This window comes from Halobellus salinus (genome assembly GCF_014646875.1).
Taxonomy (GTDB): domain Archaea; phylum Halobacteriota; class Halobacteria; order Halobacteriales; family Haloferacaceae; genus Haloquadratum; species Haloquadratum salinum.
This window is the reverse complement of sequence record NZ_BMOC01000006.1, coordinates 1-115,343: the sequence shown is the minus strand read 5'-3', so window position 1 is coordinate 115,343 and position 115,343 is coordinate 1. Positions and strand designations below refer to the sequence as shown.

Sequence of the window (115,343 nt, the reverse complement as noted above, 5' to 3'; positions counted from 1 at the left end):
CGTATCGAGCGTCGACGAACGCGCGGATGCCCACCTCCTCCGGCCCCCGGATCACCCGGCCGACGGCCTGTCGGGCTTTCCGGACCGCGGGGACTGTGAGCGCGGTCTCGAACCCGCTGCGGCTGCCCTGTCCGTCGCCGCAGAACTGGCGGTCGTACGCCGTCTTCACCGCGCGGGTCCGCGGGCTGGAGGTGTCGATGATCGGCACGCCACAGACGACCGCGGCCGCAAGCCGGTCGCCGCGGTAGTCGACGCCCTCGGTGAGCGTCCCGCGGAGACTCGTCACCAGCACCTTGGGGTCGCCGCCGAAGAACTCGGCTTTCAGCGCTTCCGTGGCGTCGTCGTCGGAGGACTCATCGAGCAGGACCGGCCGGTCCAGCCGATCGGTCAGCGCGTCGGCCATCCACGCCGCCTCGGCGTAGTTTGGCATCCCAACGAGGACGTTTCCGGGTGACGCCGCGACGTCACACACCGCGTCGACGTGCGCCCGCCGGGTCGGGTTCGACGCTCCCTTGCGGCCACGGTTCTCGTGGGTGAACTTCGGAGCATCGACCGCGAACGACGCCCGGTTGGCTTCGGGAAACGAGAGGCCGTAGGTCCGTTCGGCGACCGGTCGGCCGTCGGCCGCGAGGTCATCGAGACCAGTGACCGCCCGGAAGACCTCAATCGGCTCGATTGTCGCCGACATCAACACCCCGCCGCCGAACGACCCGAGGGTTTCGGCGATCGCCTCGCCGGGCACGCAGTTGTGCAGCCCGAGTCGGGCGTTGTACGCCCGCCGCCACGACCCCGAGGGCTCGGTTTCGTCCCAGGTCCGCTCCAGTTCGATCTCCCGGAAGAAGGCAGTGTGGTCCGCGCGGACCCAGTTGGCGAGGACTCGGCCGACGGCCGGCGCCGCCCGCGTCACGTCCTCGCCCTCCGCTTCGTTCAGGATCCGCGCGACGACCGCGCCGACCGCCTCCGCGCGGAGCCACGCGCCCTCGCCGTAGCCGGCGTCGTCAGCCCACGCGGTCAGGTCGTCGCGGCCCGGCTCCTCGGGGTCCCGCAGCGGGAGCTCGTCATCGCCGAGTGCTCGCGGATCCGCCCGCCAGTCCGGCACCGTCCGATCCAGGTGCGCCTGCACTCTGCGATCGACTTCCTCCCGGAGGTCGGAGAGGAACTCTCTCGTCTCTTTCACCTCCCGCAGGGTCACGTCCGCGTTCTCGAGTTCACCCCGCACCAGATCGGCGTCGGCGGTTCCGGCGTCGCCGGCGGGCTCCCTGCCGGACTGCTCGAACTCAACGGGCTGGATCACGCGGGTCAGTTCGCCTTCGGCGTCCCGGAGGGTCGCGTCGCCGACGCCGTCGCTCACCAGGTCGCGCACGCGCGGTTCAAGCATGTGCGCTTCGTCGCAGACGACGAACGTTGAGTCGTCGACGACCGCACCCGTGAACGACCCGACCGTCTGGGGGTCGAACGCGTGGTAGTAGTTTCCCAGCACCACTTCGGCGTGCGGCAGCACCGCACCCATAACCGAATGCGGACACGTGCCGTGCCCCGCACTCAGTCCGACCAGTTCCTCGGTGTCGATGTGGCCTCGGTCCGTGATGTCGAACGGAACCGCCTCGATGGGGTCGCCGTCCTCGGGGGCGTCCTCCAGGAAGGTGGCATAAAACGGGCAGTACTCCACGCCCTCGTGCTCGGCGGTCCCCGGGAGGTACGGTGTGGGTTCGCCCGCAGTCTCGAGGTAGTCGGGCCCGTCCGCGGACCCCGAATCGACCAGTCCGGTCTGGGCCTCCCGCGCCGCCGACGCCAACGCCCCCGCGGTGGTGTCGCCGCCGTCGCCCACGAGGTTCCGGGTCCGCTCGCGGAGCCCCTCACACCGGTCGTACACGGTTCCGGTGTCGATCCCGGCGACCCCCTCGCGGCTGTACGGACACACGTCCGCCTTCCCGACCAGCGTCACCCCCGACACCGGCGACCACTCGTCTGGAAGGTTTGCGTTGATCGCGCGGAGGTCTTCCTCGAACTGCCGGAGCTGCTGTTTGACGCTCGTCAGCACCACCACCCGCTCGTAGTCGGAGTCGGGATCGCGGACGCGGTCGATCCCGGCGGTGAGTGCGAGCATCGTCTTCCCGGTGCCGCAGGCGCCCTCAACCACCAGGAACCCGCCGTCGTCGGCGATGTCGACCGCGGCGTCGATGCCGTCAGCCTGTTCGGGGTAGGGGTCGCTGTGGCCGAAAACCGACTCCCAAGTCACGTCACCGGGTCGACCCGCTGCGTTCATATCGGTGTCGGTGCTGGCCGCGGCCCCAATGAAAAATGTTCGTGTGGGCGGTTCGGTCGCTCAGAGGTCGACCCGATCGCCGATCTCGGCGATTGCCAGCGAGCGCGGGTGGTCGTAGCTCCGGGTGTGGTGGTGCAGGGCCGTCGGGTCCGCGGTCAGCCCCTTCCACATATCCCAGTGGGTGGGGAGGAGCCGGTCGAACCGGAGGTCCGACGCGGCCTCGATCACCTCGTTCTCGGTGGAGTACCACCGCGTCCGGACCGGTTCGCCCGTCTCCTTGTCGTCGATGTTCCCGATCGCGCCGAACGCCAACACGCCGAGATCGATGTCGTACCGCTCCCCGAGCGTGTCGAACTCCGGATGGGGTTTGGTGTCGCCGCCGTGGAAGAACGTCCCCGAGTCGTGCTCGAAGACGTACGAGACCGGGTGCGTGGAGTCGGGATCGTGAGCGAACTCGACGTGAACGGTGAACTCACCCACCGCGAACGCCTCGCCCTCGGCGACCTCGACGAGCTGGTCGTGGTCGACGTCGTAGTTCGCAGGCCACTCCTCGTCGTCGAGCGCGACCGACAGCGAGTCGTCGGGCGCGTAAAACGACGCCCCGGTCGACGCCAGTATCGGTGCCTGGCTCGGGCCGTGGGTGTGATCGGTGTGCTCGTGGGTGGCGAACACCGCGTCCATCTCGTTGACGTCGCCGGGGTCGAACGGGACGGGAATCATCCGGATCGTCCGCGGCGGATCACCCGTCCCCAGGTAGGGGTCGATCGCGACGGTCGTCCCACCGGATCCCTTCAGGATGCACCCGTTGCACCCGAGATACCAGACCGCAACGGTGTCGGGGTCGGCCGACTCCACGGCGCGCGGGAGCCACTCGCCCCAGTCGCTCCGGGTCATACCTCCGAGTGGACCGGGGCGGGGACTAAATCTTCCGGAGGCGACCGGGGCATTAACCGCAGGGCCGATCCCGGAACTGTAGTACAAACGTTCGGATTATTGGGCAGAAACCGACTGTATCGGCAGTATTCTGGCGGTATAACCGGTGGTACGCCGCAATATCCCGACATAAAGTATTTATGTATCATACTCGTTGCTAATCGTGAGATGAGTTCACGTATCAGAGCCACCGCCGATTTCTCGCAGATGGACGAGACGATGCGCCGGCTCGGGTCGTGGGAGCCACGCCCCACCGGGACCGACACGTGATCGCCGGACCGACTACGCCGCGTTGAGGTTGCCGAACGCCTCGTCGACCAACTCGCCCGTATCGGCGATGATGTCGTCCATCGCGTCGCCGTCCGCAGCCACCCCGAGCAGCCGCGCGATACGCATAATACTCACGTGGTAGACGGTCTGAACCCCGGGGTTCTCCTGCCAGACCACGACGTTACACGGGAACAGTCCCCCGATCCGCCGGTCGGTCGCGTCGAGCGCGCGGTCCGCCATCGTCGGGTTACACGCGCCGAGCACGTGGTAGGGGTCCCGCCCGGCGTCCACCTTCTCGTTGAGCATCTCCGAGGGGGAAAACTCCGTGGCGATGCCGAACCCCGCGTCGACGAACGTTTCGCGGACGTGTTCGACCGCCGCCTCGTGGTCCATCCGGAGCGTCGCGCGTTCCTCGCCGATGTCGCCGCTCGCAATCGCCGCCGGGTCGATGGGTAGTGTCATCCTCGAACGGTACGCGCCGGACCGACGAAAACGTACGGGTTGGGTCGTAGACCGGCAGCCCAAACGTGTTCTCACGGACTGGGAACCGTCGCCCCACTTAGGCGAATCCCGGGCCGACACCCAACCGGGGAGGCAACACAGATGCACATCCTACCAGTACTCCTGCAGCACTCGGGACAGCACGGCGCACACTACGGGCCGATGGGTGGGGCCGGTGGAGTCGTCGGTGGGACCCACTGGGGCCCGCTGTGGGTGGGACTCGCGCTCGTCGCCCTCGTCGGGGTGGTGTATCTGGTGTTTCGGTCGCTGCAAGACGGGGGGTCCACCACTCCAACCGACACACAGGACGAAGCGTTGGCCGTCCTCAGACGGCGCTACGCGACGGGCGACATCGACGACGCGGAGTTCGAAGAGCGGCGGACGCGGCTGTCGGGCACCCGCCACTCCTGATACGGATTTTTCACACTGTCTCCCGACGAGCCGGCGACCCGGGTCACAGCGGCACCGGAAGCCACCGCAGGGCCGCCACCACCTCCGACGGCGGGACGAGCGGGTCGTGGAGCGCGAGCCAGTCGAGCAGCGTCAGCCCCAGGCCGTGGGCGACGATCGACGGGAGGATCGACCGGCTGTGGTAGTCGACCGCGCCGAATAGCACGTCCGTAGGGCCCGAGAGCAGCAGTTCGATCGGGGGCTTCCCGACGTGGTGGAGCGCGTACACCACGGGGCTGATGAAGACGCTCTTGAACCCGAAGTCGTCGCTGACGCCGACACAGAGCAGCCCGCGGTAGTAGGTCTCGGCGGCGACGACCACCGCAAACTGTTGGAGAGTGTGCGGGAGAAACGACCCCAACGCGGTGGTGGTCTGCCACATCGGGTAGTACGCTCGAATGCTCGGTAGTGCCGACCCGACGAGGTAGAAGGGGAGCACAAACGCTGCGAGCAGGAGCGTGTCGCGGACCGCGATCCGATCGACCCGATAACCCAGCCGGCGCCCGTGGGTCACCGCGAGCGCGGCCGGTGCGAAAAAGAAGACAACGGCATCGCGAACCACGCGCGCGGTGAGGTCGGTCGGCGGGACCGACCACGAACTCCACAGGAGCGAAAGCGCCAGTCCGAAGAGGAGCGAGCGCTGCAGCCAGGTCGACTCGCCGGCGGCAGCGCGGATGCGGGCGTGGACTGACACCGTCGCGCGGCCCCGATCACTCGGTTTCGACGGGGCCGGTACCGACGACGTCGCGAACGGCCGTCACGAACGCCTGCCTCGAGTCGAGGTACGTCTCGTCGACGTCGTCCAGCACCTCCGAGACGGGCTGTGGCCCCGACGGCGTCCGGATGACGCTGTCGCCCTCCTGTTCGTCGATCCGGCTCACCTCGTGGGGCCAGGTGAGTCGGGCGGCGACCCGCGCAAGGGGTTGCCCTTCGACGGGCGCCGCCTCGCCCAGTTCGACGACGGGTTCGTCTTCGTCTGTCTCGGCGTCGTCTGCCATACGCCCGGATTGTTCGTCGCCCGAAATAACCCCTTCGGCACGCTCCGGGAACGGGCGGTGCCGACAGCGCCTCACCGGCGCGTTCGACCGGTCCACTGCCGGGCCCCGCCGTCGGACGTCCGTCTGACACACCGTTTTGTGGGGTGACCACGAAGGCCCGGTATGCCCAGCCTTTCGGAGGTATACGAGGGGAAAAAACGGGTGGTGAGCCTCCGGCGACTCACGTTCGGGTTGGGACTGTTCGCCGCCGGGTCGCTGCTCGCGGTGGCCGGCGTCGTCGTCGCAACCACGGGTGTCGTCTACGGCACCGACGTGGCCGCACTCACGGCCAAACGACAACTCGGCGGTGTGCTCGCCGGCGTCGGCGTCCCCGCGGTGTTTCTCGGCGTCTTCGCGATCCTGCCGTCGGGACGGCTCACGAAGGCCGCGGCGGTGATCGGTGCCGGGATCGGCGTCGTCGGCGTCGCGCTCTTCGTCCACGCGTACCCGTGTCGGTGGTCGGGGTCGGTCTGCGGGGCGGGCAAGCCCAACCTGACGCTCGCGACGGTAGGGCTCTACTCGCTTGGGGTGCTGTTGACATTCTGGTGTCTGTTCGCCGGTGTCGCGAATTTCAAAACGCGCAACGACCCCGGCGGCACCGCACGGGTGAACGTGACGCGAACGAGCGAGACCAGATACGTCCCCGTTGAGCGGTCGAACCGGCATACCGGCGGCGGTATCGGCTTTTTCGGAAACACGCCGGACGGGGGCGTGAAGACACAGACCGGCGGTTCGGGGACGGTCTCCAACGGTCCGGGGGCGGCGTCCGACGGCGGCACCGCTTCGGGGTCGATCACGTCGCCGCTCGACGAGTCGGGGGCGCAGCCAGCGGCGTCGACACCGAAACCCACGACCGACCGCCGTTCCGGCGCGGTGTCATCGACCTCGAACAGCGGGAACGGACGCGGCCGATCCACTGGCTCCGATCGCGCCGCCGGCGACGTCTACTGCGGGAACTGCGCGCATTTCGAGTACGTCCGGACCGACGAGGGGATCCAACCCTACTGCGGCGCCCACGAGGAGTTGATGGGCGATATGGACCCGTGTACACAGTGGGAGTCGCGGGCGAAAGCGAGACGGCACCGACGCTGAGAGCGCGGCCCTGTTCTACAGTGATGTGAGCGTCGCCCGCACGTCGTCCCAGTGTCCCCCCTTCCAAAACACCCGCTCACACTCCTGACACCGGAAACAGTCGGTGTCGGCGGGATCGGGCGCGTACGGCGGTCCCGACTCGCCCGGGTCGACGGCGTCGACCGGGCCGTTGCAGGCCCCGCACCGCGTCGGGGTCGCGTCGAGCGAGAGGTCGTACCCCGCCGCCCGCAACTCCGAAAGCTGGTCCACCACCTCCCGGGACCGGAGCAGGATCGCGTCGTCGGCGCACGCGGCGAGTTCCCGGTCGCGGGTGAGGACCGTCCGGTCCGACCGTCGGCCCCGAGCGATGACCTCGTCGTCGGTGGGTCCCGCCGTCGGATCGTCGATCCCGTCGAGCACGTACGCAGCGTCGTACCCGCACATCCGGAGGTAGGTCGCCAGTTTCCCGAGCATCGCGTCGAGTAGCAGTCGGTGGTCCATCTCAGTGGAGGAACGACCGGAGGCCCTCGACGCCCCTGGCGTTGAGCAGGTCGCCCGCCACGCACCACCCGCGGCGCGCCGTGTGGACGCCGTATCGCACGCACTCGAGCGCACCGGGCGTGTGGGCGTCGGTGTCGACGACGACCGTCGCACCCACGTCGACCGCGACCCGAACGAGTTCCCCGCGGAGGTCGAGCCGCGCGGGGTCGGCGTTGATCTCGAGTGCCGTTCCGGCGTCGGCCGCGGCCGTGGCGACCCGCTCGATGTCCGGGGTCAACCCCTCGCGTTCGGTGATCAGCCGACCGGTTGGATGCCCTAGGATGTCGACGCTCGGGTGTTCGACCGCCCGGACCAGTCGGTCTGTCGCGGTCTCCCGGTCCTGTCCGAGCGCGGCGTGGGGTGAGGCGACCACCACATCGAGGGTTTCGAGCAGGTCGTCGCCGGTCGAGAGATCCCCCTCGGCGTCGATGTTGGTCTCGACGCCATGGAGCAGCGTGATGTCGCCGAGGTCTCCGCGGGCGTGGTCAACGGCGGCCGCCTGCTCCCGGAGGTCGTCGTCGGTGAGGCCGACACTGCCGACCATCCCCGGGCCGGTCGCGTGGTCGGTCACCGCGTAGTAGTCGTCGCCGCGCGCCGCGGCCGCGGTCACCATCTCGGCGATCGAGTGCCCGCCGTCGGACCACTCGGTGTGGGTGTGGAGGTCGCCGCAGACCGCCTCGACCGCGACCAGGTCCGGCAGCTCCCCCGCGGCCGCGGCCTCGATCTCGCCGGTTCCCTCGCGGAGCTCCGGGGGAATGGCCGGGAGCCCCAGCGCGTCGTACATCGACGCCTCCGTCCCGCCCGCGACCCGCTCGCCCACCCGCTGGCCGGCGTCGGGATCATCGACGCCGGACACGTCGAAAACGCCGTACTCGTTCATCTTCAGGTCGCGCGCGATCGCGCGGTTCCGGAGCGCGACATTGTGGTCTTTGCTTCCGGTGAAATACTGCAGCGCCGCCCCGAACTCGTCGGAGACGACGACCCGGAGGTCGACCCGCATCCCGCCGGCGCGGACGCTCGCCTTCGAGTCGCCGGCCTCGATCGTGTCGGTCGCGGCCGGCCACTCGACGAACGCGTCGATGACTTCGGGACCCTCCGCCGACGCGACCAACACGTCCACGTCGCCGGTGGTGTCGCGCCACCGCCGGATCGACCCCGCAATCTCGACCGCGTCGACCGCGTTGAGACCGCGGAGATACCGCAGCGCGTCTTCCGCGAGCGGGCGCGCGTCGCCCAACCGCTCCCGGGCCTGCGCCTCCCGCGCGAACGCGACGTTCTCACGGACGTTCTGCTCGGTCTTGGGGCCGAACCCCTTCACCTCCCGAATCCGACCCGCTTCGGCGGCCGCCGCGAGGTCGTCGAGGGAGGTGACCCCGAGTTCCTCGAAAAGCGTGCCGACGGTCTTCGGGCCGACGCCCTCGACGCGCGTGAGCGCGGCGATGTCGACTGGGAGGTCCTCCCGGAGCGACTCCAATTCCTCGATCTCCCCGGTGTCGATGTACTCGACAATCTTCGCGGAGATCGCGTCGCCGACGCCGTCGATCGTCGCTACCGCCTCCTCGCCCTCGGCGGCGAGGTCCTCGATCGGTCGGGTGTGTTCTCTGACACTTTCGGCGGCGCGGCGGTAGACGTTGGGTTTGTACTCGACACCGTCGGCTTCGAGGAGGTCGGCGAACTCCTCGAGTCGGTTCGCCACCTCGTCGGTACGGCTCACAGCCCGCCACCTCGGCTCCGGCCCCGGCCGCCCTGAGACGACACCCCGTCGTCGCGGCCCAGCGCCTGTTTCAGGAAGTTCATCCACCGTTTCCGGTCGGCGGCTTCCTTGCGGTCGGCCTCACCGTCGAGGTCGACCGGCCGGAGCTGCTCGAGGGCGTTCAGCGCGCGGTCGATCCCGATGACGCTCTCGGCGATCCGTTCGCCGTTCTCGTACGTAACCGACCCGTCCTCGATGCGCTGGACGCGCTGGAGCCGCTCCCGGCGGAGGTTCTTTTTCGCGCGTTCGACCCGGTCGCGCTCCCCGGGCGGGACGGTGTCCCGCCGCTTGATCTCGAAGACGAACTCCCGGAGGTCTACCTCCTCGCCCTGGATGTCGATTGTCTCCGGGATCTCCGCGCCGACGGTTGCGGCCTCGCGGTTGACCCGCTCCAACAGCTGCTTTCGTTCGAACTCCTTCACGGCCTGGTTAGTAGTTACGCCGGGGTGTACTTCGCTTCTTCGCCGCAGCGATCGACCCCGGGGCAGCGGGCGCCGGCGCCCGCCGGATTCACCCGCCGCCCGGACGGAGACGAAAGTTCTTATGAGCGCCGGGGAGAACGATGTGTATGGGATTGTTCGACCGGCTGCGCGGGGAGAGCGACCCGCGCGTCGCATTCGTCGGCGTCGACGGCGTTCCGTTCAGCCTACTCGCCGACAACCCCGAGCGGTTTCCGAACTTCGCCGCGCTCGCCGACGAGGGCAGCGCCGGCGCTATCGACAGCATCGTTCCGCCGGAGTCCTCGGCGTGTTGGCCGTCGCTGACAACCGGCGTGAATCCCGGCGAGACCGGGGTGTACGGGTTCCAAGACCGCGAGGTCGGCTCGTACGACACCTACGTCCCGATGGGGCGGGACGTCCAGGCAACCCGCCTGTGGGACCGCGTCACCGACGCCGGTCGCCAGGCTAGCGTGCTCAACGTTCCGGTGACGTTCCCGCCGCAGCGGGACGTCCAGCGTATGGTCTCGGGGTTTCTGTCGCCGGGCGTTGAAAAGGCCGCCCACCCGGAGTCGTTCCGTGACGAACTCGACGAGGCAGGGTACCGAATCGACGTCAACGCGAAACTCGGCCACGCCGACGACAAGACCGAGTTCGTCGAGGACGCCCACGAAACCCTCGACAAGCGCTTCCAGACGTTCCGATCGGTGCTCGACCGCGACGACTGGGACCTCTTTTTCGGCGTGTTCATGACCACCGACCGGGTGAACCACTTCCTGTTCGAGGATTACGAGCGCCACGGCGGTAACAAGGAAGCGTTCCTCGGGTTCTACGAGGCAGTCGACGAGTACGTCGGGAAGATCCGCGAGTCACTGCCCGAGGACGTGACACTCGTGGTGGCGTCGGACCACGGGTTCACGTCGCTGGACTACGAGGTCCACTGTAACGCGTGGCTCGAAGAGCAGGGGTGGCTCTCCTACGAGGACGACGACCACGAGGAACTCGGCGACGTCTCCGGGGACACCCGAGCGTACTCGTTCATCCCGGGGCGGTTCTACGTCAACCTCGAGGGTCGCGAGCCCGACGGCGCCGTTCCCGAGTCAGAGTACGACTCGGTCCGCGCGGAGCTTAAAGCCGACCTCGAGGCCCTCGAAGGCCCCGACGGCAAGCCGGTCGCCGACCGCGTGGTCGAGAAGGAGGACGCCTTCCGCGGCGACCACGACGACATCGCACCCGACCTCGTGGTCGTGCCGACCCACGGCTTCGACCTCAAATCCGGCTTCACGGGTCACGACGAGGTGTTCGGGGTCGGACCGAGAAACGGGATGCACAGCTTCGACAACGCCTCGCTGTTCGTCGATGACCCCGACATCGCAATCGACGACGCCGACCTCTATGACATCGCGCCGACCATCCTTGACCTCCTGGAGGTCGATTACACGCGGACGGAGTTCGACGGCGCGAGCCTCTGTAAGTAGCTCTCGTCTGACCGGTCACCCCGGAGTCGGCGACTACACCAGGTCGTCGAGGTCGTCGCTCGCCCACTCTGCGGCGGGATCCGCTGCGGACTCGTCGCTCTTTTCGGACTGTTGTGCCTCCGAGGCGCGGTCGATAAACGACTGGAGTCGCTCGGAGCGCTCGACGCCGCCGAGCAGCACAACGGCCGCGAGTCGACCGCTCGACAGCGGGAAGTCGCCGCCGCGGACCTGAAGGCTCCCGGTCTCCTCCTCGACCCATTTTCGGGCGCGCTCGACACCCTTCCGCGGGACGGCGTCGGGGTCACCCGCGACGATCAGGAGCGCGGCGTCGGCGTCGGTGGCGTCCGGGAGACTCGACCCGGTGAGCACCGCCTGGCGTGTGGTGCTCACGACGGTGTTGATGTTCTCTCCCGCCTCGGGCGCGGCTTCCGCGGCGGCATACCCCAGCGCCGCGATCCCGCCGCTGCGGAGCGTGTTGATGATCTCCGAGGAGTCAACCACGCTCTCGCCGACCCCCTCGACGGTCTCGCCGGCGGCGAGTAACAACCCCGCCCGTTTTGCGACTTCGCGGTTGATCGCGTCGAACCCACCGGTGAGGCTCTCACCAACCGACCGGAACGCGTCGTTGTCGACGAGCACCAAAGCGTCGGCCTCGCGGGCGAACGTCTTCAGCGACCGGCCGGCGTTGACCTGGTACATCGACCCCTCGTCGCGGCCGGGGAGAATCCCGAGGCCGTAGACCGGCACGTCGTAGACCCGGGCGAGTTCGCGGGCAAGCACCGGCGCGCCGCCGCTGCCGGTGCCGCCACCCAGCCCCGCCACGACGAAGATCGACTCGATCCCAGCAGTGATGCGGCCCTCGAGCGTGGCAAGCACCTCGCGGGTGTGTGTCTCCATCACGTCGGCGCCGAGTTCGCTATCGCCGCCGACGCCCTGGCCGTTCACCCGGTCGCGCCCCACGAGGACGGTCTCGAACGGGAGGTCGCGGAGGTCAGCAGCGGCGGTGTTAACGCCGACCGCACCGCGGACGGCGCCGAACCCCATCCGGTTGTCGTAGTCGACCAGTTCGCGGGTGAGTTTCCCGCCGGCCTGGCCCACGCCGATCAGGAGGGTCTTCATACCTTGACGTCTCCCAGCCACAACTTCAACATTCTCCCGGATCCCTCGCGAGCATTGGGAGGCTTTTTATCCGTCGGAGCGAAACCTCAGCGTATGGGTACCGAAGACGCACACGACGACCACGAACACCATCTCCCCGCGGTGGAAGACTGGCCCCGCGGGTTCGGCGAGGCGAGTTGGTGGCCGTTCGTCACCGCCGCCGGCGCGGCCGGGGTCTACGTCGCAGCGGCGCTATACATCCTCGGCCGCGGCGATACCAGCCTCGTCAGCCCCCTCGCCGGCCCCGCGGCACTCGTCGCCTCGATCGGGCTCTTTCTCGTCGGACTGTACGGTTGGGTGTACCACGCCTTCGTGAGTACGTTCTGGTCGCGCGAGGCCAACCCGGACAGCGCCAACAAGCTCCGGTGGGGGATGCTCGCGTTCCTCGGGTCGGAGCTGGCGACGTTCGGCGCGTTGTTCGGCTACTACTTCTACATCCGCGCGGGCAACTGGGAGTCGATCTTCGTGGGGATCCCCGACCTCACGGGCTCGCTCGTCATCGCCAACACGACGCTTTTGATCCTGTCGTCGGTCACGCTCCACTTCGCCCACACCGCGATCCGGAAAGACGACCGGCGGAAGTTCCTGTCCTGGCTCGTCGTCACGGTGCTTCTGGGCGCGGTCTTCATCGCCGGACAGATCTACGAGTACTACGAATTTATTATCCACGAGGGGTTCACGCTGACCTCGGGCTTTTTTGCGTCGGCGTTCTTCGGGCTCACTGGGCTCCACGGCCTCCACGTGAGCCTCGGCGCCGTCCTCCTGGGGGTCGTCCTCGTGCGGGCGCTCGCGGGGCAGTACTCCGCCGAGCGTCACGTCTCGGTCAGCACCGCCTCGATGTACTGGCATTTCGTGGACGTGGTGTGGATCTTCCTCGTCGTCGTGTTGTACGTCGGCGCGGAAGTCGGCGTCTGAGCGGTCCGTTCTGCCGGCTGTTTCGGCGTACTGACGCCGGCTCCTCGGAACCGGATCGGTTTTTATTACCCCCGGACAACTAGTCGATATGAGCGACGACACCGACGAGCCGACGGTCCCGATCGTCTGTGAGGCCTGCGGGACGCGGTCACGAGTCCCACTCGACGACCTCCGGGAGTCGCTGGACACGCACAACCACCACCGGCACGACGGCGAGGAGGTTGCGCAGGTCGACCCCGTCCTTGCGGACGAACTCGCCGACCACGTCGCAGCGGATCTGGGACTCTACGAGTCCGAGACCTAAGCCGGGCGGTTTATTCCCGCCGGTCGCCCACCCGAGGTATGCTCACGTTCATCGGTCTCGGGTTATACGACGAGGAGTCGATCACCGTCGACGGACGGGCCGCACTCGAAGACGCCGACCGCGCGATCGCGGAGTTCTACACCAGCCACCTTGTCGGCGCGACCGTCGCGGAACTCTCGGCGTCTCACGGCATCGACATCGAGGTCCGGGACCGCGCCGGCGTTGAACAGGACCCGGAGGACGTCCTCGCGGCCGCAGAGAACGACCACGTCGCGTTCCTGACCGCGGGCGACACGATGATCTCGACAACGCACGTTGACCTCCGGCTCCGGGCGATCGACCGCGGAATCGACACTCGCGTGATCCACGGGGTGACCGCACAGACAGCCGCGAGCGGGCTCACCGGCCTCCAGAACTACCGGTTCGGAAAGTCGGTCACGCTCCCGTTCCCGGACGCCCGCGGCGGCGATGCGGTTCCCGGAAGCGTTGTGGAATCGATCGAGGCCAACCGGGAGCGCGGCCTCCACACCCTCGTCTACCTCGATATCAACGCCAGCCGCGACGAGTACATGACTGCGGATGTCGCCGCTGGACTACTCACTGAGGGGTGGACCGACACCCTGGGTGTCGCGGTCGCGCGGGCCGGCGGCCCGGAGCCCGTCGTCGCGGCGGATACGCTCTCGGCGCTCGCGGCGCGGGAGTTCGGCGATCCGCTCCACCTACTGGTGATTCCGGGTGATCTTCACCATATCGAGTCCGACGCGCTGTCGGCGCTCGGCGGCGCGCCCGCCGATGCGCTCGCGGCCCGGGAGCGGTAGGCCGCCGCGATCGTGTCACTCGCGGCCCGGGAGCGGTAGGCCGCCGCGATCGTGTCACTCGCGGCCCGGGAGCGGTAGGCCGCCGCGATCGTGTCACTCGCGGCCGGCGGACAGGATCTTAGGCGACCTGGTCGGTCCGGTCGGGTGCCTCGAGGTCGAGCTGCGACGCGAGGTCGTACTCGTCGCCGGTGACGAGATAGAGCACGTCCTCGACGACCGTCAGTAGCTCCGGGACCTCACGGACCACCAGGTAGGTGATTCCGACGAGCACCACGACCGCGAGCAACTGGCTGATGATCCGGTCGGAAATAAAAAACGACACCATGTACGGGTCGGTGGAGCCGAACAGGAACAGGATCTCGGTGACGAACCACTGCATGTACTGCTTGCCGAAGACGATCGTGATGAACGTGGTCCGGAGCAGGTTCAACGCGTAGATGATCGGGACCGCAACCGCAAGCGCACGGAGCTTCCGGCGGAACGGCGCCTTCACCGCGGCGATCAGTCCGGCGAAGATGGCGATGCTGCCGAGTCCGGTACACGCGAGGACGACCGACACCGTCAGGCGGTGGTCGCCGTCGAAAAAGACGAAGGTGTTCAGATACCCTTGCTCGCCCACGACGAGTTCGGGGGTGTAGCCGAACGCATTGACCAGAACACCGGTCTGTGCGGCGACCGTCTCCATCAGCACGCCGCGGGGCGCCGGGACCGCGATCCCCACGAGCGAGAACGCGGGGATCGTCTCGAACGGGAGGTAGAGCAGCCCCATCACGGCGACCGACCGCGAGAGCACGTACAACGAGTCGCGGCCGCCCCAGAGCAGGTAGCCGGTGTACAGAGACGCCGGGACCGCAACAACCGAGAGCAACCCCTCAACGTAGCTCTTGTGGACGAACGCGAAATGCGGGACGAGTTGGAGCCAGAAAGCGGCGAACCCAACCCACGCAGCGACCGTAAGATACCGCGCCAGCCGGTCGTTCCGGCCTACGGAGAGCGTCCCCGCCGCGAACGTGAGGATCACGACCCACGCGAACGCGTCGGAGAGGAGACCGGGCATACGTGCGGCAACGACATTGACGAATAAATCCTTTGTCGTTGCGTGCGTCGGCGCCGGGAGACCGCCGGTCGGCCGACTCAAGGAGCCGCCGTCTCTGCCGTCCGCGTCCCTCACTCGGGGTCACTCGAATCCGACAGCGTGGACAGGGCCTCCGGATCGTCGAGGTTGATCAGAATCGGGGCGGGGCTCCTCGGCGATCCACCCCTCGGAGCGGAATCGGCCGACAACCACCTCTGTCGGGTCAACCCCCACGTCGTTGACGCTGATTTGCCCGAATCCGATGGGCGGATTCCTCCGTCTTCAGGCTGAGGAGGAGGTCAAGGTACGGTCGCTTCTTTCGGTGGTACCGAACTCCGTCCCGGCTGTCGTTAACGCCGGCAGTGTCAGGCCTCGAGGACTTCGATCTCGTGGCCGTCCTGGTCCTTTGTGAACGCGTAGCGGTCGTCACACGCCGCGGGGTCGCGGTACTCCTCGGCGTCTCGCTCCATCAGCGTGGCCCAGTAGTCGTGGAGGTCGTCGGCGCGAACACACAGGTGGCCCCACGCGTCGCCCATCGTATACGACCGGCCGTCGTAGTTGTACGTGAGTTCGACGGCCATCGCGGCTTTGGAGGCGCCCTCGGGCTTCATGAAGTAGTTCGCGAACGTGTCGGACTCCCACCGCCCGGTGTGTTCGTACCCGAACTTCCGGGTCCAGAACCCCAGCGCCTCGTCGGCGTCTGCGACGCGGATCATCGTGTGGTCAATGCCCCACGTGGGCAGGTCGGGGTCCCGTTGGACGACCTCGATTTCGTGGCCGTCGGGATCTTTCACGAACGCGTACCGGCCGCCGCAGGAGGCGGGGTCGCGGTAGTCATCGACGCCCTCGTCCATCAACTGGTCGTAGTAGGACTCGAGTTCGCCCTCGGGGACCCGGACCGCGATGTGACCCCACGCGTCGCCCATCTCGTAGGTTCGGTCGTCGTGGTTGTACGTGAGTTCGAGCTTCGCGCCCTCGTCGTGCATCCCCTCGGGACCGAGGTAGACGTTGGTGAAGGTGTCGGCCTCCCACCGACCCGTCTCCTCGTAGTCCAGGTGGGTCTGGTACCACTCCAGGGACTCGTCGAGGTCCTCCACGCGCAACATCACGTGATCGAGTACGCCGGACATATCCGGAGCGACGGTCGCCGCAGTCAAAAAGGGTACCGAAGGGTACCCGCCCGGTGAGCGTCGGCACTGTTCGGTCAGCGGCCGTCGTCGCCCTTGCCGGGGGTTCGAGCGTGCACCCAGTAGTACACTGCTGCGACCGCGACCAGCGCGACCGACCCGACCGGCCACGCCACCCGGCTCGGTTGGAGCGAAAAGCCCCACGCGAGTTGTGCCTGCGCGACGGCAGCGACGACCAACACTCCGGCGGTCACGCGGCGGTCCTCCCCCCCGGTCCACCACCGGATTCCGACACTCGCGACCGCGGTCGCGTAGAGTCCGACGGAGAGCGGCCACGCCAGAATATACGCCGGTAGCCCCCGCGTGTACAGGAACAGAAACTCCGGGAGCGTCGTCACCATCGGGGGGCTCGTGTTGACCAACCCCCACGCGAAAAGCAGCGTGGCGTCGCGGCCGGAAAACACCTGCACCGACCACGGGATCGCAAGCAGCCCCAACAGCGCAACGACCGTCACTCGCGACCGCGCGGCGGGCATCGACACGCGAGTCACTTCCTGGCGACGACGCGGAGCACGTCCTCGTCTCGAAGTTCGTGGTCGCGGCCGACCTGCTGTTCGTCGTGTTTGGCGCTCGGCCCGGTCACCCGGGCGAACCGGAACCGGTCTTCCAAACTCCCACCGAGTTTCCGGAGCGCGTTGTCGACGGTATTTTGCCCCTCGATCAGGACCAGCGGTTCCTCGTAATCGACACCGCGGCCGGGCTTGTCCATGTACACCCGGATCAGGCCGAGTTCCGTCCACAACCGCTGTTTGAACGCGCCGAGGCCCTTCTCGGCTTCCGCGCTGATGAACACCGCCTCGTCGGGGTCAACCCCGACCTCGCGGAGGTTCTCCTCGACCGTGGGGAGGTAGTCGCGGTCGATGAGGTCAGCTTTGTTCACCGCCACCATCGACGGGAGATACACCCGGTTGTCCATGATCCCGTCGATGAGTTCGTCGATAGAGTGGTTACCGCGGACAGTCACATCGGCGTTGACGTAACCGTGCTCTCTGAGCACGCTCGCAATCGTATCCTCGCCGAGAGAGACCTCATCGGAGGTGGTGACTTGGATCCCGCCTTTGCCCCGTTTCGAGATCGTGACGTTCGGCGGCGACGAGTCGACCCTGATCTTGTTGGCGTACAACTCCTCCTGGAGCCGCTCGTACCGCTCGATCTCGAAGACCGAGAGCAGAAACACCACCAGATCGGCCGTCCGGACAACCGAGAGGACTGCCTGCCCGTCGCCGCGGCCGCCGGCAGCCCCTTCGATGAGGCCCGGTACGTCGAGGATCTGGATGTTCGCACCGTTGTGCTTCAGCATTCCGGGGTTGACGTCAAGCGTGGTGAACTCGTACTCCCCGACCTCGCTGTCGGCGTTGGTGAGCGCGTTGATCAGCGTCGACTTGCCGACGCTCGGGAACCCCACCAGCGCGACCGTCGCGTCGCCGGTCTTCTCGACCGCGTAACCGTGACCGCCGCCGCTTCCGGACTGGTTTTCGAGTTTCTCCTTTTTCTCCGCGAGCTTCGCCTTCAGCCGACCGATATGCTGTTCGGTCGACTTGTTGTAGGGCGTGTTCGAGATCTCCTCGCGGAGTTCCTCGATCTCCTCCTCCAGTCCCATCGGGTAGGAGTCTGCGACCTGCGTCGAAAAAGGTGTTCTTTCGGTGTCCCGTCCGCGCTGACCCCTACCGGCGTGGAACGAAGCGTTTTGTACGCTCGGACGCGTACGGCCGGTAATGGAAGCTGAACCGGGACTCTCGGACCAGTATCGGCGAGCGAGCCCTTGGCCGGTTTTTGTCGCCCTCGGGATTCCGATCGGAGAAGTCGGGATCGTCTTCGGTCTCTTCCCGATCGCTGTCGGGGGACTGTTACTGTTCGGCGGGAGCGCCGCCGGGCTGGCGACGGAGGCGGGCTACGCAAAGACACCGTGGCGGGCGCTCGTCGGCGCCGCGATCCCGCTCGCCGCGCTGGGTGCTGGGTTCGTATACACCGCGATCTCCCTTCCGACCCGTGGGTTCGCGATTCTCGCAGCCGCGGTGATCCTGGTCGCGGTCGCCGCCGCCGGGACGCTGTTCGCACAGGACCAGCAACCACCGTACTAGTCCGTCCCGACTCTTGCCCCTGCGACGAACCAACAACCTATTTGCTTCTCCACCGGAACGACGGGGTATGAGCAACGAGATCTTCGATCGAGAGACCCAACTCGACCTCCTCGTCAACATCATCCCGCTCTTCATTCTCGGCTTCTTCATCGTCGGCTTCGTGGTGTTCGCACCGTTCGGGGTCGATCCGCTCGCGTCGTCGATCCAGTTCGGGTTGGTTGCGATCCCGTTCGTCCTCCTAGCGGTCCTGACGTACTTCGCCGCGGTCGCCGTCGCGGGCAGCGAGAAGAACGGGCCGGTGTATCTCCCGGGACAGGCGGGCGTTTCGGGGGCCGAACCGCTCGAGGTGCCCGATGCGGATGACGAGGATATGGACTCCGGAGACTCCGCCGCAGAACTCGGCGACACGGACTCGGAAGCGCCCGCCGCGGAGCTCAACGGCGACGCGGCATCCGGGGAGCCGGATCACGACGCGTCCGGGGACGGCCCGGCAGGACCCGAGGACGACCTGGTTGACGCCGACGAAGCCGACGACGACTCCGAAGCGCACGCTTGATCCAGCGGCGGGTCCCACACGCCGCGGTCGGGTCCCACACGCCGCGGTCGGGTCCCGAACCTTTCATTACCTTCCGATACTCACCCACATCTATGCAGGTCAACGGACAGCTAGCACTGACGGTCCTCATGGGGCTCTTCCTCGTGGCCGTCGCCGCGTGGGTCGCGCGGGTCGAAAACTGGCGCTCGTACACACCGGTCGCCGGCGGCGGCGGGTACGGACAGGAGGACAGCTACGTCTCCAACGAGAAACCGTCGGGCGTTATCCGGTGGCTCACCACGGTGGATCACAAGGATATCGGGCTGCTCTACGGCGCGTACGCACTCACCGCGTTCGTCGTCGGCGGGCTGATGGTCGTCGTGATGCGGCTGGAACTCATCAATCCCGGGCAGACGCTCATCTCGAACACGTTCTACAACTCGCTTCTGACGAGCCACGGCATCACGATGCTGTTCCTGTTCGGGACGCCGATCATCGCGGCGTTCGCGAACTACCTAGTGCCGCTTCTGATCGACGCAGAAGACATGGCGTTCCCCCGGATCAACGCCATCGCGTTCTGGCTGCTACCGCCTGCGGCACTCCTCATCTGGGCGGGCTTTTTCCCGATCGGGGACATCATCCCGGCGCAGACCGCTTGGACGATGTACACCCCGCTCTCGGTGGGTGAAGGCCTCGGAAACCAGGGGAACGCCGGCGTCGATCTGTTCCTCCTTGGGCTGCACCTCTCGGGCGTCGCGACAACGATGGGTGCGATCAACTTCATCGCCACCATCTTCACCGAGCGCGGCGACAAGGTCTCGTGGGCCAACCTCGACATTTTCTCGTGGACGGTCCTGACCCAGTCTGGGCTGATTCTCTTCGCGTTCCCGCTTCTCGGGAGCGCCCTCGTGATGCTGCTTTTCGACCGTAACTTCGGCACCACGTTTTTCGCGGGTGAGGGCGGCGCGATGCTGTGGCAACACCTCTTCTGGTTCTTCGGCCACCCCGAGGTCTACGTCCTGGTGCTGCCTCCGATGGGGATCGTCAGCTACGTTCTACCCCGCTTTGCCGGCCGGCGGCTGTTCGGGTTCAAGTTCGTCGTCTACTCCACGCTCGCGATCGGCGTGCTCTCGTTCGGCGTGTGGGCCCACCACATGTTCGCGACCGGCATGGACCCCCGGCTTCGGGCGTCGTTCATGGCGGTCTCGTTGGCGATCGCGATCCCGAGCGCGGTCAAGACATTCAACTGGATCACCACGATGTGGAATGGTCGGGTGCGGCTCACCACTCCGATGCTGTTCTGTATCGGATTCGTCTCGAACTTCATCATCGGCGGTGTCACCGGCGTGTTCCTCGCGTCGATCCCGGTTGACCTCGTGCTCCACGACACCTACTACGTGGTCGGGCACTTCCACTACGTCGTTATGGGCGCGATCGCGTTCGCCGGGTTCGCGGGCCTATACTACTGGTACCCGCTGTACACCGGTCGGATGTACCAGAAGACCCTGGGGAAGATGCACTTTTGGCTCTCCATGATCGGGACCAACATCACATTCTTCGCCATGATCTTGCTGGGGTACGGCGGGATGCCGCGGCGGTACGCCAACTACCTGCCGCAGTTCGCGACGCTCCACCGGCTCGCGACCCTCGGCGCGCTCATCCTGCTTGTGGGCCAGATCATCTTCGTGTGGAACTTCGTGCAGTCGTGGCTCGAAGCCCCGAAGATCAAGGATGGTGACCCGTGGGATCTCAAAGATTCGGGCCTCTACACCGCCGAGTGGGACTGGTTCGACCGGAAGCTCCAGACTGCGATTGCCGATGGCGGCGAGGAAGCGGACGTGGTTCCCGACGGCGGCGAGGAAGCGGACGTGGTTCCCGACGGCGGACAGGAGCCAGAGAGCGACGCCGACGAGTAGTTCGGCGTTCTATTTTTTCCGGGTGTACTGTCGGTCCGATGCAACTCCCCGGCAGGCCGGACCAGATCCCGTTCTCAGATCGCGAGGATGATGCCGGTCGCGAACATCAGCACCACGATCGCGGCGAGAACGATCCCCAAGAGATCTCTGTCACTCATACGTGGCGTTGACAGGGCGCGATCAAATCAGCGTCGGTTTCGTGGGATCGACCCGACGGCGAGCGCGTGGCTTAACCGACCCCACACCCGACACAACGGTGTGACCGAACACGACGCCACCGGGGGAGAGGAGACGCCGACGTCGGCGGCCGAGTCGGCCGGGCGCGACGGGCAGCGGTTCGTGCTCGTACTCTACGCCGCCCTGACCGGCGTCGGGGCTGCGGCGGGGCTGCTGACCGGGACGTTCGTGAGCGGGCTCGAACAGCCCCAGTTCCTGTTCATTGTCCCGTTCCCCGCCACGCCACTCGGATTCGCCGCCTACGGCGGGCTGACACTGGCTCTGGTGCTCGGGGTCCCGCTTTCGCTCGTGGTCTACGTCTCACAGAGAATCGATGACGGCGGGTGAGCCACGGTTCGGCCGACGGTGTCCGACCCCGAGCCGCCGATCCTTTTTATCCCGGGCGGACGTACGACCGTGATGATGGACGTAGACGATCACGCCGAGGAACTCGCCTCCGCCCTCGGTGTTGACAAAGCGGAGGTCAAAGACGACTTGGAGAATCTGCTGTCGTACAGTGTGCCCGTCGACGAGGCCAAACAGAGCATCCGCCGGAAACACGGCGGTGGTGGCGGCAACGACGCGGCGCCCACCACGAAAGACATCGACGACGTCACCACCGGAGACGGTAACGTCACCGTGACCGTCCGCGTACTCTCGGTCGGCCGCCGGTCGATCCGGTATCAGGGCGACGAGCAGACAATCCGGGAGGGGGAGTTCGCCGACGAAACCGGCCGGATCTCTTACACCGCGTGGGAAGATTTCGGGTTCCAACCCGGCGACTCCATCACCGTCGGTAACGCCGGCGTCCGGGAGTGGGACGGCGAACCCGAGCTCAATATCGGCCAGTCTTCGACGGTCGCCATCGAGACGACGCCCGTGGAGGTTCCCTACGAGGTCGGCGGCGACACCGGCCTCGTGGATCTGCGGGCGGGCGACCGCGGCCGCAACGTTGAGGTCGAAGTCATCGAATCGGAAGAGCGCGTCATCGACGGTCGTAACGGGGATACCACCATTCGGTCGGGTGTCGTTGCCGACGAGAGCGGGCGGCTCCCCTTCACCGACTGGGCGGCCCGCCCCGAACTCCGGGAGGAGTCGGAACACCGCTTCGAGGAGGTGTACGTCCGGGAGTTCCGGGGCGTCCCGCAGGTGAACCTCTCGGAGTACACCACCGTCACCCCGCTGGGCCGCTCGGTCGACGTTGACGACGACGCGACGCGACTCCCGATCGGGGAGGCCGTCGGCGCTGGGGGCCTGTTCGACGTCGAGGTTGTCGGCAACGTCCTCGAGGTCCGGGACGGTTCGGGACTGATCGAGCGGTGTCCCGACTGCGGGCGGGTGCTCCAGAACGGCCAGTGCCGCGCACACGGCGACGTCGACGGCGAGGACGATATGCGCGTGAAAGCGATCGTCGACGACGGTACCGGGACGGTGACTGCGATGCTCGGCCGCGACCTCACCGAGTTGGTCTACGACGGAACGATGGCCGAGGCCATGACCGCCGCCCGCGACGCGATGGACAAGAAAGTTGTCGCCGACGAGATCCGCGAGCGGATCGTGGGCCGGGAGTATCGGGTGCGCGGGAACCTCTCGGTCGACGACTACGGCGCGAACCTCGAAGCGACCGAGTTCGAGCGAACCGGCGACGACCCCGCAGGACTCGCAGCCGACCGTCTGAGGGAGGTGCGACAATGAGCGACGAGATCCAAGAGCGGGAGGTAGCCCGGCGGGTCTTCGCCGCGGAGTTCAACGACGCCACGCTCTCGTACTCGGAGAGCGACGAGGAGCGCGCGCCCAACTACGTGGTGACGCCGACCGGCGCCCGGGTTAACCGGGTGTTCGCAGCCGGCGCGCTCACCACGGTCGAGGCGGTCAACGACGACGCGCTCCGGGGTCGGATCGCGGATCCGACCGGGGCGTTCGTGACCTACGCCGGCCAGTATCAGCCCGACGCCGCGGCGTTCCTCGAACGGGCGACCCCGCCGTGTTTCGTCTCAATCACCGGGAAGGGCCGGACCTACCAGCCCGAAGACTCCGACCGCATCTTCACCTCGGTCCGTCCCGAGAGCCTCACCGAAGTCGACGCCGACACCCGCGACCGGTGGGTCGTCGCTGCCGCCGTCGACACGCTCGATCGGATTGCGACGATGGCCGCGGCGCTCGACATCGACGCTCGCGCCGATGATCTTCGGACGGCGCTTGAGTCCCGCGGCGTCGACGCGGCACACGCCAGCGGCGTCGCGCTCGCGATCGACCACTACCGACCGACCGAACACTACCTCGAGGCGGTCCGCACACTCACAGTCCAGGCGCTGGAACTCGTCGCCGGCGACCGCGACACCGTCGAAACGCTCGACGTCGCCCCCGATGAGTCCGGACCGGGCGAACTCGGGGCGCTCCCGGAAGTCCCCGCAGCATCGCTCGAACCGGGCGACACGTCGGTCGATTCCGCCGGGGGGACACCGGAGTCCGGCGACACGTCGGTCGATTCCGCCGGGGGGACACCGGAGTCTAGCCGTCCCGACGTCGGAGGCCACGCGGCCGACGGTGTCGATGCTGCGACCACGATGGGGCCTGAGACCGGTTCGGACGCCGCGGCGGACGCCGACAACGGTTCGACCGCGGATGCGACAGCCGACCACACGGCGGACGCCGCGGCGACGACGACGGCGGCTCAAGAGTCGGGGTCGGCGGACACCGCCGCGGAGCCCGGACAGCCGGACGCGACGGCGTCCGACCCCGCAGCCTCCGAACTGTCGATGTCGGCGGATGACGCCGGCGATACGGACCGCGGTTCCGACCAGGACGCCGACGACCTCGGCGACTTTGGCGCCGGAGACCCCCCGGACGAATCGGATGTGTACGAACTCGACGAGGCGGAGCGCGCCGAGGTCGAATCCGAGTACGGAACCGAGTTCGCCACCGGCAACGAGGTGGACGACCCCGGGGAGGCCGACATCGACGTGCCGGACGTCGACGACCTCGAAGCTGAGGCGGCCGCGGCGGCCGAGGGCGACACCGCGGCCGACGTTGAGGCGTCACCCTCATCTCCCGGCATCGAAACGGAGCCGACCACCGAAGCAAGCCCCGAGGGGGCGGCGGACACCGGGAGCGACGCCGACACTGATATCAAGGCGCCTGATGCGGCCGCCGACACTGATATCAAGGCGCCCGATGCGGCCGCCGACATCGACCTCGAAACGACCGCCGTCGAGGTTATGAACGATCTCGACGATGGTGACGGCGCAGACCAGGAGGCTGTCGTGGAGACAGTTGTCGAGAAACACGGCGTTGACCCCGACGCGGTGGAGTCCGCAATCCAGGACGCGTTGATGGGCGGGAAATGCTACGAACCCGCCGAGGGACGGCTGAAAGCCATCTGATGTCCGATACGACGGGGTTTGCGACCGGGTCGCCGGACTCCGGCCCGCTGGTCGAGCCGATCCTCGGTGATCCCGCTGCAACGGTCCGGACCGGCGACGGCGTCGCGTTGGTCGTCGCCGACTACCACGCCGGGATCGAGGCCGGACTCCGGTACGAGCGGGGTGTGGAACTCGAGAGCAGCGCGGACCTCCGCCGAATCCGGCTGCTCGGCCTGCTTGACCGGACTGACGCGGATCACCTCGTTGCCCTCGGTGATCTCGGCCACCGCGTCGGCGGCGCCGACGGCGCGGAGGCCGACGAACTCGACGACCTTCTGGGCGCCCTACTCGACCGCGTCCCGGTGACACTGGTTCCGGGCAACCACGATACCGGCGTCGCCGAGCGGTTCGCGGGCGAGGACGGGTTCACCCTCGCGGACACCGGGGGGACCAGACTGGGGCGTGTCGGGTTCGCTCACGGTCACACGTGGCCCACACGGGACGTGCTTGCGGGCAACGTGCTCTGCGTCGGCCACGAGCACCCTGCCGTGCGGCTGGAAGACAGCGTCGGTGGCGGGCGGAAGGAACGGGCGTGGCTCCGCGGACCACTCCACCCCGAGCCGTTCGCCGACCACTGGGGCGTCAACGTCGCCGCGTTGGCGTGGCACGACCCCGACCTGGTTGTCTTTCCCGCGTTCAACGACCGCTCGGGCGGTACCTGGGTGAACGTCGATGGGCAGGGCCTTCTCGCACCGTTCCTCCCCGACGCGCTCGTCGACGACCGGACCGACGCGTACCTGCTCGACGGGACGCGGCTGGGGCCGTATCGGACGGTGTAGCCGTGGGGTGGGTGGATCAGACGGCGCCGAGGGCGGTGATACCCGCGTAGAGCGCGGCGCTGCTGACCGCCGCGGGGACAGGGGTTCCACCCCTACGGCCCCCAGACGCGATCGGGGCGAAGGAGCGCGTACCCATCGCTGACGGCGACGAGGACGCCCGCGACGCCGCCGATTGCCGACGCGGGGCCGGTCGGGGGCAGGGCGGCCACCGCCGACAACGCGCCGTACGCGAGGACCGCGATCCAGAAGCTCCGGTAGGGACACATACGCGTCGACGGGACGCCGCGGTATTTGAACCGTAGGCTTCGGAACGTCGGGCTTAATCCCGTCGCGCCGGTAGTAGTAGCGATGACAGACCGGTCCGCCTCGCGCGGAATGGACGCGTTCGCGAGCCTCGGCAGCGCGGTCCGTGCAGCGCTCTCGGAGCGGGGGTTCGAGACCCCGACGGAGCCGCAGCGCCGGGCAATCCCGCCGCTTTCGACCGGCCGGAACGCCCTGGTGATCGCCCCCACCGGGACCGGAAAGACCGAGACTGCGATGCTTCCGGTGTTCGACGCCATCGTCCGCGCCGACCCCGAGGACCGCGAGGGGCTGTCGGCGCTGTACATCACGCCGCTGCGGGCGCTGAACCGCGATATGCGCGAGCGACTGGAGTGGTGGGGGTCGACGCTGGACATCGAGATCGACGTGCGCCACGGCGACACCACGCAGTACCAGCGGTCGAAGCAGGCCGACGACCCGCCGGACGTGCTTGTGACCACGCCCGAGACGCTCCAGGCGATGCTGACCGGCAGGAAGCTCCGGGCGGCGCTGTCGGACGTCCGCCACGTCGTTGTCGACGAGGTACACGAACTCGCATCCGCGAAGCGAGGCGCCCAACTGACCATCGGGCTGGAGCGACTCCGGGCGCTTTCGGGGCCCTTCCAGCGGATCGGGCTCTCGGCGACGGTCGGGTCACCCACGGAAGTCGGGAAGTTCCTCACGGGCGACCGCGGCTTTGAGGTCGTTGAGGTGGATGCCGGCAGCGAAGTCGAGTTCGAAGTCGTCCACCCCAAGGTGACACCCGAAGACGAGCGGTTGGCGGGCGAACTCGCGACCGACGCCACCATCGCGAGCCACGTCCGACTCGTCCGCAACATTGTGCGCGACCACGAGTCAACGCTGGTGTTCGTCAACACCCGACAGACCGCCGAGGCGCTGGGCTCGCGGTTCAAAACGCTCGGTGACCCGATCGAGGTCCACCACGGGTCGCTCTCGAAGGACGTCCGGATCGACGTTGAAGAGCGGTTCAAGACGGGTGATCTCGACGCGTTGGTGTGTACCTCCTCGATGGAACTCGGGATCGACGTTGGCCGGGTCGACCACGTCGTCCAGTACGGCAGCCCCCGCGAGGTCGCCCGCCTGCTCCAGCGGGTCGGCCGCGCGGGCCACCGCCGGGACGAGGTCTCCCGCGGGACGCTCGTAACCTCCTCGCCGGACGACACCCTGGAGGCGCTCGCGATCGCCCGCCGAGCCGTGGCGGGTGAGGTCGAACCCGCGCGGATCCACCACGCCAGCCTCGATACGGTCGCGAACCAGATCGTTGGAGTCGTGATGGACGAGGGTGAGGTGTCGGCGCGGCGCGCGTACGACCTCGTGACCGCGGCGTATCCTTTCGCGGACCTCGACGAAGAGACGTTCCGCCGGGTCGTCCGGGAGCTGTCGAAGAACCGGCTGGTGTGGCTCGACGAGGAGCGGGACCAGTTGGAGAAATCGGGCGGCACCTGGCAGTATTTTTACGCCAATCTCTCCATGATCCCCGACGAGGAGACCTACGAGGTCCACGACATCTCCTCGCGGGGGCAGATCGGAACGCTCGATGAGCGGTTCGTCGTCAACTTCGCCGAACCCGGGGCGGCGTTCGTCCAGCGCGGGGAGATGTGGCGGATCAACGACATCGACGACGACGAGACGAGGGTGAACGTCACCCCGATCGAGGACCCCAGCGGCGAGGTGCCCTCCTGGACCGGCTCGGAGATCCCCGTCCCCGCCCACGTCGCCCGGGAAGTCGGCGAGATCCGCGAGGTCGCCGCCGACCAGTTCGAACGCGGTGCCGACCGCGACGGGGTCGCCGCCGACTTCTTGTCGCGGTACCCGACCGACACGCACACCCTCTCAGCCGCGTTGGAGCCGATCGAGCGGCAGGTCGATGCGGGGTACCCGATCCCGACGGCCGACCGGTTCGTCGTTGAGGGGCGCGCCCGGACGGTCGTGCTCAACAGCACCCACGGTCACCGGATCAACGAGACGTTTGGTCGGTTACTCGCCGCGCTCGTGGGCCAGCGTACCGGGTCGTCGGTCGGGATGGATGTCTCCCCGTACCGGATCGAACTCGAGGTTCCATCGCGGGCCTCCGCCCGCGACGTGGTCGACGTACTGGAGACGACCCAACCCGAGCACGTTGAGCCGACGCTCGAACTCGCGCTCCGGAACTCCGACGCGCTGAAGTTCACGCTCGCGCAGGTCGCCGCGAAGTTCGGTGCGCTCAAGCGGTACCAGGGGCGGGAACGCTTCGGCGCCGACCGGCTGCTCGCCGCCCTGGAAGACACGCCCGTCTACGATGAAGCCCTCAGAGAGGTCTTCCACGTCGACCTCGCGGGCGACGCCGCCGCGTCGTTGCTTTCGGACCTCCACGGGACGGCGGGGTCGGTTTCTCTGGCGGTCGCCCGCGAGCGCACCCCTGTCGGGACCGGTGGCCGCTCCAGCGGCCGGGAGTTGGTCGTTCCCGAGAACGCCGACGCGAGCGTGATCGAGACGGTTCGAGACCGGATCCACGACGACCGGGTGCGGTTGTTGTGCCTCCACTGCACCGACTGGGAACGCAAAAGCAAAGTGCGCCGCGTCCGTGACCAGCCCGAGTGTCCGGAGTGCGGCGCGACCCGGGTCGCGTGTCTGAACCCCTGGGACGAGGAGACCGTCGCCGCAGTCAGGGCACACGACCGCGACGACGAGGCCGAACGGTTGGTGAAGCGGGCCTACCGCTCCGCGAGTTTGGTCCAGAGCCACGGCAAACAGGCGGTGATCGCCTTGGCTGCTCGCGGGGTTGGCCCACAAACCGCAGCGCGGATCATCGGAAAACTCCGCGAGGACGAACGGGACTTCTACCGTGACATTCTCACACAGGAGCGGCAGTACGCCCGGACGCAGTCGTTCTGGGACTGACTTTTACAGGCTGTTTGAGGCGAATGCCACGGGGCTTGACCCCGAGACGGTTCACCCGCCAGACGACCCCACCCGCTTCAGCGCCGCCTCGAAGTGATCCGGCGTCACCACCACCTCGTCGGCGTGGTCGTTCGCGACCTCGCCATCGTAAGCCCCTGCGACGTCCTCAATCGCGCGCATCGACGCCTCCCGAACCACGGCCGTGATGTCGGCGCCCGAGAGCCCCCCGGTCCGCGCCGCGAGGTCGTCGCGATCGACATCATCGGCGACCGGCCGGCCGTCGAGGTGAACATCGAGGATCTCCCGGCGGGCCGCGTCGTCGGGGTCTGGCACGTGGACGTGCGACTCCAGCCGCCCGGGGCGGAGGAGCGCGGGATCTAGGGCGGCCTTCCGGTTCGTCGCGGCGAGTACAACCAGATTGGGGTGGTCCGAGACGCGGTCGAGTTCGGTCAGGAGTTGGGACACCACGCGCTGGCCGACGCCGGAGTCACCGCCGGCGCCAGCGCCGTCGCGATCGGTCGCGACCGCGTCGATTTCGTCGAAGAACACGATCGCGGGTGCGGCCTGCCGGGCGCGCTCGAACACCTCTCGGACCGCCTTTTCGGACTCGCCGACGTAGCGGTCCAGGAGTTCGGGGCCGGCGACCTGAACGAAGTTGACGCCGCTCTCGCCCGCGATCGCCCGCGCCAACAGCGTCTTGCCGGTCCCTGGGGGGCCGTGGAGCAGGACGCCGGTCGGCGGGTCCGTCTCCGCCGCGTCGAACAGCGGGGCGTAGGTGAGCGGCCACGTCACCGCGCGTTCGAGCGTTTGCTTGGCCTCTGTCAACCCGCCGACGTCCGCGAACGTGGTCGTGGGCGACTCCGCGACGTACTCCCGCATGGCGGAGGGGTCGACCGCCGCCATCGCGGCGTCGACGTCCGAGCGGGTCACCCGCAGGCCCGTGAGCGGCGCGTCAGCGTCGTCGCGGCGACCGCGCCGGAGCGCCACCATCGCTGCTTCGGTCACCAACGATTCGAGGTCCGCACCGACGAACCCGTGGGTTCGCGACGCCACCCGGTCGGTGTCCACGTCGTCGGCCAGCGGCATCCGCCGGGTGTGGACGTCGAGGATCTCCCGTCTTCCCTGCTCGTTGGGCACGCCGATCTCGATCTCGCGGTCGAACCGGCCCCCGCGGCGCAGCGCGGGGTCGAGGGTGTCGACCCGGTTGGTCGCCCCGATCACGACCACGTCCCCGCGGGCGTCGAGACCGTCCATGAGTGACAGGAGCTGGCCGACCACTCTGTTTTCGACGTCGCCGTCGTCGTCGCGCTTGCCCGCGATGGAGTCGATCTCGTCGAAAAAGACAATCGCCGGGGCGTTCTCGCCCGCCTCGGCGAACTTCTCGCGGAGTTTCTCCTCGCTTTCGCCCTTGTACTTCGACATGATCTCCGGGCCGGAGACGTCGACGAACGTGGCGTCCACCTCGTTGGCGACCGCCTGTGCGATCAGGGTCTTGCCGGTCCCGGGCGGCCCGTAGAGCAGCACGCCCTTCGGCGGGTCGATCCCGAGGTGAGCGAACACCTCCGGTTCGGAGAGTGGGAGTTCGATCATCTCCCGCACGAGGTCGAGTTCCTCGTCGAGGCCGCCGATGTCCTCGTAGGTGATCGTCGGCGAGGCCCCCGTGTCGTCGGATCCGCCGGCCGGGGGGGCGTCCGCGTTCTCGTTTTTGCCCGCGATCGAGGAGACGACACGGCTCACGCGGCCTTCTGTGGAGAGTTTCAGTTCGGTCGAGTCGGTGACCCTGACCATCCCGTCCGGCGCGGTCTCCCCCACCACGAACGGATCGGCGCTCAACGACTCGAAGTGGATCTGGCCGCCGGGCTGGATCGGTCGATCCCGGATCGCGCGCTTGATGAGTTCGACCGCGCGCTCGTTGTCTTCGAACGCCACGTCGTCGGGCATCGACAGCGTGACGGACCGGGCGTCGTCGACGTCGATCGTCCGGACCGTGACGACGCCGCCGATCTTCGCGCCGGCGTTCGTCCGGGTGTCGGCGTCGACCAAGATCGCGTCGTCGGGGGTGTCACCGCCGGCAGGCCACACTTTCGCGACGGTCTCGCTCGCCCCTGTGACGACCACGGTGTCGCCGCTGAGGACACCCAATCGCTTTCTGACCGGTTCCGGCAGCCGGGCGATCCCCCGGCCGGCGTCCCGCTTTTCGGCCCCGCGAACTGTGAGTTCGAGGCCCTCGTCCGCGCTCATACGTTCGGTTCGTCGCCCGCGGTCTTTTGTCTTGCCCGGGTGGACCGGACGAACGCGCGGCCGCCACCGTCGGGGAAGCGCTTTTTTATCTGACAAACAACTTCACGGTATGGTCTCGACCGTACAGCGGGACGGAAGCACGTGGTACGAGTGCGACGAGTGCGGCCTGTTGCTCGATGACGAAGCCAACGCCGAGGCCCACGAGCAGAACTGCGACGCCGAGGAACCATCGTATCTACAGTGAGTGTCGCCGTCTGCCACCTGCAGGTGCTGGCCGTTGACATCCTCCCCGCGCTAAAGCACGGGGCCTTCTCCACGATTCTCCGTAACCGGCCCGCTGCACCGTGACGTCGCGCGTTGGCGTTTGGGCCCGTCTCCCGCTACCCCAGCAGCAACCACCCCGCTACCCCGACAGTCGACACGACGACGACACCGACGACCAGCGACAGGAGCGGGTCGCCGACGGTCAGTCCCACCGCGATTCCGATCACCGCTGCGAGCGCGGCGAGGACGACGAATGCCGCCCCCTCGCGGGCGGTCGTCTCGACCGAGGTGAGGACGTCCGGAAGCGACCGGTTCACCAGCCCCCGGACACCCATCCCGGTCGCGGACCGCTCCATCGGGTGGTCGGGTGAGCGTCCCTCGGCGGACGGGGTGGCGGTTCGCGCTGCGGGTTCGCGATCACCCGCGGCGCCGTCGCCGCGCTTCCGTTGTGGGCCACTGCGGTCGCCTCCGCCGTCGCGTTCGTCGGTGCGGTCGCCGGTGGCAACCGTGACCTCGATCCGCTCCCGCTCGGCGCCGTACCCCGAGACGACCTCGAGAGAACCGGTGACGTCGCCGTGACCCGGCACCGTGCCGATGGGTATCCGGACGGTCTCGCCGGTCTCGACGTAGTGGTTCACCTCCCGCAGTCGGGCCGCCCGCGAGAGGTCCTCGTCGAGGTTGACGTGGACGTGTACGGCCCCGCCGGTGTTCGAGAGTTCGAGGTGGAACGGCCCCCGGGCGGTGAACGCCCCGGGAGCGTCGACCGCGTGAACCGAACCGGCGTTCAGTTCGACCGAGAGCGACTCTGACACGTCGATAGCCACGACACCGACGTGTAAAAGCGTTCAGGTGAGCAGCCTCGGGGTCAAGCCTCGGGGCATCCGGCTTGAGTTTTCTGTGAAACGGCTACTCGTCGTCGCGCATGTCCGGGGGCAGGAGGTTCGGAATCCCGTCCTCGATCGGGTAGACCTCCCCCGTGACGCTGCCGATCAGCCGTCCCTCGATGATCTCGTCGCCGTCGCGTTCGTCGACTTCGAGGTCGAGGTCGCTCTTATCGAGGGGGTCACAGAGGATGTCCATCAGTGACTCTTTCATCACGTCTTGGAAGGCAAGCGGCGGTGAAAAGGCTACGGATTCTGGTCACCTCCCGACAACCGGGTGCGGAGCGTTCGGCCCCCCGACTCACCCCACTCAGGGTTCCCACCGCGTCCACACCTCGCCCCCGTTGTCGGTGAGACGTCCCGCCCTCCGAACGCGGCGACGCGCTCCCCCTACGCCCCGGTCTCGAAGGGATCGACGAGTTCGATCGTCTCCGCGCGGTCGGGGCCGACGCCGACAGCGTAGGTGGGCGCGTCGAGCTCTTCGGAGACGTACTCCAGGTACGCCCGCGCGTTCTCGGGGATGGCGTCGTACCCGTCCTCGGCGACGACCGACCACTCGACCTCGGGCCAGGGCTCGAACGAACGGAGGTTCGGCTCGCACCGACCCCACCGTTCGGTGGTCGCGGGCATCGTGAACCGCTCCTCGCCGTCGAGCTCGTAGGCGTGACCCACCTTCACTTCGTCCAAGCCGGCGAGGACATCGATGTGGTTGACCGCGATCCCGGTGAACCCGTTGGCGCGAGCGGCGTGGCGGAGCATCGGCATATCGAGCCACCCGATGCGTCGCGGCCGGCCGGTGACGGTGCCGAACTCCCCGCCTTTCTCCCGGATCGCGTCGGCCAGCGCCTCGTCGTCACCGTCGAGTTCGGTCGGGAGCGGCCCGGTGCCGACCCGCGAGAGGTACGCCTTCACGATCCCGACGACCTCGCCGCGGCCGACGACCGTTGGGCCCACGCCCGTCCCGGTCGCCGCGCCGCCCGCGGTCGGGTTCGAGGAGGTCACGTACGGGTAGATGCCGTGGTCAATGTCGATCGAGGTCCCCTGTGCACCCTCGAACAGGAGCTCGTCGCCCTCGTCGAGGTGGCTCCCGAGGAACTCCCCGGCGTTGACGGTCATGGATTCCTCGGCGAGGCGGTCGCCGACCGCGCGGTACTCCTCGAATAGCGCGTCGACGTCGAACGCCTCGCCGGTCTCGATGCCGAAGACGTCCTCCGCGAGCGTGCGCTTCTGCGGCACCACGTATTCGAGTCGGTCCCTGAGCACCTCCGGATCCAAGAGGTCGCCGATCCGGACCCCGCGTCGCCCCGCCTTGTCCTCGTAGGTCGGGCCGATTCCGCGGCCGGTCGTGCCCGCGTCGAGATCCGAGTCGGACTTTGCTTCCTCCTCGATTCCGTCGAGCACCCGGTGATACGGCATAATCACGTGTGCGCGCCGGCCCACGCGCACGTCCGGTTCGATCCCGCGGTCGCGCAGGCCGTCGATCTCCTCGAAGAGCGTCCGCGGGTTCACCACACACCCGTTGCCGAGGACGCCGGTTGTCCCGCGGACGGCGCCGCTCGGAACCAGCGACAGTTTGTACTCGTCGCCGCCCTCGACGACGGTGTGGCCCGCGTTGTCGCCGCCCTGATACCGGGCGACGACGTCTGCGCCGCCTCCCCACAGGTCGACCAAGGCGCCTTTGCCCTCGTCGCCCAGCTGGGAACCGACGATCGTCACAGTCATACACGCCGCTTCTCCGCGCCCCGTAAAACCCATTACGGTCCGCCACGCGAGAAGCGTCTAACGGGCACTCGATCGGGCGGACCCCCGCGGCAGTCCGATGCGGGCGCCGACACGCTCCCGTCCGACCCGTCACACTCGGCCGGAGCCGCTGATCCCCGCGCCGGAGGGCAACATTTAAAACCTGACCAGACGAGTTAACAGATAACATGATAGATCGACTGGAGAAAGAAGTGGACATGCTCGAACGACACCTCCAGGTCCTCAGGATGGTGATCGACAGCGAGCCGATCGGGATCGTGAAGATGTCGAACGAGACCGGGTATCCACATCACAAGGTCCGGTACTCTCTCCGCGTCCTCGAAGAGGAGAGCCTCATCGAGCCGTCGAGTCAGGGCGCGATCACGACCGAGCGGACCGCGGAGTTCGTCGACGAACTCGACGAGAAACTCGACGGGATCGTCGACAAACTCGACGACATGAAGATCGAAGAGACGGTGGAAATCGAGGGCTGACACGGATCCAGCCGGTGGGTCGTCGGCCGCGCCGTCCTGCGGCGGGTGCGTACTGTCACACCCCCGTACGCGTTTTTCTCCCGGTGGCCGTCCTCAACCCCGAAACCGCACGATATCTCACAGTTCGGGCACGTTCAGGTGAAACTCCCCGCCCCGGGCCTCGACCAGACAGAGGTGATACCCCTGCTTCCGTGACAGTTTCACGAACGAGCGTTTGCTCGACCGCGAGAGGATTCCCCCGCCGGTCCGGTTCGCGACCGTCTCCAGCGCACCGGGTTCGTAGAACGACTCGGTGACATAGAACCCCGCACCGACCGTCTCCGCCGCACTCGCGACCGTGTGGGCGTTCTCCACGAGCGACCCCACCATCGGTTCGGTGGTCGCATCGCGCGAGGGGTTGATGTCCGCCACGAACAACGGATCGCCCATCCGGTCCCGGAAGACCACGTCGAACGCACGCGATTCGACGCCGTCGTGGGTCTCAACGCCGACCTCACCACGGAGTTCGATCCGGTCGATCTCGGGGATTGCGTCGAACACCCCTGCCAATCCCGACCGGTTCCCCGTCTCGCCGATCTCGTAGAGGAGGTCCGAGACCACCCACCGTGCGAACGCGTACTCGGTGCTGTTGTGGAGGAACTCCTCGTAGGGGCGGTCGTCGATGCCGACGCCGTCGGTCTCAAAGGTGGTGTGGTGTTCGAGGCGGAGGTTCTCCCGGACGTCCGAGTGCGACGCCTCGCCCGAGTGTGCGTGTTTCAGCGTGGCCTGCCCCTTGTTGTCGTACCGGACGAACAGGTTCGTCCCCGAGAGCGCTCGGTCCGACGGCATCGACTCGGATAGGGCGGTCCCGTCATCGTCGGTGTCGAGCCGCGACTGGAGCCGGTCGACCTCGTCGCGGAGCCGGTCGCGCTCGGCTTCGAGCGCGTCGATCCGCTCTGCTCGCTCGCTTCGCTCGCTCCGCAGCCTGTCTCGGTCCTCGGCCAGCGTCTCACGTTCCGCGAGGAGGTCGTCGCGGTCGGCCTCCAGCGACTCAATCCGGTCTTTCGCGTTCGAAAGCCGCTCCTGCAGGGCGTCTGCGTCGCGGTCGGCCCGAGACTCGCTCTCTGCCCCGTTGCGGTCGGTCGAATCACGGCCCGCGTCCGGGCCCGTCCGATCCCGTGCTGCCCGCCGTCGCCGCCGCTGTCGTTGCATCTGTCCGATCCGCTCGCGCGCGGCGTCCTGGTTGCCCCGGTCTTCGGCGCTGTCCTCCCTGCCGGCGGTCGAGGCCGCGGGGTCAAGCGACGGGATGCTCCGCGCCTGCTGCCACCGCTGCTCGTCGGTGCGTGCGCTGTCTCCACCCTCGGCTCCGGCCGGTTGCCCCCCAGTCTCGCTCGGATCCGATCCGGCGGCGCCGGTGCCGGGCGGTTCCGGGGAGTCACTTACGGTGTCGTGGGCGGTCGAATCCGCCGCTTCCCCGTCGTTGACCGGTTCCGGGCGGGTCGGCGTGTCGTCTCCCGCGGGGCGTCGCGTTGCCGGCCCCTCGACCGCCGCGCCTCCGGGCGCTTCTGACTCTCCGGCCGTTTCGGGCCCTCCGTGCTCTCCGCCGCTATGTTGGGCGTCTGCGTCGCGGTCGGGGTCAGCGTCGACACCCGCGGCCTCCCTGGCGTCTGCGTCGACGCTGGTCGCGGTGTCGGGGTCGGCGTCGACTGCCGACTCGGGGTCGACTGCCGACTCGGGGTCGACTGCCGACTCGGCGTCGATCGTCCGCCCCTCACCCGGTTCCGGGTCGGCGCTTGCGGCTCCCTCCTCGCCAGACATGTCCGTTGTGTCGTCGTCCACCGGCGCTTCTGCGGCCACGCCGGCGTTCGCCGAGTCCGACGTCTCGGCTTCCGTCCCGGCATCGGGGTCGGTCTCCGGGGTGAGGTCAGGGGGGGCCGCAGACCCGTCGCCGGCCGCGTTCCCGCCCGGGTCGGCTTCCGTACCGTCCGACACGTCCGGGTCTGTTCCGTCGAGGGGACCCGCGGCTGCGGCCTCTGCACCGTCCGCGCCGGCGCCGTCGTTGTCACCCTCGGCCGACGGTTCGGGCTCTGGGATGTCGATGAGTTCGATGTCGACGTCGACGACGTCGTAGATCCCCACTTCGTCGGCGGCGGTCTCGAACGCCTCCTCCCCGGCGACTAACCGCTCGGAACTCCCGACGAACGCGGCGCTCATCGACTTCCCGCCGTGGTAAACAACGTAGTAATCCCCCGAGAGGACGTTCTCCGACAGTTCGACGTACCCGGTGAACCCGCCGCCTTCGAGCGTCCGGTCCACCTCTCGAAGCGGCGTCTCGTTCGTGTAGTAGTTCGCGCGGGTCTCGCCACCGCGCTCCTGCATAGCGAACAGCAGGGGCAGACAGGGGTGGGCGGCGCGGTACGCCACCAGATCGGCGTCCTCGAAGTCCTCAAGTTCCCCCTCGAACACCCCGATGACCCGACCGTTCAGGACGAACGCCCACGCGGTTCCGGTCGAGACGGCCCCGCTGAACTCCGCGTCGGCGAGTTGGCGGAGTCCCTCATACCCCCCGGGGGTGGCGACCGTCCCCCACCCGGTCACCACGTCGATGGCTCGACTATTCATGTACATACGTATGACCGAATCCGGATCAAATACTTTCCGGAGCGTCAGACGACCCGTCGATCGCCGCGATTGCTACTACGGCCGCCGCGACGCGGTCTCGACGATCGCACCCGCGAGTACCTCGATCCCCAGTCCGACCGTGTCTTCGTCAACGTCGAACGTCGGGGTGTGGTGGCCGCCGGGGTGGTCGGTGCCGATCCCGACGTACGACGCTTTCCCGCCACGCTGTTGGACCCGCCGCATCAGGTAGGTGGCGTCCTCGCTCCCGCCGAGGTGGTCCGACCCCAAAAGCGACGTGACGCCGTCGGTGGTACGCGCGACGCCGGCGACGACCTCGCGGAGTTCGGCATCGCTCCGGGCGGAGGGTGCGCGACCCAGGTTGTCGACTGCGACCTCGCAGCCGTGCGTCTCCGCGGCCGACTCAATCACCCGGCGGGCGCTGTCGTCCATATACTCCATCAGGTCGGTGGTGTCACCGCGGACCTCGCCTTCGATCGCGACCCGCCCGGGGACGATGTTTGTCGCGGTTCCGCCCTCGATCACGCCGACGTTGACGCGGGTCGCGCCCTCGGAGTGTCTGGGGATGCCGTAGAGGTTCCCGATCGCAGTCGCGGCCGCCTGCATGGCGTTGTCGCCCGCCTCGGGTCGCGCTCCCGCGTGCGACGACGCTCCCCGAAATTCGGCACCGAACTGTGCGACCGCGAGAAACCCGTCGATCCCGGCCACGACCTCGCCGGAGGGATGATCCAGCCCGATGTGGACCGCGTACAGGTAGTCGACGTCGTCGAGGTGCCCGGAGTCCGCCATCGGCTCGCCGCCCACGATCCGCTCCTCGCCGGGTTGGAAGAATACCTTCAGCGTCCCCGCGAACTCGCTGTCGAGGACGGCGTCGAGGACGCCGATCCCCATCGTGGTGTGGGCGTCGTGGCCGCAGGCGTGCATATACCCCTCGTGCTCCGAGCGGAACCCCGCCGCCGCGGGGTGGTGGTCGGCGGTGTCGGCCTCCCGGATCGGGAGCGCGTCGATGTCGACGCGGAGTCCGACCGTTGGCCCCTCCCCCCGTTCGACCACTGCGAGTGCGCCCGTGCGACCGCCGTCGAGACGGTCCAGGATGTCGGCCCGCGCGCCCGCACTCCGAGCCCGCTCGCGCCACGTCTCGAGGTCGTCGTCGTCGGGCACGCCCACGCGGTCGTCGGCGAGGACGTCCGGGCCGACGTAGAGCGCGTCGAGGTCGCGGCGCTTCAGTTCCTCAACGATGCGTGCGGTGGTGTAGAACTCCCGCCAGGCGGGTTCGGGGTGTCGGTGCAGGTCGCGTCTGAGATCGAGAAGGTCGGTGGCGGTCATACTCCGTCTGCACAACCGAAGGGTAAAGACGCGTCGGCGACGCGGTGGTGGCTCCGGAGCGGGGGCCGGCTACCGGTCGAGGTGGCCCGCGGGCTTTCGATGTTCGACCTCGATCTCGACGTGGACGCTCTCGGGGAACTTCCGGTGGCCGACCTCGCGGGCGATGTGGTCGTTCCCGTGGATCTCGAGTTGGCGGGAGTAGACGGTGTACTCCCACGGCGCGAACTTCGCTCCCGGCCCGAGCGTCCGGGACTGCGGCACCGACTCCTCCTCTGGGGGGGTAGTGTGTGGACCTTTACACTCGGCGCCCTTGCGCTCGATCATCGACTTGAGGTCCGACACAGCCGATTCCAGTTCGTACCGGTTCCCCGATTGGAACCGGAGCTTCGTGACGAAAGTCATTGGATACGCGATACGTCGGGCGGGAGGGGTAAAAGCACACCCATAGGCGGCCGTTTGCCCGTCGGCGGGCGCGCGGACGCGCGGCCCGCAGTCCCGTCTCGGGAGGTCACTCGCGCCGTCAGGCCCCGTTCGTCCCGCCCTGAGTCGTGGGTCTCGCTCCTGTTGCCCGTCCGATAGTCTCTTAACGCCTTGTCCGGTTTGTGCATCTAATGGCAGTCGAAGCGGTCAGTGCTGGAGCCATCCTCTTCCGCGACACCCGCGGCGAACGGGAGTATCTGCTCCTGAAGAGCCGGCCGGGGGACTGGGAGTTCCCCAAAGGCGGTGTCGAGGGCGAAGAGGAGCTCCAGCAGACGGCGATCCGAGAAGTGAAAGAGGAGGCGGGCATCGAGGACTTCAGGCTCATCGACGGGTTCCGCGAGGAGTACGACTACGTCTTCGAGGCCGGCGGCGAGACCATCCACAAAACGGTCCACCTGTTTATCGCGCGCTCGTTCGAGGCCAGCGCGGAGCTCTCAACGGAGCATCGGGATCTCCAGTGGCGCGACTACGACCAGGCGCTCAACACGATCACCCAAGACGGCCCGCGGGAGATCTTCGAGAACGCCCACGAGTACCTCGACCAACTCGCCGCCGAAAGCGAGGGTCCTGACGGCAAATACCTGGCGTAGCCGCCGTGTACCCCGCCGACGCCGAGTTCGGCTTCGAGTTGCTCGTCTGCCGGTGGGCCGAAACCTCGTGGCCGCCGACCGGCCGGAGCGGCGATTCGGTCGTGGTCGCCCGGCAGCTCGGAACCGCCGAGCGGCGGTGGGATACGGTCGTCCTGGAGTGCGACCCGGCCGGCCTCGCGGCTCGCGGCGAGTTCGGCCCGAACGAACTCGACTCGGATCTGCTCCACGTCGTCCGCAACGCGCCCGCCGAGTGGGCGTGGTACCGCGACGCGCTTCCCCATCCGGGCTACCCCTGGCGGTACGTCCGCGCGGCAGTCCACCGCGCGGCGGACCGCGGCGCCGTCGAGACCAGACGTGACGGCAACCGGATCCAACTCCGCCGAACCGCCGCCTACCCCGATTGGCTCCGCCGGATCGTCGTAATCGAGAACAAACCCGATCTCAACGCCACCGCGGCGCGGGCGCTCTCTGCGCAACTCCGCTACGACGTCGACACCGGCCTCGCCGACGAGGTGTGGGTGGCGACCGAAACCACCGGCGAGCGCGTTGAACCCGCGTTGCTTGAGGATCTCCCGGTGGACGTCGGAATCCTTGCGTTCGACACCGGCACGGCCGGCGACGGCCCCGACGGGTGGCCCGCCGCACCCGGCGGCGTCGACGCGTCAATCGAGTGGTACCCCAGCAGCGTGACCCCGGTGCCGGGCGAGCGGGACGACGACCGGCGCGGCCGCCGGCTCGAACTCGCCGAACGGGCGTACGGCCGGGGATGGCGGTCGTACCACGACACGATGCGGCCGGACTGCCGCCACTTCGAGCTCCGACGGTTCGGACGCGCACTGGTGCCGTACTGCGCCGCGAAGGGTCGCTCGCAGACCGCCGCGGAGTGTTCGGGCTCCTGCCCGAAGTTCGAGCCCGAACCCCCGGCGTGGCGGACCCGCGGGTGGCCGGTCGAGGGCGGGCCTGGAACGGGGATCCGAGCGCTTCTGCGCCGCCGTCGGGAGTGGGTTCGCAAGCGGTCGGTTCGGGAGCCCGGTACGGACTCGTGACGCCACACCCGTAGCGGCCAATCTGGAACCCACCGGGCGCGTCCCGTCCGATCGTAGTCGCCCCTCACCACGAACCGAGTCGGTCGACGATCACTTCCGGGGTGTAGAACGGGAGCAACATCGCCCGGAAGACGGCAGCCGCGGCGGCAGGGATCATAACCGTCGCTATCGCGACCGAACCCACGTTGGGAGCGTCGCGGAACACGAGCGAGAGGACCCCGGCGACGACGAAGACAACCACTGCCAGACACACCTCGGCCAGCAGGTCGAACACGCGTTCGCCGGGGGCTCCAACCCGGCTCAACGCGGTTCCGGACAGGACCCCGGCGAACCAGTCTCCGAACGCCCCGTACCGGTCGAGTCGAAACGCTTCCAGTCCGAGGAACGGCGAGAGCGACAGCATAACGAGCGCGTACAGTCCGGTGACGAGGCCTGCTATCTGGTTGTTGCCCGGGAGTGCTGCTCCCCAGAGCCCGACACTCAGCGACGGCGCCAGTGCGATCCGCGGGTACCCCGACATCGGTAGGTGCGGCCCCTTCGGCGGGAAGACAAGCGGCACGGTCGCGACCGCCGCCAGCACTACTGCGACCCCGAGTTCCGGGCCCGTCGCCATCAGCGAATACGAGGTCGCATCGGAGCCACCCCGGACGTACTCGAACCACGCAAACAGCGCCGCCGCCGGCAACAGCAACCCGGGGATCACTGGCTTGTCGACTGTCGGTGCAGAGTCGTCACCGACTGCGGCGGGCAACAGTTCGAGCAACCGGACGATACCCGTCGCCGCGTGAACCGTCCCGACGCCGAGCGTCGCGGCGAAAACCAGTAGCGTCACCGGATCGGCGACGACCGCCGCGCGGTTCGCGAGGCCGGCGAGGTACGCGACGTCAATCCAGACGACGACCAGAAGGCTGCCGATCCCGTAGCTGACGCCCAATACGCCCCGCGGGCCGGCCCAGACGGCGCGCAGTCCGGCGAGAAACCCCTCGGCGATGTCGGTCCGAACCGTCGCTGGCCCCGACAGCCCCTCGTACACCGTCACTGCGATGATAAACAGTTCCGGTAGCGGGTACAGCCGAACCACGACAGCGAGCGCCAAGCCGCCGAAGGCCAAGATCAGGAGGACCCTGGAGACGATGATACCGACCGTTGGCCGCTCTACCGTGTCGATGCCGGGGAGCGGGCGGTATCGAATGTACGTCGGAAACAGCTGGATCTGTGGCACGAACCGGGTTCGGAGGTCCGTCGTCAGAAGCCCGGCGACCGCACTGACACCGATCAGGGTGAGAACGGTCGTTCCAGGCCTGAACGGTCCGCCATCGAGAAAGGGAAGCTGACCCACCAAGCCGTTGAACAGCGACGCAACCGCGACGACCCCGCCAGCGACGACGACGCGGACGACGACGTCGTTCCCCCAGTCGATGTAGCGCTCCGGAAACACCTCGGGCAACGTCTGAAACGTCGCGATCCCGAGCAGGACGAGGCCGAGAAGCCGACCAAACGCGCCCGCGTTGAGGACTTCGTTGAAAAAGAGCACCCCGCCGATCGGCAGGAGGACGACGTCAGCGGCCCCGGCGAGTTCGATCACTGCACGCCACACGACCTCGAAACACGCAAGCGAAAAAACGGGCGTGAGCTGGCCCTTCGTCCAGCTTCCGAGCATCGAATGTCCGTTTGTCTTGGATTAGATTAAATTTGTCTCACCTCGCGCGTCGAGACGAGGGAGCGGTTCCCGAACCCGCTGTCTTCGTCGGGAGCCGTACTGGGTCGGCTCTGAACCGACCCGCCACGAGTTCGGAGCTCCCGAGACGTCGTGGTAACACGCGGTCTGTGACCGGGCGAACCCCACGACTGAACTCGCGAGTGAACTCAGAAGTCGGTCACCTCGACGTCGATATCGTCGCGGGCGGCGGCCAACCCGAAGGTCGGAACCGTGCGGTAGACGACCTTGACCACACCCTTTCGCCGGAGGCTCTGGAGCGCCTCGCGAACGTCGTTGACCGGCGGGTCGACGTCGAACTTGGCTCTGATCTTGTGCAGCACGCTCACGACGCTCTCGGAGCGTTCGTCGTGATCCGCGACGACCTCGAACACCCGCGCCTCCAACTCCGGCACCCGGATCACGGTCGGCACGCCGTCGCCGTCGGCCCCGCCGCCCTCGATTCCGGGGTTGACGTCAACGAGGTCGGCGGCCTCGGGCGTCGCGCGGATCAGGCTGTTGTCGTCGCGGTAGTAGTAGTCGCCGAGCGCCGATTCGAGGTATTGGTGGACCTCGCTGCCCGACTCTAACCCCCACTGGTCCTGCAGTTCCTTGTTCTTTGTCGGCTGCAGCCGCACCACGTCGGCGAGGCGGCCGACCGCCTCCTCGGAGAGGGTTCCGTCGTCTGTCACACCCGCTTCTTCGTACCGAGGTACAAAGACGTTTCAACTTCTGCTGGGCCGGTACCACGCTGGCGGGCGCGGGCCGAGCCCCTCACGACCCCGACACTACGTCGACGCCGGTGATCTCGAACCGTGCCCCGCCGTCCGCACTCCCGGCCACGCCGACGTCCCACCCGTGTGCGTTCGCGATCTCCTGAACGATGCTCAGCCCGAACCCAGTCCCCTCGTTCGAGGTGGTGTACCCCGTCTCAAACACGTGATCTCGGTCGTCGTCCGGAATGCCGACCCCGTCGTCGGCAACGGAGAACCCACCATCGCACGCCCCGATCGTGACGGTCACACCGCCGTGCTCGACGCTGTCGTCGCCCGAAGCCTGACTGGCTCCGCCGCCGTGTTCCACACTGTCACCGGACTCCGTCCGGGTGTCCGTCGAACCGTGCTCGACAGAGTTCCGAACCAGGTTCTCCAGCAGTTGCTGCACCCGACCCGGGTCGGCCCGTACCGTCAGGTCCGTCTCCACCCGCAGCGTCGCCCCGTCGGTCACGGTGTTTCGCCAGCTCGCGCGGGCGATCTCCGCGATGTCGACCGGTTCGGTCTCGCTCGCACGCTCTCCCTCCCTGGCGAGTGTCACCAGATCCTGTATCAGCGTTTCGATCCGCTCGAGTGCGGCCGCAGTGTCGTCGAGGTGGTCGCCGTCGGGCTCGGACTGTGCGAGTTCGAGCCGCCCCTTCGCCACGCTCAGTGGGCTCCGAAGGTCGTGTGAGATGGCGTTGATTATCCGTTCGAGCCGCTGGTTCTGCCGCCCGAGTTCGTCGCGGTGTTCCCGGAGCTGTCGTTCCCGGTTCGCGCGCGACAGCGCGGCTTCGACCGTCTTCCCGAGAGTGCGGGCCAGGGAGACGTCGACCGGCGTGAAATCCTCCGTCTCCGTCGACCCGAGGTTCATCACCCCGTGCTCCCCGAGCGGGACGACGATCTCGCTCCGGATCGGGGTGTCGGCGTTCAGCGGTTCCCCCGCCGCCTCCAAGTCGTCGTAGACCCGGAGTTCGTCGTCCTGGAACGCCCGCCACGACAGACTGTCGTCGCCGGTATACGTCGGCGGGTCGTCGATGAGGTCCTGGCCTGCCTCGCTGACGGCGACCGGTTCGAGCCGATCCGCGTCGGCATCGGCGAGCCACAGCGCGGCGAGCGGTCGGTCGAGTGCGGCCCGTGCGGCTTCGACCGCCACCTCCGCGGCGGCCTGCTCGTCTCGGAGTGTGATGAGTTCCTGTGTCGCGTCGTGGAGCGTGGTGAGCGCGCGTTCCTGCCGCTTCTGCTCGGAGATGTCGCGGACGATGCAGATCAACCCGCCGTCGTCGAGACGCGTGAGCGACAACTCCTGCGGGAACGTGGTCCCGTCACGCCGGGTACCCACGGCTTCGCCGCGCCACTCGCCGGTTTCGGCCAGCGTCGGGAACACCTCGGACTCGAACCACTCGATCTCCGCTTCGCCGTAGCACATCCGCCACGTGCTCCCGCGCAGGGCAGCCGGGTCGCCATACCCGTAGGCGTCGGCGTGTGCCTGGTTCACGAAGGTGTACTCGTCGTTCCGATTCAGGATCGCGATCCCGTCGATCGAGGCTTCGATCGCACTCGACCGCTGGTGGAACTCCCGCTCCGTGTTGTACCGCTCGACCGCGTTCCGGATCCGGTTTGCGAGGAGTTCGTACTGCTCGTTACCCGACTGCTTCTGGAGGTAGTCGGTCGCGCCGGCGGAGATGGCGTCGCTGGCGACCGCCTCCGACCCCTTGCCGGTGTACAGGATGAACGGGAGGTCCGGGCGGGTTTCGCGGACCGATTCGAGGAACTCGATCCCGTCCTGGTCGGGCATATCGTAGTCGCTGACGATACAGTCAATCGCGTCCCGACGCAGCAGCTCCGCACCGCGGCGTGGACTGTTCGCGGTCTTCACCTCGAACCGGTCGTCCTCGCGAGCGAGAAACGACGCGACCATCTCCGGGAACCCCGGCTCGTCGTCAACGTGTAATACGGTGATCGTCTCGATGTCGGGTGTCATACCATCGCTGTCCCTGGCGGACGGTCACGGCACACAAACAAATAATCACCTGCCGTCCCCGCGGCTCTATCCCGGCCGCTTAAGTCGTTGAAGCCGTTCCGTGGGGGTACGATGGAGTTCTGCGACGACTGTGGCTCGATGATGAAGACCGACGACGACGTCTGGGTCTGTGGTAGCTGCGGGGCCGAGAAGCCCCGCGACGCCGACAGCGAGGCGGCGATGACCTCGACCGCCGAGCGCGAGGACAGCGAGGTGGTCGACATGTCCGACGTCGACGAGGCCGAGATCGGGCCGACGACGACGGTGATCTGCCCGGAGTGTGGCCACGACAGCGCCCGCTACGAGATGAAGCAGATCCGGTCGGCCGACGAGTCCGAAACACGGTTCCTCACGTGTGTCGAGTGCGACCACAAGTGGCGCGAGGACGACCACTGACGGCGGCTGCGGGCCTCGCCGGGGAGCGTCGGCAGCCCCACCCGTCCGCGCCCGCACCGGTTTCGGGACGGGATTATAAACACTCGCCGGCCGAACCGACGGCCGTGTCCGCAGCCGTCCCGCCGCCGGAACTCGACGTCCCCGAGTCGTGGCGGCTCGTCTCCGAGGAGTTGTCAACGCCGTTTGACGTCCGGATCGTGACCATCAGCGCGACCACTCGGATCTACGAGGACACGGCGCTTCGGGATCGGCTCGCGGCCGCGACCGGCACCGAGACCACGTGGCGGTTCGTGTTCGCGAGCCGGCTCCGGATCCGGCCCGCGAACTCCCCGTCACGTGCGCTCACGAACTTGGTCTCCGACCGCGCGTCGTCGGCGTTCGTGGACGTGCTCGAAGAGCGCGGCTTCGCCGCGATCGAACGCGCCGACACCCATCGGTTCGCGGTCGGCGGCGACGACGTGGACGCGACGCGGTACCGCGCCCGGGTCCAACTCGACGACCGCGACCTCCCGGTGGAGGCGTACTTCGCGGCGTGGCCGACGGGTGAAGAGTTCCTGCTTGGCGGCGGCGCGTACCCGCTGTCGCTCCCCGGCCCGGCGTCGTTCGACCGCGACGAGGGGAGAGAGGAGTTATTCGGGATGCTTCGGTCGATCCGGTGACGTCGCGTCCGAGACGTCGCCGTCGATCCGTCGATCAGACGCTGTTGCGCGCGAACGTCAGGTAGCCGGTGTGGCCGACACCCGCGGTCGAGGGGCGGGAGCCACGGTCGCCGAAGTCCATCTCCCGTTGGATGGTCTCCAGTGTTTCAATATCGACCAGCCCGGCCTCCCGCGCGGCCACAACACTCTCGCGGCTGTTCTCGACGAACGGCGAGTAGACCGCGACGTAGCCGCCCGGCGCGAGCAGGTCGGGGGCGGCAGCGACGACCGCGGGCGCGTCGCCGGTGTCGAGGGTGATCGCGTCGAACGGACCCGCCTCGGCGGCGTCGTCGAGGTGGTCGGTGAGGTCGCCGGTCCGGACGTCGACCCGGTCGGCCACGCCGCCGAGCCGCATGTTCTCCCGTGCGACGTCGGCGAAGTCGGCGTCGACCTCGTAGGAGGTCACCTCGGCGTGACACCGGCCGAGGTACGCCGCGAGGACGCCCGTTCCAGTCCCCGCGTCGAGCACCCGGTCGCCCGCCGCGACCCCGGTGTGGCCCATCACCAGCCCCACGTCGCGGGGCATCATCGGCGCGCCGGTCCGCTCGAAGTGGTTGAACAGGTCGGGCCCGCGGAGCCGACGCACCACGAAGGGCTCGCCGAGATGTGTCTCCAGAACGGTCCCGGGGTCGACGTCCTCGGGGACCTCGAGCACCCCGAGGTCGGTGTGGAGTTCGTCGCCGGGCGCCCGGAGGTACTCCCGGTCGTCGTGGACGAGGAGGTAGCTCATACCGAGTACTCTCGTCCCTTCCCGCCGATCGCCACCCCCGTTACCGGCGATCGGCGGGAATCAGTGAGAGGAATCGGTATCACTCCAGGTTCGCGATGGCGGCCGCGAGGTCGCCGTCGGTCTCAGCGAGGGCTTCGCGTGCCGTCCCGGCGTCGACGCCGGCGTTCTCGGCGACTAAGGCGATGTCGTCCTCCGGGATGCCGTCGTCCTCGTCGCTGTCGTCGCCGGCATCGCTTCCGTCGCCGCCTTCCAGCGCGGTCGCGCCCGGATCGCGGGAGTCGGGTTCGCCGACGACCTGGTAGGTCTGCTGGCCCTGGGCGTCCATCCGGGTGACCTGGGCGTCGTCGAACACCAGGTCCTCGTCACCCGTCCGGATCACGACCTCCTCGACGTCGAGTTCGGTGACGTCGATACCCATCTGTTCCATCATCTGCTTCATTTTCCGCGGGTTCATACCGCCTCCACCGAACATAGTTGTCGGAACCCACGGGTGCCGGTCGCAAAAACGTGGCGAAGCGCGGCGTGTACGGCCGTTCGAGCCACGGTCGCACCCGCCGACGGGGACACCGCGTCCTCGGTGGCTGGCTTCCCGGGACGCTCGGCGTGTCCATTCTGCGGCTCCCTTCGGTCGGTCCCGGCCGGCTACTCTTCGGCCGCATCCGGTCGGCGGTGGTATCCGGTGGCCTCCTCGATCCGCATCTCGTACCCCGCAACCGAGAGGTTCCGCCCCCGGACTCCGGTGAACTCCGGCGAGAGCGCGTTGTCGTCGATCAACCTTCCGAGGTCGGCCCACTCCGCCCCCGACAGCTCCCGGAGCGGTCCGCGGGCGAGGGCGCTCCGCCACTCCGATCGCGACGCCACGTCGTAGACCGTCAGACACGCCTGATCCGTCGCCGCCGTGTACTCCCCTTTCGTGGTCTCGGCACCGAACTGCCAGTAGGCGAAGACCGCCCGCCCGATTTCGTAGCCGAACGAGATCGGGATCGCGTACGCACTGCCGCCGTCGGCCAGTGCGAGAACGCCCGTCCCCTGCTCGGCGAGGAAGGCGTCGACCTCCGCGTCGGTCATCCGGCCGCCGGCCGGGTTCTGGGCTGTCTTCTCGGACATACGCCGGCGTTCGTCGGCTCGGACTTTGTGTTTTCCCTTCCGCGCCGTCCGGGTGTCGTGGCGGGTCGTCGCCCGTCGCTCCGGTGGGTTTCAATACCCGGCGGGCGCTTTCGTTCCGTATGTTCGACCCCGACGACCTCCAGACGATCCGCGAGGGCAAACGCGAGTGGGAGGCCGAGACCCTCTCGCCCACCCTCGACCGGTTCGGGGAACGGCGGGAGGCGTTCACCACCGACACCGGCGGGCAGGACGTCCGGCGGCTGTACACCCCGGCTGACGTGTCGGACCTCGACTACGACGACGACCTGGGGTTCCCCGGCGAGGCGCCGTACACGCGCGGTGTCTACTCCACAATGCACCGCGGGCGGCTGTGGACGATGCGGCAGTACGCCGGGATGGGAACGGCCAGGGAGACCAACGAGCGGTTCCGGTACCTCATCGACCAGGGCTCCTCGGGGCTGTCGCTCGCGTTCGACCTCCCCACCCAGAAGGGGTACGACTCCGACGCCGGGATGGCCGCCGGCGAGGTGGGGAAGGCGGGCGTCGCGGTCGACACGCTCCGGGACATGGAGGTGGTGTTCGACGGCATCCCCTTAGACGAGGTGTCGACGTCGATGACGATCAACGCGCCCGCGGCGGTGCTTTTCGCGATGTACGTCGCAATCGGCGACAAACAGGGCGTTCCCCGCGAACAGCTCCGCGGGACCATCCAGAACGACATCCTGAAAGAGTACATCGCGCGGAACCTCTACATTTACCCGCCGAACGCGTCGATGCGGCTGATCACCGACATCTTCGAGTTTTGCGGGGCCGAGACCCCGACGTTCAACACCATCTCCATCTCGGGGTACCACATCCGCGAGGCGGGGTCGACCGCGGCCCAGGAGATCGCGTTCACCCTCGGAAACGGTATCGAGTACATCGAGACAGCGCTTGCGGCCGGTCTCGACGTCGACGAGTTCGCGCCGCGGCTGTCGTTCTTTTTCAACGCCCACAACAACGTCTTCGAGGAGGCCGCGAAGTTCCGCGCGGCCCGGCGGATGTGGGCCGACATACTGGACGAGCGGTTCGACGCCGAGGACCCGAAGTCCCGCCAGTTGAAGTTCCACGCCCAGACCGGCGGGTCGACGCTAACCGCCCAGCAGGTGGAAAACAACGTTGTTAGAGTTGCGTACCAGGCGCTGGCGGCGGTGCTGGGCGGGGCCCAGAGCCTCCACACCAACGGGAAAGACGAGGCGCTGTCGCTCCCCACAGAACAGTCGGTGCGGACCGCCCTCCGGACCCAGCAGATCCTGGCCCACGAGTCGGGCGTCGCCGACACCATCGACCCGCTCGGGGGGAGCTACTACGTCGAGTCGCTGACCGACGACCTCGAAGCGGAAGCGTTCGAGATCCTCGAGGAGGTCGACCGCCGCGGCGGTATGCTCGACGCCGTGGAGTCGGGGTGGGTGAAACGCCAGATCCAGGACGTCGCCTTCGAGCGCCAACAGGAGATCGAGTCGGGCGACCGGGTCGTGGTCGGCGTCAACGAGTTCCAGGTCGACGAGGACCCCCACGTCGACGTCGAGGAGGTCGACGAGGACGACGAGGCCCGCCAGGTCGACCGGCTGGCGGCGGTGAAAGACGAGCGCGACGACGAGGCCGTCGAGGCGGCGCTTTCGGCCGTGCGGGACGCCGCCGCCGGCGACGACAACGTGCTGCCCCCGACCGTCGACGCGGTGAAGACCTACGCCACGGTGGGGGAGATCTCGAACGTGCTCCGCGAGGAGTTCGGCGAGTACCAGCCCCGGCTGTAGTGGTGTCGCGGCACGCAGTCACCGCCCGCGCCCGACAGTTTATGTTCCACCAGCCATCACCCCGGGTATGTCGCTGTCGTTTCACCACCTCGGGATTGCGACGGTCGACGGCGCCGACCTCGCGGCCACGTTCGCGGGGCTCCTCGACGCCCCGATCGTCCACGAGGAAGGCTTCGACGGGATGATGATCCGGTTCCTGGAACTCGACGGCGACTACTTCGAGCTGCTCGAACCCCGGGGAGACGGGCCTATCGCCCGGTACCTCGACCGTCAGGGGCCGGGGATCCACCACGTCGCGGTCGCGACCGACGACATCGGCGCGTCGCTAGAGCGCGCCAGCGACCTCGGGATCGACCTCGTCGACGAGGCGCCCCGGCCGGGGGCGTGGGGCCACACCGTCGCGTTCCTCCACCCCGGCTCGACCGGCGGCGTCCTGGTTGAGTTCGTGGCGAGCGACAGCGACGGGGCGAACCGCACAGTTTAGTCGGTCGGCGACCCACGCTACGCAGGATGCGCGATTGGCTCTCACACCGCGCCGGGATCGACCCGGGCAGAGAGGCGCTCGTCGATACGACCACCGACACGAGCTACACGTTCGGAACCCTGGACACGCTCGTCGACGACCTCGCCAGCCGGCTTGCGGCGGTTGGAGTCGACGATGGAACGCACCTCGGGGCCGTGCTCCGGCCGTGCGTCGAGTACGTCTGTCTGATCCACGCCGCGATGCGACTGGGCGCGACGCTGGTGCCGATGGGGGATGGGCTCACCCCCCGAGAGCTCGCGACCCAGTTGGACGCAGCCGATGTCGCCACCGTGGTGTGCGACAGGGGGACCGAGGACGCGGTGACAGCGGCTGTCTCCACCCTTGGCGGTGTCAACGCGACCCACGCCGACGATCCGGGAGGCCCGATCACCGTCGCGACCGTCGACAACGCCGAAACCACGGCTGCGGAACAGCTTTCGACCGTACAAACCGGTTCCGTGTCGCCCGCATCGTGGTCGCTCGACGACACCCAGTTGCTCCTCTTCACCTCGGGCACGACTGGCGACCCCAAACCAGTGCGGCTCACCACGGGGAACCTGCTCGCCAGCGCGGCCGCCTCGGCGTTCCGGCTGGGCGTCGATCCCGGCGACCGGTGGGTGGCGACGCTGCCCCTGCACCACACCGGCGGCATCTCGCCGATCCTCCGCATGCCGGTATACGGGATGACGGTCGTCCTCCGCGAGGAGTTCGACGCCGGCGACGCCGCGGACGACCTCGACAGCTACGACGCCACCGCGGTGTCGCTGGTCCCCACGATGCTCCGCCGGATGCTCGACCGCCGCGGGACGCTCGCGGAGTCGCTCCGTGTTGTCCTTCTCGGGGGCGCGCCGGCGCCGACGGACCTGATCGAACGGTGCTGCAACTACTCCGTGCCGGTGTACCCGACCTACGGCATGACCGAGACCGCGTCACAGATCGCGACCGCCCGGCCAGAGCAGGCCGTCGAGAGCCCCGAGCGCGTCGGGAGCCCGCTGTTTCTGACCGAGGTTCGGGTCGTCGACGAGGCGGGTAGCCCACTCTCGCCCGGGGAGTCGGGAGAGCTCGTCGTCGACGGGCCGACTGTCACACCCGGATACTACGGCACCCCGGCTGCGACCGAGGCGGCGTTCGGGGAGTTCGGGCTCCACACCGGCGACGTCGGAGCGCTTGATGAATCCGGGTCGCTCAGGGTACTGAACCGACTCGACGACCGGATCGTGACCGGCGGCGAGAACGTCAATCCGGGTGCGATCGCGGACGTGCTCGTCGACCACCCCGATGTCTCCGAGGCGGCCGTGGTAGGCGTCCCCGACGCCGAGTGGGGCGAGCGGGTGTCAGCCCTGCTCGTCCCCGAGTCGGGTGTGTCGCCTCCGAGCGCCGAACCGGATCCGGCGACCGGCCGCCGGCTCGACAGCGATGATGTCCTCGCGTTCGCACGGGATCGACTCGCCGCGTACAAACTCCCAAAGATGCTCTCGGTCGCTGAGACGCTGCCACGCACCGTGTCCGGGACGGTCGACCGGGCGGCCGTCCGCGATCGTTTCTCCCCGGAGGCGTCGGCGACCAACGACGGCCGGAACGGCCCCGACCAGGGAGAGCGGTGGGAAGGCGCAGGGACCGACGACTCGAACGCCGACACTGACCCACCGGGCGATACCGACGACTCGAACGCCGACACCGGCTGATCGGCCGGCGTCCACGCTCGGCACCGCCGGCCAGCGGACTTGAATCCTGCGAACGCGAGCGGGCCCCTGGGTTCGGTCGGTCCCCTAACTGTGTAGGGTTGGCTGACAATATCTTCCCACATCTTATAGGAAACACAGAACCACTATGTCACAAAGCCAACCGGCGGTCACCGAACTGACCGAGAACTGCGCAGAGTGCGGAACGCGGACGCCGCACGCGGTGTCGATCGAACTCAAGACCGAGAGCACGAAACAGACGAACCGGGCGTTCTCGCGGGAGCCCTACCGGGTCACCGAGTGTCGCATCTGCGGCGACACGCGCAGCCAGCGGATGAACAACGCCTGAACCACTACCGGTCGCTTTCGTCGGTCACCGTCGGCCGCATCTCCGGCGCAACCGACGTTCCCGAGACCGCCCGTCTCAGTCGTCTGTGGCTGTCTCCTCTCGACCCAGACCGGTCCGGTCTCCGGTCTCTGCGAAGAACGACTCGACAAGCTTCTGCTCGCCCGCCCGGAGGTGCTCGTGAAAGGTGGGCGCGGCGATGCCGAGCGACGACGCCACTTCCTCTGCGGTGCTCCCGCGGGGCCACTCGAAGTAGCCGGAGGCGAGTGCCGTCTCCATCACGTCCCGCTGTCGGTCGGTCAGCTTCTTCTCGAGTTGCCGCCGGAACGACGACGTTGACTGCACGTCGTCGTCGACTTCTCGCTTTGCGACGACCGACACGTCGGGGAACGGTGACTGTACCCCGAATGTGAACGTCCTGAGGTCCGACCCTGCCGGCGCCCGGATCACGAGCCGCCCCTCCCCGCTCGTCGCGGTGAACGACTCGACTTTCGCGCCCAACTCAACGAGTGTCACCACCGCCGACGCGTCGGTCAACCGTAACTCGAACAGCGTCTCGTCGGACTCCTCGGAGACGACGCGCGCGCCCGTCACTGCGCTCCGGGGCGTGACACTCCCGAGCACCGCCTCCGGATCCGTGCCACCGACCGAAAGAAAGCACGTGACCACGCCGCCGTCGGCGGGAGCGAGCCCTTCAAGCCGGATCGTAGTGTCGAACTCTTTCGAGAGGTCGACGAGGACGTCACCGTCATCGGCGTGGGCGAACTCCAGTTCGACCGCGCTGTCGTCGTAGAGCAACTGTCTCGACTCGGCCCCGTTGATCCCGTTTCCGACAGTCTCGCCCACTTCGACGAGCATTGACAGCTCCTCGTCGGTAACGTCGCCCCGGACGTACACCACCAAGGCACCGTACACGGTCCCGCGGTACTCAATCGGGACGGCCACCACTGTCCGACCGACGTCCTTCGGATCGGGGTCAACGAGCACCGCCGCCGCAGCCGGCGGGTCGACCGCCGCGGTTGCCGGCGATCGGGTGTCGATCGATTGCGTCACGACCGCTTCGTGGTCGACCGCCCCGTCGCCGCTGTCCCGTCCCGACCGCTCGGCCCGACCGAACGGCGACGCGACCGCTCCGCCCGCGGCCTCGCACTCAACGCTCCCGACCGCCTTGTTGTAGCCCGCCACCCACGCCCCGTCGTACACCGACGCCTCGAAGGAGTCACACACAGTCTCGACGATGTCGGCTCGGGTGTCCGCGTCCACCAGCCCGCGGTCGACCTCCCGGAGGAGGCCGTTGATCCGCCGGGTCCGTTCCAACTGCCGTTCCCGCTCGCGGATCTCGGACTCTCGCTCGGCCCGGAGCTCCCGTACCCGTTCGGCCAGGTCGTCGAGCGCGGCCGGGTCGCGGACCTCGCGCCCGTCGAGAACCGCCTCGGTCGACGCCAACGCGAAATACTCCCGGATCCGGTCGTCGAACTCCGCCCGCACTAGCAGCTCTTCGACGGCCTCGGTGACGCTCTCCTCGTCGACCGGTTTGACGAGGTACTCGTCGAACGGCATCTCGACGATATCCGTGTCGGGGGCGATGGCGGTCATCATAGCGACCCGGCAGTCCAGCCCTCGGGCGTCGATCTCGCCGAGCACGTCGTCGCCGGAGACATCCGGCATCCGTCGGTCGAGCAGGACCACGTCGACATCGGCGTCGACCTGCTCCAGCGCCTGCCTGCCGCCGTAGGCCACGCGCACGTTGTACTCCTCGCGAAGCCAGTACTCGCAGGTATCCGCCAGCGCCCTGTCGTCGTCTACTACCAGTACCGTCGGCCGGTCGGCCGGCGGCGTCGGCTCCGCGTCCGAATTATCCGTGTCGACGACGCCGTCAGCGAGCATTTCAGTACCCGTAAGGGGCGGTGCCACGGTCAAATATCTGCCCCTTGCCCGAGTCCATACTACCGCCCCTAACTACATAGGGGGTCGTGTTAGGTGGATATCATCCATTGTGTCAAGTGAATATGTTCGATCGAAACGTCGCCGAGGTGGGCCACGATGCCTGAATGCCAGAACTGCGGATCGTTCGTCTCGCGGGACTACGTGAGAGTGTTCGCCCCTGAAGGGTTCGAAGACGCGCGGGTTTGCCCCCACTGCGAGGATATGATCCGAGAAGGGGCGGCGGTTCGTGACGCCCGATCCCGCCGTGTCTCCTCGCTGTAGCGCCGCCGAAACACCCTGACACCGTCCGCTTCCGGACCGAAAGCATACAGTGTGACCCCGCGGACGTAGTTGTATGCGACTGGAGGACTACTGGGGAGTCGGACCCAAGACTGACAAGTTGCTCCGGGAGTCGATGGGGGTCGAACGGGCGCTCAACGCGATCGAGGGTGCAGACATCCGTGCGCTCGTGGACGCCGGAATCCCGCGCGGACGGGTGGTCCGGATCCTCCGTCGAGCGAACGGCGCGGCCGGCGTCGAAACACTCGGGACCCGAGACGCTCGCAGCGTCTATGACGACCTACTGACGCTCGCGAGCGACCACGCGCTCACAGCGCACGCCGCAGACCGGGTTCGCGTGCTGACGCCGCTTGCGTCCGTTGAAGAGCGTGAGCGGCGGCTTGACCGCGTGACGGCCGCCCGGGACGCCTGGATCGGACTGAACGACGCCGAGCGCGATGCCGTCCGATCGGCGTTCAACGCGTACGACGACGCTGACGGGTCCGACCGGGCGGCGGTCGAGACTGCCGTGGCACTCCGGGAGGCGGGGCTCCGCGGCGGCACGTTCGCTGCGCTTGATGATCTTGACGACGACGACTTAGCGGCCGCCGCAGACGCGCTCGGAACCGTCAGCGCCGACGGGTCGGTTACCCCCGGGACCGACGCGGAACTCGATCGGCTCCGGGGGCGCCGTGACGCTGTCGCCGAGTTGGAACGCGGCGCACTCGACGTTCTCGAATCCGTCCGCGAGCGGGGTGTTCGGAGCTTCGAGGAGTTCCGCGGGGCGTTCGTGGAGTACGTCGCCACGCAAACCGACGTCCCCCGGGGCCGCGCTGAAGGCGCCGTCGCTTCTGATGCTCGCGACGAGGCGGACTTCGCGTCGACGACGCTTCGAACCCTCCTCTCGGAGCTCGAATCCGACGTGGACGAGCGCGAGGAAGCCGTCGCCGCGGAGCTCCGGGACTCAGTCGAGAATGCGCGCGAGGATGTTGACGTGGCAGTGTCGGCGGTCTCGGAGATCGCGTTCGACCTCTCTTTGGGTCGCTTCGCGGCAGCGCACGACCTCAGGCGCCCGGAGTTGGTCGAAGACGGCCTCGCGGTGGCCGGCGCGCGGAACCTTTCGCTCCCCGGCGAGGTCCAGGCCGTCACCTACGCGATCGGCGCTCACGGGCTGGAGAGTGTCGACCCGAATGGGTCGTCCGACCATCCCGAGGCGCCCCCGTCGGGCGACCGCGTCGCGGTCCTGACCGGCGCGAACTCCGGTGGGAAGACGACCCTGCTGGAGACGCTCGCACAGGTTGCGCTGCTCGCGTCGATGGGACTTCCGGTCCCCGCAGACCGGGCCGCTGTCGGGGAGTTCGACAGCGTGGTGTTCCACCGCCGGCACGCGAGTTTCAACGCCGGTGTGCTGGAGTCGACGCTGAAGTCGATCGTCCCACCGCTGTCGAGGGGTGACCGGACCCTGATGTTGGTCGATGAGTTCGAGGCAATCACCGAACCCGGCCGCGCGGCCGACCTCCTCAACGGGCTGGTCGATCTGACCGTCGACCGCGGCGCCTTGGGGGTCTACGTCACGCACCTCGCCGGCGACCTGAGCCCGCTCCCATCGGAGGCCCGCACCGACGGCATCTTCGCCGAGGGGCTGACCGAGGACTTGGAACTGCGGGTGGACTATCAACCTCGATTCGGGACGATCGGGAAGTCAACCCCGGAGTTCATCGTGTCGCGGCTGGTCGCCGACGCCGCCGACCCCGTCGAACGCCGGGGGTTCGAGGCGCTCGCAGCGGCGGTCGGCGAGGAAGCCGTCCAGCGGACGCTCTCGGACGCTGCGTGGTCCGGAACGGAGTAGCGAACAGCCGACACACCGCGATCCCCGCGTCAACGTGCCGGACAACTGCGACCCGACACGGGGCTGTTCTCATACTGTCGGCTATAGTCGCGTGACGTATTTCGACACCCCGGGGTGTCGAAAATCTTCACGTAGTTATACCCGACAGTATCAGATCACGCGGGGTCTGGCCGCGGGATCGTATATAACCGCTCGCGGGAAGGCCCCGTCTGCCGAACGCTTTTGCGCCCGCCGGTGGTACGTGTTGTCGATGAACCTGCCGTGGCGCGACGACGATCCGGACGACGAGAAGGGGGGCGCCACCGGGGGCGACGATCACCCTGACGCCATCGTCGCTTGTGAGTTCCAGGACGGGACGCTCGCCGTCTATCCGGACCGCGTCGAGATCCACCGCGTCGGTCGATCGCGGTTCGACGACTTGACCATCCCCGCCGAGGAGATCACCGGCGTCGACTTCTCGAAGGGCATCACGATCGGGTACATCCAGATCGAACAGGCGGGTGTCACCGTCGACAGCGGCGGGTTGCTCTCGGACCCGGTCAACGCCAACACCCTCCACTTCGGACGGGGCGGCCGCGACTGCGCGATCGAGGCTCGTGAGGAAGTTCTGGCGCACGCGCGAGGGTGAATTTCACATCTCCGCGCCCTGCTCGTCGATCGCGTCGGCCGCGATCGACCGTCCGCGGGCGTTGAGTTCGACCTCGTGACGCACCCGAACCTCGTCGACGACGTCGTGATCGATGAGTCGGACGAACAGTTCCTCGACCTGATCGACGTCGATCCCGAGAAACGACGGGATGTCGAACGGGGACACGCCCGAGTACAGCGCCATCAGGACCTGTTTGTCCTGCTGGGACAGATCCAGCGACGTTTCGGTCTGTTCGTCGCCGATCCGGAGGAGCGACCGGAGGATCCCGACCGCGCGTTCCGGCCCCGAAATGTACGTCTGGACGCTCGTTCCGTCGTCGGAGTGTTCGACCTCTATGACCTCCCGCTGTTCCTCTCGGACGGTCCGTCGACCCATGTCGGTGTCGCCGATGTCGTCGAGACGGATCTCCACGAACGTCCCCGAGACGGTCGCGAGGCTGACCGAGTCCGCCTCAGTCTTGACACGCCCCGGCTCCCACTCGGTGTTCTGGACCACCCCTCCCTCGACCGCGGGGTGTCGGATCAGGAACTTCGTCGAGGACAAGAGCGCGTCGTAGAGATCCATCTCGAACGCCTCATACTCAGCGGGCGCGACGAGGATGACGTTCTCCCCGCCGTCGAACTGGAGCGCGAGGTAGTCAGAGACTGTCGCGACCCGCTGGTTCACGTCGAAGCGCCCGCCCACCCGACCGATCGCCGCAAGCGGGAACATGCGTTTGCCGCCGGTTCCAGCCAGGACGATCCGCCGGTTCGACAGGAGGATCCGGCCGTTGGCCCAGGCGGCGTCGTTCAGTTCGCGGCCGTCGCGCAGGACTTGCAGGAACTGCCCGCGCGTGTCGGCCACCTTCGTCTCGTCCGATCTCACGGAGGCGTCACCTCGAGTGCGTCTCTCCGCTGTCAGCGGTGTCGCGGTAGATCCTAAGCCGTTTCTCGACGGGGTCGTACCGGTCCCGGACGGCGGTCGGCACGGTCTCTGTCATCCCGATCGTGAGGTAGCCGCCGGGTTCAACCCCTGATCCCAGGGTCTCGAAGATCGCCTGCTTCGCCTCGGTGTTGATGTAGATGAACAGGTTTCGGCAGATCACCAGGTCGAACGTCCGCGGCGGTGCCTCCTGAACCAGGTCGTGCTTGCGGAACGACACCAGATCCTGCACCTCGTCGGTGACGCGGAACGCGTCGCCGTCCCGCTTGACGTACCGGTCGCTGTCGGCGAGCGGCTCCAACTGGTCTTCGAGGTCGTTAGTCTCGGAGGCGTGGTACTCTCCACGCCTCGCAGCGCGCAGAATATCGGGTTTGATGTCGGTCCCGAGAATCTCCACGCGGCCGGCGTCGATCCGATTGTCGTCGAGCGCGAGCATCGCCACGGAGTACGCCTCCCGACCGTCGGAACACGCCGCACTCCAGACGCGCGTGCGACGCTGCTCGCTCAGCTCAGCCAACACCCCTCGGAGCCCCTCCCAGACGTCGGGATTCCGGAAGAAACTGGTGACGTTGACCGACAGCGCGTTCAGCAGCGCCTGCTGTTCGTCCTCGTCGTCGCGAAGCAGCGCCCGGTAGTCGTCGTAGTCGTCGACTCGGCGGCGGCGCATCCGCGCGGAGACCCGTCGATCGAGGTACGCCCGGTTGTACGAACTCGTCGCAAACGACAGCGACGACTCCACGTAGCCGAGGAGGTCGTCGAACGATCCGCCCGGTTCGTCGGCGCCGTCCTCCGCTTTGGTGTCGGTTCCGAGCCCCATCAGTCCGCCGCCCCCTCCGCCTCGGCTTCGGGCGGGGTCCACTCACGCTGTGCCTGTTTGCCATCGTCGGGCACCGACAGCGAATTGATGTCGAGGATCGGGACGACGTTCCCGTCGCCGACGACCGCGGTGCCGGACAACCCCTCGGTCCCCTTGAGCGGCCCCTGCAGCGGCGTGACGACCACCTCCTCCTGTCGGGAGACGTCGTCACACCGGAGCGCGATCTGCCGGTCGGCCGGACGGATCCGAACAGTCATCCCGCCGGTGTGTCCGCTCTCACCCATCCCGAGCGCCTCCTGGAGCCGGATCAGCGGGAAGATGTGGTCGTCGTGGACGATGACCTCCGCGCCGTCGACCCGCTGGACCCGAGTGTCGTTTGCGATCTCGTCGATATACTTGATCGGGACTCCGAACTCCCGACCGCCGGTCTGCACGAACAAGACCTTGATGATCGCCACCGACACGGGCAGCCGGATCGAGACCGTCGTTCCCTCTCCGAGGGTACTGTCGACGTTCACTGACCCGTCCAGTGACTCCACGGTGGTCTTGACAACGTCCATCCCGACCCCGCGGCCGCTCACGTCGGTGATCTCGTCGTTTGTGGAAAACCCCGGGTGGAAGATGTAGTCGTAGACTTCCTCATCCGGGAGGTCGTCGAGGTCCTCGCGGGGTCGGATCCCCCTCTCGGCGGCTTTCTCCCGGAGTACGTCGGCGTCGATCCCGCCGCCGTCGTCCTCGGCGGTGATCACAACCGTGTCGTGTTCCCGCTCGGCCCGGAGCTCAACCGATCCGGTCCGGGGTTTGCCCGACGCCTCCCGTTCGTCGGGCGGTTCGATACCGTGGTCGACCGCGTTCCGGAGCACGTGCATGAGCGGGTCGGATATCTCGTCGAGGATCGTCCGATCGAGTTCGATGTTCTCACCCTCCACCGAGAAGTCGACGCGTTTGTCCTCCTCGCGCGCCAGATCCCGGACCAGCCGGGGGAACTTGTCGAACACCTTCTTCAGCGGGATCAAGCGCATATCCATCACGGTGTCCTGGAGATTCGAGGAGATCTTGTCGAGTTCGTCTAACGTATCTCGGCCTGCGGAGGCCTCACTGTCGACAGCCTGCCGGAGCTTGATCCGGCTGGTCACGAGCTGTTCGACCAGGCTGTGGAGCTCGTCGAGTTGGTCGACGTCGACCCGCACGGACTTGACTTCGGAGATCGAGGGGGTCGATTCGCTGTCGCCGTCGTCCCCGCCGTCGTCCCCGCCGTCGTCCCCGTCGTCGGACCCGGTGGTCTCCGACCCGGCCGCGGGCTGCCCGGACGAGTCACTACCGCCGGCTGCCGGGGAATCGTCGGCCGCCGCGTTGTCGCTACCAGCCTCGGCCGCGGTTGCAGTGGCAGCCTCGGCCGCGGTTGCAGTGGCAGCCTCGGCCGCGGTTTCGGCCCCGTCGGCCGTGGGATCGCCGCTATCGCCGCCGGAGGGGTCGGCGCCGGTATCACGGTCGTCGCCACCCGTGTCAGTCTCGGCGCCGCTGACAGCCGTTTCCGCACTGTCGTCGACGACGTCAGCGCTCCGGTTCCGGGCCGTCTCGGTGTCGGTCGCCGGTGCCGGTTCCGACGGCGTGTCGCCGGAGTTACCGTCCCCAGTGTACGCGGAGACGACCGCGTCGACGGCCGCCGACGCCGACTCGGGGTCGACGCCGCTGTCGGGCACGGTCCCGGTACCCGGGACGGCGTCGTCGGCCGGCACGGTATCGGTGCCGGCTGGCGTCGATCCCGCTCCGGTGTCGGCGTCGGATTCGGCGTTCGCTGCGTCGCCGCCCGCGTCGGCGTCGGCGTTCGCTGCGTCGCCGCCCGCGTCGGCGTCGGATTCGGCACCGCCACCCGGCGCAGCCGGGCCCCCATCTCCCGTTCCGGAGTCGGCGCCGAGTTCCCCGGTCACCTCGGTCACCGACGTTGACTCCACTTTCCAGACGTTCCCGAGGACCGCGTCCAACTCCGCAGCCGAGGTGTCGGCGACGAAGAGCACGAAGTCGTCTCCGAAGGCGCCCTCTTCGATGGCGTCCAACGCCGGATCCGCACCCACCACCGCGAGGTCGTCCGGGAGGCTGCTGACGAACAACCCGCCGTCGACGCCCTTCATATCGCCCGCGTCGAGTGAGACCCGCGCGTGGACGAGGGTGTCGGCATCGGCGACGGCGGGGTCGTCGCGGTCGAGCACCTCGGCAGCCCGTTCGCGGACTCGCGCGAGCGCGCCGTTGTCCGTCCTGTCGTCGCCGGTTTCCCGTTCCGGGCTGTCTGCGACGGCAGCGTCGGCGGCGTCGGCTTCGTCGGCTTCGCCGCCCGTGGCCACACCGCCGTCACTGTCGTCCGACCCGGCGGCCGCACGGATCTCGGTCACGAGGTCCGTCGGGTCCCGTTGGGACTCGCCGTGTTCCTCGATGTCGTGGAGGATCTCAAGGATCTCGTCCATGCCGTCGAAGACCAAGTCCATACGCCCTGGGGTGACCTCGATCTCGTCCTGTCGGACGGCGTCGAGGAGGTCTTCGACCGCGTGAGCCACCGTTGAGGCGTTCTCGAACCCCATCGCCCCGAAGTTGCCTTTCAGCGTGTGGGCCTGCCGAAAGATGTCGTCGATCGCGTCGTCGTCGTCGGGGTTGGACTCGAGTTCCAGCAGCGCGTTGTTTAGTTGTGTGATGCTCTCCTCGGACTCAGTGATGAATTCTTGATAGAGTTCCTCGTCCATGATCACTCCTCCGCGAAGTACGCCAGCGCGCTCTCCGCGATCCCTTCGGCGGGTGCGACCGTGTCGACACGCCCGGACTCGATCGCCCGGCGAGGCATCCCGAAGATCGCCGACGTCTCCTCGTCCTGTGCGACCGTGTGGCCACCGTTGCGGGCCACCCGGCCAACCCCGTCGACGCCGTCGCGCCCCATCCCGGTGAGAAGCACCGCACACAGCGGCCCCTCGACGGTCTCGACCGCCGACGCCATCGTGATGTCGATTGCGGGGCGGACCCCGTGGACCGGCTCGGTTTCGGTGAGGTCGAGCCGGAGCCGCCCGTTCCGGTCGCTCGTGGTCACGAGGTGGTAGTCACCCGGTGCGACCCGAACCGCTCCGGGTTCGAGCCGCTCACCGGACTCGGCCTCTCGGATATCGTAGTCCGAGCGGCCGTCGAGCCGGGTCGCAAACCGCTCGGTGAACCCCTCGGGCATGTGTTGGACGACCAGCACCCGGAGGTTCGCCTCCCGCGGGAGGTCGGTGAGAACGCGCTCGACCACGTTGGGGCCGCCGGTCGACGCGCCGACGACCAGGGTGCCCACGTCGGGGTAGGCCGCTGCGGCGTGACCCGCTGGACTCGCCTCCGCCGCCCCGGTCGCGTTGTCGGACCGCCGCCCGGCCCTACTCGACCGACGGGCCGCCCCCGATCCGCCGGCGGTCGTGGCCCCCTCGGCCCCGGCTGCGGCGGCCGCGGTTCCGCCGTTGTCGCTGGCGGCCGACGACAGCCGGGTCGTCGCCGAAAGGTCCGCCCGCGCTGCGGACTCGACTTTCGCCACCAGTTCCCGCTTCACCCGCGGCATCGACGAGGTGACCTCCCCGCCGGGCTTGGTCACGAAGTCGACCGCGCCCCGATCCAGCGCCTCGAACGTCACGTCGGCGTTCTCCTCGGCGTGCGCAGACAGCATCAGGACCGGTGTCGGGCGTTCGCCCATGATCTCCTCGACCGCGTCGATGCCGTTCATGCTGGGCATTTCGATATCCATTGTCACCACGTCCGGGTCGTGTTCGATCACCGCATCGAGCGCGGCCGACCCGTCGCTGGCCTCCCCCACGACCTCGATGCCGCCGTCCTCCAAGAGCCCGCGGATCAGGGTCCGCATAAACCGGGAGTCGTCGACGACAACCGCCCGGGTCGTCCCGCTGCCGTCGCCGGGTCCGGCAGCCGTGCTCATTGCGTCGCCCCCCCGGTCCGGTCAACGCCCTCGAAGCGCCGACCCGCCGAGCGTCGACGTGTGGCCGCTGCGGTGGGCACCTGTCTCCACCCCCGCGGATCGACGCGCTGCGGCTGGACAACCCGTCGGCGGCCGACCGCGGAGTGCTCGTGTCCGCTCATCTCGTTCCGTGATTTTCGACTGATCATCTTAAGCACTCCCCGTCAGAAATCACTCGTGATAATGGTGTGGGTAGATTTATGAGCGACCTCCCTGCGATTATAGATAGCCCCCGGCGACTGCCGCGTCGCCGGCCACACCCCATGTCGAACCAACGATCCGCGGCGGCGGGCGCGTCGGCGCCGGCTGCCACAGACGACGCCGACGACACCGCCCGCAAGATACAGGTGCTCGAGTTCGAGCTCGGAGGCGAGACCTACTGTGTCGACATCAACTACGTCTCCGAGATCGTCGACCGGGGGTCGGTCACACCGGTTCCGAACGCCCCCGGTTTCGTGGAGGGGGTAATGGATCTCCGCGGCCGCACCACCTCCATTGTCGATCCGAAGACGCTTCTGAACGTCGGCGACGACGGCGAGGCTCGGCGGATCGTGATCTTCGACGCCGACAGCTTCGCGGACGACGCCGCGGTCGGATGGCTGGTGGATGCGGTCCATCAGGTCGACCGCGTCTCTATGGACGATATCGAGGAGCCGCCGATGGACCGCGGAGAGTTCATCGAGGGGATCGTCCGTCGCGAGGAGGATCTCGTGGTGTGGGTCACGCCGACAAAGACCATCGAATCGTCAGCGTAGTTCCTCGGCTCCGCCAGGACGCTGCCTTCTCACCCGCGCTGCGCCGCCGCGGCGTCGCCGATATCGTCGCCGATATCGTCGACGGATGCCGGGAAATCGGCCGGGGTGTCGACGTCGTCGTGGATGTACAGCTGCCGTCCGACGAGCGGGTCCTCGTCTCCGCCGATGTCGGTGTCGGTGTCGGCGCCGCACCCCGCCAACGATCCCATTCCGAGCGTCGCCGTGGTCGCAACACCGACCCGTCGCAGGAGTTCGCGTCGCGAATTGGAGGGAATCGTTGCGGTCACGTCCCGATGGGATATCAACGTGGTGCTACGACCGCACCCGAACAGTCAAGATTCAGCGGGCGCCACGGTCGGACAACTCATCCGTTATGCGCCAATACCTCGATCTCGTCACCGACGTCCTCGAATCCGGGGCGTACAAGCCGAACCGGACGGGTGTAGACACCGTCGCCGCGTTCAGTCGCCACTACGCGATCGACCTCGCTGATGGGTTCCCGCTTCTCACCACCAAGGACCTCTCGGGGCCCCGGTGGAATTCGCTGCTCCACGAACTCGTGTGGTATCTCTCCGGCGACGAACACATTCGGGACCTCCGCGAGGAAACGGGGATCTGGGACGCGTGGGCCGACGACGAGGGCCACCTCGACACCGCCTACGGCCGGTTCTGGCGGCGGTTCCCGGTCCCGGACGACGGGCTGCCCGGTGAGTCGTGGCCCGACGAGGACCACCGGTGGCGCAACGACGAGGGGACGTTCGACCAGATCGCGTACGCCATCGATCAGCTTCGGGAGAACCCCACCTCCCGGCGGATCGTGATCAGTGCGTGGCACCCCGCCAACGCCGCAGTGTCGACGCTGCCGCCGTGTCACTACACGTTCGTGTTGAACGTCCAGGGTGACGACCTCAACGTCCACCTCACGCAGCGCTCCGGAGACATCGCCTTGGGGGTCCCGTTCAACATCGCGGCGTACTCGCTTCTCGCGACCGCGATCGCGGGACGGACCGGGTTCAAGCCGGGAACGTTCGCCCACACCATCGTCGACGCACACGTCTACTGCGGCGCGGGGGAGCGAGGAGAGTGGTACGCCGACAACCTCGACGCAGTACAGTCGCGGGTCGCCGCCGTCGACGACCGCAATGAGTACCGCGAGGTGAAAGCGTGGTTGGAGTCGGCCGCGCCCCCCGAACCCGAAGGCCACGGGCGGGACGACCACGTGCCGGGGTTACTGGAGCAGTGTGCGCGTGAGCCTCGGGCGCGCCCCGGGATCGAGGTCGCGGACGTTCCGCTCGAGGACCTCTCGGTCGACGACATCGAGCTCTCGGGGTACGATCCCGCGCCCGGCATCCGGTTCGGGGTGGCGGAGTGACCGACGCCGCTACCGGTTCGTCCGTTGACATCGCGCTGATCGCCGCGGTGGCGGAGAACCGAGTGATCGGTCGGGACAACGGGATGCCGTGGCATTTCACCGAGGATCTGGCGTATTTCAAACGCACAACGACCGGGCACCCCGTGATCGTGGGTCGGCGGACCTACGAGACGGTGGTGGACGCGCTCGGCGAGCCGTTCCCGGGCCGGACAAGCGTCGTGCTCACCACCCAGTCGCTGGACCTGCCTCCGGGTGCGGTGGTGGCCAACTCCGTTTCGGAAGCGATCGATCGCGCCGACGCCGACGCGCAAGCGCGTGGAGTCGACACCGCGTACGTCGCGGGCGGCGGGCGGGTGTACGACCAATTTCTCCCGCGTGCCACCCGCCTCGTGCTCACTGAAATCCACGACAGTTACCCTGGCGACACTCGGTTTCCGGCGTTCGATCCCGACGAGTGGATCGAAATCGAACGTGACGAGCGCGACGCGTTCGATTTCGTGACTTACCGGCGACGCAACGGGCAGTCGGCCTGACAGCGAGTGCGGCCGGCGGCTGGCGGTTCCGGTAATATCGTGTGGCGGTGGTGGCTTTATCCGTCCCCGGACCCGAATCCGGGTAGATGAACCAAAACGACCAGCAGGCGTACGACCGGGGCACGTCGCTTTTCTCCCCGGACGGCCGGATCTATCAGGTCGAATACGCCCGCGAGGCGGTCAAACGCGGCGCGCCGAGTCTGGGCATCCGGACGGCCGACGGCGTCGTGCTCGCCGCACAGCGCCACACCAGTTCCTCCCTGATGGAGGGCGATAGCATCGAGAAGCTTCACAAACTCGACGACTACCTCGGCGCGGCCTCGGCTGGCCACGTCGCGGACGCCCGTCGGCTGATCGAGGGGGCGCGGACCGGCGCCCAGCGGAACCGGCTTCGGTACGGCGAGCCGGTCGGTGTTGAGACGCTCACCAAGACCCTTTCCGACGAGATTCAGGAGACGACACAGATCGGCGGGACGCGCCCCTTCGGCGCCGCACTCTTAGTCGCTGGGATGGACGGTGGCAAGCCGGGTGCGGAACCCCGGCTCTTCCAGACCGACCCCTCGGGTGCGCCGCAGGAGTGGCGTGCCGTAGCGATCGGGTCCGGCCGCGACGATATCCAAGAGTTCCTCGAAGCCGAGTGGTCCGAGGACCTCACGCTGGACGGCGGCGTTGAGGTGGCGGTACGAGCGCTCCTAGAGAGCGACGACGAACTCAACGCCGCGAGCATGACTGTCGCGACAATCTCCGCCGACGGGTACCGGTCGGTCCCCGAGAACGACATCAACGCCGTGCTCGACGACTACGCGCCGGAGTCCGACAACGACAGCGAAAGCGGGGAGTAACCCGCCCGGATCCTGAGCACCCGAGCGGCGCCGGTTGGCGACAAAACGGAACCGTTTTACCCACTCCAGGGATACTCGAAATTGCCAGCGCGCTCCGTTGGTGTAGTCCGGCCAATCATCTTGCCCTCTCACGGCAAGGACCAGGGTTCGAATCCCTGACGGAGCATCCGAGTTCGGCTTCTGTCCTGCGGTTTTGGCCTGCACGTCCCACCGATGGTCGACTCAACGCCCAGGCCATTGCGATTAGAAGTGAAACTGTATGAAATCCCTGCCGATGCTGTACAAGTTAGCGTGTCATAGAACAGTTGGGACACCTGCTTCGAACGCTGATCGCAATCGACCTGACTACTGATCAGGACAGCGACACACGATTCCTGACGGGGTCGTCCGTGGGCTTTTCCTCATCGGTATGGTATCTCTCCGATATGACGTTCAGCGCGAGTTGGCACAACCTCGTTGAAACAGTTGAGGACCTGCCACCGGATGCGACCCTTCGCACACCGCTCTCTCGGAAGCCATTCCGTATCACGGGCGTCCAAGAGCATCGCATCCTCGTCGAGTACCGCGACGACACTGGAACCGTGCCACTCCAGCGTGAGCAGTTCGAGACGCTGTATGACCGCGTTACCGAGGGGTGGGGGAACTTCGAGCTTGCTAACCTTCCCGCGGATGCCGAACCCTACGCGACTATTTTGAGTCTCCACCCCCGGTTTTCGATCGATGATCAAGACGGGATGCTCACCGAAAGTGAGTCGCCAACGAGTGCCCCGTTAGTCGACACTCACGACGGTGTTAGCGATGAGAGCGACCGAGTGGAACCCGATATATCCGTGTACTCTGACGCACTGTTACTGATCGACGCGCTCGAACGTCACGATCCAACCAGTCTCGACGGGATGGACACGCCCGCACTGGTGAACCTCTACACGCTCCTCTCAGACGTGCAACGAAACGCGAACGATCTCCGTCAAGACGTGCGAAGTGTTCTGCTCCCACGACTTCACCACGATCACCCTGTCTCCGCGCAGTATGGATCCGTCCAGCGAACCACACGGCGAAATCGATCGCTAAAGGACAACGAGGAAGTCCTGAATGTGTTGGAAGACGCCGGGATTGAGCGCGAGCGCGTCACAAGCGTGGATGCCAGCAAGGTGGACGATGCGCTCGACGTGGTGGAACTCAGCGAGCGTGACGTATACGAGATCAACGAAAGCGAATACGTGCGGAAGGCCGAGGTAAATGAGGACAGCAAAGAGACGCGGCTCCGAGGACTGAAAGATCAATTAGCTGCCACGGATGAGGATACCCAAGAGCTTCAGACCGAGATTGAGGAGCTTGAACAGCGGATCGACGAACTCACAAGCTTCGACTCGGCGGCATCGTTCCACACGAAATCGGAAAACGAATCGTAACCACGAATCGGTCAAGACAGGTGAACCCTGTATCACAGGGAGTGTCAACTCCTCTGAGATTCTGCAAGTGACGGCGTCAGTCGGTGATAGAAGCCGCCGGGAGAGATCGTCTCGTCGGCTGTGGAATTATAGCTGCGTCTGAATCCAGCGAGTGTTCGGCTTTCGCCCGCGGCGAAGCCGAACACGAGCGCCCACACGAGGACAGGAATCTGTAGCTTGCCCTCTCGCTCGACTACGCCGAGTTCCTCGGCGTGTTCTTCAAGTAACTCAGATGGAAAAAGCGTAGTGAGCCGACGCATAATTCGGGTTAAGAAGCCGTTGTCGTGCACAGACTCGGCTTCCTCACCGTCTCGCAAAGAGGCCGTGATAAGCTACTGCTGTACTTCGGTTCTTCGTTTAGCTAAAGACGGATGCCCGGCAGAATCCCGCATCGACAGTCTATCAGTCGATAGCAGCTATCGTGGTTATTCTTGCTGTAGTGGGTGGATACGTCGCTTGGCGTCGCCGCTGATTCCGTTCCAATCTTTCGATCGAAAACTGGATGAATCCTTGCTGTCCCCCCAGAACAGAGCGTGCGGATGTCTTCGGCTGTAGCCAAGAACAGAATCTCAGTTGATGAGAACGAACGGATCGCGCTCGCGGTTATGATCGGCGACACCGCTACTAACCGTCTCGATGAGCCGCCGGTGGACTTCCCTGGCCGCTCGTCCCTCGTCGGGGCGCAGGTAGTAGAGCCCGCCCAGATTCGTCCAGAAATCATCATCAAGCCAAAAGAGCGTCTCATCGCCCGACTGATGGACGATCTCACCGTTGTCAGCGAGTCGATCACTGTCGAGCTGGCGACCCGAATGCTGGGCGCGTGCCAACACCGCGACGAGCCGTCGGCGAGAAATGGGTGCGTGCACAGCAACGTCGTCGATTGACTCTCCGAAGTAGTCTTCGACACAACCGATCGCTTGTGAGAACTCACCAAGCGTAACGGAATCTAACGGCACCGTATCCCTCGGTAGGTCTCGAGTCTCACCAGACAGGGGGTCACTCAGTAACAGATCAGACGCGAAGTTGACCTCAACGCTATCGGCGGTTCGACGGTACTGCGTTCTATCCCGGCCCTCGTCCCCAGTGACTTCTTCTAAATACCCGTTTTCGGCGAGTTCCTTCACACGTCGGTAACAGGTGGCAATCGGAACGTCTAGCTTTTGACTCAGCCAACCGACTGACCGAGGTTCTTTCGCCGCCCGCAGTATGTCCACACTGTATTTCCGCCCGAGAACCTCAACCGATTCCGTTGACATTTCGTTACCACAACTGATTCTCGGCGATAAGTAACTACACCCTATACTTATTGATCTGATTCTGCTGGTACCTATACAAATCCTTATCTAAGCGAAAATATAATACGGCGGAAACACAAAACCTGATGTATGAGCGATGGAGACACGTACACGGAACACACCCCTTCGGGACTTCTTGAACTGTCCTCGGAACTGAACCAAGCCAGTTCTATCGAGGACGTCTCTGTCGTTGCCGTCCGAATGCTGGATCTCAATTTTGATGCGCCCCTTTCGGCGATCTGGGAGTTCGACGACGGGAGCAACGAACTGTGCCCAATCGCCGAATCAGCCGAGGCACACGAGGTGATCGGCGATGCACCTCGCCTCCCAACCGACTCTCTCGCCGGGCGCGTATACAGACAGGATCATCCGAAAGCGTTCGGTGATGTCCACGAGGCTGACGCCACGCACAACCCGGACAGCCCGATTCGGAGCGAAATCATCGTGCCAATCTCTGATTTCGGCGTTTTGAGCGTCGGAGCCACCGAAGTTGATGCCTTTAGCAAGAGCGACTTTGAACTGGCAAAACTCGTCGCCTCAACTCTCGAAGCTGCGATCTCACGAATCCGACAACACGAGCACCTGCAGGCTGAACGTGATTGGGCACACACGCTGTTTGAAGGCTCCAACGACGCTATTTTCATCAGTGATTCGGACGCGAATCTCGTCCAAGTGAATCGGGCCGCTTGCGAGTTGACCGGGTACGATCGGGAAGCACTCCTCTCGATGCGCATCCCGGACCTCCGCAAGGAAGTCGACGTAGATGGCTACCAGGAGTACCACGATCAAATACTCGCCGGCGACCCAGCAACCAACGAAGCCGAACTGCTTCGGAGCGACAACACCCAAATCGATGTTGAGTTTTCGAACCGTGGTATCGAGCGGGACGGGACAAGCTACGTACACACGGTCGCGCGAGACGTCACGGAACAACGAGAGCGCCAGCGTCGGCTGGAGTCATTCAAATCGGCCATCGAGAACGCGAGTGATGGGATTGCCATCCTGGACGACGAGGAGTATACGTACGTCGATCAAACGCACACTGACATGTACGGGTTCGATGACCCAGACGAGTTACTCGGACAGACCTGGGGAGAGTTGTACACTGATGCCGCTGAAATCGAGCGCATAGAGGACGAGGCGCTTTCGGCGCTCCGATCCGACGGAGAGTGGAGAGGGACCGTAACTGCCTCTCCGGAAGGCAAGGGAGAGTTCCCGACCGAACTATCGCTGACACGCCTGGAAGACGGCCGAATCGTCTGTGTTGTCCGCGACGTGTCTGAAAAACACCGGCGGCAAGCGGAACTTCGGGAGAATGAGCGGCGTTTCGAGTCGGTGTTCGAAGATCCTGAGATGCTGGTCGGATTACTGGACACCACCGGGGAACTGATCGATGTGAATGAAACGTCCTTGGAGTACGTTTCGCACAGTAAAGACGAGGTGGTGGGGGAACCGATTTGGGAGGCTGAGTGGTGGTCGCACTCTCAGACTCTGCAGGACGAGATGCAGGACTGGATCAATCGAGCGGCGTCGGGCGAATACGTCAGTTTCCGGTCCGAATACCCGGCACAGGACGGTGAGACCCGGTTCTTTACCGGTACCATCCGTCCTGTGACTGGGGACTCAGGAGTTGAATCACTCGTCATTTCGAGCCGTGATATTACGCCCCGCGAGCAACGTCGTCGCGAACTGGAAACGTTCCAGCAGGCTGTCGAGGATGCCAAAGACGGTTTCGCCATTCTCGAGGATGGATCGTACACCTACGTCGACGACACACACGTTGAGATGTACGGATTCGACGACACCGACCAACTCCTCGGGAACTCCTGGCGGATGCTCTACGACGACGACGAAGTGGAGCGTCTCGAGTCAGAGGCGTTCCCCGTTCTCGAGTCGGAGGGTCACTGGCGGGGCAAAGTAACCGGAACACGGCCGGACGGGACGTCGCTTCCGGTCGAGATCTCGCTGACCATCATCGACGATGGTCCCCTCGTCTGTACTGTGCGCGATGAGACCGCAAAACAGCAACGGGAGCGCGAACTCGAACTCAAAGAGCAAGCAATCGACTCCTCGAATGTTGGGGTTATGATCACCGACCCGCAACGAGAGGACAACCCGGTCGAGTACATAAACAAAGGGTTCACCGACATCACGGGCTACCAGGAGGCCGACGTCTTAGGCCGCAATCCACGGTTTCTCCAGGGACCCGAGACAGACCCGGACGAACTGTTGAAGCTTCAAGAAGCGATTGCGGCCGGCGAACCGGTGACAGTGGAATTGAAAAACCACCGAAAAGACGGGAGTGAATACTGGAACCGGTTGTCTGTCACGCCCGTCACCGACGCAGACGGGACGCTTTCGAAGTTCATTGGCATACAACAGGACGTAACAACCCGGAGACAACGGACTCGGAACCTGGCAGAACAGAACCGGAAACTCGAATTGGTTCTTTCCGGAACGAACACCGGGATTGCAGAGTGGCGTCTCGCGACGGATACGGTGTCGTTCGACCAGACACTTGTCGATTTACTCGGGTATGATCCGGACAGTTACGAGGAGTTCATACGGATTGTCGCGCCCGAAGACCGGGACCGTATTGACGATGCACTCCAACGGGTCGACGAGATTGACGACTTGTCTGCGGACTTCAGAGTTAGTACTGCTGACGGACAAACCCGATGGATACACACAGACGCTGTTCTGATACCCGATGATGAGCGTGGAGAGCGGCTTCTCGCGACTGCAACAGACATCACGGAGAAAAAGCGGCGGATTCAGGAGATCCAACAGGAGCGGAAGCGATCTGAGATCCTCTCGGAGAGTCTCGAAGAGTACGCCTTTGTGCTGCTTGACGACCAGGGACGGATCGACAGTTGGAACGACGGCGCTGCCGACATCCTTGGGTATGACGAGGAGACCGCGATCGGTATGCCGGCAGCAGAGTTGCACCCCCAAACGGAGCAAAGGCGTGAGATTGCCGATCGGCTACTGAAACAGGCATCACTCGCAGGCGAAAGCACCCACAGAGGACAACGAGTCCGTCAGGACGGATCGTCGTTTCCCGCTGAAGTCTCATACGTCCCGCTTCAAACCGAAGACGGGGTGTTTCTGGGATACGGGATGGTTGTCAGAGACCTCACCAACCTGCATCAGCGGCGGCGGCGAACAGAGCGGTTCGTTGAGGAATCAGTCGACGTCGTGTCCATTCTGGATCGCGATGGGCGTTTCACCTATCTCAGTGGCTCCGCTGAACGGGTTCTCGGATACGACCCAGCCCAGTTGGAACAAGAGAGCGTCTTCGATTACATCCACCCTGAGGACCGGGAACGTGCCATGGAAGCATTCTTTACTGCCGTCGAGGACTCTGATTCAACTGTCCAGTTGGAGTTCCAAGTACGGACCGAGCGTGGCCGGTGGGTCACCGTAGAGGCACGTGGACGGAATCTCTTTGATGATGACTCAATTGGTGGATTTCTGGTGTACATACGCGACATCAGCGACATAAGAGAACAAACAAAGAAATTCGAATCCGTCTTCAATCAAACGTTCCAACTGACGGGACTGCTGAAACAGAACGGGGACATTCTCGAACTCAACGACCCCCTTATCGAGTTCGCCGACGTGCGCGCAGCGGAGAGCAAAGGCGAACCACTCTGGGAGTGTCCGCTGTTCGCGCATTCGTCCGACGTGCAAAACCAAATCAGACAGGCAGTCACGCAAGCATCTTCGGGGTCGCTCGTTCGGTTCGACGTGGAAGCAGAAGGTGTTGATGGACTCGCCAACTTCGACTTCTCGGTCAAGCCGGTCGAAAGCCAGCACGGCGAGCTTAGCTTCCTGGTGTTCGAGGCACGGGATATCACAGATCAAGAACAGCGTCGGCAGCACGTCCAAGTCTTACACCGGATTATGCGGCACAACATCCGGAATGATCTGACGAAGCTGAGTGGGTACGTCGAGCTGCTTGCATCGGACGTAAATACAGAAACCGGCGACCAGCGCGCTGCGACGATCCGTGACATTCTCGACAAGTGGGAAAGAATGGCAAACAAGACCCAAGAGCTCCAGAACACGCTCACGAGCGAGAGTGCTCTCGCTTCCCACCAGAGTGTGCAACAACTACTCGAAACCATCCAACACGAAACAGAAGCACAACACCCCGATTCGAGTGTCACAGTCACAGCCGACGGCCGTATCGAATCACAAATCCCGGGTGACTTGGACACAGCTGTTTCTGAGCTCGTTGCAAACGCCATTACAGCGAGCGATAGTGACGAGCCAGCTGTGCAGATCAGTGTCTCACAGCCCGATGAAGGGTGGGTAGACATTTGTGTTTCCGATACCGGGTCCGGACTCCCGGAAATGGAGCAACGGCTGCTCGAAACTGGCGAGGAAACCCCACTGAGTCACGGACAGGGGCTCGGACTGTGGATGGTGCGGGCGCTTGTGACTCGTGCGGGTGGGTCGATTTCAGTCGAGACGTCGGGAGAGGGAAGCCAGATCACACTCGAAATTCCGACGAAACCGGCCCAAGAGAACCCACCGCAACTGGGAAGCGTGTCTTAGAACATGAGTGCCGACGAACAAACAAAAATCCTGATCGCTGAGGATGACCAGAGTTTGGCTGATCTGTACGCGGAGTGGCTCAGCGACCGCTATGTTGTTGAAACTGCATACTCCGGCGAAGATGCCTTAGACACGTTCGATGCGACCGTCGATATCGCCCTTTTAGACCGGATGATGCCCGGGCTATCCGGCGGAGAGGTTCTCAAGCGACTCAAACAGCACACCTCGGACTGTCAAGTGGCCATTGTCTCTGCAGTGACACCGGACTTCGACATCGTCAAAATGGGATTCGATGCGTATCTCGAAAAGCCGATTGAAGCTGACGAACTTGAAGACGTTATCTCACAGATGCTCACTCGTGCAGAGTACAACGAGGACCTACAAGAGCTGTTCTCACTGATAGAACGCCAATCGACGTTGGAAGCCGCCGTGGACGCAGATACCCTCGAAACGAGCCCGGAGTATCGGTCACTCACGGAGCAAATCACAGCGCTCGAAAATAAAGTCGAACGGTATTTCCAGAACCTGTCGGATCGGGATTTTCGGGTGGCTATCGAACGCTTGCAACGAACAGCAGCAGAGCGCAGGGAACAACAGCAGTACCAGTCTCTCACCGAAGATGTACTAGACACATCAAAGGAGGGGATCGTTGTTGTTGATCGCGACGGACAGGTGGTGTGGGCAAACGAGACCACAGAAGAGTTACTCGGGGTTGATAGAGCTGCTATGCAGGGGGCCGACTACAGCCGAGTTGCGTCCGAATCTTACCGTGGGTATTCCGCGGACGAGCAGGCGCTGTCCGACCTCGTGACGCGTTCTTTAGAGAACATGAACTCCGAGGTCGAAGCCATTGTCCGTATTCCTGGGACGGCGTCGAGAGCGCAACAATGGTTGGAGTATTGGAGCGGGCCGATTCAGACCGGTCTCTACGCGGGTGGGCGGATCGAACACTACCACAACATCACAGAGAGGTACGCGTATGAACAACAGCTTGAGGACCTGCATGCGGTTTCCCGCGATCTAATGACAGCGGACTCGGAACGTACCATCGGCGAGACCGTGGCAAACGCCGCAGTCGGGACACTCGGGTTCGAGTTTGCGGCGGTGTATACGCGAGAAGACCACACGGGGCGCTTGGTCCCACTCAAACACGCAGCAACAGCGGAGGCGACTGACATCGAACTTCCCCCCGTCTCTGAAGGGGACACACCGATCTGGACGGCTTATGTGACTCGAACGGAACAGCTGGGTCCCGAAGACGTTGCAGACACCCCACCAACGCAGTGGTTGACAGAACAGTTCCAGTCGTGGCGACTCTACTCACTAGAATCGGAGGGGGTGCTGCTAGTGGGGACAACCACAACGCCAGAGGTCCCCGCACGGAGAACCAAACTGGCAAAAACGTTAGCAGCGAACGCAGCGAGCGCACTCGAACGGACAGCACAAGAGGCGACTCTTCGGGAACGCGACCAGCGGTTAAACGAGCAAAACGAACGGCTGACACGCCTGGATCGAATCAACACACTGATACGGTCGATAAGTTCCACGGTCATCAGTGCAAATACCCGAGAAGAACTGGAGCAAGAGGTGTGTACTGCTCTGGCCCGCCTGGAGTCGGTTAGCGGGGCGTGGGTCGGCAGCAAAGACATTGCTACGAATACGATCGAGGTCAGAGCAAAAACGGACTCGCTTGCGTATCAACACGTGGGCGCGGACAACAGTCCGGCAGACGACAGCACCAACGGGAGTGACTCCACACTACCACCTGCTGAACGGGCTTACAGGATCGAAGATTCGGTCGTAGAGAGCGACCTAATGACCGCCCGCTCCGAAACGGAGTGGGAACAGGAAGCACTCAAAAATGGGACCCACTCGATTGTGGCTGCGCCACTGCAGAGTGAGGCTTCGACCCTCGGCGTCTTGGAAGTCCATTCCAAACTGCCAAACGCCTTCGCCGAAGAGGAGGTGACAGCCCTCACAGAGCTCGGTCAGATCATCGGTCACGGGATATCAGCACTCCGTCAAAAAGCAGCGCTTCTATCGGGTGGGGGTACAGTTCTCGAGATCCAGTTTGCGGATGACACCGGTCTCGCAACCCTCGTTTCGGATATGGAGACAGATCTTGAAGTGTTGGATGTCCTGACTGATAAGCCACACCACCTCCTGTTCGCGCGCCTGACCGGAGAGAACACGACTCCCGAAGCGTTCGAGGCGGCTGGTTTCGATCCGGAGACAGTCGTTCTGAGCGACACTCGAAACCGGGTCTACTGCAAAATTCCGGTGCGGAACAGCGGCCTTTGTGAGAAGCTGACCGACCAGGGAGTTGCGATAAATCAACTCACCAGCGCCCCGGAGTCCAACCAGATTGTTGCTTCAGTAACCGTTCCGTTCACGGTCGACATCGGGGAGTATCTGGATTCACTCCGGCAAGACTACAGCGACCTCACCTTGTTATCCAAACTGGACAGTGAGCGGGCAGAGACCAACACCGCTCTGTCAGCACGCCTCAATCAGGCTCTTACCGCCCGGCAGGAAGAAGTCCTGCAGACGGCGCTCTACGCAGGATACTTTAATTGGCCGCGAGACACCGATTCGACGTCGATTGCCACGACCCTCGATATCGCACAGTCAACGTTCAACCAGCACCTTCGGGCTGCTGAGTATAACCTGCTTACGACGCTCTATGAGGACACGACCGATCCGTAACCCGCCGCGAGAGCACAGTCCGTGGTAACCGGGCTGCCGTGTCCGTCGGCGTCCGAAGCCGCGGCTGCAACCGACAAACCTCTCCATATAGGTGTCAAATTTGATAACCCAATATCAGTGGGTAGAAGACACTTGATAGTAGGATAGATGGATTACGTATGGCCCAGAGCTCTCCGCACCGAAGGTCTGAACCCACTGGATGGAGTACGGATTCCCAGATTGTGCGCGAATTCGACAGACCCGTTCGCGTTTCGGACGCGGTTATTGAAACGCTCATTGAAGCGGTCAACGACTGGCCGGACCTCAGCGAATCTCCCCCAGTGTTTGAGTTCGTCGATGTAGACAAGCTCGACGGCTTGTTCAAAACCCGTGCAGTTGAGAAGACGAGCCACATGCCCTCTGTGGAGTTTCTCTTTCAGGACGCTCTCGTGACGGTTCTATACGGATCAGCGGTGCGTGTCATTGTCGAACGGGATGCGTAAGCGAGAGCGAATGAACCGGTCCAGTACTGTTCTCATCGTTGATGACCAACAGGATCTCGCTGACCTGTTTGGTATTTGGTTACAGGAGCAGTTTGAGGTTTATGTGGCTTACTCCGGGGAAGATGCACTGGAGATTTTCGCCGAGGAGTCGATTGACATTGTCCTTTTGGATCGTCAGATGCCGGGACTTTCCGGCACGGATGTGCTCCACTCAATTCGCGAAAACGGTGACGCCCAGCAGGTGATCATGGTAACAGCCGTTCAGCCAACGGAAGAGTTAGCTTCCATTGCTGTGGATGAGTATCTTCTCAAACCAACTGACCGGACAACACTGCTTCAAGCCGTGGAAGCCGCAGAGTTGGTTCTCACATACGAAGACTCACTCACAGAATTTCTCTCACTCACCGCGAGAAAAGCCACGTTAGAAGCGAACCTTGACAGAACAGCGCTAGCAAAAGACGACCGATACAGCAACCTCCTCCGAAAAATACGTGAGTTAGAGAAGGACGCTGATACCGCACTCCAGCGTCTTGAGACGGAGTATCAGGTCGATATGCTGGTCAGAGACCAGCGTATCGGGTCCCGAACTGTAGAGCAGCTCTGACGTGTGTGAGAGGCCGACTCAACCACCGTCTGGATCGCTGAGACTCTCGGATTTGTATCCGCCCGCAGGTGTGGTGCCGACCCGACACGGTGACGCCTCGGGGTTTGACTCAGCGGCGGTTTCAGTGCCTCACAAGGCAGAACAGTTGATATTACGGCAATTTAGCATTCACTTATCATAACGCTGCTGTCTCGCGGTTTGGGTGGCGTTTTCCGCCGGCTGATCGGCAGGGATCCGTGCAGGCTCGGCTTCATCCACTTGGTAGATCCGCTGCGGCGGTCGAGTCCCGGGATAGACACGCAGAGCTCCTCCGACTCGTTCTCTAGGTTGACGCGGATCTCGACTATATCACAAAGATTTATGTAGAAAGAAGGACTTACTGTATACGCTATGTCAGGTCCCCTGCTTGACGGGAAGACGGCCGTGATCACTGGTGGTTCGAGCGGCAACGGACGCTCTATCGCGGAGGCATACGCCGCGGAGGGTGCAGACATTGTTGCCGCCGATATTCAGGAAACACCGCGAGAGGGTGGCACACCGACTCACGAACTCGTCACCGACGAGTATGACGTGGATGCGACGTACGTAGAGTGTAACGTGACGAACCTCAACGATCTCGAAGCCGCCGTTGATGCCGCGGACGAGTTCGGAGGCATCGACGTGATGGTGAACAACGCGGGTATCTTCCGCGAGGAGACGTTCATCGACACCAGTGAAGACGCCTTTGACCAAATGATGGACATCAACGTCAAGGGCGTCTACTTCGGTGCACAGTATGCTGCCCGCAAGATGGCAGAGAACGGCGGCGGGAGCATTATCAACATGTCGAGTAACGCCGGTCTGGAAGGAAGTGCGGGCTTTGTCACCTACTGTACGTCGAAAGGTGCGGTCCGGCTGATGACGTACGCGCTCGCTGACGAGTTGGGGCCGGAAAGTATCCGGGTGAACGCGATCCATCCGGGCGCTATCGCGACGGCGATGCTCAAGGAGGACGTCGAAATCGTCGGGACAGAAGCCGAAGAGGGCTATCGCCAGACGATCCCGCTGCGCCGACTCGGCCAACCGGAGGATGTGGCTGACGCCGCACTCTACCTCGCGAGCGATCTCGCGTCCTACGTCAGTGGGGAATCACTGTACGTCGATGGCGGAATGACAAACTCCGGATGACTGAGTAGTCGTTTCGGGTAGCGCCCAGATACCCATCACATAAATCCATCCCAGCGGGCGGTGTTCAGATAAGGATGAAGAGCGAGGCGGTTCGTTTTCTGAGTGATCTATGCCCGAAAACGACCGCCTCATACTGTCGGCTATAACTACGTGAAGATGTTCGACACCCCGGGGTGTCGAAATACGTCACGCGACTATAGCCGACAGTATCAACGGCTGTTTAAACGAGATTGAACTAGAGTTTGTGGAACGAGAGGCGACACCGAGATTACTGATGAAACTCGGTATTAAGCTCAATCGTGCTGACCTATCACTTTCGAATATTGCCTTTATTTGATCCAGCTCGTCAAGCGTAGTGTCTTGTCGCTTCACTGCCCCCACCACCCGGCGGGTCTGAGGTACCGGCTCGGTGAGAGCGGCCGATACAGTGGCGTTACCACTCGGTGACGAAGGTGACCCCGGCTTGAAAATCAGTTGATGCTCAGTCGAGATTACGTCTTGCAAAAAGGGTAGCACTCAACAAAGCCAGAATAGCGGCCCCCACGCCGAAGCCGGGCGCCTCTTCGCTAGTGGTTTTCGGTCCCGATGTACCCACTGTGGAAGTCGGTGTCGGCGTGACAGTGATCGTCGGCGTGGGTGTGGGTGTTGGCGTGACAGTGACCGTCGGTGTGGGTGTGGGTGTCGGCGTGACAGTGATCGTCGGCGTGGGTGTGGGTGTCGGCGTGACAGTGATCGTCGGCGTGGGTGTTGGCGTCGGCGTGACAGTGACCGTCGGCGTGGGTGTGGGTGTTGGCGTGACAGTGACCGTCGGCGTGGGTGTGGGTGTTGGCGTGACAGTGATCGTCGGCGTGGGTGTGGGTGTCGGCGTGACAGTGATCGTCGGCGTGGGTGTTGGCGTCGGCGTGACAGTGACCGTCGGCGTGGGTGTTGGCGTCGGCGTGGCAGTGATCGTCGGCGTGGGTGTGGGTGTTGGCGTCGGGTCACTCACGGTGACCGTGCCACAAGCCGCGATATCGCTCTCCTCGCTATCGCTGTACGACCACACCTTCACCCGGGGGTCGTAGGTCCCCGGCTCGGCGTACGAAACCGTCCGCGAACTCTGGGTGGTATACCCACCGAACGAACTACCACCGAACTTGTCGTACTGGTAGTCGTCGACATTCTCCGATGCTGAAGCATCGAGCGTCACCGATTCTCCAGGCTGGACGCTCGTATCCGAGACCGAACACTTGGCGACCGGGTGGCTACTCGTTGCGGCCGCGAGCGACGCCCCCTCGTCACCGCCATCGACCGTGTCAGTCGTCGCGCCCGCACCCCCGGCCGTGGTCGCGCCGGCCACGGCGAGAGCGACGAGCGTCAGCAAAACGAGACCATACACCCAGTCGCTGTCTGTCGGGTCACGGTTCGCCAGTCGGTCAGGATACTTATGCTCGCCCGTCTCGTCGTCGGTCGGTGGATTCATTGGTGATCGCCCGCCCCCCGGCGTGCTTGATCCCCCTCGCACACGTGAGAAGCCGTAATCTGGGTACTGACCGTGGCAGCCGACGAGGTTTGACGTTCGTCTGTTGGCCGTCAACCGTTTGGGGGTCTCGGAACCGAACCAGTGCGGCCGAGTCACTCCCACGCTCAGGTTGTGAAATCTGTTATGTTTCACATATATAAATATACGGTCAAAAGTGGCCCTTCTCCAGTTGATGTAGATTGTTCATCCGACGAGTGCACCAGCGTCGCTCCTGATACACGCGAGTCGGTGCGGGTCACCCGCCGCTGGTAGGCAGAAAACGACTGGCTGTCACACAGGCCCGCCCTTGCTGAGTACATACCCTGTACCTTGCACCGCGTTCCGTAATTATCACTGCACCGATATTTTTAGCGGACTGTCAGCCGGACGAGAACGTCGTCGGTTTCGCGAGGGAATTTCCCGCGTGTGCGGCCGTCACGGTTGGATGTGATGGCGTACAGCTCTCCCTCCGGACTCTGGGCGAGGTGGCGGACGCGGCCGAGTTCGTCCTGGAGGAAGCGGTGTGCGGTCGCGGTGTAGTCCGGGTGCATCCAGTCGGCGTCGTACCGCCGTCCCCCCTCGCCGACAGGGGGCAACTCACCGCCCGACGGCGTGATGGTAACAACCCAGATCGACTGGCTGATCAGGCCCCCGACGACGAGCCGGTTTTGCCACGCCGGAATCGCGTCGCCGGTGTACACCGTCGCGCCCGTCGGGGCCCAGACTGTGCCCGGACCGGTGTTGAGCACCGGCGGAGTGAACTCTTCGTGTGCTGTGTAGGAATCCCACCGGTCATTGTCGGGTCCCCCACGTGCGACGTTCCAGCCGTAGTTGGCCCCCGGCAGCAGAACGTTTACCTCGTCGTGTCCGGTCGGACCATGCTCCGTCGCGACGGGGACGCCGCTGGGCAGCCAGTCGATCCCTTGTGGGTTGCGGTGACCGTAGCTGAACACCCGCGGGTCCCCGCCAAGGTCCGGATTACCTGGTGCCGGGTCGCCCTCGGGCGTAATTCGCAGTATCTTCCCGCCGAGAAACGACGGGTCCTGGGCCCGTTCGGGCGCGCCGGCGTCGCCAGTCGTGATCCAGAGGTTTCCGTCAGGGCCTGCGCGCACGCGCCCGCCATTATGGAAATCGTTCGCCGGAATTCCGCCGACGAGCACTTCTTCGGTCGCAGCTGGGTCGTCGGCACGGACATCCATCCTGACCACGCGGTTTTTCCGCTCACCGTTCGTCGCGGTGTAGTAGACGTAGACGTACTCTTCGTCGGGGAACGCGGGATGGACTGCAATCCCGAGCGTTCCGCCTTCGCCACCGTCGACCCACCACGGTTTCTCCTCGCTCCCCGGCTCCAGGGCTCCAGCGTTGATGGCGTCCTGCGGACGGGCGATCTCGGACACATCGCCGGAGTCGAACGTCACGACCCGCCCCGTGCGCTCGGTCAGGTACAGCGATCCGTCGCCGGTAAACGACATATCCCAAGGAATCTCGAGGTTCTCGATCAGCGTCTCAACCTGTAAGTCGACCTGAGGCGAGTCACTCGGGGCCTCCCAATCAGGGCCGTCCGCCGAAGTCGAATGGTCGGACTCGCTGTCGGCCCCGCCGACAGGCGTGGCGGCCGTGCCGCCCCCGCTGCCGGTTCCGTCGGTGCCGCTGTCGTCTCCACCGGACGAGGCACACCCCGCAGCGCCCGCGATTCCGACTGCCGTAAGGAACCGCCGGCGCGGGAAGCGAGAGCGACGCGGCTCGCGTGTCATACATCAACCACAGGACAGTATCGAATAAAGTATGTTGGTCCCGCACGCCCTGCCGGATTCCGTCGGAAAGTCCGCTTTCCTCGATTTGACACACGCGAGACGTTCCAGGGTGCTCGCTTCGCTGCGCTTTCACACAGACGGTTACCGTTATGATATCTGAACCCAAAACATCGATTAGGGAGCTTCACCCACCTAAGGGTCCGTCTGAAAGCATAGCCATATCGGCCATTAGAGACGCACAGACGGCCAGGCTCGCTCAGTGCTTTCCATCGACCCCCAATGCCCCCGGGTCGGTGAAAGAGCAGACGCAATCAGAACAGGCAATCGAACCGGGCAATCGAACCGGGCAATCGAACACGCCACACTCGAATATCCCACAAAACCGCATCAGCAGGCCCTAGTGCGGCTGATATTGCCGAGTATAGGGTCGAAGACCGCATCACCGAACACACTGAGGATGTTCACCTGAAGCAATCCATCTTGAACGAGACGTACAACCACCGGACAGGCGTCGAACCATCCAACAACGTGGTCAAAGACTGCGTCCTCGGGCACGTTCGCGCCCGAAGCCGCGTCTAGGCACAAACAGAAGTGCTCCTTGCGCTCTGTGTACGGTTCGTCGTTGCCACCACCACCTACGAGCGAGGGATTGAACCGGGCCGCGGGAAACTATGAGATGGATTCTGTGACACGCTCGAATAATAATACTTATTGATAACTGGGAATGAATCTGACTTCCCCTTCGGAGATGCGTTGAGCCCGGCGCAGCTCGATACTGAAACCGGAGAATACACGAAACTTGCAGCAGTCCTCGAGCTGGTTGGGGAACACGAAGGCGAAGAAGCGGAGTTCCAGTTAGTCGTTGCTGAGCGATTCTTCGAGAGCTCTTGAAACCCCGAGGAACGTGCACGCTTGGTCGTACTGGGACTCAAGAATCAGGGATATCAGCTCGTTATCGACGATTTCCGCTTCACCGATCTCGGTGAGCGACTATACGAACTGAGAGATGACGAAAATCAACTGTATCGTGAGTTTGCTCGGCATATTCTCCTCATACTGTCGGCTATAACTACGTGAAGATTTTCGACACCCCGGGGTGTCGAAATACGTCACGCGACTATAGCCGACAGTATCAATCTTCACGGACGCCAAGTCATCGACATAATTCGGGACCTCCAATCGTCTGGGCAAGATACAACGGCAGACGATAGAGGACGACCCCCAGACGGTCCTCGGCGTGGAGCTGCTCGGTGAGCGCACACAGCGACTGGGTCGCCGCGTCGAGCTTCGTCGCCGCATCGTCCTCAGCCTCGCACTTGCGCCCGTGTTCGTCGTAGTAGTACGCGTCGAAGGCGCTGTCCATCGACCCGGAGACGTCGAGGACGGCGACGAGATTCAGCCGGGGCCGCTCGAACTCGTCGACCGAGAGCGTCGAATCCAGCCCCACCGACAGGTAGCGTTCGGTCTCCCCACTGATCGGGTGGTCACTCACGGCAGCCGCGTAGCGCGGCGCGAACAGGGCGTCCGATTCGGTCCGCGTCCCCGTCTCGAAATGGTAGTCGTAGAACAGCCCCTCGTCGCTGATCGCCGCCGGCTGTGGCGTATACCCGTTCGCGACGTTTTCCCGAAAGTTGGCCAGGTCTTTCGCACCGCCCGCGGCGGGTCCGACCGTCTCCGGGCTCGCCATGTCAGCACTTGCTGGCGCCGGTGATGCGCTCTCCGTCACCTAATTTTCGAGCATCTGGTCGGTTTCGGCGGCCTCCCGAAGTTCGTACGCGTCGACGCGGCACCCGCAGGACGCACAGACGTAGTCTGGGGGGGAGACCGACCTGTCGTCGTCCATCGGCGTCCAGTCGTTGACCAGCGAGCGGTCATCCCGAACGCGACGGACGGTCGTTCTGACATCGATGATTCCGAACGGTTCGTCGAGAGAGAGCTGTGACGCGGCTTGCGTGACGGCTGCTCCAGCCGCATCGACGACCTGTCCCGGTCGAAGCTGCCCCCCGCAATCAGGGCACACAGCCCCGATGTCGTCTCCGGAGGTGAGAGGAACAGCGCCCAGCAGCCCCGAGATCCGGTGAGTTCCACCGGTTTTCAGCCCCAGGAGTGCCTCGCTGTCAGGCGTGGCGAGTACCGTGAACTGCCTCCCCGATTGATCGGTGACCAACAAGCGGTGGACGTGTTCTCCGTCGCAGTCGATGGCTCGCCGGGTGACGAGTTCGACCGCGATATCGTGACGCTTCCCGTCTTCTATGTCCGCGTACATTGTATCTATGGTGTCTGTGTGGCTTGCCATTCCCCGGACAGCCAACGGGTGGTTGACGACAGTGTGTGCGCTCGCCCCAGAAACGAAAGGGGAGTAATCATCATTACGATGCGTCTCTATCCACTTTCACACTCATCAGTGTGCGCTAAGATATGATAAATGCTTCGACAATGAGCAAGATAGAGCAGATATTAGAGAATAAAGACTCATCACAGTGTTTTTTGTGGTGTGTTTGGTAGAATACTATACGCTGGAGGACGGATTAGTAGTATGTAACCTTCGCTACACTGTCGGGTATTGAGCCGAAACAATCATTACGAAGAGGGCCGTGAGACAGTCAACAAACCTATGTCTATCGACGCTGGTGACGCCCTCGTCCGGGCGCTTCGCGATCATAATCCGTGGTGGGAACACGGGACAGAAGCATTCTCACTCCCGGCACGGCAAAAAAGCGATTTCTATCACCTCGCCCGTCCCGACGCGTCCGGCAGCCAGTTCGAGGACCAACCGCTTCTCGGCCTGGTTGGGCGGCGGGGCGTCGGGAAAACCACGCTCCTTCACCAGTTCATTCACCATCGCATCGAGACTGGCGACAACCCGGAACGGTTCCTGTACCTACCCTTCGACGCCGACCCGCTCTATCAACTCCAATCGGACGAACAGCTGCGACGCGCAGTTCGGTACTACGAGAGCAGGGTTCTCGGCCGCATAGAGGCGGACCACCCACATTTCATCCTGCTTGACGACGTCCACCAGATTGAGCACTCGAACAAGCCGACAATCGACGGATGGGGCTCCCCCGCCGTGGAACTGCTCGAGGACGTTCCGGGACGACACGTCGCCGTGACCGCCAGCGCCGGCATCCAGGCCGAACGAGAGCTCGAAAGCGTCGCGGTGTCGGCCGAAGATTACGATGTCCAACCTATTCTCCCCGAAAAGTTTCGGGACTACCTCTTCACGTTGTATCCGGATCTCGAACAAGAAGACACTCGCGTAAGCCCCACCTCACTCCGGACCGGAGAAAACAGCCTGCCAGCAGCTCTCCGGAGCGGCGAGATTGCGCCACTCGTCGCGGAGCTCCGGCAGAAGTACGAGAACGTCGCAGATGCCGAACGGCGCATCAGCTCACAGGTCGTCGATTACCTCGCAATGGGCGGGATCATCAGCTACGATCGTGACGGGGCGGCCGAGTCGGCGGCGGATCTGACGCCCGATGACTACGCGCGGTTGCGCGGTGACGTTCGCAACGCCCTGTACCAGGAGGTCCCCGGCTTCGAGTCGATTCAGACGATCGCAGATCTCGAACGCATCTGTGCACTCGCCGCCCGAAACCGGGGCGCTGAGCCGTTCCGGTATCAGGACCTCGTCGAACTGTTCGACGTCGACCGGCGGACCATCGCTGATAGCTACCTACCGGCACTAGCCGAATTATATGTTCTCACGGGGACCACGGAGTACGACAACAGCCGGCCGCGGTCCGTCCAGTTGTATCTCCGCGATACGGGGCTTGTCACTGCGCTTGCCGACGGCGACGCCACACCGCTGCAGAATGACTTCGCCCGCGAGGCCGAGTTAGCGCGCATCGCTGCGTTTGACCATACGATGCGGTTCGTGTACGGTATACGTGCCGAACAAGGAACCGACGAAGCCCCGACGGTTCAGTTCTGGCGCGGGCGGAACGGAACAGTCGATTTCGTCTTCGAGATCGCTGATACCCCGGTCCCCGTCGGCGTAGCCTACCGGTCACAGGATCGTGAAGAAGCTTCAGCCGCGATCGCGGAGTTCCAAGAGACATACGAGGCTCCGCTCGGGTTCGTGCTTGTCGGGGATACCGCCCGCGGCACAAACCCCATCCAACGACACGGAGCCAACATCATCCAACTGCCCTACTGGCTATACCTCCTGTTGTGTTGATCCGGCGTCCGGTCGCCACCACAGCTCACCGACCGGGCGGCGGTACGATTGTCCACCGGCTGTGCGCAGTCGGTCACCCCCCGTTTAGCCAGTTTCACGCTGCGCATCGAAGATTCATATGTGCGCGGATCCACGTGCGTGTAGGGATGAAACACGGGGCAGACTCCGCCCGGCGTACCGACTGCGCCGCTCCACCTCAGCGTTGTACCGACGGTGGGAGAACGAACCCGGACCGTCCGGCGTTGCCACCCCCGGATGAGACTCCAACGCGAATTCTTGCGGTTTCAGGGGCCGCAGTGAACGGGTTCCACCGCGGAACCATCTCAGCGATGGTTGCTAGCTTGAGTCCTGATGTGGTCGTTGCGACGGAGCCACAAGCCGGCGTCGTCGGGCCGTCGCTCAGACGGGAGTTTGATGTCGACATTCTCGAACCCGGCACCGGGATGCGGCCGGACGTGTCGGTCGGAAACGACAGTGGATGTGCGGTACTAACGCTGCCAATGGGCGAAGAGCCGCTCGCCCCGGAGCAGATTCGGACGCAGGTGGAGCGGGCGTCCGGTGGCGGCGGTTCGGGCACCCCGGTAGCGGCCGCGCAGATCTGTGTGATTAACCAGACGGTCTCGTTGTCTGTCAATCCGTATGCTCGGTCGGCAACGCTTGCTGACGTGAGCAGCTACCGCAGCCGAATTCCAGACCGGTGGTGGACGGCGAGTACAATCCACCTTTCGACGGCGTTACGCGCCGGGTTCACGACGACACGGGTTCAGACGGACGATGGTGACGCACAGTTCGTCGGTATCGGAACATCCAACGCCGACCTCGGTGTCGGGACGACAGCCGAGACGGCACACGCAACCCTTGTTGCGGTCTATTCAAACGGCGCGATCGATGTCTCCGAGATTGATCCACGGCAGTTCGGCTTACGGGGTGTTCCAGAGATCGGCCCAGCGCGGTTTGAGACGTTACGTAACGCCGGTATCACGACCGTTGGTGAACTCGCTGACACGCCGCTCCGGGAACTCACCGACCTGTCGGGGCTGGGTCGAACCTCCGCGAACACCGTCCGGACAGCCGCCGAGGCACGGGCAACGGACAGTGTCCTCCCGACGGGTGATGACTCGTTGCCCAACCAAGACCCGGTGTTTATCGACATCGAGACGGACGGGTTGCATCCATCGACCGCGTGGCTGATTGGCGTTCTCGACGGCGGCCCGGAGGATGGTCACTACATGAGCTTCCGCGAACGGGCCGTCGGTGATGGGTCACACCTGAGGGCGTTTCTGACGTGGCTCACCGGCGCCGCAACGGGCCGGCCGGTCGTCGCGTGGAACGGGTACAGATTCGACTTTCCGGTCATCACCGACCAACTCCGGCAACACCACCCTGAGTTAGTCGAGAGGTGGACTGACCGCTACCAGTTCGACGCGTTGTGGTGGGCGACAACAAAGAACGGCGGCAACGCAGCACTGCCAGGCCGAACGAACAAGCTCGAACACGTCGCTGAGGCACTCGGCTGGGAGCCGTCGACGAACGGGATCGACGGCGCCACGGTTGCCGCGCTATACACGGCGTACCGAAGCCAGGTTGCCGGAGCGACGGGCGCCGGAACGACTGCTGAACCGGACTGGGATCGGCTGGAACGGTACTGCGAAGACGACGTGCGAGCGCTTGCGACGATCTACGAGCACCTCGACACAGCCGCGCGACAGGACGCAGAACTGAAGACACCGACCGGTGAGAACAGCTCACAAGGCTCGCTTGCTGACTTTTCGTGAGTATGACTGATACCGATACACCTCGATCCAAACACGTGACCGCACCCAACACGTCGCTGCTGCCCGACGGGGGGACTGCTCATCACCGAGGCATCCTCTCGGAGTCACACCTCAAAGAGTCGTTCCCGGAGTGGCGTGAACAGATCCGCCACAGTGAACGACTCAACGCCCAGTCGGCCGAGACTGTCGCTCCCGGGAGCGTTCTTCGGGATCCAATCGCGTCGCGGCTCGGCCACGATCTGTACTCGCATCAGGCCGAAGCGCTGGATCTGCTTGCCGCCGACGAGAACGTGGTCATTACGACATCGACCTCGTCGGGGAAGACGCTCATCTACCAGCTACAGATCGCACGGAATCACCTCGCGAGCGAGGCTGCGACCGCACTCTGTCTGTTCCCGACGAAAGCGCTCACAAACGATCAAGAACAGTCGGTAAACGACCGGCTGCGCGGTGAGTTGGGTCTCGACACCCACGTTGGGACCTACGATGGCGACACCAAAGACGAGCGCAAGCAGACTGTCCGTGAGAACGCGAACGTGATCCTCACGAACCCGGCCGGGCTGAACGTCTATCTGCCACGCCATAGCAACGATCGCGGATGGCACCGCTTCTACAGTAATCTCGAACTCGTGGTGATCGACGAAGCCCACGAATACGGCGGGGTTATGGGGACGCACGTGGCGTGGATCCTGCGCCGGCTCCGTCGCGTGCTCGCGCACTATGATTCGGATCCACAGTTCGTGATCACGACTGCGACGATCGGGAATCCGGCGACGCACGCCGCCACATTGACTGGGGCTGAATTCAGCGTCATCAGCGAGGATGGGTCGCCGCGCGGGACTCGCGATATCGTGTTGTGGGAGCCGCCGCTCAACCGGGAGGCGCTCGAAGGGTGCGACGACGGCAGCGGCGATCTCGTAGAGGGATTCGAACAGGCGCGTCGATCCAGTGCGCGTGAGGCGTCGTCTGTGACGGCGCACTTGGCGGTCAACGGGATCCAGACCCTACAGTTCACCACCGCCCGACAGGGAACGGAGATCGGCGCAAAACAGACGATCGAAGCCGTCACCGACCATCCACGTCATCGACACATCGACGTTGAGCCGTATCACGCAGGCCTTGGCAAGCGGAAGCGCCGAGCCGTCGAAAACCAGCTGAAAGGTGGTGATCTTGACGCGGTCATTTCGACGAACGCGCTGGAGTTGGGGATCGACATCGGGTCGGTGGACGCCACGGTGACGGACTCGTATCCGGGGACCAAACAGTCCTTCTGGCAACAGATCGGACGTGCGGGTCGTGGGACGAGCGACGCCCTCTCGGTGCTTGTCGGTGGCAAAGACGCGATGGATGCCTACATCCTCGACAATCCGGGCTACCTGTTCGATGCCGATACCGTAGAGGATGCGGTGGTGTCGATCGATAACGATCGCGTCTTCGCGGATCACCTGCTCGCGGCGGCCGCAGAGCGTCCGCTGACGGCTGCGGATGCGCCGTATCTCGGCGGTGACGACCGGTTCCGGGAGATGACTGCGATGTGGCAAGACGCCGGGCTCCTCGAGCAGGCGGGGGGTCTCGACGCCGGTGGTGTTACTTACACCGGCGCTCGGCGTCCCCAGAGTCGGATCTCGCTGTACGGAACAACGGGCACCGACTACGAGGTGATCTGTACCAACGGCGAAATCGAACACGACCCGGTCGCGACAGAACGAGCCTACCGCGACTACCACGAGGGGGCGCTGTTCCTTCACGCGGGCCAGCAGTACGAAGTAACCGAGGTGGACCACAGCCGGCCGCACCCACGAATTCAGGTCACAGAAGTGGCGACCACTCGCTACACGCAGACGCTGTCGACCAAGCAGGTTCACAACCTCGAGGTCACGGATCACACGCCGCTGGCGGGTGGGTATGACAGCTACTTCGGGACCGGGACAGTCCGGATCACCTATGAGAGCTACATGGTTCGTGACTACCGAACCGGCGAACTCATCGATGGGCCGCTCCCAACCGAGACACCACCGCTTGATTTACACACCGAGCTCCTGTGGGTCTCGCTGCCGGAGGACCACCTGCGAACGACGATTAACGCTCTCGGTGTGCCGCTGTTGGAACCAACGGAGCGGGCAGGCGATGATCCGCGAGTGCCGATGGAACAAGCGCGGTACACGTACGCCGGCGGGCTCCACGCCGCTGAACACGGCATCATCCAACTCGCGCCGTTGGAGCTAATGATTGATAATCACGATATCGGCGGGCTCTCGACGCCGTCGCACCCACACGAGACGATTCCAGGGCCGACGTGGTTTGTTTACGATGGCATCGACGGTGGGATCGGGTTCTCGAAGGCGATATACGACCACCTCGAGACGCTAGCCGCCAGGACGCGTGACCACATAGCGGACTGTGAGTGCGGCCGTCGTCGAGGCTGTCCGCTCTGTGTGATGAGCGAAGACTGCGGAAACAACAACGATCCGCTCGATACTGCGACCGGGACGATGATTCTCGATGACCTGGTGGCAGCCTTCGACACACGGTGATAGTGGCCGCCTGTCGGCTGAGAGAGTACTGTGTAGTGAGGAGCGAAATCGGAGAGAACCGGAGGGCGACGCGTGTGGAAGCCCCCGCGGCCTCAACTCGATGGACTCGCTCTCTCGAACGACGCGGCGCGTCGCTCACAGGCTCGCTCCTGCGGTGTCTGCTCACGACGGCGCAACCGCCGCGAACGCCTCACTGCTTGCCAGCCGTCTGCACCAGAACGCGTATAGTGGTTCACAGAAGATTTAGGTGTACTCTGAGTTGGTAGGGCAATGACGGGACGAGAGAAAGAGATCGTCCGTCACCTCAGTGAGGACGATCTCGACCGCTTGCTCACAGAGACTGATAGCGAGAAGGTGAGCAAGCGGCTCACCTTCGTCAAACGGCTGTACAAGGGCGCATCACTCGAAGATGCAGCCGACGATGTCGGGATGTCCCAATCAACCGGGAGTCGGTGGGCTAGGCTTTGGAATAAGGGTGGTCTCGGACTCCTGACACCGAGCTTCGGGGGCGGCCGGCCCCCGAAGCTCGACGAGGGACAACGAGAGCGGCTCCTTGACCTGCTCGAAGACGGCGAACCCTGGAAGAAACAGGAGATTCAGCACCTCATCAATGAAGAGTTCGATGTCGAGTTCCATCCGAACTATCTGCCGCGACTCCTCGATGATCTCGGCCTCTCGTACGCGATTCCGCGTACCGAGAGGCCAGACCGACCAGAGAATGCTGACGAAATCCTCGACGAACGCGTTGCCGACGCGTTCGCCGAGGATGAGACAGACGAGCCACACAACAAACAGCCTGAGGATGATAAAGACGGAGACTGGACGGTTGATGACGATATCCGGACCGATGGCGGGACAACGGTCGGCTTTTTCGATATCTCGCACCCGCAACCGTGGGACAATTCCCAGCGGCTCTACACAGTGAACGAACCGACGATCACCCGGCCGCTGGTGAAAATCGATACACCAGCGGCCGGGTTCTATGCGCTCAACGGCGAAAGTGTCCTCCAGTTCCCACCCACACAAGAGAAGGAGCAGATCTGCGCGTGTCTCGAAGCGATCCGCGAGCAGAATCCGGGCGAACGGATTCTGCTCGTCTTGGATAACTTCTCGTCACATATCTGTGCGCATACGCGCAAACGCGCCCACGAACTCGGGATCGACCTCATCTTCCTTCCAGTGGGATCGCCACATCTCAATCCAATCGAGTTGGTCTGGAAGAGCCTCAAATGGGAATCCTCGCCCTTGATCGTGGAGGGCGCGGCTGAATACCGCGCCCTCCTCGATGAGATCTTCACAAAGTTGACCGACCAGTTGAGTTTCGCAGGCTCCTGGATCGAAAATCACCTCGACGGATTCATTCAGAAGTTGCGTTAGTCACTATGCCAGCCAGCGGCCTCGGGCCAGCGACTCGTCAGCAACAGCACTCCACGGGGGCCATCTGAACGAGCCGCTCTTGTCACAGTTTCCGCTTCTCCGAGACTGATGCTTCAGTTCAGTAACCTGCCGCTCCGAGTTCGAACGACTCACACCGACTCAGCTCGGCTTCCGATTCCTCGGTTGGGAAGTACCGAGTGTCAGTACAACAACGTGAACACGGACTACTGGACCACGGGAGGTTCAATCAGAAAACCCCGAGCCTTAGCGCGGAGAGAACATCACACACTCAACACAGCAGTACCCTGCCAAAGGGCCTGTCTTCTACTCACTGAGATACCACCGGAGTGCGAACAATGCGAGTAAAAGGATCGATGCGACTCCCACCGCAAGGAGACCGGACCCACCGAATGTCGGCCCTCCATCCGTGGTCGGGGTTGGAGTCGATGTCGGGGTCGGGGTCGGCGTTGGCGTCGGGGTCGGGGTTGGGGTTGGGGTCGGGGTCGGCGTTGGCGTCGGGGTCGGGGTCGGGGTCGGGGTCGGGGTCGGGGTCGGCGTCGGCGTCGGCGTCGGGGTTGCTGAAGAAGTAGCGTCCACGCTCCCACCTCCGTCGCTGCCACCACCATTGCCCCCACCCCCTTGTGATGTGTCGGTCTCGACGACTACGAACAGCGAGAAACCAGGAGTCTGAGCCTCGAGTGTGACGTCGGTGCTGTCCGACTCGACGACCGTTGTCGGTAGCGTTTCGTACCCCGTACCGTTGTACCGTGTGACGACGAGGCCCTCCGGATCACCGATGCTCGACTTTGCGACGGTGAACTGCAGCGAAGCGCTCGTGTCGGCGAGTGATGAACCCGGATTGATGTTGAGCGCTGAGATGACCGTGTCATCATCGTCCACAACGTTGACCTCACTCGCCAATGCGGAAAAATTTCGTTCTTGCGTGTCGGGCAGGCTTGACACCGCTGAGACGGTCACGTCGGTATCGGCGGTGGTGTCTCCGAGATCAATAGACGCCTCAGAAACCACTGTCGATCCTGTTGAGACGGTCGCCGTGCTGCCGTCAAGCGTCGCTCTGGACAGTGTGCGGCTCCGAGACATCGGCAGTTTGCCGTCCGGATCGGTGTTGTCATCCACTTTGGTCACGTTGGCTTCGTACGTTTTCATCGACCCCGACGCGACATCGGCTTCGACTGACGCATTGTACGTGAACGTCCCGTCGGCGTTTTTCGTCTCGGTGAACTCGCCGACACTCAGGTCGCTTCCACTGCTGTTCGTCGCATTGCCGAGCGCCACCGAAAGCGTGGACCCGGAGACGTTGCCGGTGGTCGTGACACTCAGGTTCAGCGACCGCCCGCTCGGATTGTCGAGTGAGATGTCCACCACCGTCGCCGGCGTTGTTGTCGTGACATCGTTGTTCGACACAAGCGTCTGCAACCGAGTGGTCACCGGTGCAACGTCCCCGGCGGCGATATCGGAACGGTCACGAGTGGCGTCGATTCGCGCGTTGGGCGGCGTCGATGTGGAGAGACTGTTGCCCGAGACGGCGCCGACCCGATCAAGGTCGAGGGCGACCTGCGATGCCGTGACGTCGTTATCGCGGAAGGTCAGCCCGTCGGCGTCTGTAAAGTTGAATCCAGGCTGGTCGTCGTTGTATCGTGATACCGACGCGTTGATTGTGTTGTTGGCGACCACGTGTGACCCGCCGAGTTCCTCGTACCCACCGACGAACACGCCGGCTGGTGTCCCGCCGGTGATCCGGTCGACCGTGTTATTTTGAATGGTGAAGTTCCGCGGCCCGATTCGCTCGTCGGTGCCGTCGTTATCCGGATCAACACCTGATTTGGGTGGGTTCTCCGTTAGCGTGATACCGAGAACGGTACTCGTCTGTCCCGGTGCCGAAACGTTGGTGACGGTGTTGTTCTCGATTGTCAGGCCGTCGAACTCCCCGCTGGCCGAGATTCCCTTTGTTCGACTGTCCGTAGCGCCGGAGATGTTGGTGATACTGTTGTTGCTGACTGTGGTGTTGCTTCCGGCCTCGCTTGTCCCATCGCTGCTATTGAACGCGGCGTCGCCGATGAAACTGGAGAAACTCAGTCCTACGGCGTTCTGGGACGAGTCACCGGACGTGTTGACGTTTTCGACGGTGTTGTTTTCGACAACGACGCTGTCGTACTGTGCGCGAACGTATAGCCCACTGACGGTACCGGCCAGTGGGTCGTGGCTGCTCAGGTTGGTGGCAACATCCCTGATTACGTTTTCCCGTAGTTCGAACCCATCGACATCGCTATCGGAGCCACCTGTCCCGGCGTAGACGCCGTAATGCCCATCCGGATTTCGAATAGTGAACCCTTCTACTGTCGTCTGCTTTGTCGGTCCCTTCCCATGAACGTGAATTGCGGCGTGGGGCTGACTCCCACTGTTCGTGCCGTTACCAACGATTACCGGATTGTTCACCCCGATGAGTGTGATATTCGATGTCTTGATTGTGACTGACTCGTTGTACGTCCCGTTTCTCACCCGTATCGTGTCGCCGCTCGTCGCCGCATCGACCGCCGCCTGAACCGTGTCGAACTCGCCTTCACTTGAGTCGTTGTCGACAATCAACCGGCCGTCGGAGGCGTCGTTGAGAGCCGTTGTCTCGGTGCTGTCCGGCGTCACCGTGTCGCCGACACCAAGCGTCGTGTTCTGCTGGACTGCGACGATGTCGGTAGCACTGTCATTGACCCCGTTCGGAACCGACAGCCCGGAGAACGGCGCCGTGACGGACGAGCCGGTCCCAAACTCGCTCGCCGAAACGGTCAGTGTCGGCTCCCCGCTGTCGACTGTGTCATTCTGATCAAGGTCGAGAAACAACTGGACATCGGTGTTATTCGTGTCAGCGGTAATCTGACCGTTGACTGTACCCCCCTCGACGGCCGAGGTGTCGTCGGTCACCCCTGCGGTTAGGTCGATGTTGGTTGTCGTCGCGCCTACATTCAATCCGGCTGTGGCAGCGACGACCACGAACAGTGCAGCGAGTCCAATCTTTAGTGCGACAACCAGGTTCACACTCGAAGATGCTGTCAATTGATTAACTTTTATTCTCCTACATATATTGGAGGTGTATGGAATAACCCGATACTTATCGAATATGGTCGGGCAGCGTCCGATATACACCTCACTCCCACACACTGGTAACTGTGCCCGCAGACACCGCGGTGAAATCTCCAGAACTTTCAGCCGCTGTGATCGTCCTCGTAGGCGGCCAGGACCTCACGATACCGGTTCCGAATCGTGACATTACTGATGTCAGCAACCTCGGACACCTCGTCCTGTGTGATAGTTTCATCACAGAGCTTCCCCGCCGCATAGACAGCACTCGCAGCAATACCAACGGGATGTTTTCCGCTGTGAACGCCGCGGGCCGTGGCAGCCTCGATCAACTGGCGAGCCTGTCGCGTCGTATCGTCGCTACAGTCCAGCTTGGAAGCGATACGACCGACGTATTCGATTGGGTCAGTCGGCGGGATCTGCAGGTACAGTTCCCGAACAACGTACCTGTAGGTACGCTTGATCTCCAGTGCGTCGACACGACTGACAGCAGCGATTTCGTCGATCGTGCGTGCGACGCCATCCATCCGCGTCGCGGCATACAGAACCGCGGTTGCAACCCCCTCGATTGAACGCCCCGGTAAGAGGTCGTCCTCCAACGCCCGGCGGTACATCACGCTTGCAGTCTCGCGCGTCGGCTTGTGTACTCCCAGTGCGGAGGCCATCCGATCGATCTCGCCGAGCGCCTGCTTGAGGTTGCGCTCTTTCGAATCCCGTGTACGGAATCGTTTGTTCCACGTCCGTAATCGCTGCAGTCGCTGCCGCTTTCGCGGCGACACTGAACTCTGGTATGTGCTTTGGTTCTGCCAGCCGATATTGGTCGAAAGCCCCTTGTCGTGCATCAAGTGTGTCGTAGGAGCCCCGACGCGTGACTTCGCTGCCTTTTCAGCCGCGTCGAAGGCACGCCATTCCGGCCCGTGGTCAATACGCTGCTCATCAACAACTAATCCACAGGCGGTACACACCTGTTCGGCCGTGTCGTTTTTCATCCGCACCGTTTCACCACACTCAGGGCACCGGTGTTTTTCTGAGCGCTCTGTTTGTGACTCTTCAGTCGGATCAGTCGTCTCGTGAGTCTGGTGGTCCATACCCCCACATCAGCCCACCAACAGTAAACGTTTGTGACCACAAGTAGTTCACACAGACCATTAAAGAAATGTATTGTAGTTACAAATTCTTCGTTTGGGCCCCTAGATTTATTCTTCGAGGCGACAAGGTTCAGGCGATGAGCTCAGATCAACAGCACCTTCGCGAGACCGATACCGAAGACCGGTTCGACTTCAAGAAAGAGGAGGCGGCCGCATTCAAGACTGACCAGGGGTTGACAGAGGAGACGATACGGCTCATCTCCGAGGACAAAAACGAGCCCGAATGGATGTTGAAGCGACGACTCCGCGCGCTGAACCTCTGGCAAGAGATGCCGATGCCAACTGGCTGGCCGGGACAGCCGGACCTCTCCGAGGTCGACGTCAATGAAATTGTGCCGTATATCCGCCCCGACGTTGACGTCCGCGCCGGCGTTGACGACTGGGAGGAGCTGCCCGAGGACATCAAGGATACGTTCGATAAACTCGGGATTCCGGAAGCAGAGAAGAATGCGCTCTCCGGTGTCGGTGCCCAGTACGAGTCCGAGGTTGTCTACCAGAACATGCAGGAGCGTTGGGAAGAGAAGGGCGTCATCTTCTGCAATATGGACGAGGCCGTCCAAGAGCACGAAGAAATCGTCCGCGAGTATTTCATGGGCAAGTGCGTGCCGCCGAGCGACAACAAGTTCGCCGCGCTGCACGGTGCCATCTGGTCCGGCGGCTCGTTCGTCTACGTTCCCGAAGACGTGACCGTCGAGATGCCGGTCCAGGCGTATTTCCGGATGAACTCCGAGGGGATGGGCCAGTTCGAGCACACCCTCATCGTGGCCGAACCCAACTCCGAGGTTCATTACATCGAGGGCTGTTCTGCACCCAAGTACTCGGCGTTCAACCTCCACTCCGGCGGCGTTGAGGTGATTGTAAAGGAGAATGCTCACGTCCAGTACTCGACGGTGCAAAACTGGTCAAAGAACACCTACAACCTCAACACAAAGCGCGCAATCGCTGAGAAAGGTGCGACTATGGAGTGGATTTCCGGGTCGATGGGTTCGAAGGCAACGATGCTGTATCCATCGACGATCCTGAAGGGGCCGGGTGCGACGGACAACCACATCACCATCGCCTTCGCGGGCGAGGGTCAGAACATCGACACCGGCGCGAAGGTCTACCACAACGCGCCGAACACGAAGTCGACCATCGAGTCGAAGTCGGTCTCGAAAGACGGCGGCCGAACGAACTACCGCGGCTTGGTCCACATCGCCGACGGCGCCGAGAACTCCTCGACGTCCGTCGAGTGTGACGCGCTGATGTTCGACAACGAGTCGACGTCGGACACGATGCCGTACATGGAGATCAACGAGTCGAACGTCGACGTCGCCCACGAGGCGACGGTCGGCAAAATCGGCGATGAGGACGTCTTCTATCTCCAGTCGCGCGGCCTCGACGACGACGACGCAAAGCAGATGATCGTCTCGGGCTTCATCGAGCCGATCACGGAGGAACTGCCCATCGAGTACGCGGTCGAACTCAACCGGCTCGTCGAACTCGAGATGGAAGGGAGCCTCGGGTAGTCGTCCGTGAGGGCTACTTCCGATTTGACGCTTCGTGTGCTGACGCGTGTCTTGTTGACGTCCGTCAACCCAGGACGAGCGGGGCGCCTGTGAGGGGTGAGTGAGTGACTACCAATGATCCTCCCACTCCAGTGCTACCGGTGCGGGGCAGCGTATACGTACCTCGGCGAGCGGCCACATCCGGCACGGTGTCCGGCGTGTGGTTCTTCGTGTGTCCCGCCGGCCGGCTCTCTCACCGTCACGAACAGCGTTCACTGGGAGAGTGCAAACGGGCTCGCGAAAGTCTGGGTCCACAGCACCGACGAACGTGGCCGGCCGTTTGAGTTCGAAGTCGCCGCACACGGTCGGTCCGGCAAGTTGGTTGCGATCAAGGCCGACGGCGTATCAATTAACCCACAGACTGACCAGACACTGGAAACGCTCCCACCGGCAGTGAGAGACGAAATTGAAGCGCAGGGCATAATACATATCCGGATGACGAAAGAGAACTCAAAAGTTTGATACCAACTCAGAGCACGCACCGACCGGGTTCACCGAATCAGAACCGTACGCCGGACGGCCCGGATGCTGGTATCGACGCCGACAACCCCCGTGCTTCGACTCCTGGCGGTGCCCTTGAGTTCGCTCTCCAGTAGGCGTGGTACGGGTCGACACCCGCCCCCGGGAGCCAGTTCCGGTCGACACCCAGCACGCACCAATCGCTCCCGAAGAGAACTCGGCGAAATCCTCTGCCAAACAGAAACACACAAAGTTATCTTTTTGTTCTGTTTGTGTAAATAAAACAAACCCACAAGATCGATATTAACACATACTATTCCTATTTTCCGCATATAGAAAACATTTATAAATATCCAGGACGCACGGTAGAGTATGACAACCCCACAGTTGAGCCAACACCAGCGGCGCATCCTTCAGTCGGTTGTTGAACTGGCCAACGACGAGACGCCGCTTGTGAGCGGTTCGGACATCGCGGACAGACTCGACCGGAACCCCGGAACGATCCGAAACCAGATCCAGAGTCTGAGCGCGCTCAAGTTGGTCGAGGGGGTGCCCGGGCCGAGGGGCGGATACAAACCCACCGCGGCAGCCTACCGCACCCTGGACAGCGAGGGGTTGGACGACCCCGCCGACGTCCCGGTTGCACAGAACGACCAGGCTGTCCGCGATGTCAACGTCGAAAAGATCGATTTCGTGACTGTCCACAGCCCGACCCAGTGCCGTGCGGAAGTCACCGTTCGGGGCTCGGTTCGACACTTCTCACAGGGCGAGCACGTCACGCTCGGCCCGACCCCGTCGACCGACCTGCAGGTCTCGGGGACGGTCGAAGCGGTCGAACCCACGTCCGGCACGATCACCCTCGATGTCGGCCGGATGACGACGTCCACCGAGCCGATGGCTGCCGACTGATACCGACCGCTCCGACTGCGTGCTACTGAACACCACCCCCGGCGACGGTGCTCGGCGGGCGGAGACGAACACGGCCGTTCGGTACCCAATCCGCCTTCCGCTCTCCGCCCTCCGCCTTCCGCTCTCCGCCCTCCGCCTTCCGCTCTCCGCCCTCCGCCTTCCGCTCTCCGCCCTCCGCCTTCCGCTCTCCGCCCTCCGCCTTCCGCTCTCCGCCCTCCGCCTTCCGCTCTCCGCTCTCCGCCCTCCGCCTTCCGGCGTCCCGGTACCCGGCGCGACCGTCGGGTCGACGACGCCGATCCCGGTGGTGGCGGAGGTCGTGTGGGCCCGCCTCGGGAGCGTTTGTACCCGTCTTTGATCTGACGTTGTCCGAACCGGAGTGGTTCAGTCGCTCCGGGCGCGATCCGGCATACGTTGCGGTTCCGGCAGCGTATCTCTTAGTCGGTTCGGTTCCACACAGCAGGTATGCAGGTTGACCTCAGCCACCCGATCGACACCGGAATGCAGACCTACCCCGGCGACCCCGCAGTCGAGGTGCACCCATACGCGACGCACGACTCGGACGGGTTCCACGTTGACACCGTCCGGTGTGGGAGTCACACCGGGACGCACGTGGACGCGCCGGCGCACACCGAACCCGGCGGCCGAACCCTGAGTTCGTACCCGGTCGATCGGTTCGTGTTCGACGCGGCGGTCGCCGACTGCCGCGACCTCAGCGCGCGACAGCCCATCCCCCTGAGCCGGGTCCCCGACGTCGACGCCGGCGCCGACCTCGTCGCTTTCCGGACAGGGTGGGACGCCCACTGGGGGACACCGGCGTACCTCGATCACCCCTACCTCTCGCCGGCGGCCGCCGGCGCGTGTGCCGACCGCGGACTCGCCGTCGCCGTCGATGCGCTCAACCCCGACCCGACGCCGACGGAGAACGCCCGCGAGGACGAACCCGCCGACTTTCGAATCCACCACACGCTGCTCGGAAACGACCTGCTGATTCTCGAGAATCTCACCAACCTCGGCAAGGTGCCCGAGCGGTTCGAACTCCGGGCGTACCCGATGGCGCTGGCCGGCGACGGCGCGCCCGTCCGAGCCGTGGGTGTCGTTCCGGAGTAGTTCCGCTTCGGGCGCTCCGTGGCCCCTTCCGGTCCCGATAGACGCTTCGCGTCCGTCGATGTCACGCTTGTTCCACCGCCGGTGCGACGCACCGGGTTCCAGCGGGACCGTGGGTCCCACCGGACCGACGGGACTCTCGACGGTCAGTGGTTCTCCGCGCAACCCGGGTCGACCAGACGCGGCCGTCCCGGCCGAGGACAACGCTCAAACCGCTCGAAGCCAACGTATCACACTGACAGGGCTGGGTCCCAGCGGTTCACGGCCCCGTGTCCTGTTGTCTCCAGTCGGAGCCCGGCGGGTGCCCACCCCCCGAGGCTCCATTCCTGACTAGTGAGCCACCGCCGTCCAGACCTTACTCGTGGGGGAATGTCACCACTCAGTCGTCTGCGGGCTGGGCTGCGGGCTCGGACGCGGGAGTCGCGGCCGCCGACACCGACGCCGGCGTCCACTCGAGGTCACCAGTGTAGTGGAACGCGTGGTGATCCTGCTCCGGGTCGACGACAGTCACGGAGAGCCACCCGTTGTCCAGCAGGCCCGCCAGGTCGTCGTGGTCGGCGAGGACCGCTGTCACGCGGTCGACCGGAGCGTGAACGACCGTTGAGAGCCGGAGCGGCTGGTGGTACGGCTCGTCGTCCGCGCTCCGCACCGACTGTAGGGGGAGCCCGGTCAGCAGGTCGCCCCCGTTGCCCTGGTAGACACCAACGTTGCCGACGGGGTTCTGCGTCACCTTCGACCCGCTGCCGTAGACCGCGGTGTCGACCGTCGCGAAGTAGTACTGGGCGTTGATCCACTGAGTGACAACCATCGGCCCCGTGAGGATGGCCGCCAAGGCGTCGCCGTCGGGATCGGTCCGCCAGTCGTAGGAGTGGAGGAACGACCGGCCGTCCAGGTCGACCCCCGCGGTGAGTTCCCGCGGGCCGATCACAACCCCCGCGTTCCCGGCCAGCCCCCACTCCGGGCGGGTCTCGGCCCAGTCGGCGGCGCGACGCTCGGTCTCGCGGACGCCCGAGTCGACATCGCAACCCATGTCGCCGGTCCGCTCTGTGGCCGCACCCGCGCGTGCGGTCTCGAGGTCGGCTCGGAGCCGCCGGATGTCGTCGGTGTGAGTGTCGGGGACGGTGCCGTCGTACAGCCTTACCTCGTCGGTGGTGGTGTTATGTTCGCCGGCGACGAAAACGGTCTCCTCCGGCACGTCGATCCCGCGTTCGCGGAGTGCCGCCCTGACCGCGTCGTCGTTACAGATCGTCGCGAGCACGCGAGCGCTCGGGCCGCCGGGGTTGCCGGCGCAGGCGCCGCAGTCCAGGGCGGACCCGAACGGGTTGTTCGCGGTCCGGCTGGCGTGGCCCGCGAAGACAACCACGCGGGCGAACTCCTCGAACCCCATCAGCTCGAACGCTGTGGCGGCGTACTCGACCCGCTCGTCGAGCGAGAGCCCGTGTGGCAGGCCGGTGCTGTCGCCCGGCCTCTCGTCGAAATCGGGGGCGCAGAACTCGTGCGCGTCGGGCGTCCGCCGGTCGGTGGCGGCGAGCAGGTCGTAGAAGCGCTCGGGGAGGAGCGTTCGGAGGGCCAGCCCAACGCCATACCCCGCGCCGGCGGTCTCGACGAAGCTGTACGCCGTCGCGGCGTTCGACCGGAGATCGTCGAGTGCGCCCGCCACTGTTTCGAGCGTGGCGCTCCAGGTGTCGTACCTGGCTCTCTTCGGGCTGTCTACCGTCGCAGGCCGGTCGTCGATGTGATGGGCCGCGTCGACGATCGGCGGGCAGGCGTCGACGGTCACGTCAGACCCGTAGCCGTCGTAACGCATCGGAATCCCGAAGAATCCGGCGTAGCCGTGCGTCTCGTAGTCGCCGGCTGCCTCGATGTGCCGCCGGATGATCTCCGACCGCGTGTCGATGCAGAACACGAACTGGGCGTCGGGGCGGCCGCCGTCTCGGGGGTCGGAGCTCGCAGCGAGCCGCTCGCTCGCGTCGGCGATCACCCCGGTCAGCGCCGACCGGTAGCTCCGCTCCCACGCGGTCAACCACACCCCGGGAAGCGGGACGCCCGGGGCGTCCGACGCTGTCGGGCCGCTTCCGTCCGATGATTCGGTCGGCGCAATCGGAGCGTCGAACCGCTCAACGAGCGCCAGCCGCACTGCCAGGTAGCCCCGAAGCGTGATCGGGTACGCCGACTGCCAGGCGTCGCCGTCAGCGACGCGCTGCTTGATCACCCCGGTCCACCCGGGCAGTGCGGTCAGGTGGAACGCTATGATCTCCTCCCACTCGTCTTTGGGGTGTCCATTGAGTGCGTTCCGGATCGCGTCGACTGGGTTGTCGGGCAGCTCCGCGACCGCGTCCGACCCCGGGATGTCGCTGTCGTGACGGGCCACCGCCCGAAACGCGTCGTAGAAGCCGCGTTCGCGCTCCGGCATCGGCCACTTGGCCTGCCCCTGATCGAGGAACGCCGACAGCCACTTCGTGACGACGGCGTCGACCCGGTCGGCCGCGGCCGATTCCGTGTCGGGGTCGTCGGTCGACGCCGCGGCCGCCATCGCAGAGAGCGACGCGTTGGGGTCGGTGTCGTACCCGTGGGCGTCGAGTTCCGCACGCAGGAGCTCCGGGTCGATCCGCCCATCCGCCCACGCGCGGCGGAAGGTGGCCACACTCGGGTAGCCGTCGCCGCCGAGGATGCGTTCGGCCTCGCCGACGGCCTCGTGGAACGGCCGATCCTCGAACCCCGCGAGGGGGTTTGCCGTGACGAACGAGTGGAGCGGCCACGCGGCGCCGACAGACTCGGCCGCGGCGTCGATGCGATCGTCGATGGTGGCGTGGCTCGGGTCAGTACTCATTGTACTCCTCCGTCGTGGTGAGTTGGGTTTCGGGCGCGGGTTGGGTGGCGTTCAGAAGCGTGACGTAGAGCCGCCGGCTGCGCGTGTAGACACGAGTCTCGACGGCGACGTACGCCACGACGAACGCGACGGCGACCACCCCGTGGACCGGGGTCAACGCCACCGGCTCCCCGACCCCCGGAACCTCGGCGAGCAGCCCGCTGACCGCGTTGTAGACGCCCGCGTAGACGGCGATCGCCGGGATCGCGACCACCGGCACAGCACCGTACCGCACTCCGGGTGGGAGCGCCGAGTCGGCCACCACCTCCCGGGCGGCGTGGAGGGTCGTCAGGGTCACGAGCAGCGTGAGCAGGAGCCCGGTGTCGAGTGCGGTCCCCTTCCCGGTCAGCGCCGCGAAGGTGACGCCACCGGCGAGTGCGGTGCCGGCGGTCACGACCACACCGAACGGCGTGGTCGCCCCCGACTCCGCCGTCGCGGTCGGGCTCTCGTGGTCGACGTCGTCGCCCGCGCTCAGGAACTGATACGCCTTGTAGAACCCGTGGAGGATCAGGTGGGTGACCGCGGCCGCGAAATATCCGAGGCCGGCTTGCACGATCATGAAGCTCATCTGCCCCACTGTCGAACAGCCGAGTTCGCCCTTGACATCGGTCTGAACCGTCTTCAGGAGCTTTCCGAGCATCGCGCTCGCCGCGCCGACGACGACCGCCGTGAGCATCACGCCGGCGTCGGCGGCGACCACCGGCGCGAACCGGATCAAGAGGACCCCGCCGGCGTTCACGAACCCGGCGTGCATGAGCGCCGACGCCGGGGTCGGCGCCGTCATCGACGACAGGAGCCAGGTGTGGAACGGCACCAGCGCCGACTGGATCACCGCCGCGAGCAGGAGCGCGACGGCAGCGACGAGCACGGCCGCCGGTGGCGCAGTCGGGACGGCCGCCGGCACCGCCGAGATCGCTGCCGCGCCGGTTGTCCACCACAGCGCGCCGAGCGCGACCGCGACCGCGGCGCCGCCCGCCAGGAAGTACCGGCGGGCACGTCCCGCGGCGGCCTGCGCCTGCGGCCACCCCTCGACGTGGCCGATCAGGTTGGCCATCACACGCCCCATAGCGATCCACGCCGCTAAAAACAGGAGAAAGCTGTCCGCGGCCACGAGTACCATCACAGCCAGTGTGAACGCGAACACCCGCTTGAAGAACCGGTCGATGTGCCGGCTCCCGGCCAGGTAACGCCGGGAGTAGCTGTGGACGATACCACTGAAGAAGGTGACCGCCGCCCACATAACGGCCGTCATCCCGTCTATCACCACGACTCCCGTGACTCCCCACGAGGTGTCAGTCACGAACCGCGCGACGACGACCCCGAGGCTCGCGACCCAGAGGAGCCAAGCGAGTCGCGTCAGAACCGAAGGCACCCGAGAGTCCGTGGGTGTCGGTGCCGGCAACTGTCCCACGGTCGTCGTTCCGTGTTGGTCCGTCGTCGTTCCGTGTTGGTCCGTCGTCGTTCCGTGTTGGTCCGTCGTCGTTCCGTGTTGGTCCGTCATCGTTCGAGTCATCCACGACCGACACCCTCACGCCGGCTCGGGGCCACGAGCACGGTCACCGGTCGTCACTACCTCATACAACGAACGCTCCGATTATTAAATCTATCTAAATTACCAGAACGTTCTTTAGTAGCGTATTATAGAACGTTATGATTTCTGTCCGGTGTGGTTACCCATCGACGAGGGTAGAAAACCATATGATCACGGGCGCCCGGACTCCGGTATGGAAGAGGTAGCGGGGACGGTCCTCGTCGGGGAATCGTTCGATCCTGTCTCCGGGCGCGTTATCGTTGAGGACGGGCACATCGCGGCGATAGAGGAGGCCGACACCGAGTCGACCGACATCGTCCTCCCGGCGCTCGTCAACGCGCACACCCATCTCGGCGACTCCGTTGCGAAGGAGGCCGGGGTCGGCCTCTCGCTCGACGAGGCCGTCGCCCCACCGAACAGCCTGAAACACCGACGGCTGGCCGCCGCCGACACCGAAGAGTTGGTTGCGGCGATGCGGCGGACGCTCCGGTTTATGCACCGCACCGGCACGGCGCGGTGTCTGGACTTCCGCGAGTCGGGGCCGGCCGGCGCCCGCGCGCTCAGAGACGCCGGCGAAGGGCTAGATATCGACCCGTTCATCTTTGGGAGCGGTGGCGCGTCGGTGCTCGATATCGCCGACGGCTACGGCGCGAGCGGCGCGAACGACGATGACTTTGCCGAGGAGCGTACCGCGGCCGCCGCGCAGGACGTTCCGTTCGCCATCCACGCCGGCGAACCCGACGCGACCGACATCTACCCCGCACTGGACCTCGACCCTGACCTGCTGGTACATATGGTTCACGCCGAGGACGAGCACCTCGACCGGGCCGCAGACCAGGGGGTTCCGATCGCGGTCTGCCCCCGGGCGAACACCGTCCTCAGCGTGGGCAAACCGCCGATACGGGAGTTACTCGACCACACGACGGTCGCGCTCGGGAGCGACAACGTCATGTTGAATCCCCCGTCGATGCTCCGTGAGATGGCGTACACGGCCAAACAGTTCGACGTGACCGCTCGGGAGGTTCTGGGAATGGCGACGCGGGCCGGCGCCGACGCGGCCGGACTTGACACTGGAGTCATCGAACCCGGCAAGCGGGCCGACCTCCTCGTCGTCGACGGCGACTCGGATAACCTCGCCGGCACGGCAGACCCCGTCCGGGCGGTTGTTCGGCGGGCGACCGGGCTGGACGTCAAGCGAGTCGTGCGCTAGGGCTCGGCGTCCGGATCGAACCGCCCGAACGGCGTTGTCTCGTGGCTGCGAACCAGCACCTCGTCGGCGACGGTGAGGCCCATGTCCAGGAGTCTCTGGGCGACGGGGGTGATGTCGCCGTCCGACTCGCCCACGGCGGTCACCAGCAGGTTCCGGTCGCCAGTCACCAGTTCCTGGACGGAGACCACGCCGTCGATAGCGAGGATCTCGGGGACGATCTCGCCGCGCTCGGGAATCGATGCGGTACAGAACAACAGCATTCGGAGGGGATACCCCGACCGCTGGTAGTCGACCTCCGCGCTGTAACCTTTGATGATTCCCTCGGATTCGAGCCGCTGGATCCGCTTGCGGACGGTGCTGCCCGAGGTCTCGGTCCGGTCGGCGATCTCCCCGGACGACGCGTTTCTGGCGTCCTCCTGGAGCGCGTACAGGATCGCCTCGTCGATGTCGTCAGTCGCGTCGTCGGCCATACACCCACATCAACGGCAAAGCCACTTTACGTTGTACGTTGCCCAGGTCCGCTCGCGCCCGGGCGGCGGCCCGTTCCCCTGTGGGCCCTCAGATCCCGCGGACGGTCTCGATGGCGCCGATCGACTCTAGCGTGATCCACATCAAAAATACGGCGTAGAGCCCGAGGAACCCGTAGGCCTCCCGGTCGGTCAACTCGAGACCAGTTCGGGCGAAGACGATGAACACGAGCGTCGCGAGGCCGAGAAACCCCATCGTCGGCACCGCCACCAGGAAGTTGATGGTCGCCGATCCTCCGAGCAGGACTCCCACGGGGATCGCAACCAGGAGATTGAACGTGTTGCTGCCGAGGACGTTCGTCAAACTCGTGACGCTGTCTCCATCCTTCGCGGCGCTGACACTGACGAACGCGTCGGGCAGGCTCGTCGCGGCCGCGATCACGATCAGCCCCCACAGGAAGCTCGGGGTCCCGAAGGCCTCCCCGAGCGCGAGCGCGGCGCGAACGAGCCCTTCAACGCCGACCGCGATCACGACGAGCGACACGGCCAAGACGCCCCACTCGCGTGCGGGAGCGACGTCGATGGTGTTGCCGCCGACGTGGCCGTCCGCGTCCTGTTGGTGGAGAAATAGGTAGACGCCGTAGGTCCCGAGTAGCAGGACAGCCAGCCGTGGGGTCAGGATCGCCGCCCGGTTGGTCCCACCCGGGACGTAGGTTGCCCCCAACGCGAAGACGACGAACAGCAACAGCACGCTGATGATGTAAAACTGTGTGTCCCGGTGGACGAGGCTGCGGTTCGAGTCGAGATTATCGCTGAAGATCACCGAGAGCCCCGGGATCACGAGGAGGTTGAATATCGCGCTGCCGACGATCGCGCCGACGCCCAGCGAGAAATCGCCGTGGACGACGGTGCTGATGACGATCGAACTGATCTCTGGGAAGCTGGACCCGACGGCGACCACCACCGCGCCGTGGACCGCGACCGGCAGGCCGTAGTGTCTGCTCAGCCGGCTGGCGGCCCGCTCGAAACGCTCGCTGCCCTTCCAGATCACGAGAGTCGAAACGACGACTAAGCCGACCGAAGCGGCGACACCGACCATCGATCAGACTCTCACAGAACAGACTGAAAGGCGTATCCATACGGTCGGACCACGGCCGAATGGTTCGGTCGCTCCCGACCTCGGACCGCGGGGGCGTTCGACGAGTGGCCGGGCTCTCGGACGACCGGGACGTTCGCCGGCGGCCACTACTCCCCGCCGCAGGTCCTCCGCGAACAGAGCCGCACACCCGTCGGCGAGGTCAATCGGGCGTGAGCGGACCGGTGGGCGGTCTCAGTCGACGGCTGGAGCGGCGGCCGACCCCTCCGAATCCGGCTCCGTCACCTGGGTGACGGTCAACGCCAGCCCGATTGCGCCGGCACCCGTCGCCGCCGCGAATGGGACCACGAACCCGAAGCCAACCAGAACGCCCGAAAGCAGCGTCCCGAAGGCGATCCCGAGCCCGAACCCCATCGTGAGAAGCGACAGCGTCGACCCCGACGCCCCCTCGCGCGCGAGGTCCCCCGCAAGCGCCAGCGAGGGCGCGAACACGGCCGCGACCGCAAGGCCCTGGAGGAACCGGGCGGCGATCATGGCGTACGAGGAGGTGACGAGCCCCTGTGCAAGCGTCGTGGGCAGAAGCAGGACAAACCCCGCGATCAAGAAGGGACGGCGGCCGTACCGGTCGCTGAGCCGGCCGATCGGGAGTTGAAACAGCACGTTCGCGAACACCGTCGCGCCGAACTGGATCGAATAGAGGAAACTCCCCTGGTTGAGTCGGTCGTTGATCACGTTCGCCAGCGGCGCGTAGACCGCGATCGACAGCGCCATAACGATCGTCGCGAGCGCGAGCGCGAACACCGGGTCGAGCCACCCGTTCTCGCCGCGGACGCGGATCGAGATGTCCTCACTCGCGGTCTCTGTTGGTTCGGGGTCGGTGATCAGAATCGAAACGAGCCCAAAGCTCACTGCGGCGCCGACGACCGCGACCAGGAACGCGGCGTCGAACCCCGACACGGGTAGCCCGGCAACGGCGTAGGGGCCGCTTGCAACGACAACTCCGGCGATGAGCGGGCCGGTTCCGAACCCCAGGAGCCTAAACGTGTTGAACAGGCCGAAGTTATTGCCGCGTTCCCCTGACTCGGAGAGTTCGTTGACAAGCGCCACGGCGATCGGGATCGAGAACGCGGCGCCGACGCCCTGGAGGCCGCGCATCGCGAGGACGAGCAGGTAGTCGGTGAACACCAGATACCCCGCGCTCCCGGTTGCAACCAGTCCCAGTCCGAAGAGCAGAAACGGCTTCCGGCGCCCGGTCCGATCGGAGAACGACCCGGTGAGGGGCTGGCTCAGGCTGTTGAAAAACCCGAACAGCGACAGCACGACCGCGATCAGTAACTCCACGCTGAGGGTGATTCCCACCCCGAACGCGCCCACCGTCGACCCGGTGGCGGCCGGGAGCTGCACCGCCTCGCTCCCGATGTAGAGCGGCAACACGACCACCAGAAACGAGTTCGCGAGCGCGCTGACCATCCGTGCGATCGCCAACGAGAGGATACGGGCGTCCAGTACTGGAGTCTCGCGCATCTGTGCGCCGGTTAGGTCGCACCGCAATCAAACGTACCGGTCGGACGACGACGCGTTCGGGTCCCCGACTCGCCGAACGGCCGAAATAATAATGATCGTTCGTAATGTATGTCGTGGTAGAGGAACACGCGCCTCACTACATCAGTTCTTTGCAGGCACCCGCGAAGGATCCATTAAAGTAAAAATTTATTACAATGTGTAGTAATAATTAGGATGGATATGTCCCACAAAAGTGACGACGGGAAGTTGCCGTCGCGACGAACGTTCATCCGGGCGTCGGGCGTCGCGGCGCTCGCAGGAATCGCCGGGTGTAGCGGCGGCGGTGGCGGCGGTGGCGGAGACGACGGCGGCGACAGCGGCGGTGACACCACGACCGGGGGCGACAGCGGAGGCGGCGCTTCGGGCGACACCGTCGAGGTCCTGCATGGCTGGACCGGCGGCGACGGCGCCGCGGCGGCCGACGCCCTCGTGGAGGCTTTCGACGAGAACGTCGACGGCGCCACGCTCGATTTCAACCCCATCGGCGGCGGCGGCAACCAGAACCTCGACGCGGTCGTCGCAAACCGGTTGCAGAGCAACGACCCCCCGGGGTCGTTCGCCAACTGGCCCGGCCCGAACCTCCTGCGCTACGAGGGCGTCCTCGGCAGCGTCGACGATGTCTGGGAAGAGAACGACTTCGAGGAGGTCATGATCCAGGAGGCCATCGACCTCCACCAGCAGAACGGGAGCTACCGCGCGGTCCCGCTCGGGTCACACCGGCTGAACTGTCTGTTCTACAACGTCTCGGTCGTCGAAGACGCCGGCATCGACGTGGACTCGCTGAACAGCCCCTCGGCGTTCATCGACGCGCTCCAGACGGTCCAAAACGAGACCGACGCGATCCCGATGACCCACGGAATGTCGGGAACGTGGACGACGACGCAGCTGTGGGGCGCGGTGATGCTCGGCGTGAACGGCTACCAGCCGTATATGGACTTCCTCGCGGGCGAGGGCTCAGAGGACGCGGTCCGGGCGGCGTTCGAGGCCACCGCGGAGATGCTGGAGAACTACATCAGCGAGGACGCCTCGTCGATCGGGCTGACACAGTCCAACCAGAACATCATCAACGGCGACGCCGCGTTCATCCACCAGGGTAACTGGGCGGCGGGTGCGTTCCGGAACGCCGAGGACTTCGATTACGACGAGGACTGGGGCTTCAAGACCTTCCCCGGTACGGAGGGGATGTACACGCTCCACTTCGATTCGTTCCTCTATCCCTCGGACAACCCGACGCCCGAGGCGACGAAGACGTGGCTCTCGTTCGTCGGAAGCCCGGAGGCCCAGGTCGCATTCAACCAGTTCAAGGGGTCGATCCCCACTCGGACCGACGTGAGCTTAGACGAGTTCGGGCCGTATCTCCAGGAGACCGCAGAGGACTTCGCGGAGGCGGAGTTCCGACCGCCGAACCTCCAGCACGGCCTCGGCGTCCCCTCGGAGGTGATGACCCAACTCAACGAGGTCATCTCCTCGGAGTTCACGGGCCCGTACAACGTCGACGCGGCGACGCAGGGCTTCCTAGACGCAGTGTCGAACTGACTCCCGCCGTATGTTCGACCTCTACCGTCGGCTGTCCGGCGCCCTCGGTCGGTCGTCGGGGAACGACAACGCCAGCGGCAACGAGGCCCGCACCGACGGCGGCGTGGTGAGCGACCGCTCGGTCCCGGAACCGGGATCTGAATCGGATCCGGGGCCGCTCGCCCGCGTCGGCGCGGCGGTAGACCGGCGTCTCGGGAGCGACTTCCTCGAGTCCTCACTGTTCTGGCTGCCGCCGTTCCTGCTGATCGCGCTGTTCGTCTACGGCGCCATCATCTGGAACCTACTCATCTCGCTGACTGACTACCGGGGGTTCGCGAACGCGCCCGACTACGGGAACCTCGATTTCGAGATGTACACCCGGGCGCTCGCCGATCCGGGCTTTATTGACGCCGCGGTCAACACCCTGATTCTGCTGGTGGCGTTCACGGGCGCGACGCTGGCCGTCGGGCTCCTGTTGGCGATCCTGATCGACCGCGGGATCCGCTTCGAGAACGCGTTCCGGACGATCTACCTTCTGCCGATGAGCCTCTCGTTCGTGGTGACCGCGCAGTTCTGGCTGTGGATGTACAACTTCAATAACGGGATCGTCAACCTGCTTCTCGGCACCGTCGGGATCGGCCCGATCAGCTTCCTCGGGGATCAGACGATCGTCCTCTGGGCGGTCATCTTCGCGTTGATGTGGCAGTTCTCGGGGTACGCTATGGTGGTGTACCTCGCGGGGCTCCGCGCGATCCCCACCGAGCACTACGAGGCCGCACAGGTCGACGGCGCGTCGACGCTGAAAATGTACTGGCGGGTGATCATCCCCCAGCTCAAAGGCGCGACTATCAGCGCCGCAGTCGTGCTGATGGTGTTCGGCATGAAGGCGTTCGATTTCCTCTACTCGCTCGTCGGCGGCTACCGACCGCCGAACGGCGCGGACATCCTGGCGACCAAGATGGTGCGTGAGGCGTACGCGAACCTCAACTGGGCGTACGGGGCGGCGATCGCGATCGTGCTGTTCGGTATGGCGCTCGCGGTCATCGGCCCGTATCTCGTCTACGAGTACCGGAGGAACAACCTATGAGCGACGCCGAGATCCGACGGGCGGACGCGACGACCCGCGTGGCACGACTCCGCCGGACTGTCCAGCAGACGAGTCCGGGGGAGGTCGTTCTGTACGCGGTGTTGGTCGTGATGGCCGGCTTCTACCTCGTCCCCATCGAGTCGGGGCTGGTCACCTCGATCAAGACGAACACCGCGATCATCGGGACGGCCCCGTACGCGCCGCCGGGCGCCAACGGAGTGACGCTCGAAAAGTGGGGGACCGCGATCGACGCGCTACTACGCGGGATGGGCAACAGCCTGTTGTACGCCGTGCCCGCCACCGTCATCTCGGCGGTGCTTGGGAGCGTCACTGCGTACGGGCTCACGATGCCGACGTGGAAGCGCGCGTACAAGGCGCCGCTGATCGCGTTGATCGTCGCGGGCATCTTCATCCCGTACCAGGCGGTGCTGGTCCCGCTGACCCAGTTCTGGTCGCAGTGGGTCGGGATCGCACAGCACCTGTCGTTCGTCTGGGCGCTTGGCGTCCCCGACGACTACGCCGGCATCGTGGAGTTGGTCATCACCCACGTCGCCTACGGGCTTCCGATCTGTACGCTCCTGTTCCGGACGTACTACAAGACGATGAGCACGGAGATGATCGAATCCGCCCGGCTCGACGGAGCGTCGCTCCGCCGGGTCTACCGCCGGATCGTGCTCCCGCTGTCGGGGCCGATGTTCGCGGTGGTGCTCATCTACCAGTTCACACAGATCTGGAACGACCTGCTGTTCACGCTGGTGCTCGTTTCCACGGAGTCGAGCCCGGCGGCGCCAGTCGTGTTGATCCTCGCGGGGCTGGGCTCCTCGCTGGAGGGCCAGGACTTCGCGCTCCGTATGGCTGGGGCGTTCTTCGCGGCGCTGCCGACGCTCGCGGTCTACATCTTCTTCGGCGAGGAGTTCGCCGAGGGGGTGTCGGCGTGACCCGCGTCCGATCCGGGTTCGTACCCGGAGTCGGCGGCGGAACCGACCCCGAGACGTGCCGCGAGAACGGCCCATCGACCGACGCTGTCGGCCACACCCGGCAGTACGAGACCCCAACTCACAGATATGGCAACGCTTGAACTCGATTCGGTACGGAAGACGTTCCAGGACGACAGCGGCGAGATCGTCGCCGTCGACGACGTTTCGACGGCGATCGACGACGGCGAGTTCCTCGTGGTCGTCGGCCCATCGGGTTGTGGAAAATCCACGATGCTGCGGATGGTCGCGGGTCTGGAGTCGATCACTTCCGGGACCGTCTCGCTCAACAACCGTGTGATCAACGACGTGAAATCCCAGGACAGGGACATCGCGATGGTGTTCCAGTCGTACGCGCTCTACCCGCACATGTCCGTCCGGGGGAACATGTCGTTCGGGCTCGAGGAGTCGACCGACCTCCCCGACGACCAGATCGCGGAGATGGTGTCGGAGACCGCGGAACTGCTCGGGATCTCCAACCTCCTCGAACGGCGGCCGACGGACCTCTCGGGCGGCCAACAACAGCGGGTCGCACTCGGGCGCGCCATCGTGCGCGACCCCGAGGTGTTCCTCATGGACGAGCCGCTGTCGAACCTCGACGCGAAGCTCCGGGCGCAGATGCGGACCGAACTCCAGCGGCTCCAGGAGGATCTGGGCGTCACCACCGTCTACGTGACCCACGACCAGACGGAGGCCATGACCATGGGCGACCGGATCGCCATCCTCAACGACGGTCGGCTCCAGCAGGTGGCCACCCCGCTCGAGTGTTATCACGAACCCGCAAACCAGTTCGTCGCGGGCTTTCTGGGTGAACCCTCGATGAACTTCTTCGACGTGCGGTTCGAGCGCGGCGTCCTGGTCGGCGACGCCTTCGAGTATCCGCTCGGCCCCGAGGTCCGCGAGGCCCTCGACGGGACCACCGACCTGGTTCTCGGGATCCGGCCGGAGGACATCGAACTGGCCGAGACCGCGAGCAACGACCACGACTTCGCGACCACCGTTGACGTCGTCGAACCGATGGGCGACGAGAACACCGTCCACCTGAAGTTCGACGAGGGCGTGGAGACGATGATCGCGACCGCGGACGGGTTCACGCGGATCTCCGCCGGCGACGACGTGGTGGCTCGCATCCCCGCAGAGTCGATCCACGTGTTCGACCGCGAGACGGGCGAGGCGCTCCGCAACCGATCACTGGACTCGAAGACGTTGTCGGCGGCGCTGGAGTGATACGGGCCGTCGTGGTCAACTGCCGGTCGTCGCCGACCCCGTGATGTCTGGTAGTCAGCCACAACACCCCGTGCGACACCGACGGCTCTGGGTTGGCTCACCACACCGTGGTTCGGTCGACGCCCTCGGCGACGAGCGCAGCGGCGGCGACGTGGGCGTACGCGAACACGCCGAACCCGACGAGCGAAGCCACACTCCGCGTCGCCGTCGTCGCGACCACGCTCCAGGCGAGCACCACGAGAACGGCGGCGCCGACCCACGAGAGGAAGTACGCGCCGCGTGCGGTCCCGCGGAGCGCCGTTCGCCGAATTCCCGCCCGGAGGCCGTCTTCGACCGCAACCACGGCGGCCGCCGGCAACAGGTACGCACACACCACGGTGACCAGAAGCGCCACGGTTGCGAGCGTCGCCGCCGTCACGCCCTCGATGGCAACCGGAACGACGCCGGTTCCCGTGACGAACCCGACGGCGGCCACGACGACGGCCGGGGGGAGGAGGTACGCCGCGGTGACGCCGGCCAACCGGCCGGCGCGCCGTGCCGAACCCCGGGTGCGGAGGCTCGGGAACCCCTCCCCCGCGAGCACGCCCGCGAGGAGCGCGACGAACACCACGGCGGGGAAGAGCACAAGCGCGGCCGGCACCAGAAACGTCACGTCGGGCCACAGCGCCCCCGCGACCTGTACCAACACGCCGGCGACCAGGACGGACACGAGACATTTCACCGTCCCGTCGAGCCGCGATCGGTCCCGGACTGGATACCGGAGCGCGTCGACGAACAACTCACTCACCCCGTGTGGCTGTCGGACGGGGACAGCTGCGGGGGTCGGCGATCATCCGGGACACGTCCGCGTCGGTCGGACGGCGGGGCGCAAAACGATGTCGGTCGCGGTCGCTCGCCGCCGCCGCGAGACTGCCGGCGGCGCCACCACGGGCCGCCGCCGTCGTTCACCACCGCTGGTGGACGTGCTCGCGGACGAACTCGTCGTAGACCTCCCGGACGGCCGCGTGGCGGTCGGCCGAGAGGTGCGGGAGGGCAGCGGCGGCGACGTTGTCGCGGACGTGTTCGGGGGACGAAGACCCCGGGATGACCGTCGAGACCGCGTCGTGGTCGAGGATCCACCGGAGCGTGAACTGCGCCATCGACATCCCGTCCGGCACCAGCGGTTCGACCGCGTCGACAGCCTCCAGTCCGTCCTCGTAGGGGACACCGGCGAACGTCTCGCCCACGTCGAAGGCGTCCCCGTCGCGGTTGAAGTTCCGGTGGTCGTTCTCCGGGAATTCGGTGTCGGCCGAGAGCGCGCCGGTCAACAGCCCCGACGCAAGCGGGACCCGGACGACGACGCCGACGTTCCGGGCGGCGGCCTCCCGGAAGAACGTCTCCCGGGGGCGCTGTCGGAACGGGTTGAAGATGATCTGGACCGTCTCCACACCGGGGTACTCGACGGCCTTCAGCGCCTCCTCGACGCGCTCGACGCTGACGCCGTAGTGGTCGATGCGGTCCTCATCCCGGAGTGTCTCCAACGCCTCGAAGGTCTCCGGTTGGTAGTAGACGTCCGTCGGCGGACAGTGGAGTTGGACGAGCTCCAGCGTCTCGACGCCGAGCCGCTCGCGGGAGTCGTCGACGAACCGCCGGAGGTTGGCCTCGGTGTACTCCCCCGCGACGTGGGGGTCCAGCCGCCGGCCGGCCTTCGTCGCGACGAACGGCTCCTCGTCGCGGTCGGCGAGCACCTCGCGGATCAGGCGCTCGCTCCGGCCGTCGCCGTACACGTCCGCGGTGTCGAGGAACGTGATCCCCGAATCGAGCGCGGCCCGGATCGCCTCGCGCGCCCGGCGCTCGGCCACGTCCCCCCAGTCGCCGCCAATCTCCCAGGTCCCGAGTCCCACCTCGGTGACGTCTGTCCCTGTCGTCCCGAGCGGTCGCGTGTCCATGTCCGAGGCTGTCGGCCCAGCCTTCTAACGCTTCGGGAGCCGGCACGCTCCGACGCGTTCGGACGCGTTCGGACGCCCGGATCGGACGTCGTGACCGCGAACTGCGACCTACGCCACATCCACGGGCGCGCCACGCTCGGCGCTCTCGTAGAGGGCGTCGATGACGCGCATGTTCGCGATCGCCTCTCGGCCCCCGGTCCGTGGCTCCGCGCCGCTGTCGACACAGTCGGCGAACGCGGTCACCTGCTCGGCGTACTGGTCGACCGGCTTGAACGTCTCGCCGTGCTCCTCGCCGTCGATCGAATAGTCGAGGGTCGCCGGCGCGTCGCTGGCGACGGTGAACGCGGGGTGGGCTTCGACCCACCCGTTCTCGGCTTCGACCCGGTACCGTTGTACCTCGGGGGCGTCGAACGACCCGTCGACGTGCGCCATCGCGCCGCGGTCGTACTCCAAGAGCCCCATCAGCGTTTTGGAGGTGGAGCCTCCGGCCTCAACGAGCGACCGAAGCGTAGCAAAGGGAGTGAGTAGG

General features: G+C 65.3%; 99 protein-coding genes, 1 tRNA gene and 3 pseudogenes (1 of these 103 running past the window's edge). 54 read left to right on the top strand and 49 right to left on the bottom strand.

Translation table 11 applies throughout. From position 1 onward, the window contains the following. The 3 genes from IEX72_RS06680 to IEX72_RS06670 form a co-directional block, all read right to left on the bottom strand. Nucleotides 1–2,266: the 5' portion of an ATP-dependent DNA helicase gene (locus tag IEX72_RS06680; protein WP_188786602.1), read on the bottom strand. The gene continues 131 nt to the left of window position 1, outside the view; 2,266 of the gene's 2,397 nt are visible here — the first part of the coding sequence; it begins with the start codon at nucleotides 2,264–2,266; the stop codon falls past the left edge of the window. Nucleotides 2,267–2,326: 60 nt separating this feature from the next. Further along, nucleotides 2,327–3,160, bottom strand: coding sequence for an MBL fold metallo-hydrolase (locus IEX72_RS06675; protein WP_188786601.1), 834 nt, complete (start codon nucleotides 3,158–3,160; stop codon nucleotides 2,327–2,329). A gap of 321 nt (nucleotides 3,161–3,481) precedes the next feature. Further along, nucleotides 3,482–3,931, bottom strand: coding sequence for a DUF302 domain-containing protein (locus IEX72_RS06670; RefSeq protein WP_188786600.1), 450 nt, complete (start codon nucleotides 3,929–3,931; stop codon nucleotides 3,482–3,484). 141 nt (nucleotides 3,932–4,072) lie between these two features. Here IEX72_RS06670 and IEX72_RS06665 point away from each other — a divergent pair, with 141 nt between their 5' ends. Beyond that, nucleotides 4,073–4,381, top strand: coding sequence for an SHOCT domain-containing protein (locus IEX72_RS06665; RefSeq protein WP_188786599.1), 309 nt, complete (start codon nucleotides 4,073–4,075; stop codon nucleotides 4,379–4,381). A gap of 43 nt (nucleotides 4,382–4,424) precedes the next feature. Here the strand turns inward: IEX72_RS06665 and IEX72_RS06660 are convergent, their stop codons facing one another. Next, nucleotides 4,425–5,114 (bottom strand): CPBP family glutamic-type intramembrane protease, encoded by a 690-nt coding sequence (locus IEX72_RS06660; RefSeq protein WP_188786598.1) that lies wholly within the window; start codon nucleotides 5,112–5,114, stop codon nucleotides 4,425–4,427. Nucleotides 5,115–5,130: 16 nt separating this feature from the next. Continuing rightward, the gene (locus IEX72_RS06655; RefSeq protein WP_188786597.1) at nucleotides 5,131–5,418 is read right to left on the bottom strand and encodes a DUF5789 family protein; all 288 of its coding nucleotides are present in this window, start codon (nucleotides 5,416–5,418) and stop codon (nucleotides 5,131–5,133) included. 162 nt (nucleotides 5,419–5,580) lie between these two features. Between IEX72_RS06655 and IEX72_RS06650 the strand changes: the two genes are divergently transcribed. Next, on the top strand, nucleotides 5,581–6,549 hold the full coding sequence (locus IEX72_RS06650) for a DUF7139 domain-containing protein (RefSeq protein ID WP_188786596.1): 969 nt from the start codon (nucleotides 5,581–5,583) through the stop codon (nucleotides 6,547–6,549). Nucleotides 6,550–6,564: 15 nt separating this feature from the next. Here IEX72_RS06650 and IEX72_RS06645 read toward each other — a convergent pair whose 3' ends face one another. From IEX72_RS06645 to IEX72_RS06635, 3 genes are read right to left on the bottom strand one after another with little or no spacing between them, the layout of a single operon-like run. After that, nucleotides 6,565–7,029 carry a Mut7-C RNAse domain-containing protein gene (locus IEX72_RS06645; protein WP_188786595.1) on the bottom strand — a complete coding sequence of 155 codons (465 nt, stop codon included), beginning with the start codon at nucleotides 7,027–7,029 and terminating at the stop codon, nucleotides 6,565–6,567. Nucleotide 7,030: 1 nt separating this feature from the next. Continuing rightward, nucleotides 7,031–8,782, bottom strand: coding sequence for a DNA polymerase/3'-5' exonuclease PolX (gene polX / locus IEX72_RS06640; protein ID WP_188786594.1), 1,752 nt, complete (start codon nucleotides 8,780–8,782; stop codon nucleotides 7,031–7,033). After that, a complete protein-coding gene (locus IEX72_RS06635) occupies nucleotides 8,779–9,243 on the bottom strand; it encodes a DUF5788 family protein (protein WP_188786593.1) in 465 nt (154 codons plus the stop codon). Before IEX72_RS06635 ends, polX begins: the two co-directional genes overlap by 4 nt. Before the next feature lie 146 nt (nucleotides 9,244–9,389). Between IEX72_RS06635 and IEX72_RS06630 the strand changes: the two genes are divergently transcribed. Next, nucleotides 9,390–10,736 carry an alkaline phosphatase family protein gene (locus IEX72_RS06630; protein ID WP_188786592.1) on the top strand — a complete coding sequence of 449 codons (1,347 nt, stop codon included), beginning with the start codon at nucleotides 9,390–9,392 and terminating at the stop codon, nucleotides 10,734–10,736. A gap of 33 nt (nucleotides 10,737–10,769) precedes the next feature. On the opposite strand, the gene IEX72_RS06625 is transcribed toward IEX72_RS06630, so the two are convergent. Then, a complete protein-coding gene (locus IEX72_RS06625) occupies nucleotides 10,770–11,855 on the bottom strand; it encodes a tubulin/FtsZ family protein (RefSeq protein ID WP_188786591.1) in 1,086 nt (361 codons plus the stop codon). Between the two features lie 93 nt (nucleotides 11,856–11,948). Between IEX72_RS06625 and IEX72_RS06620 the strand changes: the two genes are divergently transcribed. The 3 genes from IEX72_RS06620 to dph5 all read left to right on the top strand — a co-directional run bounded on the left by IEX72_RS06620 (nucleotide 11,949) and on the right by dph5 (nucleotide 13,931). Beyond that, nucleotides 11,949–12,809, top strand: coding sequence for a cytochrome c oxidase subunit 3 (locus IEX72_RS06620; protein WP_188786590.1), 861 nt, complete (start codon nucleotides 11,949–11,951; stop codon nucleotides 12,807–12,809). A gap of 88 nt (nucleotides 12,810–12,897) precedes the next feature. Beyond that, entirely contained in the window at nucleotides 12,898–13,113 is a 216-nt protein-coding gene (locus IEX72_RS06615) for a hypothetical protein (protein ID WP_188786589.1), read from the top strand. Between the two features lie 38 nt (nucleotides 13,114–13,151). After that, nucleotides 13,152–13,931 carry a diphthine synthase gene (dph5, locus tag IEX72_RS06610; protein ID WP_188786588.1) on the top strand — a complete coding sequence of 260 codons (780 nt, stop codon included), beginning with the start codon at nucleotides 13,152–13,154 and terminating at the stop codon, nucleotides 13,929–13,931. Nucleotides 13,932–14,049: 118 nt separating this feature from the next. Here the strand turns inward: dph5 and artA are convergent, their stop codons facing one another. From artA to IEX72_RS06590, 4 genes are all read right to left on the bottom strand, one after another. Further along, nucleotides 14,050–14,988, bottom strand: coding sequence for an archaeosortase A (gene artA / locus IEX72_RS06605; protein WP_188786587.1), 939 nt, complete (start codon nucleotides 14,986–14,988; stop codon nucleotides 14,050–14,052). Between the two features lie 383 nt (nucleotides 14,989–15,371). After that, nucleotides 15,372–16,136 (bottom strand): VOC family protein, encoded by a 765-nt coding sequence (locus IEX72_RS06600; protein WP_188786586.1) that lies wholly within the window; start codon nucleotides 16,134–16,136, stop codon nucleotides 15,372–15,374. Nucleotides 16,137–16,210: 74 nt separating this feature from the next. Further along, nucleotides 16,211–16,669 carry a TIGR04206 family protein gene (locus IEX72_RS06595; RefSeq protein WP_188786585.1) on the bottom strand — a complete coding sequence of 153 codons (459 nt, stop codon included), beginning with the start codon at nucleotides 16,667–16,669 and terminating at the stop codon, nucleotides 16,211–16,213. 11 nt (nucleotides 16,670–16,680) lie between these two features. Then, nucleotides 16,681–17,793, bottom strand: a complete 1,113-nt coding sequence (locus tag IEX72_RS06590) for an OBG GTPase family GTP-binding protein (protein WP_188786584.1) — start codon at nucleotides 17,791–17,793, stop codon at nucleotides 16,681–16,683. Nucleotides 17,794–17,908: 115 nt separating this feature from the next. Between IEX72_RS06590 and IEX72_RS06585 the strand changes: the two genes are divergently transcribed. The 7 genes from IEX72_RS06585 to IEX72_RS06555 all read left to right on the top strand — a co-directional run bounded on the left by IEX72_RS06585 (nucleotide 17,909) and on the right by IEX72_RS06555 (nucleotide 25,142). Next, nucleotides 17,909–18,274, top strand: coding sequence for a DUF7541 family protein (locus IEX72_RS06585; RefSeq protein ID WP_188786583.1), 366 nt, complete (start codon nucleotides 17,909–17,911; stop codon nucleotides 18,272–18,274). A 67-nt stretch (nucleotides 18,275–18,341) separates the two neighbouring features. Beyond that, nucleotides 18,342–18,830, top strand: a complete 489-nt coding sequence (locus tag IEX72_RS06580) for a DUF6684 family protein (RefSeq protein WP_188786582.1) — start codon at nucleotides 18,342–18,344, stop codon at nucleotides 18,828–18,830. Between the two features lie 128 nt (nucleotides 18,831–18,958). Then, nucleotides 18,959–20,725 carry a cbb3-type cytochrome c oxidase subunit I gene (locus tag IEX72_RS06575; RefSeq protein WP_188786637.1) on the top strand — a complete coding sequence of 589 codons (1,767 nt, stop codon included), beginning with the start codon at nucleotides 18,959–18,961 and terminating at the stop codon, nucleotides 20,723–20,725. Nucleotides 20,726–20,983: 258 nt separating this feature from the next. Further along, the gene (locus tag IEX72_RS06570) at nucleotides 20,984–21,289 is read left to right on the top strand and encodes a DUF7520 family protein (RefSeq protein ID WP_425603785.1); all 306 of its coding nucleotides are present in this window, start codon (nucleotides 20,984–20,986) and stop codon (nucleotides 21,287–21,289) included. A gap of 75 nt (nucleotides 21,290–21,364) precedes the next feature. Next, nucleotides 21,365–22,636, top strand: coding sequence for a Single-stranded DNA binding protein (locus tag IEX72_RS06565; protein ID WP_188786635.1), 1,272 nt, complete (start codon nucleotides 21,365–21,367; stop codon nucleotides 22,634–22,636). Then, a complete protein-coding gene (locus IEX72_RS06560) occupies nucleotides 22,633–24,324 on the top strand; it encodes a hypothetical protein (protein ID WP_188786581.1) in 1,692 nt (563 codons plus the stop codon). The genes IEX72_RS06565 and IEX72_RS06560 overlap by 4 nt, the downstream gene beginning before the upstream one ends. Continuing rightward, a complete protein-coding gene (locus IEX72_RS06555; RefSeq protein WP_188786580.1) occupies nucleotides 24,324–25,142 on the top strand; it encodes a metallophosphoesterase in 819 nt (272 codons plus the stop codon). Before IEX72_RS06560 ends, IEX72_RS06555 begins: the two co-directional genes overlap by 1 nt. Before the next feature lie 92 nt (nucleotides 25,143–25,234). Here IEX72_RS06555 and IEX72_RS06550 read toward each other — a convergent pair whose 3' ends face one another. Further along, complete coding sequence (locus tag IEX72_RS06550) at nucleotides 25,235–25,408, bottom strand: hypothetical protein (protein WP_188786579.1); 174 nt, start codon at nucleotides 25,406–25,408, stop codon at nucleotides 25,235–25,237. An 82-nt stretch (nucleotides 25,409–25,490) separates the two neighbouring features. Between IEX72_RS06550 and IEX72_RS06545 the strand changes: the two genes are divergently transcribed. Next, the gene (locus IEX72_RS06545; RefSeq protein WP_188786578.1) at nucleotides 25,491–28,343 is read left to right on the top strand and encodes a DEAD/DEAH box helicase; all 2,853 of its coding nucleotides are present in this window, start codon (nucleotides 25,491–25,493) and stop codon (nucleotides 28,341–28,343) included. 51 nt (nucleotides 28,344–28,394) lie between these two features. Here the strand turns inward: IEX72_RS06545 and IEX72_RS06540 are convergent, their stop codons facing one another. After that, on the bottom strand, nucleotides 28,395–30,584 hold the full coding sequence (locus IEX72_RS06540; protein WP_188786577.1) for an AAA family ATPase: 2,190 nt from the start codon (nucleotides 30,582–30,584) through the stop codon (nucleotides 28,395–28,397). Between the two features lie 109 nt (nucleotides 30,585–30,693). On the opposite strand from IEX72_RS06540, the gene IEX72_RS15360 reads away from it, so the two are divergent. Continuing rightward, nucleotides 30,694–30,828, top strand: a complete 135-nt coding sequence (locus tag IEX72_RS15360; protein WP_268238878.1) for a DUF7128 family protein — start codon at nucleotides 30,694–30,696, stop codon at nucleotides 30,826–30,828. Nucleotides 30,829–30,964: 136 nt separating this feature from the next. On the opposite strand, the gene IEX72_RS06535 is transcribed toward IEX72_RS15360, so the two are convergent. The 3 genes from IEX72_RS06535 to IEX72_RS06525 form a co-directional block, all read right to left on the bottom strand. Further along, complete coding sequence (locus IEX72_RS06535; RefSeq protein WP_188786576.1) at nucleotides 30,965–31,660, bottom strand: DUF7524 family protein; 696 nt, start codon at nucleotides 31,658–31,660, stop codon at nucleotides 30,965–30,967. Between the two features lie 94 nt (nucleotides 31,661–31,754). Beyond that, nucleotides 31,755–31,943, bottom strand: a complete 189-nt coding sequence (locus IEX72_RS06530) for a methytransferase partner Trm112 (protein ID WP_188786575.1) — start codon at nucleotides 31,941–31,943, stop codon at nucleotides 31,755–31,757. A 176-nt stretch (nucleotides 31,944–32,119) separates the two neighbouring features. Beyond that, a complete protein-coding gene (locus tag IEX72_RS06525) occupies nucleotides 32,120–33,451 on the bottom strand; it encodes an adenylosuccinate synthase (protein WP_188786574.1) in 1,332 nt (443 codons plus the stop codon). Between the two features lie 206 nt (nucleotides 33,452–33,657). Here IEX72_RS06525 and IEX72_RS06520 point away from each other — a divergent pair, with 206 nt between their 5' ends. Further along, the gene (locus tag IEX72_RS06520) at nucleotides 33,658–33,963 is read left to right on the top strand and encodes a hypothetical protein (RefSeq protein WP_188786573.1); all 306 of its coding nucleotides are present in this window, start codon (nucleotides 33,658–33,660) and stop codon (nucleotides 33,961–33,963) included. 117 nt (nucleotides 33,964–34,080) lie between these two features. Here IEX72_RS06520 and IEX72_RS06515 read toward each other — a convergent pair whose 3' ends face one another. The 3 genes from IEX72_RS06515 to IEX72_RS06505 form a co-directional block, all read right to left on the bottom strand. Beyond that, a complete protein-coding gene (locus tag IEX72_RS06515) occupies nucleotides 34,081–36,564 on the bottom strand; it encodes a DUF7527 domain-containing protein (protein WP_188786572.1) in 2,484 nt (827 codons plus the stop codon). A gap of 75 nt (nucleotides 36,565–36,639) precedes the next feature. Beyond that, a complete protein-coding gene (locus IEX72_RS06510; RefSeq protein ID WP_188786571.1) occupies nucleotides 36,640–37,908 on the bottom strand; it encodes an amidohydrolase in 1,269 nt (422 codons plus the stop codon). A 69-nt stretch (nucleotides 37,909–37,977) separates the two neighbouring features. Next, nucleotides 37,978–38,310, bottom strand: coding sequence for an uS10/mL48 family ribosomal protein (locus IEX72_RS06505; protein ID WP_188786570.1), 333 nt, complete (start codon nucleotides 38,308–38,310; stop codon nucleotides 37,978–37,980). 209 nt (nucleotides 38,311–38,519) lie between these two features. Between IEX72_RS06505 and IEX72_RS06500 the strand changes: the two genes are divergently transcribed. Both IEX72_RS06500 and IEX72_RS06495 read left to right on the top strand, forming a co-directional pair. Then, on the top strand, nucleotides 38,520–38,978 hold the full coding sequence (locus tag IEX72_RS06500; RefSeq protein WP_188786569.1) for a bis(5'-nucleosyl)-tetraphosphatase: 459 nt from the start codon (nucleotides 38,520–38,522) through the stop codon (nucleotides 38,976–38,978). Nucleotides 38,979–38,983: 5 nt separating this feature from the next. Further along, entirely contained in the window at nucleotides 38,984–40,024 is a 1,041-nt protein-coding gene (locus IEX72_RS06495) for a DUF5787 family protein (protein ID WP_188786568.1), read from the top strand. Nucleotides 40,025–40,088: 64 nt separating this feature from the next. On the opposite strand, the gene IEX72_RS06490 is transcribed toward IEX72_RS06495, so the two are convergent. The 3 genes from IEX72_RS06490 to IEX72_RS06480 form a co-directional block, all read right to left on the bottom strand. After that, on the bottom strand, nucleotides 40,089–41,684 hold the full coding sequence (locus tag IEX72_RS06490) for a hypothetical protein (RefSeq protein ID WP_188786567.1): 1,596 nt from the start codon (nucleotides 41,682–41,684) through the stop codon (nucleotides 40,089–40,091). A gap of 206 nt (nucleotides 41,685–41,890) precedes the next feature. Beyond that, nucleotides 41,891–42,412 (bottom strand): DUF5797 family protein, encoded by a 522-nt coding sequence (locus tag IEX72_RS06485; RefSeq protein WP_188786566.1) that lies wholly within the window; start codon nucleotides 42,410–42,412, stop codon nucleotides 41,891–41,893. Nucleotides 42,413–42,494: 82 nt separating this feature from the next. Continuing rightward, nucleotides 42,495–44,456: a hybrid sensor histidine kinase/response regulator gene (locus IEX72_RS06480; RefSeq protein WP_188786565.1), complete on the bottom strand. Its 1,962-nt coding sequence runs from the start codon at nucleotides 44,454–44,456 to the stop codon at nucleotides 42,495–42,497. Between the two features lie 111 nt (nucleotides 44,457–44,567). Here IEX72_RS06480 and IEX72_RS06475 point away from each other — a divergent pair, with 111 nt between their 5' ends. After that, nucleotides 44,568–44,891 carry a transcription factor S gene (locus tag IEX72_RS06475; RefSeq protein ID WP_188786564.1) on the top strand — a complete coding sequence of 108 codons (324 nt, stop codon included), beginning with the start codon at nucleotides 44,568–44,570 and terminating at the stop codon, nucleotides 44,889–44,891. A gap of 104 nt (nucleotides 44,892–44,995) precedes the next feature. Further along, nucleotides 44,996–45,550: a hypothetical protein gene (locus IEX72_RS06470; protein ID WP_188786563.1), complete on the top strand. Its 555-nt coding sequence runs from the start codon at nucleotides 44,996–44,998 to the stop codon at nucleotides 45,548–45,550. A gap of 34 nt (nucleotides 45,551–45,584) precedes the next feature. On the opposite strand, the gene IEX72_RS06465 is transcribed toward IEX72_RS06470, so the two are convergent. The 3 genes from IEX72_RS06465 to IEX72_RS06455 all read right to left on the bottom strand — a co-directional run bounded on the left by IEX72_RS06465 (nucleotide 45,585) and on the right by IEX72_RS06455 (nucleotide 47,426). Further along, on the bottom strand, nucleotides 45,585–46,319 hold the full coding sequence (locus tag IEX72_RS06465) for a methyltransferase domain-containing protein (protein ID WP_188786562.1): 735 nt from the start codon (nucleotides 46,317–46,319) through the stop codon (nucleotides 45,585–45,587). Between the two features lie 79 nt (nucleotides 46,320–46,398). Beyond that, nucleotides 46,399–46,791: a nascent polypeptide-associated complex protein gene (locus IEX72_RS06460; RefSeq protein WP_188786561.1), complete on the bottom strand. Its 393-nt coding sequence runs from the start codon at nucleotides 46,789–46,791 to the stop codon at nucleotides 46,399–46,401. Nucleotides 46,792–46,961: 170 nt separating this feature from the next. Continuing rightward, nucleotides 46,962–47,426, bottom strand: a complete 465-nt coding sequence (locus IEX72_RS06455; protein ID WP_188786560.1) for a pyridoxamine 5'-phosphate oxidase family protein — start codon at nucleotides 47,424–47,426, stop codon at nucleotides 46,962–46,964. A 119-nt stretch (nucleotides 47,427–47,545) separates the two neighbouring features. On the opposite strand from IEX72_RS06455, the gene IEX72_RS06450 reads away from it, so the two are divergent. The 4 genes from IEX72_RS06450 to IEX72_RS06435 all read left to right on the top strand — a co-directional run bounded on the left by IEX72_RS06450 (nucleotide 47,546) and on the right by IEX72_RS06435 (nucleotide 51,776). Further along, on the top strand, nucleotides 47,546–49,222 hold the full coding sequence (locus tag IEX72_RS06450; RefSeq protein ID WP_188786559.1) for an acyl-CoA mutase large subunit family protein: 1,677 nt from the start codon (nucleotides 47,546–47,548) through the stop codon (nucleotides 49,220–49,222). Nucleotides 49,223–49,295: 73 nt separating this feature from the next. After that, the gene (locus tag IEX72_RS06445; RefSeq protein ID WP_188786634.1) at nucleotides 49,296–49,706 is read left to right on the top strand and encodes a VOC family protein; all 411 of its coding nucleotides are present in this window, start codon (nucleotides 49,296–49,298) and stop codon (nucleotides 49,704–49,706) included. A gap of 26 nt (nucleotides 49,707–49,732) precedes the next feature. Continuing rightward, a complete protein-coding gene (locus IEX72_RS06440) occupies nucleotides 49,733–51,430 on the top strand; it encodes a class I adenylate-forming enzyme family protein (protein WP_188786558.1) in 1,698 nt (565 codons plus the stop codon). A 145-nt stretch (nucleotides 51,431–51,575) separates the two neighbouring features. Continuing rightward, nucleotides 51,576–51,776, top strand: a complete 201-nt coding sequence (locus IEX72_RS06435) for a DUF7835 family putative zinc beta-ribbon protein (protein WP_188786557.1) — start codon at nucleotides 51,576–51,578, stop codon at nucleotides 51,774–51,776. 75 nt (nucleotides 51,777–51,851) lie between these two features. Here IEX72_RS06435 and IEX72_RS06430 read toward each other — a convergent pair whose 3' ends face one another. Beyond that, nucleotides 51,852–53,660, bottom strand: a complete 1,809-nt coding sequence (locus IEX72_RS06430; RefSeq protein WP_188786556.1) for a bacterio-opsin activator domain-containing protein — start codon at nucleotides 53,658–53,660, stop codon at nucleotides 51,852–51,854. Nucleotides 53,661–53,816: 156 nt separating this feature from the next. On the opposite strand from IEX72_RS06430, the gene IEX72_RS15630 reads away from it, so the two are divergent. The 3 genes from IEX72_RS15630 to IEX72_RS06420 all read left to right on the top strand — a co-directional run bounded on the left by IEX72_RS15630 (nucleotide 53,817) and on the right by IEX72_RS06420 (nucleotide 56,455). Beyond that, on the top strand, nucleotides 53,817–53,981 hold the full coding sequence (locus IEX72_RS15630; RefSeq protein ID WP_425603784.1) for a DUF7563 family protein: 165 nt from the start codon (nucleotides 53,817–53,819) through the stop codon (nucleotides 53,979–53,981). A gap of 73 nt (nucleotides 53,982–54,054) precedes the next feature. Next, a complete protein-coding gene (locus IEX72_RS06425) occupies nucleotides 54,055–55,827 on the top strand; it encodes a DNA mismatch repair protein (RefSeq protein ID WP_188786555.1) in 1,773 nt (590 codons plus the stop codon). A gap of 250 nt (nucleotides 55,828–56,077) precedes the next feature. Further along, complete coding sequence (locus tag IEX72_RS06420; protein ID WP_188786554.1) at nucleotides 56,078–56,455, top strand: hypothetical protein; 378 nt, start codon at nucleotides 56,078–56,080, stop codon at nucleotides 56,453–56,455. Between the two features lie 3 nt (nucleotides 56,456–56,458). Here the strand turns inward: IEX72_RS06420 and IEX72_RS06415 are convergent, their stop codons facing one another. Genes IEX72_RS06415 through cheB form a run of 4 tightly spaced genes read right to left on the bottom strand, consistent with a single transcriptional unit; the run spans nucleotide 56,459 to nucleotide 62,157 of the window. Continuing rightward, nucleotides 56,459–57,340, bottom strand: coding sequence for a CheF family chemotaxis protein (locus tag IEX72_RS06415; RefSeq protein ID WP_188786553.1), 882 nt, complete (start codon nucleotides 57,338–57,340; stop codon nucleotides 56,459–56,461). Nucleotides 57,341–57,347: 7 nt separating this feature from the next. Then, on the bottom strand, nucleotides 57,348–58,214 hold the full coding sequence (locus tag IEX72_RS06410) for a CheR family methyltransferase (RefSeq protein WP_188786552.1): 867 nt from the start codon (nucleotides 58,212–58,214) through the stop codon (nucleotides 57,348–57,350). Next, entirely contained in the window at nucleotides 58,214–60,949 is a 2,736-nt protein-coding gene (locus tag IEX72_RS06405) for a chemotaxis protein CheA (protein WP_188786551.1), read from the bottom strand. Before IEX72_RS06405 ends, IEX72_RS06410 begins: the two co-directional genes overlap by 1 nt. 2 nt (nucleotides 60,950–60,951) lie before the next feature. Continuing rightward, nucleotides 60,952–62,157, bottom strand: a complete 1,206-nt coding sequence (cheB, locus tag IEX72_RS06400) for a chemotaxis-specific protein-glutamate methyltransferase CheB (protein ID WP_188786550.1) — start codon at nucleotides 62,155–62,157, stop codon at nucleotides 60,952–60,954. A gap of 302 nt (nucleotides 62,158–62,459) precedes the next feature. Between cheB and IEX72_RS06395 the strand changes: the two genes are divergently transcribed. Beyond that, nucleotides 62,460–62,951, top strand: a complete 492-nt coding sequence (locus IEX72_RS06395) for a chemotaxis protein CheW (protein ID WP_188786549.1) — start codon at nucleotides 62,460–62,462, stop codon at nucleotides 62,949–62,951. 29 nt (nucleotides 62,952–62,980) lie between these two features. Here the strand turns inward: IEX72_RS06395 and IEX72_RS06390 are convergent, their stop codons facing one another. Next, on the bottom strand, nucleotides 62,981–63,238 hold the full coding sequence (locus tag IEX72_RS06390) for a hypothetical protein (RefSeq protein WP_188786548.1): 258 nt from the start codon (nucleotides 63,236–63,238) through the stop codon (nucleotides 62,981–62,983). Nucleotides 63,239–63,324: 86 nt separating this feature from the next. Between IEX72_RS06390 and thyA the strand changes: the two genes are divergently transcribed. The 5 genes from thyA to IEX72_RS06365 all read left to right on the top strand — a co-directional run bounded on the left by thyA (nucleotide 63,325) and on the right by IEX72_RS06365 (nucleotide 67,110). Next, nucleotides 63,325–64,323, top strand: a complete 999-nt coding sequence (gene thyA, locus IEX72_RS06385) for a thymidylate synthase (RefSeq protein ID WP_188786547.1) — start codon at nucleotides 63,325–63,327, stop codon at nucleotides 64,321–64,323. Beyond that, a complete protein-coding gene (locus tag IEX72_RS06380; protein ID WP_188786546.1) occupies nucleotides 64,320–64,856 on the top strand; it encodes a dihydrofolate reductase in 537 nt (178 codons plus the stop codon). The genes thyA and IEX72_RS06380 overlap by 4 nt, the downstream gene beginning before the upstream one ends. 86 nt (nucleotides 64,857–64,942) lie before the next feature. Further along, on the top strand, nucleotides 64,943–65,698 hold the full coding sequence (locus IEX72_RS06375) for an archaeal proteasome endopeptidase complex subunit alpha (protein WP_188786545.1): 756 nt from the start codon (nucleotides 64,943–64,945) through the stop codon (nucleotides 65,696–65,698). 91 nt (nucleotides 65,699–65,789) lie between these two features. After that, nucleotides 65,790–65,864: transfer RNA gene (locus tag IEX72_RS06370), tRNA-Glu, on the top strand. A 259-nt stretch (nucleotides 65,865–66,123) separates the two neighbouring features. Next, on the top strand, nucleotides 66,124–67,110 hold the full coding sequence (locus IEX72_RS06365) for a hypothetical protein (RefSeq protein ID WP_188786544.1): 987 nt from the start codon (nucleotides 66,124–66,126) through the stop codon (nucleotides 67,108–67,110). Between the two features lie 50 nt (nucleotides 67,111–67,160). On the opposite strand, the pseudogene IEX72_RS06360 reads toward IEX72_RS06365, so the two are convergent. Beyond that, nucleotides 67,161–67,409 (bottom strand): annotated as a pseudogene (locus IEX72_RS06360) (IS4 family transposase); the annotation flags it as partial. A gap of 309 nt (nucleotides 67,410–67,718) precedes the next feature. Further along, nucleotides 67,719–68,105, bottom strand: coding sequence for a hypothetical protein (locus IEX72_RS06355; protein WP_188786633.1), 387 nt, complete (start codon nucleotides 68,103–68,105; stop codon nucleotides 67,719–67,721). A gap of 429 nt (nucleotides 68,106–68,534) precedes the next feature. Between IEX72_RS06355 and IEX72_RS06350 the strand changes: the two genes are divergently transcribed. The 6 genes and pseudogenes from IEX72_RS06350 to IEX72_RS06325 form a co-directional block, all read left to right on the top strand. Next, nucleotides 68,535–73,007, top strand: a complete 4,473-nt coding sequence (locus tag IEX72_RS06350) for a PAS domain S-box protein (protein ID WP_188786543.1) — start codon at nucleotides 68,535–68,537, stop codon at nucleotides 73,005–73,007. Nucleotides 73,008–73,010: 3 nt separating this feature from the next. Further along, nucleotides 73,011–75,713, top strand: a complete 2,703-nt coding sequence (locus IEX72_RS06345; protein ID WP_188786542.1) for a response regulator — start codon at nucleotides 73,011–73,013, stop codon at nucleotides 75,711–75,713. 221 nt (nucleotides 75,714–75,934) lie between these two features. Beyond that, the gene (locus IEX72_RS06340) at nucleotides 75,935–76,195 is read left to right on the top strand and encodes a HalOD1 output domain-containing protein (protein WP_188786541.1); all 261 of its coding nucleotides are present in this window, start codon (nucleotides 75,935–75,937) and stop codon (nucleotides 76,193–76,195) included. A gap of 10 nt (nucleotides 76,196–76,205) precedes the next feature. Further along, the gene (locus IEX72_RS06335; protein ID WP_188786540.1) at nucleotides 76,206–76,799 is read left to right on the top strand and encodes a response regulator; all 594 of its coding nucleotides are present in this window, start codon (nucleotides 76,206–76,208) and stop codon (nucleotides 76,797–76,799) included. 390 nt (nucleotides 76,800–77,189) lie between these two features. Further along, nucleotides 77,190–77,966, top strand: a complete 777-nt coding sequence (locus tag IEX72_RS06330; RefSeq protein WP_188786539.1) for an SDR family oxidoreductase — start codon at nucleotides 77,190–77,192, stop codon at nucleotides 77,964–77,966. Nucleotides 77,967–78,162: 196 nt separating this feature from the next. Continuing rightward, nucleotides 78,163–78,288 (top strand): annotated as a pseudogene (locus IEX72_RS06325) (IS6 family transposase); the annotation flags it as partial. A gap of 159 nt (nucleotides 78,289–78,447) precedes the next feature. Here IEX72_RS06325 and IEX72_RS15530 read toward each other — a convergent pair. Then, nucleotides 78,448–78,561, bottom strand: a complete 114-nt coding sequence (locus tag IEX72_RS15530) for a PGF-CTERM sorting domain-containing protein (protein WP_188786538.1) — start codon at nucleotides 78,559–78,561, stop codon at nucleotides 78,448–78,450. Nucleotide 78,562: 1 nt separating this feature from the next. Between IEX72_RS15530 and IEX72_RS06315 the strand changes: the two genes are divergently transcribed. After that, nucleotides 78,563–79,030 (top strand): hypothetical protein, encoded by a 468-nt coding sequence (locus IEX72_RS06315; protein WP_188786537.1) that lies wholly within the window; start codon nucleotides 78,563–78,565, stop codon nucleotides 79,028–79,030. Nucleotides 79,031–79,835: 805 nt separating this feature from the next. On the opposite strand, the gene IEX72_RS06310 is transcribed toward IEX72_RS06315, so the two are convergent. Further along, nucleotides 79,836–81,221, bottom strand: coding sequence for a PQQ-dependent sugar dehydrogenase (locus IEX72_RS06310; RefSeq protein WP_188786536.1), 1,386 nt, complete (start codon nucleotides 81,219–81,221; stop codon nucleotides 79,836–79,838). A gap of 417 nt (nucleotides 81,222–81,638) precedes the next feature. On the opposite strand from IEX72_RS06310, the pseudogene IEX72_RS06305 reads away from it, so the two are divergent. Further along, nucleotides 81,639–81,896 (top strand): annotated as a pseudogene (locus tag IEX72_RS06305) (transposase); the annotation flags it as partial. Nucleotides 81,897–82,374: 478 nt separating this feature from the next. On the opposite strand, the gene IEX72_RS06300 reads toward IEX72_RS06305, so the two are convergent. Together IEX72_RS06300 and IEX72_RS06295 are read right to left on the bottom strand one after the other, a co-directional pair. After that, nucleotides 82,375–82,908 carry a vWA domain-containing protein gene (locus IEX72_RS06300; RefSeq protein WP_188786535.1) on the bottom strand — a complete coding sequence of 178 codons (534 nt, stop codon included), beginning with the start codon at nucleotides 82,906–82,908 and terminating at the stop codon, nucleotides 82,375–82,377. A 39-nt stretch (nucleotides 82,909–82,947) separates the two neighbouring features. After that, complete coding sequence (locus tag IEX72_RS06295; RefSeq protein ID WP_188786534.1) at nucleotides 82,948–83,517, bottom strand: hypothetical protein; 570 nt, start codon at nucleotides 83,515–83,517, stop codon at nucleotides 82,948–82,950. 318 nt (nucleotides 83,518–83,835) lie between these two features. Here IEX72_RS06295 and IEX72_RS06290 point away from each other — a divergent pair, with 318 nt between their 5' ends. From IEX72_RS06290 to IEX72_RS06275, 4 genes are all read left to right on the top strand, one after another. Beyond that, complete coding sequence (locus tag IEX72_RS06290) at nucleotides 83,836–85,401, top strand: AAA family ATPase (RefSeq protein WP_188786533.1); 1,566 nt, start codon at nucleotides 83,836–83,838, stop codon at nucleotides 85,399–85,401. Nucleotides 85,402–85,730: 329 nt separating this feature from the next. Next, the gene (locus tag IEX72_RS06285) at nucleotides 85,731–87,176 is read left to right on the top strand and encodes a ribonuclease H-like domain-containing protein (protein WP_188786532.1); all 1,446 of its coding nucleotides are present in this window, start codon (nucleotides 85,731–85,733) and stop codon (nucleotides 87,174–87,176) included. Nucleotides 87,177–87,178: 2 nt separating this feature from the next. Further along, nucleotides 87,179–89,710: a DEAD/DEAH box helicase gene (locus IEX72_RS06280; protein WP_188786531.1), complete on the top strand. Its 2,532-nt coding sequence runs from the start codon at nucleotides 87,179–87,181 to the stop codon at nucleotides 89,708–89,710. 270 nt (nucleotides 89,711–89,980) lie between these two features. Next, nucleotides 89,981–91,087 (top strand): IS630 family transposase, encoded by a 1,107-nt coding sequence (locus tag IEX72_RS06275; protein ID WP_188786530.1) that lies wholly within the window; start codon nucleotides 89,981–89,983, stop codon nucleotides 91,085–91,087. A gap of 324 nt (nucleotides 91,088–91,411) precedes the next feature. Here IEX72_RS06275 and IEX72_RS06270 read toward each other — a convergent pair whose 3' ends face one another. Together IEX72_RS06270 and IEX72_RS06265 are read right to left on the bottom strand one after the other, a co-directional pair. Continuing rightward, nucleotides 91,412–94,138, bottom strand: coding sequence for a PGF-pre-PGF domain-containing protein (locus tag IEX72_RS06270; RefSeq protein WP_188786529.1), 2,727 nt, complete (start codon nucleotides 94,136–94,138; stop codon nucleotides 91,412–91,414). Nucleotides 94,139–94,305: 167 nt separating this feature from the next. After that, nucleotides 94,306–95,268: a transcription initiation factor IIB gene (locus tag IEX72_RS06265; protein ID WP_188786528.1), complete on the bottom strand. Its 963-nt coding sequence runs from the start codon at nucleotides 95,266–95,268 to the stop codon at nucleotides 94,306–94,308. Between the two features lie 137 nt (nucleotides 95,269–95,405). Here IEX72_RS06265 and sufB point away from each other — a divergent pair, with 137 nt between their 5' ends. The 4 genes from sufB (at nucleotide 95,406) to IEX72_RS06245 (ending at nucleotide 99,350) form a co-directional block, all read left to right on the top strand. Next, nucleotides 95,406–96,836, top strand: coding sequence for a Fe-S cluster assembly protein SufB (gene sufB, locus IEX72_RS06260; RefSeq protein WP_188786527.1), 1,431 nt, complete (start codon nucleotides 95,406–95,408; stop codon nucleotides 96,834–96,836). A gap of 114 nt (nucleotides 96,837–96,950) precedes the next feature. Further along, a complete protein-coding gene (locus IEX72_RS06255) occupies nucleotides 96,951–97,337 on the top strand; it encodes a hypothetical protein (protein WP_188786526.1) in 387 nt (128 codons plus the stop codon). A 369-nt stretch (nucleotides 97,338–97,706) separates the two neighbouring features. Beyond that, a complete protein-coding gene (locus IEX72_RS06250) occupies nucleotides 97,707–98,243 on the top strand; it encodes an HTH domain-containing protein (RefSeq protein ID WP_188786525.1) in 537 nt (178 codons plus the stop codon). 462 nt (nucleotides 98,244–98,705) lie between these two features. After that, the gene (locus IEX72_RS06245) at nucleotides 98,706–99,350 is read left to right on the top strand and encodes a cyclase family protein (protein ID WP_188786524.1); all 645 of its coding nucleotides are present in this window, start codon (nucleotides 98,706–98,708) and stop codon (nucleotides 99,348–99,350) included. Between the two features lie 376 nt (nucleotides 99,351–99,726). Here IEX72_RS06245 and IEX72_RS06240 read toward each other — a convergent pair whose 3' ends face one another. Both IEX72_RS06240 and IEX72_RS06235 read right to left on the bottom strand, forming a co-directional pair. Further along, nucleotides 99,727–102,177 (bottom strand): DUF2309 domain-containing protein, encoded by a 2,451-nt coding sequence (locus IEX72_RS06240; protein WP_188786523.1) that lies wholly within the window; start codon nucleotides 102,175–102,177, stop codon nucleotides 99,727–99,729. Next, nucleotides 102,167–103,717, bottom strand: a complete 1,551-nt coding sequence (locus IEX72_RS06235; RefSeq protein ID WP_188786522.1) for a proton-conducting transporter transmembrane domain-containing protein — start codon at nucleotides 103,715–103,717, stop codon at nucleotides 102,167–102,169. The genes IEX72_RS06240 and IEX72_RS06235 overlap by 11 nt, the downstream gene beginning before the upstream one ends. A 223-nt stretch (nucleotides 103,718–103,940) precedes the next feature. On the opposite strand from IEX72_RS06235, the gene IEX72_RS06230 reads away from it, so the two are divergent. Then, entirely contained in the window at nucleotides 103,941–104,957 is a 1,017-nt protein-coding gene (locus IEX72_RS06230) for an amidohydrolase family protein (protein ID WP_188786521.1), read from the top strand. On the opposite strand, the gene IEX72_RS06225 is transcribed toward IEX72_RS06230, so the two are convergent. The 3 genes from IEX72_RS06225 to IEX72_RS06215 form a co-directional block, all read right to left on the bottom strand. Continuing rightward, complete coding sequence (locus IEX72_RS06225) at nucleotides 104,954–105,427, bottom strand: Lrp/AsnC family transcriptional regulator (protein ID WP_188786520.1); 474 nt, start codon at nucleotides 105,425–105,427, stop codon at nucleotides 104,954–104,956. The two genes, IEX72_RS06230 and IEX72_RS06225, sit on opposite strands and share 4 nt — an antisense overlap. 88 nt (nucleotides 105,428–105,515) lie before the next feature. Beyond that, nucleotides 105,516–106,523 carry a sodium:calcium antiporter gene (locus IEX72_RS06220; protein WP_188786519.1) on the bottom strand — a complete coding sequence of 336 codons (1,008 nt, stop codon included), beginning with the start codon at nucleotides 106,521–106,523 and terminating at the stop codon, nucleotides 105,516–105,518. Between the two features lie 231 nt (nucleotides 106,524–106,754). After that, nucleotides 106,755–108,044, bottom strand: a complete 1,290-nt coding sequence (locus tag IEX72_RS06215) for an MFS transporter (RefSeq protein ID WP_188786518.1) — start codon at nucleotides 108,042–108,044, stop codon at nucleotides 106,755–106,757. 219 nt (nucleotides 108,045–108,263) lie between these two features. Here IEX72_RS06215 and IEX72_RS06210 point away from each other — a divergent pair, with 219 nt between their 5' ends. The 4 genes from IEX72_RS06210 (at nucleotide 108,264) to IEX72_RS06195 (ending at nucleotide 112,886) form a co-directional block, all read left to right on the top strand. Further along, the gene (locus IEX72_RS06210; protein WP_188786517.1) at nucleotides 108,264–109,619 is read left to right on the top strand and encodes an ABC transporter substrate-binding protein; all 1,356 of its coding nucleotides are present in this window, start codon (nucleotides 108,264–108,266) and stop codon (nucleotides 109,617–109,619) included. 10 nt (nucleotides 109,620–109,629) lie between these two features. Next, nucleotides 109,630–110,685, top strand: a complete 1,056-nt coding sequence (locus IEX72_RS06205; protein WP_188786516.1) for a carbohydrate ABC transporter permease — start codon at nucleotides 109,630–109,632, stop codon at nucleotides 110,683–110,685. After that, the gene (locus IEX72_RS06200; protein ID WP_188786515.1) at nucleotides 110,682–111,623 is read left to right on the top strand and encodes a carbohydrate ABC transporter permease; all 942 of its coding nucleotides are present in this window, start codon (nucleotides 110,682–110,684) and stop codon (nucleotides 111,621–111,623) included. Before IEX72_RS06205 ends, IEX72_RS06200 begins: the two co-directional genes overlap by 4 nt. Before the next feature lie 126 nt (nucleotides 111,624–111,749). Continuing rightward, nucleotides 111,750–112,886, top strand: coding sequence for an ABC transporter ATP-binding protein (locus IEX72_RS06195; RefSeq protein WP_188786514.1), 1,137 nt, complete (start codon nucleotides 111,750–111,752; stop codon nucleotides 112,884–112,886). 97 nt (nucleotides 112,887–112,983) lie between these two features. On the opposite strand, the gene IEX72_RS06190 is transcribed toward IEX72_RS06195, so the two are convergent. The 3 genes from IEX72_RS06190 to IEX72_RS06180 all read right to left on the bottom strand — a co-directional run. After that, complete coding sequence (locus tag IEX72_RS06190) at nucleotides 112,984–113,673, bottom strand: hypothetical protein (protein WP_188786513.1); 690 nt, start codon at nucleotides 113,671–113,673, stop codon at nucleotides 112,984–112,986. A 157-nt stretch (nucleotides 113,674–113,830) separates the two neighbouring features. After that, a complete protein-coding gene (locus IEX72_RS06185; RefSeq protein WP_188786512.1) occupies nucleotides 113,831–114,814 on the bottom strand; it encodes an aldo/keto reductase in 984 nt (327 codons plus the stop codon). Between the two features lie 108 nt (nucleotides 114,815–114,922). Further along, the coding region (locus IEX72_RS06180; protein WP_268238877.1) for a Gfo/Idh/MocA family oxidoreductase at nucleotides 114,923–115,343 on the bottom strand (421 nt) is incomplete at its 5' end.

Coding starts and splice junctions, on each gene's coding strand:
- IEX72_RS06675 (WP_188786601.1), bottom strand. CDS start 3,160: ATGACCCGGAGCGACTGGGGCGAGTGGCTCCCGCGCGCCGTGGAGTCG.
- IEX72_RS06670 (WP_188786600.1), bottom strand. CDS start 3,931: ATGACACTACCCATCGACCCGGCGGCGATTGCGAGCGGCGACATCGGC.
- IEX72_RS06665 (WP_188786599.1), top strand. CDS start 4,073: ATGCACATCCTACCAGTACTCCTGCAGCACTCGGGACAGCACGGCGCA.
- IEX72_RS06655 (WP_188786597.1), bottom strand. CDS start 5,418: ATGGCAGACGACGCCGAGACAGACGAAGACGAACCCGTCGTCGAACTG.
- IEX72_RS06650 (WP_188786596.1), top strand. CDS start 5,581: ATGCCCAGCCTTTCGGAGGTATACGAGGGGAAAAAACGGGTGGTGAGC.
- IEX72_RS06645 (WP_188786595.1), bottom strand. CDS start 7,029: ATGGACCACCGACTGCTACTCGACGCGATGCTCGGGAAACTGGCGACC.
- IEX72_RS06630 (WP_188786592.1), top strand. CDS start 9,390: ATGGGATTGTTCGACCGGCTGCGCGGGGAGAGCGACCCGCGCGTCGCA.
- IEX72_RS06625 (WP_188786591.1), bottom strand. CDS start 11,855: ATGAAGACCCTCCTGATCGGCGTGGGCCAGGCCGGCGGGAAACTCACC.
- IEX72_RS06620 (WP_188786590.1), top strand. CDS start 11,949: ATGGGTACCGAAGACGCACACGACGACCACGAACACCATCTCCCCGCG.
- IEX72_RS06615 (WP_188786589.1), top strand. CDS start 12,898: ATGAGCGACGACACCGACGAGCCGACGGTCCCGATCGTCTGTGAGGCC.
- dph5 (WP_188786588.1), top strand. CDS start 13,152: ATGCTCACGTTCATCGGTCTCGGGTTATACGACGAGGAGTCGATCACC.
- artA (WP_188786587.1), bottom strand. CDS start 14,988: ATGCCCGGTCTCCTCTCCGACGCGTTCGCGTGGGTCGTGATCCTCACG.
- IEX72_RS06600 (WP_188786586.1), bottom strand. CDS start 16,136: ATGTCCGGCGTACTCGATCACGTGATGTTGCGCGTGGAGGACCTCGAC.
- IEX72_RS06595 (WP_188786585.1), bottom strand. CDS start 16,669: ATGCCCGCCGCGCGGTCGCGAGTGACGGTCGTTGCGCTGTTGGGGCTG.
- IEX72_RS06590 (WP_188786584.1), bottom strand. CDS start 17,793: ATGGGACTGGAGGAGGAGATCGAGGAACTCCGCGAGGAGATCTCGAAC.
- IEX72_RS06585 (WP_188786583.1), top strand. CDS start 17,909: ATGGAAGCTGAACCGGGACTCTCGGACCAGTATCGGCGAGCGAGCCCT.
- IEX72_RS06580 (WP_188786582.1), top strand. CDS start 18,342: ATGAGCAACGAGATCTTCGATCGAGAGACCCAACTCGACCTCCTCGTC.
- IEX72_RS06575 (WP_188786637.1), top strand. CDS start 18,959: ATGGGGCTCTTCCTCGTGGCCGTCGCCGCGTGGGTCGCGCGGGTCGAA.
- IEX72_RS06565 (WP_188786635.1), top strand. CDS start 21,365: ATGGACGTAGACGATCACGCCGAGGAACTCGCCTCCGCCCTCGGTGTT.
- IEX72_RS06560 (WP_188786581.1), top strand. CDS start 22,633: ATGAGCGACGAGATCCAAGAGCGGGAGGTAGCCCGGCGGGTCTTCGCC.
- IEX72_RS06555 (WP_188786580.1), top strand. CDS start 24,324: ATGTCCGATACGACGGGGTTTGCGACCGGGTCGCCGGACTCCGGCCCG.
- IEX72_RS06550 (WP_188786579.1), bottom strand. CDS start 25,408: ATGTGTCCCTACCGGAGCTTCTGGATCGCGGTCCTCGCGTACGGCGCG.
- IEX72_RS06545 (WP_188786578.1), top strand. CDS start 25,491: ATGACAGACCGGTCCGCCTCGCGCGGAATGGACGCGTTCGCGAGCCTC.
- IEX72_RS06540 (WP_188786577.1), bottom strand. CDS start 30,584: ATGAGCGCGGACGAGGGCCTCGAACTCACAGTTCGCGGGGCCGAAAAG.
- IEX72_RS15360 (WP_268238878.1), top strand. CDS start 30,694: ATGGTCTCGACCGTACAGCGGGACGGAAGCACGTGGTACGAGTGCGAC.
- IEX72_RS06530 (WP_188786575.1), bottom strand. CDS start 31,943: ATGAAAGAGTCACTGATGGACATCCTCTGTGACCCCCTCGATAAGAGC.
- IEX72_RS06525 (WP_188786574.1), bottom strand. CDS start 33,451: ATGACTGTGACGATCGTCGGTTCCCAGCTGGGCGACGAGGGCAAAGGC.
- IEX72_RS06520 (WP_188786573.1), top strand. CDS start 33,658: ATGATAGATCGACTGGAGAAAGAAGTGGACATGCTCGAACGACACCTC.
- IEX72_RS06515 (WP_188786572.1), bottom strand. CDS start 36,564: ATGAATAGTCGAGCCATCGACGTGGTGACCGGGTGGGGGACGGTCGCC.
- IEX72_RS06510 (WP_188786571.1), bottom strand. CDS start 37,908: ATGACCGCCACCGACCTTCTCGATCTCAGACGCGACCTGCACCGACAC.
- IEX72_RS06505 (WP_188786570.1), bottom strand. CDS start 38,310: ATGACTTTCGTCACGAAGCTCCGGTTCCAATCGGGGAACCGGTACGAA.
- IEX72_RS06500 (WP_188786569.1), top strand. CDS start 38,520: ATGGCAGTCGAAGCGGTCAGTGCTGGAGCCATCCTCTTCCGCGACACC.
- IEX72_RS06490 (WP_188786567.1), bottom strand. CDS start 41,684: ATGCTCGGAAGCTGGACGAAGGGCCAGCTCACGCCCGTTTTTTCGCTT.
- IEX72_RS06480 (WP_188786565.1), bottom strand. CDS start 44,456: ATGACACCCGACATCGAGACGATCACCGTATTACACGTTGACGACGAG.
- IEX72_RS06475 (WP_188786564.1), top strand. CDS start 44,568: ATGGAGTTCTGCGACGACTGTGGCTCGATGATGAAGACCGACGACGAC.
- IEX72_RS06465 (WP_188786562.1), bottom strand. CDS start 46,319: ATGAGCTACCTCCTCGTCCACGACGACCGGGAGTACCTCCGGGCGCCC.
- IEX72_RS06460 (WP_188786561.1), bottom strand. CDS start 46,791: ATGTTCGGTGGAGGCGGTATGAACCCGCGGAAAATGAAGCAGATGATG.
- IEX72_RS06455 (WP_188786560.1), bottom strand. CDS start 47,426: ATGTCCGAGAAGACAGCCCAGAACCCGGCCGGCGGCCGGATGACCGAC.
- IEX72_RS06450 (WP_188786559.1), top strand. CDS start 47,546: ATGTTCGACCCCGACGACCTCCAGACGATCCGCGAGGGCAAACGCGAG.
- IEX72_RS06440 (WP_188786558.1), top strand. CDS start 49,733: ATGCGCGATTGGCTCTCACACCGCGCCGGGATCGACCCGGGCAGAGAG.
- IEX72_RS06435 (WP_188786557.1), top strand. CDS start 51,576: ATGTCACAAAGCCAACCGGCGGTCACCGAACTGACCGAGAACTGCGCA.
- IEX72_RS06430 (WP_188786556.1), bottom strand. CDS start 53,660: ATGCTCGCTGACGGCGTCGTCGACACGGATAATTCGGACGCGGAGCCG.
- IEX72_RS15630 (WP_425603784.1), top strand. CDS start 53,817: ATGCCTGAATGCCAGAACTGCGGATCGTTCGTCTCGCGGGACTACGTG.
- IEX72_RS06425 (WP_188786555.1), top strand. CDS start 54,055: ATGCGACTGGAGGACTACTGGGGAGTCGGACCCAAGACTGACAAGTTG.
- IEX72_RS06420 (WP_188786554.1), top strand. CDS start 56,078: ATGAACCTGCCGTGGCGCGACGACGATCCGGACGACGAGAAGGGGGGC.
- IEX72_RS06410 (WP_188786552.1), bottom strand. CDS start 58,214: ATGGGGCTCGGAACCGACACCAAAGCGGAGGACGGCGCCGACGAACCG.
- IEX72_RS06405 (WP_188786551.1), bottom strand. CDS start 60,949: ATGGACGAGGAACTCTATCAAGAATTCATCACTGAGTCCGAGGAGAGC.
- cheB (WP_188786550.1), bottom strand. CDS start 62,157: ATGAGCACGGCTGCCGGACCCGGCGACGGCAGCGGGACGACCCGGGCG.
- IEX72_RS06395 (WP_188786549.1), top strand. CDS start 62,460: ATGTCGAACCAACGATCCGCGGCGGCGGGCGCGTCGGCGCCGGCTGCC.
- thyA (WP_188786547.1), top strand. CDS start 63,325: ATGCGCCAATACCTCGATCTCGTCACCGACGTCCTCGAATCCGGGGCG.
- IEX72_RS06375 (WP_188786545.1), top strand. CDS start 64,943: ATGAACCAAAACGACCAGCAGGCGTACGACCGGGGCACGTCGCTTTTC.
- IEX72_RS06365 (WP_188786544.1), top strand. CDS start 66,124: ATGACGTTCAGCGCGAGTTGGCACAACCTCGTTGAAACAGTTGAGGAC.
- IEX72_RS06350 (WP_188786543.1), top strand. CDS start 68,535: ATGAGCGATGGAGACACGTACACGGAACACACCCCTTCGGGACTTCTT.
- IEX72_RS06345 (WP_188786542.1), top strand. CDS start 73,011: ATGAGTGCCGACGAACAAACAAAAATCCTGATCGCTGAGGATGACCAG.
- IEX72_RS06335 (WP_188786540.1), top strand. CDS start 76,206: ATGAACCGGTCCAGTACTGTTCTCATCGTTGATGACCAACAGGATCTC.
- IEX72_RS06330 (WP_188786539.1), top strand. CDS start 77,190: ATGTCAGGTCCCCTGCTTGACGGGAAGACGGCCGTGATCACTGGTGGT.
- IEX72_RS06310 (WP_188786536.1), bottom strand. CDS start 81,221: ATGACACGCGAGCCGCGTCGCTCTCGCTTCCCGCGCCGGCGGTTCCTT.
- IEX72_RS06300 (WP_188786535.1), bottom strand. CDS start 82,908: ATGGCGAGCCCGGAGACGGTCGGACCCGCCGCGGGCGGTGCGAAAGAC.
- IEX72_RS06295 (WP_188786534.1), bottom strand. CDS start 83,517: ATGGCAAGCCACACAGACACCATAGATACAATGTACGCGGACATAGAA.
- IEX72_RS06290 (WP_188786533.1), top strand. CDS start 83,836: ATGTCTATCGACGCTGGTGACGCCCTCGTCCGGGCGCTTCGCGATCAT.
- IEX72_RS06285 (WP_188786532.1), top strand. CDS start 85,731: ATGGTTGCTAGCTTGAGTCCTGATGTGGTCGTTGCGACGGAGCCACAA.
- IEX72_RS06280 (WP_188786531.1), top strand. CDS start 87,179: ATGACTGATACCGATACACCTCGATCCAAACACGTGACCGCACCCAAC.
- IEX72_RS06275 (WP_188786530.1), top strand. CDS start 89,981: ATGACGGGACGAGAGAAAGAGATCGTCCGTCACCTCAGTGAGGACGAT.
- IEX72_RS06265 (WP_188786528.1), bottom strand. CDS start 95,268: ATGGACCACCAGACTCACGAGACGACTGATCCGACTGAAGAGTCACAA.
- sufB (WP_188786527.1), top strand. CDS start 95,406: ATGAGCTCAGATCAACAGCACCTTCGCGAGACCGATACCGAAGACCGG.
- IEX72_RS06255 (WP_188786526.1), top strand. CDS start 96,951: ATGATCCTCCCACTCCAGTGCTACCGGTGCGGGGCAGCGTATACGTAC.
- IEX72_RS06250 (WP_188786525.1), top strand. CDS start 97,707: ATGACAACCCCACAGTTGAGCCAACACCAGCGGCGCATCCTTCAGTCG.
- IEX72_RS06245 (WP_188786524.1), top strand. CDS start 98,706: ATGCAGGTTGACCTCAGCCACCCGATCGACACCGGAATGCAGACCTAC.
- IEX72_RS06240 (WP_188786523.1), bottom strand. CDS start 102,177: ATGAGTACTGACCCGAGCCACGCCACCATCGACGATCGCATCGACGCC.
- IEX72_RS06235 (WP_188786522.1), bottom strand. CDS start 103,717: ATGACGGACCAACACGGAACGACGACGGACCAACACGGAACGACGACG.
- IEX72_RS06230 (WP_188786521.1), top strand. CDS start 103,941: ATGGAAGAGGTAGCGGGGACGGTCCTCGTCGGGGAATCGTTCGATCCT.
- IEX72_RS06225 (WP_188786520.1), bottom strand. CDS start 105,427: ATGGCCGACGACGCGACTGACGACATCGACGAGGCGATCCTGTACGCG.
- IEX72_RS06220 (WP_188786519.1), bottom strand. CDS start 106,523: ATGGTCGGTGTCGCCGCTTCGGTCGGCTTAGTCGTCGTTTCGACTCTC.
- IEX72_RS06215 (WP_188786518.1), bottom strand. CDS start 108,044: ATGCGCGAGACTCCAGTACTGGACGCCCGTATCCTCTCGTTGGCGATC.
- IEX72_RS06210 (WP_188786517.1), top strand. CDS start 108,264: ATGTCCCACAAAAGTGACGACGGGAAGTTGCCGTCGCGACGAACGTTC.
- IEX72_RS06205 (WP_188786516.1), top strand. CDS start 109,630: ATGTTCGACCTCTACCGTCGGCTGTCCGGCGCCCTCGGTCGGTCGTCG.
- IEX72_RS06200 (WP_188786515.1), top strand. CDS start 110,682: ATGAGCGACGCCGAGATCCGACGGGCGGACGCGACGACCCGCGTGGCA.
- IEX72_RS06195 (WP_188786514.1), top strand. CDS start 111,750: ATGGCAACGCTTGAACTCGATTCGGTACGGAAGACGTTCCAGGACGAC.
- IEX72_RS06185 (WP_188786512.1), bottom strand. CDS start 114,814: ATGGACACGCGACCGCTCGGGACGACAGGGACAGACGTCACCGAGGTG.